Annotated in this window: 102 protein-coding genes, 1 tRNA gene and 1 pseudogene (2 of these 104 cut by a window edge); 57 read left to right on the top strand and 47 right to left on the bottom strand. The window is 64.9% G+C overall.

The window, feature by feature from the left end:
- On the bottom strand, positions 1-93 hold the 5' portion of the coding sequence (locus tag JOD97_RS18590) for an ABC transporter ATP-binding protein (protein WP_209721339.1). The gene continues 588 nt to the left of window position 1, outside the view; 93 of the gene's 681 nt are visible here — the first part of the coding sequence; it begins with the start codon at positions 91-93; its stop codon lies beyond the left edge, outside the window.
- 34 nt (positions 94-127) lie between these two features.
- Entirely contained in the window at positions 128-1,432 is a 1,305-nt protein-coding gene (locus tag JOD97_RS18585; protein WP_229264557.1) for an efflux RND transporter periplasmic adaptor subunit, read from the bottom strand.
- A gap of 192 nt (positions 1,433-1,624) precedes the next feature.
- Between JOD97_RS18585 and JOD97_RS18580 the strand changes: the two genes are divergently transcribed.
- Both JOD97_RS18580 and JOD97_RS18575 read left to right on the top strand, forming a co-directional pair.
- Complete coding sequence (locus JOD97_RS18580; RefSeq protein WP_209721337.1) at positions 1,625-2,986, top strand: sigma-54 dependent transcriptional regulator; 1,362 nt, start codon at positions 1,625-1,627, stop codon at positions 2,984-2,986.
- Positions 2,976-4,235, top strand: a complete 1,260-nt coding sequence (locus JOD97_RS18575) for a PAS domain-containing sensor histidine kinase (protein WP_209721334.1) — start codon at positions 2,976-2,978, stop codon at positions 4,233-4,235. The genes JOD97_RS18580 and JOD97_RS18575 overlap by 11 nt, the downstream gene beginning before the upstream one ends.
- A gap of 113 nt (positions 4,236-4,348) precedes the next feature.
- Here JOD97_RS18575 and JOD97_RS18570 read toward each other — a convergent pair whose 3' ends face one another.
- On the bottom strand, positions 4,349-4,801 hold the full coding sequence (locus tag JOD97_RS18570; protein ID WP_209721331.1) for a GNAT family N-acetyltransferase: 453 nt from the start codon (positions 4,799-4,801) through the stop codon (positions 4,349-4,351).
- A gap of 76 nt (positions 4,802-4,877) precedes the next feature.
- A complete protein-coding gene (locus JOD97_RS18565) occupies positions 4,878-5,303 on the bottom strand; it encodes an organic hydroperoxide resistance protein (RefSeq protein WP_209721328.1) in 426 nt (141 codons plus the stop codon).
- 264 nt (positions 5,304-5,567) lie between these two features.
- Here JOD97_RS18565 and JOD97_RS18560 point away from each other — a divergent pair, with 264 nt between their 5' ends.
- The 6 genes and pseudogenes from JOD97_RS18560 (at position 5,568) to JOD97_RS18540 (ending at position 13,480) form a co-directional block, all read left to right on the top strand.
- A complete protein-coding gene (locus tag JOD97_RS18560) occupies positions 5,568-5,945 on the top strand; it encodes a BlaI/MecI/CopY family transcriptional regulator (RefSeq protein ID WP_209721325.1) in 378 nt (125 codons plus the stop codon).
- Positions 5,942-6,817, top strand: a pseudogene (locus JOD97_RS33280) (M56 family metallopeptidase); the annotation flags it as partial. The gene JOD97_RS18560 and the pseudogene JOD97_RS33280, both read left to right, overlap by 4 nt.
- A gap of 96 nt (positions 6,818-6,913) precedes the next feature.
- A complete protein-coding gene (blaOXA, locus tag JOD97_RS33275; protein WP_373999903.1) occupies positions 6,914-7,720 on the top strand; it encodes a class D beta-lactamase in 807 nt (268 codons plus the stop codon).
- Positions 7,721-7,784: 64 nt separating this feature from the next.
- Positions 7,785-9,902: a TonB-dependent siderophore receptor gene (locus tag JOD97_RS18550; RefSeq protein ID WP_209721318.1), complete on the top strand. Its 2,118-nt coding sequence runs from the start codon at positions 7,785-7,787 to the stop codon at positions 9,900-9,902.
- On the top strand, positions 9,899-12,331 hold the full coding sequence (locus JOD97_RS18545) for a sulfite reductase flavoprotein subunit alpha (RefSeq protein WP_209721315.1): 2,433 nt from the start codon (positions 9,899-9,901) through the stop codon (positions 12,329-12,331). Before JOD97_RS18550 ends, JOD97_RS18545 begins: the two co-directional genes overlap by 4 nt.
- 111 nt (positions 12,332-12,442) lie before the next feature.
- A complete protein-coding gene (locus JOD97_RS18540) occupies positions 12,443-13,480 on the top strand; it encodes a serine hydrolase (RefSeq protein ID WP_209721312.1) in 1,038 nt (345 codons plus the stop codon).
- 161 nt (positions 13,481-13,641) lie between these two features.
- Here JOD97_RS18540 and JOD97_RS18535 read toward each other — a convergent pair whose 3' ends face one another.
- From JOD97_RS18535 to JOD97_RS18505, 7 genes are all read right to left on the bottom strand, one after another.
- Entirely contained in the window at positions 13,642-14,685 is a 1,044-nt protein-coding gene (locus JOD97_RS18535; RefSeq protein ID WP_209721309.1) for a histone deacetylase family protein, read from the bottom strand.
- Between the two features lie 21 nt (positions 14,686-14,706).
- Positions 14,707-16,305 carry a glutamate--cysteine ligase gene (gene gshA / locus JOD97_RS18530; protein ID WP_209721306.1) on the bottom strand — a complete coding sequence of 533 codons (1,599 nt, stop codon included), beginning with the start codon at positions 16,303-16,305 and terminating at the stop codon, positions 14,707-14,709.
- Between the two features lie 232 nt (positions 16,306-16,537).
- Complete coding sequence (prmC, locus tag JOD97_RS18525) at positions 16,538-17,386, bottom strand: peptide chain release factor N(5)-glutamine methyltransferase (RefSeq protein ID WP_209722655.1); 849 nt, start codon at positions 17,384-17,386, stop codon at positions 16,538-16,540.
- Positions 17,383-17,856 carry a disulfide bond formation protein B gene (locus JOD97_RS18520; protein WP_209721303.1) on the bottom strand — a complete coding sequence of 158 codons (474 nt, stop codon included), beginning with the start codon at positions 17,854-17,856 and terminating at the stop codon, positions 17,383-17,385. The genes prmC and JOD97_RS18520 overlap by 4 nt, the downstream gene beginning before the upstream one ends.
- A 133-nt stretch (positions 17,857-17,989) precedes the next feature.
- Complete coding sequence (prfA, locus tag JOD97_RS18515; RefSeq protein ID WP_209721300.1) at positions 17,990-19,066, bottom strand: peptide chain release factor 1; 1,077 nt, start codon at positions 19,064-19,066, stop codon at positions 17,990-17,992.
- A gap of 99 nt (positions 19,067-19,165) precedes the next feature.
- The gene (hemA, locus tag JOD97_RS18510) at positions 19,166-20,440 is read right to left on the bottom strand and encodes a glutamyl-tRNA reductase (RefSeq protein ID WP_209721296.1); all 1,275 of its coding nucleotides are present in this window, start codon (positions 20,438-20,440) and stop codon (positions 19,166-19,168) included.
- A 116-nt stretch (positions 20,441-20,556) separates the two neighbouring features.
- Complete coding sequence (locus tag JOD97_RS18505) at positions 20,557-21,249, bottom strand: response regulator transcription factor (RefSeq protein WP_090323982.1); 693 nt, start codon at positions 21,247-21,249, stop codon at positions 20,557-20,559.
- A 238-nt stretch (positions 21,250-21,487) separates the two neighbouring features.
- Here JOD97_RS18505 and JOD97_RS18500 point away from each other — a divergent pair, with 238 nt between their 5' ends.
- Positions 21,488-22,018: a hypothetical protein gene (locus tag JOD97_RS18500; RefSeq protein ID WP_209721293.1), complete on the top strand. Its 531-nt coding sequence runs from the start codon at positions 21,488-21,490 to the stop codon at positions 22,016-22,018.
- A gap of 120 nt (positions 22,019-22,138) precedes the next feature.
- Here the strand turns inward: JOD97_RS18500 and minE are convergent, their stop codons facing one another.
- From minE to metE, 4 genes are all read right to left on the bottom strand, one after another.
- Positions 22,139-22,390, bottom strand: a complete 252-nt coding sequence (gene minE / locus JOD97_RS18495) for a cell division topological specificity factor MinE (RefSeq protein ID WP_090323978.1) — start codon at positions 22,388-22,390, stop codon at positions 22,139-22,141.
- 1 nt (position 22,391) lies between these two features.
- On the bottom strand, positions 22,392-23,207 hold the full coding sequence (gene minD / locus JOD97_RS18490; protein ID WP_209721290.1) for a septum site-determining protein MinD: 816 nt from the start codon (positions 23,205-23,207) through the stop codon (positions 22,392-22,394).
- Between the two features lie 36 nt (positions 23,208-23,243).
- A complete protein-coding gene (minC, locus tag JOD97_RS18485; protein ID WP_209721287.1) occupies positions 23,244-24,029 on the bottom strand; it encodes a septum site-determining protein MinC in 786 nt (261 codons plus the stop codon).
- A 192-nt stretch (positions 24,030-24,221) separates the two neighbouring features.
- Positions 24,222-26,585, bottom strand: coding sequence for a 5-methyltetrahydropteroyltriglutamate--homocysteine S-methyltransferase (gene metE / locus JOD97_RS18480; RefSeq protein ID WP_209721284.1), 2,364 nt, complete (start codon positions 26,583-26,585; stop codon positions 24,222-24,224).
- 107 nt (positions 26,586-26,692) lie between these two features.
- On the opposite strand from metE, the gene JOD97_RS18475 reads away from it, so the two are divergent.
- From JOD97_RS18475 to phbB, 3 genes are all read left to right on the top strand, one after another.
- Positions 26,693-27,601 (top strand): LysR family transcriptional regulator, encoded by a 909-nt coding sequence (locus JOD97_RS18475; RefSeq protein ID WP_209721281.1) that lies wholly within the window; start codon positions 26,693-26,695, stop codon positions 27,599-27,601.
- A gap of 276 nt (positions 27,602-27,877) precedes the next feature.
- A complete protein-coding gene (locus tag JOD97_RS18470; protein ID WP_209721278.1) occupies positions 27,878-29,056 on the top strand; it encodes an acetyl-CoA C-acetyltransferase in 1,179 nt (392 codons plus the stop codon).
- A 93-nt stretch (positions 29,057-29,149) separates the two neighbouring features.
- Positions 29,150-29,890 carry an acetoacetyl-CoA reductase gene (gene phbB / locus JOD97_RS18465; RefSeq protein WP_209721275.1) on the top strand — a complete coding sequence of 247 codons (741 nt, stop codon included), beginning with the start codon at positions 29,150-29,152 and terminating at the stop codon, positions 29,888-29,890.
- Positions 29,891-29,974: 84 nt separating this feature from the next.
- Here the strand turns inward: phbB and JOD97_RS18460 are convergent, their stop codons facing one another.
- Positions 29,975-31,015, bottom strand: a complete 1,041-nt coding sequence (locus tag JOD97_RS18460) for a hypothetical protein (RefSeq protein WP_209721271.1) — start codon at positions 31,013-31,015, stop codon at positions 29,975-29,977.
- Between the two features lie 129 nt (positions 31,016-31,144).
- Between JOD97_RS18460 and pip the strand changes: the two genes are divergently transcribed.
- The 3 genes from pip to JOD97_RS18445 all read left to right on the top strand — a co-directional run bounded on the left by pip (position 31,145) and on the right by JOD97_RS18445 (position 33,141).
- Positions 31,145-32,101 (top strand): prolyl aminopeptidase, encoded by a 957-nt coding sequence (gene pip, locus JOD97_RS18455; protein WP_209721268.1) that lies wholly within the window; start codon positions 31,145-31,147, stop codon positions 32,099-32,101.
- Positions 32,102-32,218: 117 nt separating this feature from the next.
- Positions 32,219-32,665 (top strand): DUF2721 domain-containing protein, encoded by a 447-nt coding sequence (locus JOD97_RS18450; protein ID WP_209721265.1) that lies wholly within the window; start codon positions 32,219-32,221, stop codon positions 32,663-32,665.
- A 23-nt stretch (positions 32,666-32,688) separates the two neighbouring features.
- Positions 32,689-33,141: a hypothetical protein gene (locus tag JOD97_RS18445; protein ID WP_209721261.1), complete on the top strand. Its 453-nt coding sequence runs from the start codon at positions 32,689-32,691 to the stop codon at positions 33,139-33,141.
- Here the strand turns inward: JOD97_RS18445 and JOD97_RS18440 are convergent.
- Positions 33,129-33,758 (bottom strand): SRPBCC family protein, encoded by a 630-nt coding sequence (locus JOD97_RS18440; RefSeq protein WP_229264555.1) that lies wholly within the window; start codon positions 33,756-33,758, stop codon positions 33,129-33,131. The two genes, JOD97_RS18445 and JOD97_RS18440, sit on opposite strands and share 13 nt — an antisense overlap.
- Positions 33,759-33,953: 195 nt before the next feature.
- Here JOD97_RS18440 and JOD97_RS18435 point away from each other — a divergent pair, with 195 nt between their 5' ends.
- The gene (locus tag JOD97_RS18435) at positions 33,954-35,999 is read left to right on the top strand and encodes an NADPH-dependent 2,4-dienoyl-CoA reductase (RefSeq protein ID WP_209721255.1); all 2,046 of its coding nucleotides are present in this window, start codon (positions 33,954-33,956) and stop codon (positions 35,997-35,999) included.
- 162 nt (positions 36,000-36,161) lie between these two features.
- Here the strand turns inward: JOD97_RS18435 and ybaL are convergent, their stop codons facing one another.
- The 3 genes from ybaL to JOD97_RS18420 form a co-directional block, all read right to left on the bottom strand.
- Entirely contained in the window at positions 36,162-37,886 is a 1,725-nt protein-coding gene (gene ybaL, locus JOD97_RS18430; RefSeq protein ID WP_209721251.1) for a YbaL family putative K(+) efflux transporter, read from the bottom strand.
- A gap of 98 nt (positions 37,887-37,984) precedes the next feature.
- On the bottom strand, positions 37,985-38,437 hold the full coding sequence (locus JOD97_RS18425; protein ID WP_209721248.1) for a carboxymuconolactone decarboxylase family protein: 453 nt from the start codon (positions 38,435-38,437) through the stop codon (positions 37,985-37,987).
- 104 nt (positions 38,438-38,541) lie between these two features.
- Positions 38,542-39,957 (bottom strand): PLP-dependent aminotransferase family protein, encoded by a 1,416-nt coding sequence (locus JOD97_RS18420; protein WP_209721245.1) that lies wholly within the window; start codon positions 39,955-39,957, stop codon positions 38,542-38,544.
- 148 nt (positions 39,958-40,105) lie between these two features.
- On the opposite strand from JOD97_RS18420, the gene JOD97_RS18415 reads away from it, so the two are divergent.
- Entirely contained in the window at positions 40,106-40,600 is a 495-nt protein-coding gene (locus JOD97_RS18415; RefSeq protein WP_209721241.1) for a hypothetical protein, read from the top strand.
- A 60-nt stretch (positions 40,601-40,660) separates the two neighbouring features.
- Here the strand turns inward: JOD97_RS18415 and JOD97_RS33020 are convergent, their stop codons facing one another.
- Positions 40,661-40,789: a hypothetical protein gene (locus JOD97_RS33020; protein WP_255585641.1), complete on the bottom strand. Its 129-nt coding sequence runs from the start codon at positions 40,787-40,789 to the stop codon at positions 40,661-40,663.
- Between the two features lie 222 nt (positions 40,790-41,011).
- On the opposite strand from JOD97_RS33020, the gene JOD97_RS18410 reads away from it, so the two are divergent.
- A complete protein-coding gene (locus tag JOD97_RS18410; protein ID WP_209721238.1) occupies positions 41,012-41,425 on the top strand; it encodes a hypothetical protein in 414 nt (137 codons plus the stop codon).
- Positions 41,426-41,463: 38 nt separating this feature from the next.
- Here JOD97_RS18410 and JOD97_RS18405 read toward each other — a convergent pair whose 3' ends face one another.
- The 3 genes from JOD97_RS18405 to JOD97_RS18395 all read right to left on the bottom strand — a co-directional run bounded on the left by JOD97_RS18405 (position 41,464) and on the right by JOD97_RS18395 (position 44,920).
- Positions 41,464-42,087 carry a TetR/AcrR family transcriptional regulator gene (locus JOD97_RS18405; protein WP_209721235.1) on the bottom strand — a complete coding sequence of 208 codons (624 nt, stop codon included), beginning with the start codon at positions 42,085-42,087 and terminating at the stop codon, positions 41,464-41,466.
- Positions 42,088-42,199: 112 nt separating this feature from the next.
- Complete coding sequence (locus tag JOD97_RS18400) at positions 42,200-43,321, bottom strand: beta-ketoacyl-ACP synthase III (protein WP_209721232.1); 1,122 nt, start codon at positions 43,319-43,321, stop codon at positions 42,200-42,202.
- A 174-nt stretch (positions 43,322-43,495) separates the two neighbouring features.
- Positions 43,496-44,920 (bottom strand): S41 family peptidase, encoded by a 1,425-nt coding sequence (locus tag JOD97_RS18395; protein WP_209721229.1) that lies wholly within the window; start codon positions 44,918-44,920, stop codon positions 43,496-43,498.
- A gap of 366 nt (positions 44,921-45,286) precedes the next feature.
- Here JOD97_RS18395 and JOD97_RS18390 point away from each other — a divergent pair, with 366 nt between their 5' ends.
- The 3 genes from JOD97_RS18390 to JOD97_RS18380 all read left to right on the top strand — a co-directional run bounded on the left by JOD97_RS18390 (position 45,287) and on the right by JOD97_RS18380 (position 50,342).
- Entirely contained in the window at positions 45,287-45,901 is a 615-nt protein-coding gene (locus tag JOD97_RS18390) for a hypothetical protein (RefSeq protein ID WP_209721226.1), read from the top strand.
- Between the two features lie 160 nt (positions 45,902-46,061).
- Positions 46,062-48,092 carry a M13 family metallopeptidase gene (locus JOD97_RS18385; RefSeq protein WP_373999892.1) on the top strand — a complete coding sequence of 677 codons (2,031 nt, stop codon included), beginning with the start codon at positions 46,062-46,064 and terminating at the stop codon, positions 48,090-48,092.
- Between the two features lie 195 nt (positions 48,093-48,287).
- On the top strand, positions 48,288-50,342 hold the full coding sequence (locus JOD97_RS18380) for a M13 family metallopeptidase (RefSeq protein WP_209722652.1): 2,055 nt from the start codon (positions 48,288-48,290) through the stop codon (positions 50,340-50,342).
- A 137-nt stretch (positions 50,343-50,479) separates the two neighbouring features.
- Here JOD97_RS18380 and JOD97_RS18375 read toward each other — a convergent pair whose 3' ends face one another.
- A complete protein-coding gene (locus tag JOD97_RS18375) occupies positions 50,480-51,625 on the bottom strand; it encodes an ABC transporter substrate-binding protein (RefSeq protein ID WP_209721221.1) in 1,146 nt (381 codons plus the stop codon).
- Between the two features lie 200 nt (positions 51,626-51,825).
- Between JOD97_RS18375 and JOD97_RS18370 the strand changes: the two genes are divergently transcribed.
- The 6 genes from JOD97_RS18370 (at position 51,826) to JOD97_RS18345 (ending at position 58,571) form a co-directional block, all read left to right on the top strand.
- Positions 51,826-52,383 carry a hypothetical protein gene (locus JOD97_RS18370; RefSeq protein ID WP_209721218.1) on the top strand — a complete coding sequence of 186 codons (558 nt, stop codon included), beginning with the start codon at positions 51,826-51,828 and terminating at the stop codon, positions 52,381-52,383.
- 290 nt (positions 52,384-52,673) lie between these two features.
- Positions 52,674-53,654, top strand: coding sequence for an ABC transporter substrate-binding protein (locus JOD97_RS18365; RefSeq protein WP_209721215.1), 981 nt, complete (start codon positions 52,674-52,676; stop codon positions 53,652-53,654).
- 24 nt (positions 53,655-53,678) lie between these two features.
- Entirely contained in the window at positions 53,679-54,500 is an 822-nt protein-coding gene (locus JOD97_RS18360) for an ABC transporter permease (protein WP_209721211.1), read from the top strand.
- A gap of 1 nt (position 54,501) precedes the next feature.
- Positions 54,502-55,299, top strand: a complete 798-nt coding sequence (locus JOD97_RS18355; protein ID WP_209721209.1) for an ABC transporter ATP-binding protein — start codon at positions 54,502-54,504, stop codon at positions 55,297-55,299.
- Between the two features lie 63 nt (positions 55,300-55,362).
- Positions 55,363-57,153, top strand: a complete 1,791-nt coding sequence (locus tag JOD97_RS18350; RefSeq protein WP_209721206.1) for an ATP-binding protein — start codon at positions 55,363-55,365, stop codon at positions 57,151-57,153.
- Between the two features lie 95 nt (positions 57,154-57,248).
- Positions 57,249-58,571, top strand: a complete 1,323-nt coding sequence (locus JOD97_RS18345; protein ID WP_209721203.1) for a sigma-54 dependent transcriptional regulator — start codon at positions 57,249-57,251, stop codon at positions 58,569-58,571.
- A gap of 83 nt (positions 58,572-58,654) precedes the next feature.
- On the opposite strand, the gene JOD97_RS18340 is transcribed toward JOD97_RS18345, so the two are convergent.
- Positions 58,655-59,218, bottom strand: a complete 564-nt coding sequence (locus JOD97_RS18340) for a cytochrome c5 family protein (protein ID WP_209721201.1) — start codon at positions 59,216-59,218, stop codon at positions 58,655-58,657.
- A 199-nt stretch (positions 59,219-59,417) separates the two neighbouring features.
- On the opposite strand from JOD97_RS18340, the gene JOD97_RS18335 reads away from it, so the two are divergent.
- From JOD97_RS18335 to JOD97_RS18295, 9 genes are all read left to right on the top strand, one after another.
- A tRNA-Arg gene (locus tag JOD97_RS18335) sits at positions 59,418-59,493 on the top strand.
- 642 nt (positions 59,494-60,135) lie between these two features.
- Positions 60,136-61,125, top strand: a complete 990-nt coding sequence (locus JOD97_RS18330; RefSeq protein ID WP_209721198.1) for an NAD-dependent epimerase/dehydratase family protein — start codon at positions 60,136-60,138, stop codon at positions 61,123-61,125.
- A 34-nt stretch (positions 61,126-61,159) separates the two neighbouring features.
- Positions 61,160-62,461 carry an HlyD family efflux transporter periplasmic adaptor subunit gene (locus JOD97_RS18325; RefSeq protein WP_209721195.1) on the top strand — a complete coding sequence of 434 codons (1,302 nt, stop codon included), beginning with the start codon at positions 61,160-61,162 and terminating at the stop codon, positions 62,459-62,461.
- Positions 62,458-64,623 (top strand): peptidase domain-containing ABC transporter, encoded by a 2,166-nt coding sequence (locus JOD97_RS18320; protein ID WP_209721192.1) that lies wholly within the window; start codon positions 62,458-62,460, stop codon positions 64,621-64,623. Before JOD97_RS18325 ends, JOD97_RS18320 begins: the two co-directional genes overlap by 4 nt.
- 11 nt (positions 64,624-64,634) lie before the next feature.
- On the top strand, positions 64,635-66,110 hold the full coding sequence (locus JOD97_RS18315) for an aspartyl protease family protein (protein WP_209721189.1): 1,476 nt from the start codon (positions 64,635-64,637) through the stop codon (positions 66,108-66,110).
- Between the two features lie 12 nt (positions 66,111-66,122).
- A complete protein-coding gene (locus JOD97_RS18310; protein WP_209721186.1) occupies positions 66,123-67,487 on the top strand; it encodes a glycosyltransferase family 4 protein in 1,365 nt (454 codons plus the stop codon).
- A gap of 83 nt (positions 67,488-67,570) precedes the next feature.
- A complete protein-coding gene (locus tag JOD97_RS18305; RefSeq protein WP_209721183.1) occupies positions 67,571-67,996 on the top strand; it encodes a hypothetical protein in 426 nt (141 codons plus the stop codon).
- Between the two features lie 84 nt (positions 67,997-68,080).
- The gene (locus JOD97_RS18300) at positions 68,081-68,455 is read left to right on the top strand and encodes a hypothetical protein (protein ID WP_209721181.1); all 375 of its coding nucleotides are present in this window, start codon (positions 68,081-68,083) and stop codon (positions 68,453-68,455) included.
- Positions 68,456-68,458: 3 nt separating this feature from the next.
- Positions 68,459-69,457 carry an LLM class flavin-dependent oxidoreductase gene (locus JOD97_RS18295; RefSeq protein ID WP_209721178.1) on the top strand — a complete coding sequence of 333 codons (999 nt, stop codon included), beginning with the start codon at positions 68,459-68,461 and terminating at the stop codon, positions 69,455-69,457.
- On the opposite strand, the gene JOD97_RS18290 is transcribed toward JOD97_RS18295, so the two are convergent.
- From JOD97_RS18290 to JOD97_RS18275, 4 genes are all read right to left on the bottom strand, one after another.
- Positions 69,441-69,866, bottom strand: a complete 426-nt coding sequence (locus tag JOD97_RS18290; RefSeq protein WP_209721175.1) for a DUF6691 family protein — start codon at positions 69,864-69,866, stop codon at positions 69,441-69,443. The two genes, JOD97_RS18295 and JOD97_RS18290, sit on opposite strands and share 17 nt — an antisense overlap.
- Positions 69,867-69,876: 10 nt before the next feature.
- The gene (locus tag JOD97_RS18285) at positions 69,877-70,308 is read right to left on the bottom strand and encodes a YeeE/YedE family protein (RefSeq protein ID WP_209721172.1); all 432 of its coding nucleotides are present in this window, start codon (positions 70,306-70,308) and stop codon (positions 69,877-69,879) included.
- Entirely contained in the window at positions 70,305-70,637 is a 333-nt protein-coding gene (locus JOD97_RS18280; RefSeq protein WP_229264554.1) for a metalloregulator ArsR/SmtB family transcription factor, read from the bottom strand. Before JOD97_RS18280 ends, JOD97_RS18285 begins: the two co-directional genes overlap by 4 nt.
- A gap of 123 nt (positions 70,638-70,760) precedes the next feature.
- Complete coding sequence (locus JOD97_RS18275; RefSeq protein ID WP_209721169.1) at positions 70,761-71,558, bottom strand: ABC transporter substrate-binding protein; 798 nt, start codon at positions 71,556-71,558, stop codon at positions 70,761-70,763.
- 214 nt (positions 71,559-71,772) lie between these two features.
- Here JOD97_RS18275 and JOD97_RS18270 point away from each other — a divergent pair, with 214 nt between their 5' ends.
- Genes JOD97_RS18270 through JOD97_RS18260 form a run of 3 tightly spaced genes read left to right on the top strand, consistent with a single transcriptional unit; the run spans position 71,773 to position 75,931 of the window.
- On the top strand, positions 71,773-74,412 hold the full coding sequence (locus JOD97_RS18270) for a xanthine dehydrogenase family protein molybdopterin-binding subunit (RefSeq protein ID WP_229264553.1): 2,640 nt from the start codon (positions 71,773-71,775) through the stop codon (positions 74,410-74,412).
- A complete protein-coding gene (locus JOD97_RS18265; protein ID WP_209721163.1) occupies positions 74,409-74,936 on the top strand; it encodes a (2Fe-2S)-binding protein in 528 nt (175 codons plus the stop codon). Before JOD97_RS18270 ends, JOD97_RS18265 begins: the two co-directional genes overlap by 4 nt.
- A complete protein-coding gene (locus tag JOD97_RS18260) occupies positions 74,933-75,931 on the top strand; it encodes a hypothetical protein (protein WP_209721160.1) in 999 nt (332 codons plus the stop codon). Before JOD97_RS18265 ends, JOD97_RS18260 begins: the two co-directional genes overlap by 4 nt.
- A gap of 188 nt (positions 75,932-76,119) precedes the next feature.
- Here the strand turns inward: JOD97_RS18260 and JOD97_RS18255 are convergent, their stop codons facing one another.
- A complete protein-coding gene (locus JOD97_RS18255; RefSeq protein ID WP_209721157.1) occupies positions 76,120-77,022 on the bottom strand; it encodes a LysR family transcriptional regulator in 903 nt (300 codons plus the stop codon).
- 105 nt (positions 77,023-77,127) lie between these two features.
- Between JOD97_RS18255 and JOD97_RS18250 the strand changes: the two genes are divergently transcribed.
- From JOD97_RS18250 to JOD97_RS18230, 5 genes are all read left to right on the top strand, one after another.
- Positions 77,128-77,910 carry a TauD/TfdA family dioxygenase gene (locus JOD97_RS18250; protein ID WP_209721154.1) on the top strand — a complete coding sequence of 261 codons (783 nt, stop codon included), beginning with the start codon at positions 77,128-77,130 and terminating at the stop codon, positions 77,908-77,910.
- Positions 77,911-78,022: 112 nt separating this feature from the next.
- A complete protein-coding gene (locus JOD97_RS18245; protein WP_209721151.1) occupies positions 78,023-81,604 on the top strand; it encodes a response regulator in 3,582 nt (1,193 codons plus the stop codon).
- A gap of 15 nt (positions 81,605-81,619) precedes the next feature.
- On the top strand, positions 81,620-82,438 hold the full coding sequence (locus tag JOD97_RS18240; RefSeq protein ID WP_209721148.1) for a protein-glutamate O-methyltransferase CheR: 819 nt from the start codon (positions 81,620-81,622) through the stop codon (positions 82,436-82,438).
- 2 nt (positions 82,439-82,440) lie between these two features.
- Positions 82,441-83,100 (top strand): chemotaxis protein CheB, encoded by a 660-nt coding sequence (locus JOD97_RS18235; RefSeq protein ID WP_209721145.1) that lies wholly within the window; start codon positions 82,441-82,443, stop codon positions 83,098-83,100.
- Positions 83,100-84,299, top strand: coding sequence for a hybrid sensor histidine kinase/response regulator (locus JOD97_RS18230; RefSeq protein ID WP_209721142.1), 1,200 nt, complete (start codon positions 83,100-83,102; stop codon positions 84,297-84,299). Before JOD97_RS18235 ends, JOD97_RS18230 begins: the two co-directional genes overlap by 1 nt.
- Here the strand turns inward: JOD97_RS18230 and JOD97_RS32725 are convergent, their stop codons facing one another.
- From JOD97_RS32725 to JOD97_RS18195, 7 genes are all read right to left on the bottom strand, one after another.
- Positions 84,300-84,713: an EF-hand domain-containing protein gene (locus JOD97_RS32725; protein ID WP_229264552.1), complete on the bottom strand. Its 414-nt coding sequence runs from the start codon at positions 84,711-84,713 to the stop codon at positions 84,300-84,302.
- 255 nt (positions 84,714-84,968) lie between these two features.
- A complete protein-coding gene (locus JOD97_RS18220) occupies positions 84,969-85,556 on the bottom strand; it encodes a hypothetical protein (protein ID WP_209721139.1) in 588 nt (195 codons plus the stop codon).
- Positions 85,557-85,723: 167 nt separating this feature from the next.
- Complete coding sequence (locus JOD97_RS18215; RefSeq protein ID WP_209721135.1) at positions 85,724-86,203, bottom strand: nucleoside deaminase; 480 nt, start codon at positions 86,201-86,203, stop codon at positions 85,724-85,726.
- A gap of 13 nt (positions 86,204-86,216) precedes the next feature.
- Entirely contained in the window at positions 86,217-87,296 is a 1,080-nt protein-coding gene (locus JOD97_RS18210) for an aromatic ring-hydroxylating dioxygenase subunit alpha (protein ID WP_209721132.1), read from the bottom strand.
- Positions 87,297-87,301: 5 nt separating this feature from the next.
- Complete coding sequence (locus JOD97_RS18205; RefSeq protein WP_209721129.1) at positions 87,302-88,384, bottom strand: BMP family ABC transporter substrate-binding protein; 1,083 nt, start codon at positions 88,382-88,384, stop codon at positions 87,302-87,304.
- Positions 88,385-88,404: 20 nt separating this feature from the next.
- On the bottom strand, positions 88,405-89,259 hold the full coding sequence (locus JOD97_RS18200; RefSeq protein WP_229264551.1) for an outer envelope protein: 855 nt from the start codon (positions 89,257-89,259) through the stop codon (positions 88,405-88,407).
- Between the two features lie 115 nt (positions 89,260-89,374).
- A complete protein-coding gene (locus JOD97_RS18195; protein WP_209721125.1) occupies positions 89,375-90,160 on the bottom strand; it encodes a GntR family transcriptional regulator in 786 nt (261 codons plus the stop codon).
- Between the two features lie 304 nt (positions 90,161-90,464).
- Here JOD97_RS18195 and JOD97_RS18190 point away from each other — a divergent pair, with 304 nt between their 5' ends.
- The 5 genes from JOD97_RS18190 (at position 90,465) to JOD97_RS18170 (ending at position 96,202) form a co-directional block, all read left to right on the top strand.
- Entirely contained in the window at positions 90,465-92,015 is a 1,551-nt protein-coding gene (locus JOD97_RS18190; RefSeq protein ID WP_209721122.1) for an ABC transporter ATP-binding protein, read from the top strand.
- Entirely contained in the window at positions 92,002-93,096 is a 1,095-nt protein-coding gene (locus tag JOD97_RS18185) for an ABC transporter permease (RefSeq protein ID WP_229264550.1), read from the top strand. The genes JOD97_RS18190 and JOD97_RS18185 overlap by 14 nt, the downstream gene beginning before the upstream one ends.
- Complete coding sequence (locus JOD97_RS18180; protein ID WP_209721119.1) at positions 93,093-94,019, top strand: ABC transporter permease; 927 nt, start codon at positions 93,093-93,095, stop codon at positions 94,017-94,019. The genes JOD97_RS18185 and JOD97_RS18180 overlap by 4 nt, the downstream gene beginning before the upstream one ends.
- 212 nt (positions 94,020-94,231) lie before the next feature.
- Positions 94,232-95,869, top strand: coding sequence for a PAS domain-containing methyl-accepting chemotaxis protein (locus tag JOD97_RS18175; RefSeq protein WP_209721116.1), 1,638 nt, complete (start codon positions 94,232-94,234; stop codon positions 95,867-95,869).
- Positions 95,870-95,908: 39 nt separating this feature from the next.
- A complete protein-coding gene (locus JOD97_RS18170) occupies positions 95,909-96,202 on the top strand; it encodes a 2Fe-2S iron-sulfur cluster-binding protein (RefSeq protein WP_209721113.1) in 294 nt (97 codons plus the stop codon).
- Positions 96,203-96,324: 122 nt separating this feature from the next.
- On the opposite strand, the gene JOD97_RS18165 is transcribed toward JOD97_RS18170, so the two are convergent.
- On the bottom strand, positions 96,325-96,636 hold the full coding sequence (locus JOD97_RS18165; RefSeq protein WP_209721111.1) for a hypothetical protein: 312 nt from the start codon (positions 96,634-96,636) through the stop codon (positions 96,325-96,327).
- A 100-nt stretch (positions 96,637-96,736) separates the two neighbouring features.
- On the opposite strand from JOD97_RS18165, the gene JOD97_RS18160 reads away from it, so the two are divergent.
- Together JOD97_RS18160 and JOD97_RS18155 are read left to right on the top strand one after the other, a co-directional pair.
- The gene (locus tag JOD97_RS18160; RefSeq protein WP_209721108.1) at positions 96,737-97,006 is read left to right on the top strand and encodes a MoaD/ThiS family protein; all 270 of its coding nucleotides are present in this window, start codon (positions 96,737-96,739) and stop codon (positions 97,004-97,006) included.
- A gap of 1 nt (position 97,007) precedes the next feature.
- Positions 97,008-98,096, top strand: coding sequence for an exo-alpha-sialidase (locus JOD97_RS18155; protein WP_209721105.1), 1,089 nt, complete (start codon positions 97,008-97,010; stop codon positions 98,094-98,096).
- On the opposite strand, the gene JOD97_RS18150 is transcribed toward JOD97_RS18155, so the two are convergent.
- Complete coding sequence (locus JOD97_RS18150; protein WP_209721102.1) at positions 98,093-98,716, bottom strand: TetR/AcrR family transcriptional regulator; 624 nt, start codon at positions 98,714-98,716, stop codon at positions 98,093-98,095. The genes JOD97_RS18155 and JOD97_RS18150 overlap by 4 nt on opposite strands.
- An 84-nt stretch (positions 98,717-98,800) precedes the next feature.
- Between JOD97_RS18150 and JOD97_RS18145 the strand changes: the two genes are divergently transcribed.
- On the top strand, positions 98,801-99,889 hold the full coding sequence (locus JOD97_RS18145) for an MBL fold metallo-hydrolase (RefSeq protein WP_209721099.1): 1,089 nt from the start codon (positions 98,801-98,803) through the stop codon (positions 99,887-99,889).
- Between the two features lie 19 nt (positions 99,890-99,908).
- Here JOD97_RS18145 and JOD97_RS18140 read toward each other — a convergent pair whose 3' ends face one another.
- Together JOD97_RS18140 and JOD97_RS33015 are read right to left on the bottom strand one after the other, a co-directional pair.
- Complete coding sequence (locus JOD97_RS18140; protein WP_373999889.1) at positions 99,909-100,262, bottom strand: hypothetical protein; 354 nt, start codon at positions 100,260-100,262, stop codon at positions 99,909-99,911.
- Positions 100,263-100,327: 65 nt separating this feature from the next.
- Entirely contained in the window at positions 100,328-100,450 is a 123-nt protein-coding gene (locus JOD97_RS33015) for a hypothetical protein (RefSeq protein WP_255585624.1), read from the bottom strand.
- Between the two features lie 13 nt (positions 100,451-100,463).
- Here JOD97_RS33015 and JOD97_RS18135 point away from each other — a divergent pair, with 13 nt between their 5' ends.
- Entirely contained in the window at positions 100,464-101,477 is a 1,014-nt protein-coding gene (locus JOD97_RS18135; protein WP_209721097.1) for a substrate-binding domain-containing protein, read from the top strand.
- Positions 101,478-101,577: 100 nt separating this feature from the next.
- Here the strand turns inward: JOD97_RS18135 and JOD97_RS18130 are convergent, their stop codons facing one another.
- Positions 101,578-101,979, bottom strand: a complete 402-nt coding sequence (locus JOD97_RS18130) for a RidA family protein (RefSeq protein ID WP_209721081.1) — start codon at positions 101,977-101,979, stop codon at positions 101,578-101,580.
- Positions 101,980-102,049: 70 nt separating this feature from the next.
- Here JOD97_RS18130 and soxR point away from each other — a divergent pair, with 70 nt between their 5' ends.
- Positions 102,050-102,517: a redox-sensitive transcriptional activator SoxR gene (soxR, locus tag JOD97_RS18125; RefSeq protein WP_209721078.1), complete on the top strand. Its 468-nt coding sequence runs from the start codon at positions 102,050-102,052 to the stop codon at positions 102,515-102,517.
- A 56-nt stretch (positions 102,518-102,573) separates the two neighbouring features.
- On the opposite strand, the gene icmF is transcribed toward soxR, so the two are convergent.
- From icmF to JOD97_RS18110, 3 genes are all read right to left on the bottom strand, one after another.
- The gene (gene icmF / locus JOD97_RS18120; protein WP_209721075.1) at positions 102,574-105,861 is read right to left on the bottom strand and encodes a fused isobutyryl-CoA mutase/GTPase IcmF; all 3,288 of its coding nucleotides are present in this window, start codon (positions 105,859-105,861) and stop codon (positions 102,574-102,576) included.
- A gap of 130 nt (positions 105,862-105,991) precedes the next feature.
- Entirely contained in the window at positions 105,992-109,567 is a 3,576-nt protein-coding gene (locus JOD97_RS18115; RefSeq protein ID WP_209721072.1) for an indolepyruvate ferredoxin oxidoreductase family protein, read from the bottom strand.
- Positions 109,568-109,854: 287 nt separating this feature from the next.
- Positions 109,855-110,787: a LysR substrate-binding domain-containing protein gene (locus JOD97_RS18110; RefSeq protein ID WP_209721069.1), complete on the bottom strand. Its 933-nt coding sequence runs from the start codon at positions 110,785-110,787 to the stop codon at positions 109,855-109,857.
- Between the two features lie 139 nt (positions 110,788-110,926).
- On the opposite strand from JOD97_RS18110, the gene JOD97_RS18105 reads away from it, so the two are divergent.
- A complete protein-coding gene (locus JOD97_RS18105; RefSeq protein ID WP_209721066.1) occupies positions 110,927-112,147 on the top strand; it encodes an HD-GYP domain-containing protein in 1,221 nt (406 codons plus the stop codon).
- A 14-nt stretch (positions 112,148-112,161) separates the two neighbouring features.
- On the opposite strand, the gene JOD97_RS18100 is transcribed toward JOD97_RS18105, so the two are convergent.
- A complete protein-coding gene (locus JOD97_RS18100) occupies positions 112,162-113,205 on the bottom strand; it encodes a GGDEF domain-containing protein (protein ID WP_209721064.1) in 1,044 nt (347 codons plus the stop codon).
- 478 nt (positions 113,206-113,683) lie between these two features.
- Here JOD97_RS18100 and JOD97_RS18095 point away from each other — a divergent pair, with 478 nt between their 5' ends.
- A complete protein-coding gene (locus JOD97_RS18095; RefSeq protein WP_209721060.1) occupies positions 113,684-113,866 on the top strand; it encodes a Flp family type IVb pilin in 183 nt (60 codons plus the stop codon).
- Positions 113,867-113,923: 57 nt separating this feature from the next.
- Positions 113,924-114,164, top strand: the 5' end (the start) of a protein-coding gene (locus JOD97_RS18090; RefSeq protein WP_209721057.1) for a prepilin peptidase. The gene runs 290 nt beyond the window's last position; 241 of the gene's 531 nt are visible here — the first part of the coding sequence; the start codon lies at positions 113,924-113,926; its stop codon lies off the right edge, out of view.

Below are 114,164 nucleotides of genomic sequence, written 5' to 3'. Positions count from 1 at the left end.
GCCCGCCTCGATCTCGAGGTCGATGCGGTCCAGGGCCGTGGTCTGGATTTCACCGGCCTGGTGGATTTTGCTGATGCCGACAAGTTTGAGCATGTGGGTTTGCCTTTTTGGTGGTGTGGATGTGAATTTACTGCGTAATTTGCAGCCTGGGTGAATTTCCGTAGGCGGCGTAGCTGGACAGGATCACCTTGTCGCCGGCGGCCAGTCCCTCGAGCACTTCGATCTGGCTGTTGTTGCGGCGTCCGATGCGCACCGCGCGGCGCTGCGCGCCACGTCCGCTGGCGTCGACCACGTAGACCCAGGCGCCGCCGCTGTCGTTGATGAAGGCGCCGTTGGGCAGCAGCAGCGCCGGCGCCGGCTCGCCCAGCGTGATGCGGGCGTCGAGGCTCTGGCCCGGATTGAGCACCGGCGGCTGGCCGTCCTTGAACACCATCTCGACGGTGAAGCGGCCTTCCTTGATCTGCGGGTAGATGGTGCTGATGTCGGCGGCATAGCTTTTGTCGTCCTGTTTGACGCTGCCCTTGCGGCCGACCGCCATGCGATTGAGGTAGTACTCGTCGACGCTGGCCGACAGCTTGAAACGCACCGGGTCGTCGATGCGGCCGATGTTTTTGCCGGTGGCGATCGACTCGCCCACCTGCAGGCGGAAATTGGTCAGCCTTCCTTCGACCGGCGCACGCACGGCCAGGGCGTCGACGGTGCCGGAGACCAGCTTCAGGCCGGAATTCAGGCCGTCGATCGCGCTTTCGAGTTGTTGCGCGGCGGCGCTGCGCACCTTGTCCTCGGTGCTGGACGCGCGCTCCTCGTTGGCCAATTGGCGCTGCTGCTGTTGCAGCTTGTCCGCCGACTCCTCCAGCGCCACGCTGGAAATGAAGCCCTGTGCGGCCAGCCGCGCGTTGCGCTGGTGCTGCTTGCGCGCCTGGTCGACGTCGAAGCGCAGGTCGTCCAGCCGCCGGCGATGGTCGCTGGCGCTGGCCTCCTGCGCCACGCGCAGGTTCGACAGGTTGAAGATGCTGACCGCGTGTTCCGACTGCCGCGCCAGCAGTTCCAGGTTGCGCTGCGGGTTGGAGATGCGGAACAGCAGCTGCCCTTTTTTGACCAGCGCGCCATCGCTTGCCAGCACTTCCTCGACGCGGCCCGATTCGACCGAATCGAGGATCACGGAGTTGAGCGGCTCTGCGTTGGCCCGCACGACGATTTCGTCGACGAAGACGCCGCGCGCGGCTTGGCCGATGCGCAGGTCGGCGCCGTCGATTTGCAGGCCGCGCGGCATCCAGGCCCAGAGCGCGTAGCCGGCGGCGGCCACCGCCAGCGCCGAGGCGACCGCGATGGCGATGGTTTTTCCGCGTCGGCGCGGCACCACGGTATCCATCGCCGCGCCGCTGGCCGGCAGGCCCGGAGTGGATTGGTCGATATTTTTTTTGATCTGCATACGGGTCATAGAGCAAAGCCTGTGCCACGCCCCAAAACCGGGGCTTCACCGGCTTTGCGGGCGCCTGCGGGGCGCCGGTGTTCGATATCGAACACCGGGTGATGTTCGATATTGGACATCCGCGCCGGGAGCAGCGTGCCGGGCGGCGTTGGCCATGTCCGCGGTCCCCTTCCACGCTGCTAGAATGCCTGCATGTCCGCCTACGTACTGATACTCGACGACGACCCCGATGTCGCGACCGCCGCGCAGTTGCTGCTGCGGCGGCGCCACGGCCAGGTCGTCACGCTGTGCGATCCCGCCGGCCTGCCGTCGCTGCTCGCGCGGGGCGTGCCGGACGTGGTGCTGCTCGACCTGAATTTCACGCCCGGCTGCATCGACGGCGCCGAGGGCCTGGCGCTGCTCGACGTGCTGCGCGCCCAGGGGCGACCGCCGGCGGTGATCGCGATGACGGCGTATGCCGACGTCCCGCTGGCCGTCGAGGCGCTCAAGCGCGGCGCCGGCGATTTCATCACCAAGCCATGGGACAACGCGCGGCTGGTGGCGGCGGTCGACCAGGCGCTGGCGCGGCGCGCGGCCCTGCGCGGGTCGTCGGCCGCCGCGCCCGAGCTGATGGGGGAATCGGCCGCGATGCGCGAGCTCAAGGCCCTGATCGGCAGCGTGGCGCCGACCGAGGCGAATGTGATGGTGCTTGGCGAGAACGGCGTCGGCAAGGAGCTGGTGGCGCGCGCGATCCACGCCCTGTCGCGCCGCGCGGCCGGCACGCTGCTGGCGGTGGACATGGGGGCGCTGCCGGAATCGACCTTCGAGAGCGAGTTGTTCGGCCATCGCAAAGGCTCGTTCACGGACGCCAGGACCGACAGGGCGGGACGCTTCCAGGCGGCGCGCGGCGGTTCGCTGTTTTTGGACGAAATCGGCAACATGCCGCTGGCCGCGCAAGCCAAGCTGCTGACGGCGCTGGAGCGGCGCGAGGTGACGCCGATCGGCGCCGACAAGCCCGAGGCGATCGACGTGCGCATCATCAGCGCCACCAATCTGGACGAGGCGCGCCTGTTCGATGCCTCCGTCTTCCGGCCCGATTTGCTGTTTCGGCTCAATACCATCGTGATCCGCGTGCCGCCGCTGCGCGAGCGGCGCGAGGACATTCCTTTGCTGCTGGCGCACTATCTGAAGCTGTACGAGCTGCAGTACCAGCGGCCGGCGCGCGAGGTGGCCGGCGTGGCGCTGGACGGCCTGCGGCGCCACGACTGGCCCGGCAATGTGCGCGCGCTGCGCCACGCGTGCGAGCGCGCCGTCATCCTGGGGCAGGGGGCGGAATACGGTTTGATCGACTTCGGCCTCGGCGCCCCGCCCGCCGCCGTACCAGTGGACAATAGCGCCGCCAGGAGCGATGGCGGCGTGGCCTTCCCCGTCGCCGACATGACGCTCGACGCCCTGGAGCGGGAGGCCATCGCCAGCGCGCTGGCCCAATTCAACGGCAATATCAGCCACGCGGCCAAAACGCTGGGCATCAGCCGCGCCGCCTTGTATCGCAAGCTGGGCAAGCATGGCATCTGAGCGCGCGCTCAAGCTCGGCGTGGCGGCCGGCGTAGTGGCGCTGATGGCGCTGGCCGCCGGCGCCGACGCGATGTCGTCGGCGCCGCAGCCGCGCCGCATCGTGCTGTGCGCGCTGTTTGGCCTGATCCCGCTCTGGGGGCTGTGGCATTGCCTGCGCCAACTCGGGCCGCGCGTGCCGCGCATGGAGCGGCAAGGCGCCAGCGCCGATGTGACGCCCGGCCCGCGCCAAAACGAACTGGCCGCCAGCGTGCTGACGTTGGAGGCGCGCCTTGAACATGCGCCGATCGCGCTGTTCCGCATCATGCACGCCAGTGGCGCCGGGCAGGTGGCGCCGCTCAACGCCAGCGCCCGCAGGCTGCTGGCGCCGGGCCGCGCCAGCGCGCCGCAGGATCTGCACGAGCTGCTGGCGGCGCAGCCGGTCGGCCAGCGCAAGTTGATCACCTTCGACACCGAACGCGGTGGCGAGCGCGCGCTGGTCGCCATCTCGGCGCTGTCGGTGCAGGGCAGCGCGCAGCGGCTGGCCGCGCTGATGCCGGTGGAAAGCGAACTGGAAGCGGAGGCGCTCAACGCCTGGCGCGAGCTGGTGCAAGTGCTCACGCACGAGATCATGAACTCCCTGACACCGGTGGCCTCGCTGTCGCGCACCGCCCACGGGCTGCTCGAGGAAGCCAGCGTGGAACTGCCCGCCGATATCCACGTCGACCTGGGCATCGCGCTGGACGCCATCGCCCGCCGCGCCGCCAGCCTGGTCGACTTTGTCGGCAGCTATCGCAGCCTGTCGACGGTGCCGCAGGCGCAGCCCCAGCGCGTGCGCCTGGAGGACTTGTTCGAGCGCCTGTCCGCGCTGATCGCGCCGCAATGGCAGGCGCTTGGCGGCCAGGTGGTGTTTTCGGTGGAGCCGGCGTCGCTGGAGGTGATGATCGATCCGGGGCAGCTGGAACAGGCGCTGATCAATCTGCTCAAGAACGCGGCCGAGGCGATGGCCGTGGTGGTGTCGTTGCGCGCGCCGCGAGCGGTGGTCAGCGCGCGCTTGAGCCGGGGCAGCCGGCTGCGCATCGAGGTGGCCGACAACGGCCCGGGCGTGCCGGAGGCGCTGGCCGCGCATATCTTCACGCCGTTTTTCTCGACCAAAAAACAGGGCAGGGGGATCGGTTTGGCCATGGTGCGCCATCTGGTGCACGCCAATGGCGGCACGGTGCGGTATGCGCGCTCCGTCGGCGAGGGGGCGCGGTTCATGCTGACGTTTTAGGCTATCGGCGGCTCATCGATGGCCGATTACGGCGTTCCGCCTAATCCGCCCTGCGTGTTTTATCGGTATGCCTTGTTCAGCGGACCATATGGGGTGTATCGGTATTGCTTCGTTTAGCGGACCATGTCGATGTGCATGATGCCGTCTTCGTCATAGGGCTCGGTGACGGTTTTAAAGCCAAAGCCGGCGTAGAATTTTCCCAGGTGCGCCTGCGCGCCGATGCGGAAGCGGTGCCCGGGATGCAGCGCCTCGGCCAGCGGAATGGCCTTGGCCAGCAGCTCGCGGCCGATGCCGCTGCCGCGCGCGGCGCGCGTGGTCAGCACGCGGCCCAGCGACATCTCGTCATACTTCAATCCGGGGGGCAGGCAGCGCAGATAGGCGACCAGCGTGCGCTTGCCGTCGATCTCGCGCCAGGCCATCAGGTGGTGGCTGTCGGGGTCAAGTCCGTCGATATCGGGATACAAGCAGGTTTGCTCGAGGATGAACACGTCCTGCCGCTGGCGCAGCACCTCGTACCAGTCGTTGCGGGGGATGTCGTCGAAGCCCAGCCAATGCCACTCGATCATTGCGTGTCTCGCTAGAAGAAGGAGCGACGATTGTAATACAAAGGGCCGGCGCTGGAGGGCGCCGGCCCGGGACCGATTACTGGATGGTCAAGGTCACGTCGATGTTGCCACGGGTGGCGTTCGAGTAAGGGCACACGATATGCGCGGCGTCGACCAGTTTTTGCGCGGCGTCGCGGTCCATGCCCGGCAGCGCGATTTTCAGTTCGACTTCGATGCCGAAACCGGTGGGGATGGCGCCGATGCCGACCGTGCCTTCGATCGACACGTCCGCCGGCAGGGCGATCTTGTCACGGCCGCTGACGAACTTGAGCGCGCCCAGGAAGCAGGCCGAGTAGCCGGCCGCGAACAGCTGTTCCGGGTTGGTGCCGACCGCGCCGGCGCCGCCGAGTTCTTTCGGCGTGGTCAGCTTGACGTCCAGCACGCCGTCGGAGGAGACGGCTTTGCCTTCACGGCCGCCGGTGGCTTTTGCAGTGGCGCGGTACAGTACTTTTTCGATCGACATGATGAATTCCTTTTTCAGTTAAGTTGAAGTGCAAATCGTTGGACTACAAATCTAACAAACTATCTAATCGCTAGCGATCTACCAGGTGGCGCGACAGCTTGCTAATCTACTACGCTTCGCTGCCGTTTGCAGCGCCGATGTGAGAACTATACATAGTGCGCTATCTAATAGCAAGCGATTTTAGAAAATATTTTTGACGGGGTGCGTTGACGGAATTGCGACGAAGGTCGCACAATGGTGTCAACCGTCACACGAAAGGCCGCCATGACCATCCCCTCGATAACCGAACTGACCGTGCTCAAAGCGCTGTGGAAGCAGCAGCCGCTGAGCGCGCGCGAAATCCACCAGCAGATAGAAGACGAGCTCGGCTGGTCATTCTCGTCGACCCGCAAGACGCTGGAACGCATGCTGGACAAGGGCTCGCTGAGCCAGCACACCGTGCACGGCGTGCTGGTCTATACGGCGGTGCTGGAGAAGGTCGGCACCTTGGCCGCGTTCGCGCGCGATTTCGGCCAGCGGGTGATGGAGATGGACGGGCCCTTGCCCGTGAATATGTTCACCGGCAGCAAGCTGGTCGACGACGACGAGCTGGCCCAGCTCGAACAGTTGCTGAAGGACTGGCCCGACGAGCCAACGCCATGAGCTTTGACGAGCTGCTGATTTGCCGGTTTCTGCTGGCGTGCGCCGGCAGCCTGGCCGCCGGCCTGGTCGTGTGGGCCATGCTGGCGGTGTTGAGCCGGCGCTGGCCGGGCCTGGCGGCGCAACGGTCGCTGTGGTTGCTGGGGCAGGCCACGGTGGCCGCCGCTTTCCTGGTGATCCTGCTGCCGCACAGCGAACGGCTGCGCGTGGTGCCGCGCATCGAATTGCCGAATCCGGCCACGTCCGCCGCCGCCGCGCCGGCCAAGCCGATGCCGTCGATCGTCGCGACCGGCGACGAGTGGACCACGGACGTGCGGCCGGCCACGCGTTCATGGCTGGCCGTCGGCGCCGGCGCGTGGCTGGTGGTGTATCTGTCGGGCCTGGGCTGGGCCGCGCTGCGGCTGCTGAACGCGGGACGTTTCCTGCGCGGGCTGTCGGCGGCGGGACGCCGGATTCCCGGCGCGCTGGCCGGCGGCGCCGAAGTGATCGAAGTGGACGCGCCGATCTCGCCGATGTTGTACGGGTTTTTCCGCGCCCGCCTGCTGCTGCCCGGGCATCTGCGCGGCTTCGATCCCCTGCAGCGGCAAATGATGATCGAGCACGAGATGACGCATTTGCGGCGGCGCGACTTGCAATGGCTCGGCGCCGGCCTGCTGCTGCAAACGCTGTTCTGGTTCAATCCCTTCATGCGGCTGCTGCGCGGGCGGCTGTCGTGGGCGCAGGAGCTGGGCTGCGACCGCGAGGTGCTGCGCGGCCGTCCGCCGGCCCAGCGCAAGGCCTACGCGGCGGCGCTGCTGGCGCAGCTCAAGATGCAGGGGGCGGGGATGGAGACGGCGCTCGCTTTCGGCAGCGCCGGCGCGCGCCAGCTGGCCGCCCGCATCGGCTTCATACGCGCGCCGTCCGCGGCGGGACGCTCGCTGTGGCTGCGGTTGGCGGCGCTGGCCGGCCTGGCCGGCATCGTCGTCGGCACGCTGGCGTTTCAGCCGGCGCTGGCCTGGCGCATCGATCCGCAGTCGGCGGCCGCGCCGCGCCAGCCGTTCAGCTGCCTGGCGATGGCCGACGTGGCCAGCGGCGCCACGCTGGCGCGCGAAGGCCGCTGCGACGAGCGCGCGACGCCGGCGTCGACGTTCAACATCGTCGTCAGCCTGATGGGCTACGACAGCGGCATACTGACCGACGCGCACACGCCGAGGATGCCGTTCAAGGACGGCTACACCGACTACAACGACTCGTGGCGGCAGGACACCGATCCGACGCTATGGTTCAAGAACTCGGTGCTGTGGTTCGCGCAGCAGGTGACGGCGGCGCTGGGCGCGGAGCGCTTCCAGCGCTACATCGACAGCTTCGGTTACGGCAACCGCGACCTCTCGGGCGACGCCGGCAAGGACAACGGCCTGTCGCTGTCCTGGGTCGGCTCGAGCCTGAAGATTTCGCCGCTCGAGCAGGTGGATTTTCTGCGCAAGATGGTGCGGCGCGAACTGCCGCTGTCGCTGCGGGCCTATGACATGACATCGCGCATCATGGCGCCGGTGACCTTGGCCAACGGCTGGACCGTCCAGGGGAAAACCGGAACCGCCTCGCCGGTGCGCGTGGATGGCGGCGAAGGCGGCGAGTTGCAGTACGGGTGGTATGTCGGCTGGGCCAGCAAGGGCGGGCGCACCGTGGTGTTCGCGCATCTGGTGCTGGACCGCAGGCAGGATGACGCCGGCGGCCCGCGCGCGCGCGACGCCGTGCTGCGCGAACTGCCGGCGCGCCTGGACCGGATCGAGGGGAATTGATAATCATTCTCATTATCGAGTAAAATGACGGCATCCTTTCAATTCGATGCCTTCCCGTCCATTCATGTCCCAGTTCCGCCGTGGTCCCAGTTTGCTTCCGCTTTACCTCGCGCTGTGCGCCGCTTTCCCGGGCGCCGCGCTGGCGCAGCAGGCCGATGAAAAAATCCTGCAGACCGTCAAGGTGACGGCGGCGCGGGCCGACGGCTTCGCGCCGACGACGGTGGAAGCGGGCAGCTTCCGCGGCGCCGACATCATGGAAGTGCCGTCGACCGTCAACGTCGTCACGCGCGAGGTGCTGGAGCTGCAGGCGGCCGGCGGCTTGTACGACGCGGTGCGCAATACCGCCGGCGTCACGCGCCAGCAAAACGGTGGCGAGACCTGGGACCAGCTGGTCATCCGTGGCATCGCCGTGGAAAACCGCACCAATTATCGGCTCAACGGTTCGCTGCCGATCATGAATTTCGGCCAGGTGCCGATGGAGGACAAGGAGCGTGTCGAAGTATTGAAGGGCGCCACCGCGCTGTACTACGGCTTCACGTCGCCGGCCGGCGTGGTCAACTTCGTCACCAAGCGCGCCGGCGCCACGCCCGTCACCACGGTGGGCATGACGGTCGACCAGAACGGCACGGCCGTCGCCACCGCCGACGTCGCGCGCCGCTTCGGCGAGCAGCAGCAGGTCGGCGTGCGCGTCAACGCCGCCGGCGGCACCTTGGGCAGCTATCTGGACGATGTCGGCAACGGCAACCGCCGCTTCGTCTCGGCGGCGCTGGATTGGCGCGTCAATGCGCGCCTGCGCCTGGCGGCCGATCTGGAATACGACAAGCGCCGCGTCACCGAGCAGGTGGGCATCACCTTGCCGACCGCCGTCAATGGCGTCATCACCTTGCCGGCCACGGTCGACCCCAAGCGCCTGGTCGGCCCGGACTGGGCCAAGTTCCAGACCGAGACCAAAAACGCCTCGCTGCGCGCCGACTACGCGCTGAGCGACAATTGGGTGCTGACCGTCGAAGGCGGCCACTCGGAAACGGCGCGCGATCGCGCGCTGGCGATCTTCCGCTTCACGAACAACGCGGCGATCGCCACCGGCGCCGGCCGCATCACCGGCAACCTGCAGCACAGCGTGCTCGATTCGACCATGCTGCGTGGGGAACTGGCGGGCACGGTGAGCACCGGTCCGGTCCAGCACGACCTTACTTTGGGCGTCAACCGTACCGACAAGGGACAGGACCCGATCTACCAAGCCACCTACACGATCCCGTCGCAGAATTTATACAACCCGACGCCGATCACCAGCTACACCGTCGGCGCTTATCCGTCCACGCCGACCACCGCCGGGCTGGAGACGCGCGACTCGGGCGCCTACGCAATCGACCGCATGACGTTGTCGCCGCAGTGGCAGGTGGTGGCCGGCGTGCGCGCCGTGAAGTACAAGAGCGACCAGGGCACCAACCACTACGACGTGAGCAAAACCACGCCGCTGGCGGCGCTGATCTACAAGTACACCGACGACTTGTCGTTCTACGTGTCCGGTTCGCAGGGGCTGGAGGAGGGCGAGACCGCGCCGACCGGCACCGCCAACGCCAACGAGCGCCTGGCGCCGGGCGTGAGCCGCCAGAAGGAGCTGGGCGCGCGCTGGCGCATGCCGGGCGCCGGCGGCACGCTGGTGCAGGCGTCGCTGTTCGAGATCAATCGTCCCGGCTACTACACCAACGCCGCCAACATCTACAGCGCCGACGGCGAGCAGCACTTCCGTGGCCTGGAGCTGTCCACCCAGGGCAGGTTGACGCGCCAGCTGTCGTGGCAAACCTCGGCCCAGTTCATCGATCCGGAATTCCGCCACATCGGCGCCGCCTACAACGGCAAGCTGCCGGAAAACGCCGCCAAGCGCACCGCCAGCGCCTTCCTGTCGTATGAACTCGACGCGGTGCCCGGCCTGTCGTTCAACGGCGGCGCGTATTACACCGGCAGCCGTCCGGTCAACGATTTGAACCAGGCCTTCCTCGGTGGCGTCACGCTGTTTAGCGCCGGCGGCCGGTATGTGACGACGGTGATGGGCAAGCGCACCAGCGTTCAGCTCAACGTGGAGAACGCGGGCGGCAAGGAGTACTGGGCCGGCGCTGGCACGCGCCTGAGCTCCGGCGCGCCGCGCCTGATCAAAGTGGGCGTGAAGGTCGATCTGTGAAAAAGCTCTGGTTCCAGCTGCACTGGTTTGTCGGCATCACCGCCGGCACGATCCTGATCCTGATCGGGCTCACCGGCGCCATCCTCGCGTTTCGCGAGGAACTGCTGGACCTGATCAACCCGGGCGTGCTGAATGTGCCGGTGGAATCGGCGCCGGTGCTGGCGCCGCCGCAGGTCGCGCAGGCGGCCAAGCTGCTGCACCCGCAAGCGCGTATCACCGGCATCATCGTGTACACCGAACCGGGTACCACCGCGCGCGTGACGCTGGCGCCGGCGCCAGGCGAGGAGCGCGGCGAAACGATTTATCTCAATCCCTACACCGGCGCGCTGCTGCCGCCCTTGCGCTTCAACGAAGCCTTCGAATGGGTGGAACTGCTGCACCGGCACCTGCTGCTGCCGCGCGACGTCGGCCGAATCGTGCTGGGCATCCTGGCGATTTGCCTGCTGGGCTTATCGCTCAGCGGCCTGTATCTGCGCTGGCCGCGCCGCGTGTTCGACTGGCGCACCTGGCTGACCTTCGACACGCGCCTGAAGGGCCGCTCGTTCCTGTGGGGGCTGCATTCGGTGGCGGGCACCTGGTCGCTGATCGCTTATGTCGTCTTCACGCTCACCGGCTTGTACTGGAGCTTCGACGTGGTGCGCGACACGGTCGATGGCTGGCTGGGCACGAGCCGGCCGCCGCGCATGGCGACGGCGCCGAAACCGAAAGGCGCCAAGCCGCCGCGCGCGGCCGAACCGGCCGCGGACCTGGGCGCGACCTGGGCCACCTTCGAGCACAACGCCCCGAACTGGAAGATGGCCTTCCTGCGGCCGCCGGAACGCGCCACGCAGCCGATCCAGATCCTGTGGGTGGCCAAGGACGCGCCGCACGTGCGCGCGCGCGGCCGCATGTCGATCAACCAGCAGACCGGCGCCATCGTCAAGAACGAGCCGTATAAGGACATGACGGCCGGTGCCCGCGCGCAGTCGACGATCTATCCGCTGCACATGGGGACTTATTTCGGCCTGCCCGGCCGGTTGTTCATGTTCTTCACCAGCCTTGCGCTGCCGGGCTTCGCCATCACCGGCTGGATGCTGTATCTGAAGCGTCGCCGGCAGAAGCGCGTGGCGCAGGCGGAGCGCGCGCGTTTCGCCGCCGGCGCGGGCGTCGCCGACGCGGGGCTCGATCCGGTGTTGATGGCCTACGCCAGCCAGACCGGCCAGGCCGAGCGGCTGGCGCTGCAAAGCGCGGCGGCCTTGCAGAAGGCCGGCGTGCCGGTGCACGTGCACTCGCTGGAAAAACTGACGCCGCCGCAGCTGGGCAAATACCGCCGCGCGTTGTTCGTCGCCAGCAGCTTCGGCGAGGGCGAACCGCCGGACGCCGCGCGCCGCTTCAGCCGCCTGCTGCAAACGGCGGCCGAGGAGCTGGCGCACATGCAGTACGCCGTGCTGGCGCTGGGCGACCGCAATTACGCGCAGTTCTGCGGCTTCGGCCAGACGCTGGACCAGCGCCTGCGCGTGATGGGCGCGCGGCCGCTGCATCCGATCATCGAAGTCGACAACGGCGACGCCGGTGCGCTGGCGCGCTGGTCGCACGCCTTGCGTGAGCTGATCGGCGGCGACTCCGCCGAGGTGGCGCTGTCGGCCGCCGTGCCGGAATCGGATTACACGCGCTGGCGGCTGATGGAGCGCGCACTGCTCAATCCAGGCAGCATCGGTGGCGGACTGTATGAAATCACGCTGTGCGCGGACGACGCCGGCGCCGTCGCCAACTGGCGGCCGGGCGCGCTGGTCGACATCTGGCCGGGCCACTACGCGCCGGCCGGCGCCAGCGAAGAACAGCGCCAGGCGGTCGCGCCGCGGCGCTACTCGCTCGCCTCGCTGCCGTCGGACGGCGGTATGCAGCTGCTGGTGCGTCAGGTGAAGCACGGGCAGGGCATGGGGCTGGCCTCCGGCTGGCTGACGGAGCAGGCGTCGCTCGGTGATGAAGTGCGGGTGCGGCTGGTGGCCAATCCGTCGTTCGACGCGCATCCGCAGCCGCTGCCAAGCATATACATCGGCAACGGTTCCGGCATGGCCGGCCTGCGCTCGCATCTGCGCGCGCGTGTGCGGGAAGGCGCGCGCCGCAACTGGCTGATCTTCGGCGAGCGCCAGCGCGAGTTCGACGGCATCTGCGCCGGCGAAATCCGCGATTACCGCGAGCGCGGCTTCCTGCCGGAGCTCGATCTGGTGTTTTCGCGCGATGTCGCCGGCGGCGAGTATGTGCAGGACCGCATGCGCGTCAAAGCCGACGCCTTGCGCGCCTGGATCGCCGACGGCGCGGTGCTGTATATCTGCGGCAGCCTGCAGGGCATGGCCGGCGGTGTCGAAGCCGCGCTGGAGGAAATCATCGGCCGCGCCGCGCTCGACGATCTGATCGAGACGGGCCGCTATCGGCGCGATGTATACTGAGTGACGGACAGCGGCCAGTTGATCGCCGCCTTATCATCGATTTCAACGACGGGTGGGCTTATGCGCAGAACCTTTGTTTGCTTGATGTTGGCTGGCGTGACGATAGCCCCCATGGCCGCCGAAGAAGAATGGAACTTCGCCGCGCCGTCGGCCGCCGGCCTGGATACGCAGCTGCTCGAAGCGATGGGGGCGGCGGTCCGCAAGGGCGACTTCAAACAAATCACCAGCATCCTGATCGCCCGCGAGGGCAAGCTGGTGTACGAGGCCTACTTCGACGCCGATGGCGAAGCGGGTCTGCGCAACACGCGATCGGTGACCAAGAGCGTGACCGACATGCTGGTGGGGATCGCGATCGATCAGGGCAGCCTGCCCGGCGTGGCGGCGCCGGTTTTCGCCTTCTTCCCCGAGAAGCGGCCGGAGCGCAATCCCGATCCGCGCAAGGACAAGATCACCATCGAAGACTTGCTCAGTATGAGCTCCCTGCTCGAATGCGACGATCAAAACCAATACTCGCGCGGGAACGAGGAGAGCATGTATCTGATCGAGGACTGGACGCAGTTCGCGCTGGACCTGCCGATCAAGGGCTTCCCGGCGTGGACGCCGAAGCCGCAGGATTCGCCATACGGCCGCAGTTTTTCCTACTGCACCGCCGGACCGACGTTGATGGGGCCTTTGCTGGAAAAGGCAACCGGAGAAAAAGTCGACCAATTTGCGCAACGCACCCTGTTCAATCCACTGGGCATCAGCAAACTTCAATGGCAGTACGCGCCGAACGGCACGGCGATGACCGGCGGCGGCCTGGCTTTGCGCAGCCGCGATCTGCTCAAGCTTGGCCAGTTGTATCTTGATGGTGGCGTGTGGCGGGGCAAGCGCGTGGTCTCGGCCGAGTGGGTGCGGCAGTCGACGGCGCCGCATGCGCGGGTCGACGATAGCACCGATTACGGGTATTGGTGGTGGATCAAGGCCTTCCCTCAGGAGGGCAAGACCTACCGTACGGTCATGATGCAGGGGAACGGCGGCAACAAAGTGGTGGTCATGCCGGAGCAGCGGATGGTGGCGGTCGTCACGACGACCAATTTCCAGGTGCGCTCGGCGCACGCGATCACCGACAAGCTGCTGACCGATTATGTCTTCAAGGCGTTGAAGTGAGGCCCCCGACGCAAGCGGCACCACGGATCCACGTAGGGCGGATTAGGCGGAACGCCGTAATCCGCCATCGTTGAGCCGCCGGCGGCGCATGCATGGCGGATTACGCTGCGCTAATCCGCCCTACGTGTTTTAACGTGATCCGACGTGATGTGGTCTGTTGCTCAGAGCGCCGTTTCGTAACCTTCCAGGACGTTGACGACATTGATCCCCAATTCCTTGACCGCGTAGCCACCTTCGAAGATGAAGGCCGTCGGCAAATTCAGGTAGGCCAGCCGCTCGCCCACTTTCAGGTAATCCGCGCTTTGCAAGGCGAAGCGCGACAGCGGATCGCCGGCGAACGTATCCACCCCTAGCGATACCACCAGCGCATCCGGCGCGAAGCCGCCGATGCGGATGCATGCCGTCTCCAGCGCCGTGAACCAGGCCTTGACCGAGCTGCCCGCCGCCAGCGGCAAGTTCATATTGAAACCCTGCCCCGCGCCTTCGCCGCGTTCATCGGCGTGCCCCAGATAGAACGGATACTCGCTGCGCGGATCGGCGTGGATCGAAATGAACAGCACATCGTCGCGGCCGTAGAAGATGCTCTGCGTGCCGTTGCCATGGTGGTAGTCGATGTCGATGATGGCGACCTTGCGCGCGCCGTCGTCGAGCATGTGCTGGGCGGCCAGCGCGGCGTTGTTCAGGAAGCAGTAGCCGCCAAAGAAATCGGCGCCCGCGTGGTGGCCCGGCGGGCGGCTCAGCACAAACGCGCCGCGCTCGCCCAGGCGCAGCGCGTGCGCGGCGTTGACCGCGCAATCGGCGCCGGTCTTGGCGGCGGTCCAGGTGCCGGCGGTCAGCGGCGTGCCGCTGTCCATCGAATACAAACCCAGTTTGGCGCAGAAGTTATCCGGCTCGATGTCGTCGCGCAGTGTGCGCACCGGCCAGACGGCGGGGAAGGCGTCCTTCTGCGCGTTGGCCGGGTCGAGCGCCAGCCATTCGCTCCAGGCGGTGCGCAGGAAGTGCAGGTAGCGCGGCGTGTGGATGCGTTCGAGCGACATTAACGGCACGCCCTGCGGCGTGACGATGCGGCCAAGGCCGCGCCGGCCCAGTTCCGCCAGCACGGCGTCGGCCCGCTCCGGTTTTTCGAAGCACGGCACCATCTCGCCGCGAAAAATCTCGTAGCGTCCCCGGTGCTGGGCATGCAGCTCGTTGTAGAAGGTCAGCACGGGGGCCTCGATGGTGGCGTTCTAGTCGCAGTCGTGGCTGGAGTGGCACAGATTGCTGGCGCGGTAGGCGGCGACGTAGTCGTCGAAATTGGTTTGCGGGGCGGCTTCCATCTCGGCCTGTTCGGCCAGCGAGACGGCGCCCAGGCCGTCGAAATACGCCGTTTCGTCGGCGCTCGGCGGGTGGCTGCGGAAGTAGGCGGCGTGCTTTTCGCTCTGCGCCAGGCCGAAGGCGGCGAACGATTTGCCGTTGGCCTGTATCGTCGCCAGCACCTTGGCCGACGGCGTCAGGCTGGCGTCGGCCAGCTTGGCTGCCTGCGATATCATCGCGTCGGCATGGGCGCTGTCGCCGCGCAGCGAGTCAAGCAGCTCGGCCGCCGGGCGGATGCGCTCGAGCAGTTCGGCGCCCCAGCTTTGCAGGCCGATGTCGCCGTCGTCGTTGGTCAGCATCAGGCCAGGACGGCGGCCTTCCTTGACGGTGCGCGCGAAGTTGCGGGTGTGGCGCAGGCTTTCCTCCGGCGAGATCGCCGGGCTTTCCTCCAGGGCGCAGAACAGCAGGAAGGCGTCGAGGAAGCGGCCCGCTTCGACGCTGATGCCGACCGGCTCGAACGGGTCGACGTCCATGCAGCGCACCTCGATGTACTGCACGCCGCGCGCGCACAGCGCCTGGATCGGCCGTTCGCCGGTCTGGATCACGCGCTTGGGGCGGATGGTGGAGTAGTACTCGTTTTCGATCTGCAGCACGTTGGTGCTCAGTTGGATCCATTCGCCATCGCGTTTGGTGCCCAGTTCCGCGTAGGGCGCGTACGGCTGGTTGACGGCCTTGGTCAGCGCCGCGACGTAGCTGTCCAAACAGTTCTCGTGCGGGCTCAGGCCCGATTGCGCGTCGTTCTGGTAACCGAGGTCGCTCATGCGCAGGCTGGTGGCGTAGGGCAGGTACAGCGTGTCCTCGGACAGCGTTTCGAGCTTGTGCGGCCGGCCGCGCAAAAAGCCGGTCGACAGCACCGGCGAGGCGCCGAACAGGTACATCAACAGCCAGCTATAGCGGCGGAAGTTGCGGATGGTGGCGAGGTAGGCCTCCGACTGATAGCCTTTTTTCGACAGCCGCTTTTCGGCCGGCTCGTTCTCGGCCAGCACGCGCCACAGGCGTTCGTCCAGCGAGTAGTTGTAGTGGATGCCGGCGATGCACTGCATCGCTTTACCGTAGCGCAGCGCCAGGCCGCGCCGGTACACGTGTTTGAGCGTGCCCAGATTGGAGCTGCCGTACCAGGCGATCGCGATGTCCTCCTCGCCCGGCAGCTGGCAGGGCATCGATTGGCTCCACAGCAGTTCGTCGCCCAATTTGCTGTAGGCGTAGCGGTGGATGCCGTCGAGTTTTTCGATGGTGGTGGCGATGTCCGCCTCGGCCGGGGTGATGAACTCCAGCAGCGCCTCGGCGTAGTCGGTGGTGATTTGCGGATGCGTCAGGGCCGAACCCATGGCCACCGGATGCGGTGTGGCGGCCAAGTGGCCGTGCCGGTCAACCCGCAGCGTTTCGCGCTCGATGCCACGCAAGCCACCCAGCACCGCGCGGTGCTCCGGCTTGGCCAGCAGTGCCAGGCGGCGAGTCAGTAGATTGGACAATTGGATCTTCCTTTCGTGTTGCATCAAACAAACTGTGAGGTGCGAGATTAACCGAAAACGGACAAACGCGTTGGCAAGGCCAAAAGTCGGCCGACGCGGATACACGTAGGGCGGATTAGGCGGAACGCCGTAATCGGCCATGCATGCGCCGCCGATCAATTATCGCTTGCTAGTTTAACAAATAGTTTGGAGAGCGGCGCAAAGCCACGATACCGCAGGGAGGGGACGTTTGTCAGTGCGTCCGCGCACCGGTCACGCGCTCGATGCCGGCCAGGTCGGTCCAGCTTTGCACGTCGGTGTAACCTTGTTCGGTTAACAACTGGCGCACGGCGGCCGACTGGTCGTAGCCGTGCTCCATCAGCAGCCAGCCACCGGGCTTCAAACGTGCCCGGGCCCCGGCGACGATGATGCGCAGCGCCGACAGGCCGTCGGCGTGGTCGGTCAGCGCGCCAACCGGCTCGTAGCGCAAATCGCCCTCGGACAGGTGGCGGTCGCCGCTGGCGATGTAGGGCGGATTGGAGGCGATGACGTCGAACGGCGGCTTTGCCTCCAGCGCCGCGAACCAGTCGCTTTGCAGGAAAGCGACGCGGACGCCGTTGGCGGCGGCGTTGCGGCGCGCCACGGCCAGCGCCTCCGGACTGACATCGAGGGCGGTGACGTCGGCGTCGCGCCGTGTGTGCGCCACGGCGACCGCGATGGCGCCGCTGCCGGTGCCCATGTCGAGCACCCGGCCGGATGGCGGCAGGCGCTCCAGGGTCAGTTCGACCAGCAGTTCGGTGTCGGGACGGGGTATCAGCACGGCGCCGCCGACTTCGAACGGCAGGCCGAAAAACTCGCGCTGGCCGACGATGTAGGCGATCGGTTCGCCGTCGAGGCGGCGTTTCACCAGCGCGGCGAAGCGATTCGCCTCGTCGGCGCTCAGCGCGCGCTCGGATTGGGTGATCAGGCCGACGCGGCTCAGCCCCAGCGCGTGGCACAGCAGGACGCGGTTATCCAGCGCGTCGAGCAGCGACTGCGTTTGCAGCGCGCCGACGGTGACGCCGGCGCCGATGGCGTCGATGCCGTCGATGCCGTCGATCATGCGCGCGAGCGGCGCAGCAGCGCCCACGCCAGCGCCAGCGCGAAGAGGCCGAACCACAGGAAGGACCACTGTGGAATCGACAGGCCGAACCACGGCGCCAACGCGTCTTCGCACAGGCCGTCGGCCTTGAACAGGAACGGCAGGTAGGTGGCGGTGGGGATCTTGTTGAGGAAGGTTTCCATCGGGTCGATGCCGCACGAGAGGCCGGGGTTGGCCAGCACGTACAGGTGTTTGCCGGCGTAGACCAAACCGCCCAGCGCGGCCAGCAGGCCAATGCCGGCGCCGATTTTGGGCTTGCTGATGAAGGCGCCGATCAGCGAGGCGAAGCCGATCGCCAGGAACAGGTAGCGCTGGATCACGCACAGCGGACAAGGCAACATGTCGAGCCCGTGCTGCAGGTACAGCGCGACGGCGATCAAACCAAAGCTGGCGAAGGCGATGGACAGCAGCAGGGAGCGGGACTGGTTCATGGAGTTGTTTTCGTGGTGGTGATCGCGTGATTCTCGCACATTGGCGATACCGTGGTCTTAGGCGGCTCTTAATCTTAACCCGCAAAGGCGGGGTCGTACCCCCCGGGGTACGACCCCAGGGTGGCGGTACGGGTCAGTCGCCCAGCGCCGCCAGCAACTCGGCCTGGTGTTCCGCCGCCAGCGCGTTGGTCAGCTCCGTCAGGTCGCCGTCCATGATGAAATCGAGCTTGTACAACGTCAGGTTGATGCGGTGGTCCGTCATGCGCCCCTGCGGGAAGTTGTAGGTGCGGATACGCTCGCTGCGGTCGCCCGAGCCGATCAGGCTTTTGCGCGTGGCCGCTTCCTTGGACTGCTGCTCGCGCAGCTGCACGTCCTTGATGCGCGCGGCCAGCACTTTCAGCGCCTGCGCCTTGTTCTTGTGCTGCGAGCGGTCGTCCTGGCATTCGACCACGATCCCGGTCGGCAGGTGGGTCAGCCGCACCGCCGAATCGGTCTTGTTGATGTGCTGACCGCCGGCGCCGGAGGCGCGGAAGGTGTCGATGCGCAGGTCGGCCGGATTGATGTTGACGTCTTCGACTTCGTCCGCCTCCGGCATCACCGCCACCGTGCAGGCGGAGGTGTGGATGCGGCCCTGGGTTTCGGTGGCCGGCACGCGCTGCACGCGGTGGCCGCCGGATTCGAACTTCAGCTTGGCGTACACGCCGTTGCCGATCAGGCGCACGATCACCTCGCGGTAGCCGCCCAGGTCCGACGCCGATTCCGACACCACTTCCACCTGCCAGCGATTGCGCTCGGCGAAGCGGGTGTACATGCGCAGCAGGTCGCCGGCGAACAAGGCCGACTCGTCGCCGCCGGTGCCGGCGCGGATCTCGAGGAAGATGTTGCGCTCGTCGTTGGCGTCCTTCGGCAGCAGCATCTTCTGCAGCTCGATCTCCAGTTCGGCCATGCGGGTTTTGGACGCTTCGATTTCGTCCTGCGCGAATTCCTTCATCTCGGGATCGGACAGCATCTCCTGCGCGGCGGCGATGTCGCCGATCGCTTCCTGGTAGGCGTTGTACAGCGCCACCAGCGGCCCCAGTTCGGCGTGCTCGCGGGTCATTTTGCGGTAGGCGTCCATATTGCTGGTGGCGCCTTCGGACATCAGCAGTTCATCGAGTTCGACCAGGCGGTTCGCCAGTTGATCGAGCTTGGCCAGCATGGATGGTTTCATAGCGTATGCGGTATTGTGTAAGGGGTGAGGCGGATGCCGCGTGGACGCGGCGGTGAGTGCGACCGGCTATCAGCGCGATCGGCGGGCGGCGCAGGCTCGCTAACGGCGGCCGCGGAACAGCTGCGGCAGCAGCTCGGCCAGGTGGGCGCGCTCGTCGCCCTGGGCCCGGTGCAGCGCCTGCTGCGGGCCGTGCATGAATTTCGCGGTCAGGCCCTTGGACAGGGCTTCGAGCACGACGTCGATATCCTCGCCCTTGGCCAGCATCTTGCGGGCGCGTTCGAGTTCGATCTGGCGCAGCGCCTCGCCGTTTTCGTGCAGGCTTTGAATCACCGGCACCACGGCACGGTCGTCGATCCAGTGCATGAACGACTGCACCCGCGTTTCGATGATCGCCTCGGCCTGGGCGACGGCGGCCTGGCGGTTTTCCATCCCGGTCTGCACCACCTTGCCCAGATCGTCGACGGTGTACAGGAAGGCGTCGTTGAGGCGCGACACTTCGGGCTCGATATCGCGCGGCACGGCCAGATCGACCATGAACATCGGCTTGTGGCGGCGCGCCTTGATCGCGCGCTCCACCATGCCCAGGCCGATCAGCGGCAGCGACGAGGCGGTGCACGAGATGACGATGTCGTACTGGTGCAGCTTGTCCTGCAGGTCGGCCAGGCGGATCGCGCGGCCGCCGTAGCGGTGCGCCAGCAGCTCGCCGCGTTCCAGCGTGCGGTTGGCGATGGTGATGGTTTTCGGATTCTGCGCCGCGAAGTGGGTGGCGCACAATTCGATCATCTCGCCGGCGCCGATGAACAGCACGTTCTGCTCGGAGATCTTGTCGAAGATGCGCTGCGACAGGCGCACGGCGGCGGCGGCCATCGACACGCTGTGGGCGCCGATCTCGGTGGTGCTGCGCACCTCCTTGGCGACCGAGAAGCTGCGCTGGAACAGCTGGTGCAGATAGGTGCCCAGGCCGCCCGCCTCGTCGGCGGTGCGGATCGCGTCCTTGATCTGGCCGAGGATCTGCGTCTCGCCCAGCACCATCGAATCGAGCCCGGAGGCGACGCGGAAGGTGTGGCGCACGGCGTCGTGCTGCGGCAACAAATACAGGTGCGGCCGCAGTTCGGCGTAGTTCAATTTGTGGAAATCGGCCAGGAAATGGGCGCCGGCGTCGAGCGGATCGGGCACCTGGCTGGCCGCGTACAACTCGGTGCGGTTGCAGGTCGACAGGATCGCCGCTTCGTCGCTGCCGCGGTGGTCGATGCGCTCGAACCACGAACGCGCCGCCACCACCGCCTGGCCCAGCTGCTCAGGGGCGAACGCCAGCTGCTCGCGGAGCGAGACCGGTGCGGTGTGGTGATTGAGGCCGACGGCGAGCAGCTGCATGGCGGGTCCGGACGTTGAATTAGCGGACATTATACCGTGATGTACCTGGATGTAGCCCCGGGACTGCCTAAAGCCATAGCAGCGGCCATCGCGGCGGCCCCGGGCGGGCGGGCGGATTACGCCGCGCCGAGTTTTTCCAACCGGTAACCGTAACTGTACACGGGCACCAGGCGGAAGCCGTTTTCTGGTTTTAATTGCAATTTGTTGCGCACGCGCGAGACGTGGGTGTCCATGGTGCGGGACGGCACGGCGGTCTCGCGGATCCACACGGCCTCATGGATGTAGGCGCGCGACAGCGGCCGGCCGATGTTGCGGAAAAATAACAGCGCGAGGTAGAACTCTTTGTGGGTGACGTCCAGCACCACGCCATCCATCAGCAAACGACCGGGGCGGGTCTCGAAAACGTATTGACCGAATTGTAATTGTTCGGCGCCGTTCTGGGCGGGATAGGCGCGCCGCAGCAGCGCTTGCACGCGCGCCACCATCTCGCTGCGGCGTAGCGGCTTGATCATGTAATCGTCGGCGCCGGCGGCCAGGCCGGCGACGATATCGTCCTCGCCCGAGCTGGTCGTCAGGAACAGCACGGGGGCGCTGTCGGGCAGCTTTTCACGGGCGCGGCGCATCACTTCGGCGCCGGTCAGATCGACCACCTGCCAGTCGAGTATGAGCATGTCGTAACTGTCCTTGCGCAGCTGCGCCAGCACGTCTTTTGCTGTTTGAAAACTGTGGCAAATGTGGCCGGCGGAGGTCAACACCTGGCAGATCAAGTCGGCCTGGCTGCGGTCGTTGTCGAGTACGGCGATTCTCATACTGCTGCCTGTAGGAAATATATGTTAAAGAGATGTCACGTCAAATATAACAGAGATTCACAAATTTATTGGCAGAAAGGTCAAAATATTTTTCGTGGGACACTAACATTTATCGTTTGTTAATGTAATTTTTGATCGTGCGCGCCCGTTGTGTTATTACACGGTACACTGGAAAAAGCCCGAATTCAATGAAGAAGTTGAAATCCGGAAATAATCTTCAGCTCATCCGGGAGGCGCTGTGGGACTCAAAAACAACACGAACTGGACCTTGGTGCCGGGTACCGAGCGCGACATCGACGCGGTGCGCGAACGCTGCCGGAAATTGGTGCGGCGCCGCGCGATGGTCTCGGCCGGCGTGGCGGCGGTGCCGATTCCCGGCCTGGACGTGATGTCGGACCTGCGCCTGTTCGCGCTGCTGATCGACGACATCAACCACGAGTTCGGCCTGTCCGAGGAGCAGATCGAGCGGCTGCAGCCCAAGTTCAAGCTGATCGCCTACGAGGCGGCGATCGGCGTCGGCGGCATGCTGGTCGGCAAGGTGGTGACGCGGGAAGTGGTGTCGCACGTGCTGCGGCGCACCGGCATGAAAACGGCGGCGCGCCAGGCCGGCAAGATGGTGCCGCTGGCCGGCCAGCTGGCCGCGGCCGGCATCGGCTTCCTGGCGTTCCGCCAGATCGGCTACCAGCACGTGGAAGCCTGCGCCAAGGTGGCGGCCAAGCTGGTGACGGCGGGTGTCGGGCATGACGCCGGGGTGGCGAATCCGGCATAAAAGTGTGTCGCGGGTGTCACGTTGGCGGTGGCGCCAAACCCGCACCGCCAACCGGGGTCGTACCCCGTGCGGGGTGCGACCCCTAAGTGTGACGCTAGCGTATCGCCACATGCGCACGGCTTAAGCGTCGGGCAGCACCACGTTGACGTCCAGCACCTCCAGGTTACCCTGGCGGTCGAGCGAAATCTTGATGTCGTCGGCGTTGACCTTGGTGTACTTCGAGATCACCTCGATCAACTCCTTGTGCAGCGCCGGCAGGAAATCCGGTCCGCTGCGGCCATTGCGCTCGCGCGCGATGATGATCTGCAACCGCTCCTTGGCCGCGGTCGCGGTCTTCTGTTTTTGCGGGAACAGGAAAGAAAGCAGGGCCATGTCACTTGCTCCCAAAAATACGCTGCAGAAGGCCTGGCTTTTCATAGTTGACGAAGCGCAGCGGCAATTCCTCGCCGAGGAAGCGCGACACCACATCCTCGTAGGCTTCCGCGACGTCGGTGCCCTTGAAGTGAATCGCCGGGTTACCCTGGTTTGAAGCGTGCAGCACCGATTCCGATTCCGGGATGATGCCGATCAAAGGAATGCGCAGAATCTCCTGCACGTCTTGGTACGACAGCATTTCGTCCGCTTCCACGCGTTTCGGCGAGTAGCGGGTGATCAGCAGGTGCTCCTTGACCGGCTCGCCGCCGGTCTGGGCGCGGCGGGACTTGGCCTGGATGATGCCGAGGATGCGGTCCGAATCGCGCACCGACGACACTTCCGGATTGGTGACGATGATGGCCTCGTCGGCGAAGGTCAGCGCCATCAGCGCGCCGTGCTCGATGCCGGCCGGCGAATCGCAGATGATGAATTCGAAACCCATGTTGATCAGTTCGTGCAGCACGATCTCGACGCCGTCCTCCGACAGCGCGTCCTTGTCGCGCGTCTGCGAGGCCGGCAGGATGAACAGGTTGTCGCAGTGCTTGTCCTTGATCAGCGCCTGGGTCAGCGACGCTTCCTTGTTAATCACGTTGATCAGGTCGTACACCACGCGGCGTTCGCAACCCATGATCAAGTCCAGGTTGCGCAGGCCGACGTCGAAGTCGATGACGGCGGTCTTGTGGCCGCGCATGGCCAGGCCGGTGGAGAAGCTCGCGCTGGAAGTCGTCTTACCGACGCCGCCCTTGCCGGACGTCACTACAATAATTCTCGCCACAAATAATCCTTTTCAGAGAGATGAACAGCGGGCCACTCAGGCGCGGTTTGCGGAATTGACAGATAGTATATCGATTCGGTCGCCGACCAATCGAATTTGCGCTGGAGAACGCGCGAACTCGGCGGGGAACCCGTCTTCAAAAGTACGGTAAACACCGGCAATTGACACCAATTCCGGCGACATGGTCATCGCGAAGATGCGCGCCTCGGGGTTGCCGGAGGCGCCCGCCAGCGCGCGGCCGTTGAGCGTGTTGTACACATGGATGCTGCCGTCGGCGATGATCTCGGCGCCGTTGTTGACCACCGCCGTGATGATCAGGTCGCAGCCGCGCGCGTAGATGCGCTGGCCGGCCCGCACCGGGGTGTCGATGATCATCACGCCGGCGTTGCCGGGCTGGCCTTCGGCGGCGGGGGCCGGTTTGCCCGCCGTCGGTGCCGGCGCCGGCGCCGCTTTCGCCGGCGCGGCCTTGGCTGGTATGGGGTCCGGCTCGTCGCGCGGCTTGGTCGCCGTTTCCAGGCTCAGGCCGTGGGCGGCGATGGCGGCGGCCATGGCCGGCGGCGCGTTGCGCACGGCGACCGGGTTCAGGCGGTATTTCTTCAGCAGGGCGATGATGCCGGCCCAGTCGATGGGATCGCCACCGGCCGGCAGCGCGGCGACGTCGATCACGGCCAGGTCGTCTTCAAAAAAGTCGGTGGTGCCGCCGGTCATTTCGGCCAGCGCGGCGTCGAGAGCGATGCTGTCGGCGGTCGCCAGGATGGCGGAGACGGCGACGACGGTGGAAATCTTGATTTCTATGGGCTTTTGAAACAGGCTCTTGGACATGGGCGACAGTATGAGAGGTTAACCTCGCGCGCATGCGCAGGCACGAGCATTCTACTGTGGAAAACGGCGGATGGGGAGGGCGCACAGCGTACTGGGCCAGTAAAAATGCGGGATTTGGACCCGCAAAGCGGCCGGGCCCGGGGTCGTACCCCGCCTGGGTACGACCCCGCCGTGCCGGGTCAAATGCACGCGTCAATAAATCGCTTGCTCGGCCCGCAATTGATGTGCGGCGGCCACCATGTTGCGCAGCGCCGTTGCCGTCTCCGCCCAGCCGCGCGTCTTCAGGCCGCAATCCGGATTCACCCAGAGATTGCCGGGCGGAATCACCGCGCTGGCCTTGCGCAGCAGCCGCACCATCTCGGCCTGCCCCGGCACGCGCGGCGAGTGGATGTCGTACACGCCCGGCCCGATCTCGTTCGGATAGCGGAACCGGCCGAAGCCGTTGAGCAGCTCCATGTCCGAGCGGCTGGTCTCGATCGTGATCACGTCGGCGTCCATCGCGGCGATCTGCGGCAGGATGTCGTTGAACTCGGCATAGCACATGTGGGTGTGGATCTGCGTGCCGTCCGCCGCCGCGCCGGCCGAGACGCGGAACGCCCGCGTGGCCCAGTCCAGATACGCGTCCCAGCGGCCGCGGCGCAGCGGCAAGCCTTCGCGCACGGCGGGCTCGTCAATCTGGATGATGCCGATGCCGGCCCGCTGCAGATCCTCCACCTCGTCGCGGATCGCCAGCGCGATGTGCAGCGCGGTGTGCGAGCGCGGCTGGTCGTCGCGCACGAACGACCATTGCAATATAGTGATCGGCCCCGTCAGCATGCCCTTCATCGGCTTGCCGGTCAGGCTTTGCGCGTGGACGGTCCAGTCCACCGTCATCGGCTTAGGACGGCTGACGTCGCCGTAGATGATGGGCGGCTTGACGCAGCGCGAGCCGTACGATTGCACCCAGCCCAGCCGCGTGAAGGCGAAGCCGTCCAGTTGCTCGCCGAAATATTCGACCATGTCGTTGCGCTCGGCCTCGCCGTGCACCAGCACGTCCAGCCCCAACTCCTCTTGCCGGCGCACCGCGTAGGCGATCTCGTCGCGCATGGTGCGTTCGTATTCGGCGGCGCCCAGTTCGCCGCGCTTGAAGCCGGCGCGGGCGGCGCGGATGGCCGCCGTTTGCGGGAACGAGCCGATGGTCGTGGTCGGAAAGTCCGGCAGTTGCAAGCGCGCGCGCTGCACGGCCTGGCGCTGCGCGAACGGCGACGGCCGCCGGTCGGCGTCGTCGCCCAGCGCGGCCAGGCGTTGCTCCACGGCGGGCCGGTGCACGCGCTCGCTGGCGCGGCGGCTTGCCAGCGCGGCGCGCGACTGCGCCAGTGCGTGGTCGACCGCCGCGTCGTGATCGCCTTGCAGCGCCTGCTTCAACACCCGCAGCTCGTCCAGCTTTTCGGTGGCGAAGGCCAGCCAGGATTTGATGTCGGCGTCGAGCGCGGTTTCGGCGGCCAGCGTGAACGGCGCGTGCAGCAGCGAGCACGACGTCGACAGCCACAGCTTGCCGCCGCGCTTGTCGACGATGGGCGCCAGCGTGGCCAGCGCCGCGTCCAGATCGGTGCGCCAGATGTTGCGGCCGTCGACGATGCCGACCGACAGCACCTTGTGCACCGGCAGCCAGTCGGCGATGCTGGCCAGCTCGTGCGCGGCGCGCACGCCGTCCACGTGCAGCCCGGCCACAGGCAGGCGGCAGGCCAGGCTCAGGTTTTCCTCCAGCGGCGAGAAATAAGTCGCCAGCAGCAGCGGCACGCCGACCTGGTTCAACTGCCAGTAGGCGTTCTCGAACGCGCCGCGCCATGCCGACGGCAGGTCCAGGCCCAGGATGGGCTCGTCGATTTGCACCCATTGCACGCCTTGCGCCTTCAGGCGGTCCAGCACCGCGCCGTAGACGGGCAGCAGTTTGTCGAGCAGGTCGAGACGGTTGAAGCCGGCGGTTTTTTCCTTGCCCAGCCACAGGAAGCTCAGCGGCCCGAGCAGTACGGCCTTGACCGCGTGGCCCAGCGCCTGCGCTTCCGCGACCTCGTCGAACAGGCGTTCGCAGGCCAGCGAAAACGCGGTTTCGGGGGTGAATTCCGGCACCAGGTAATGGTAGTTGGTGTCGAACCACTTGGTCATTTCCAGCGCGGCCGAGGCGTGCACGCCGTCGTCGTGGGCGCAGCCGTGGCCGCAATCCGGATGGTCGTCGCGGCCGTCGCCGCGCGCCATGGCGAAATAGCGGCGCAACTGCGATTGGCGGGGATCGAAGCCGTAGCGCGCGGGTTCGCAGCCCAATAACTGCACATGGTTGGCGACGTGGTCGTAGAAGGCGAACTCGCCGACGCTGACGAAGTCCAGTCCGGCCTCCGCTTGCAACGCCCAGTGGCGGGCGCGCAGCGCGCGGCCCACGGCCTCCAGTTCCGCTTCCGGCAAGTCGCCGCGCCAGTACGCCTCGAGCGCGAATTTCAATTCCCGCGCGGCGCCGATGCGTGGAAAGCCCGGAACGTGGGTCTGGATGTGGCTGGCGCCCGCTTTATTCGATGTTGTCATGATCAGTGTCATCCGCATTTAATATTGATGCGATAAAGTTTGCGGCATTCCGGTCTATAATCAAAACGAAAGATTTTGTAGTTTCACATGAAAATTTTTAATAGACCATGCTAGAGATACGCCATTTACGCACCTTGAGCGCGCTGCGTTCGGCGGGCAGCCTGGTGCGCGCCGCCCAGCTGCTCAACCTGACCCAGTCGGCGTTGTCGCATCAAATCAAGTTACTGGAAGATCGCTACGGCGGCCCGCTTTTTGAGCGAAAATCCGTGCCGATCGGCTTTACCGCCACCGGCGCGCGGCTGCTCAAGCTGGCCGATATGCTGCTGCCCGAGATCGAGGCGGCCGAGCGCGAAGTGGCCCGCCTGACCCAGGGTGACACAGGCCAGCTGCGGGTTGCGCTGGAATGCCACACCTGTTTCGACTGGCTGATGCCGGTCATGGACGAGTTCCGCAAACGCTGGCCGGACGTGGAAATCGATTTGGTGTCGGGCTTCCACAGCGAGCCGGCCGAGCTGCTGCGCAGCGGCGCCGCCGATCTGGTCATCGGCTCGCCTTACGGCCCGGATTTCGTCACGTTCCCGCTGTTCCGTTATGAAATCTTGGTCGTCATGGCGCAAAAGCACCGGCTGGCGACGCGGCGCCGCCTGCAGCCGGCCGACTTCCAGGGCGAGACCCTGATCACCTATCCGGTGCCGGAAACGCGCATCGATCTGATCCGCGAAGTGCTGCGGCCGGCGGGCGTCCAGGTCGAGCGCCGCACCGCCGAGCTGACCGTGGCCGTGTTGCAACTGGTCGCCAGCCGCCGCGGCATCGCCGCCCTGCCCAACTGGGCCATCAAGAACTATGTCGACTACGACTACGTCATCGCCAAGCCGGTCGGCGACCACGGCCTGTGGAGCGACTTGTTCGTCTCGGTGCCGGAGGCGCAAAAGCAGAAGGCCTACGTGCTCGATTTCGTCAAAGTGATACGCGAGCAGTGCGCCGCCACGCTCGACGGTATCAGATTATTGTCGTGACAAATAATTATTGTTTCTTCAAAATGTATTGAGGCTGGTCGAATCCAAAGCTTGACCCAAATCAAAGCGTCGCCAAATGTGGCCGCTTACGATTGGTCCGCGACATGGCCAGCCGCTGGCACGGATGCTGCTAGAGAAATACTGGACATTCCTCGCGGCGACGCACAATCGAAACCCCCCACGGCTTGACCGTCGTAGGCGTATTATCGACGTCGCGTAGTCGCTCAATGTTGTTGCTAAACTAAGCCGGCCCTGGCCGGCGTATTGGAGAGTCATATGGATGATGTAGTTATCGTGGCCGCTGGCCGCACCGGTGTGGGTAAATTCGGCGGCAGCCTCGCCAAGATCCCGGCGGCGGACCTGGGCGCGCACGTGATCAAGGGCCTGTTGGCCAAGACCGGCATCGATCCAAGCCAGATCAGCGAAGCGATCCTCGGCCAGGTGCTGACCGCCGGCGTCGGCCAGAATCCGGCCCGCCAGGCCGTCATCAAGTCCGGCCTGCCGAATTCCGTTCCCGGCTTCACCATCAACCACGTGTGCGGCAGCGGTTTGAAGGCCACCCACCTGGCGGCGCAGGCGATTAAATGTGGCGACGCACAAATCGTCATCGCCGGCGGCCAGGAAAACATGAGCGCGTCGCCGCACGCGATGCCCGGCTCGCGCGACGGCTTCCGCATGGGCGAGATCAAAATGGTCGACACCATGATCGTCGATGGCCTGTGGGACGCGTTCAACCAGTACCACATGGGCATCACCGCCGAGAACGTCGCGAAAAAACACGACATCTCGCGCGCCGAGCAGGACGAGTTCGCGCTGCAATCGCAGCTGAAGGCGGAAGCGGCGCAAAAGGAAGGCAAGTTCAAGGACGAGATCCTGCCGCTGGAGATCGCCAATAAAAAAGGCACCACCGTCTTCGACAGCGACGAGTACATCAAGCCCGGCTCGACCCTCGAAGGCCTGGCCGGCCTGCGTCCCGCTTTCAACAAGGAAGGCACCGTCACCGCCGGCAACGCCTCCGGCCTGAACGACGGCGCCGCCGCCGTCATCATGATGTCGGCCAGCAAGGCCAAGGAACTGGGCCTGACCGTGCTGGCCAAGGTCAAGGCCTACGCCTCGTCCGGCCTGGACCCGGCGCTGATGGGCATGGGCCCGGTCTCGGCCAGCCGCCTGTGCCTGAAAAAGGCCGGCTGGACCCCGGACGACCTGGACTTGATGGAAATTAACGAAGCGTTCGCCGCGCAGGCCGTCGCCGTCAACAAGGAAATGGGCTGGGACACCAGCAAGATCAACGTCAACGGCGGCGCCATCGCCATCGGCCACCCGATCGGCGCGTCCGGCGCCCGCATCCTGGTCACCCTGATCCACGAAATGATCCGTCGCGACGCCAAGAAAGGCCTGGCCTCGCTGTGCATCGGCGGCGGCATGGGCGTGGCGCTGGCGATCGAGCGTCCGTAACAGCAACAATTAACGCCGCCTCCGCGGTCGCGGGGCGGTCCGCGAACTTTGGTGTCATCGAAGTTTGGTATCAACTACGAAGAGGGGACAATTATGGCAAGAGTTGCATTGGTAACCGGCGGCATGGGCGGCCTGGGCGAGGCGGTGTGTTTCAAACTGTCCGCGCTGGGCTATAACGTGGTGACGACGTATTCCCCTGGCAATCCCAAGGTCGAACAGTGGCTCGCCACGACCCGCGACCAGGGCTTCAACTTCCGCGCCTATCCGTGCGACGTGGCGGATTACGACTCGGCACAGGCCTGCGTGGCCGCCATCGAAAAGGACATCGGTCCGATCGACGTGCTGGTCAACAACGCCGGCATCACCCGCGACATGACGTTCAAGAAGATGGACAAGCCGAACTGGGACGCCGTCATGGCCACCAACCTGGACTCCGTGTTCAACATGACCAAGCCGGTGTGCGACGGCATGGTCGATCGCGGCTGGGGCCGTATCATCAACATTTCGTCGGTCAACGGCCAGAAGGGCGCCTTCGGCCAGACCAACTACTCGGCGGCCAAGGCCGGCATGCACGGCTTCACCAAGGCGCTGGCGCTGGAAGTGGCGCGCAAGGGCGTGACCGTCAACACCATCTCGCCGGGCTACATCGGCACCAAGATGGTCATGGAGATCCCGCAGGAAGTGCTCGACACCAAGATCATTCCGCAAATTCCGATGGCGCGCCTGGGCAAGCCGGAAGAAGTGGCCGGCCTGGTGGCCTACCTGTCGTCGGACGAGGCGGCTTTCGTCACCGGCGCCAACATCGCCATCAACGGCGGCCAGCACATGTCGTAAGCCAAGACTTAATCGGCGGCATGCAAAAAAAAGCCAGGATCGTTCGCGATCCTGGCTTTTTTCGCGGCGAAGTCCTTTCCAGCTTTACTGCGGGAAGGCGAAGGCGCCTATAAAAGCGCTGTCGGGCGCGGACAGACCGACGACGCTGGTCGGCACGGTGGTGGCTGTGAGCGTGCTGGCGTTGTTGACCAGTGTGGCCTTTTTGCCGGCGCCTACATACAGACGATCGTTGGCCGGATCAAATGCCAGTCGAACGGAAACCTGGAAATAAGCCGGCGCGCTGACCGCCAGCGTCATCGCAGGTGTGCGAGTCGAGGTGGCGACCGTCGCCGTTCCCGCAGCCGATCCGGCGGCGCTGGCATTTTCCACTACAGCAATGCCGCGGTCTTTGACGCCAAAGTAGAGTCGGTCGCGAACGCTATCGATCGCCATTGTATCAACCATACCTATCGGATTCACGATGATCTCTCTCGGATCAGCACTCGTTGTCTGAACGGTCAGCGTATCCAAGTTTGAATAGGCATAGATAAAGGCCTGCCCTCTGGCGACGTAAAGAATCGATCGTTTGAAATCAATTGCAAAAGTAAGCGCTCGTACATTGAGGACGCGGTCCGGGGTAACCGTTCCGTTCAATTTGCTCGCGTTATTGAAGACGAAAAGATCACCGCGACTAGTGTTCGCATAAAGAATATCGCGCTCTTTATCTAACGCAAGACCGAGCAGGCTTATATAGGATTCCATTGCTGGGACGATGGTGCGGCTAGGCTTGATGTTTCCGTCCAACGCGCTGGCGTGGTCGAAGACGACGATGGAGTTCCCCGCTTGCGAAGGAATGCCGGCCGACATGTAGAGCCAGTCCTTCTGCCCATCATATGCCAAACCCTCCCCGGCTCTCTGCGGCATATTGAACACCTTAGCCGCCAGATTAGAGTTCGCCGCTGGGTTGAGCGTGTTGACCGCCGCGAGGACTTGATTGTTAATATCGGTCACGAAAAGCATGTTCTTGTTGCCGACAGGCGCGGTCGTTGCGGCAGGCGCGCTGGATTCGCCGCCTCCGCCTCCGCCGCAAGAGATGAGACAAGTGGCCACAAGCACCGCGAGGGTGCGCAAAAGGATGCGATTCATGAATAGTTTCTTAAAGTTAAGTATAGTTTCCGAATTATATCACGGTGCATTTTTGAATAATAAATTTCGCAACATAGCGATGGCCTGTTTTTTCGTACAATCCGCTATCGATGTTTTCAAAGGATAGCCATGTTTGACCCGACCTCGCCCCTGTTCCCGCCCATCCTGCCGATCCGGCACGGCATGCTGGCGGTCGACGACCTGCACACCATCTACTGGGAAGAGGTCGGCAATCCGGAGGGCATTCCTGTCATCTTCCTGCACGGCGGCCCCGGCGCCGGCCTGTCGCCGCAGCACCGCCGCTTCTTCGATCCGGAACGGTACCGCGTGATCCTGTTCGACCAGCGCGGCGCCGGCAAGTCGCTGCCGCTGGGCGAGTGCCGCAACAACACCACCCAGCTGCTGATCGACGACATCGAACGCCTGCGCGCGCTGTTCGGCATCGAGCAGTGGCTGGTGTTCGGCGGCTCGTGGGGTTCGACGCTGGCGCTGGCGTACGGCCAGGCGCATCCCGCGCGCTGCCTCGGCTTCGTGCTGCGCGGGATCTTCCTGTGCACGCAGGCGGAAATCGACTGGTTCCTGCATGGCGCCCAGTGGTTCCACCCGGAGGTGTACCAGGAGTTCGTCGGGCCGATCCCGCCGGCGGAGCGCGCCGACCTGCTCAAGGCCTACGTCGACCGCATCATGAGCGACGATCCCGCCGTCCACATGCCGGCGGTGCGCGCGTGGAGCCGCTTCGAGGGACGCCGCGTGTTCCTGCTGCCGCAGCCGGACGAACCGCCGTCGGACACGCTCGACCTGGGCGTGGGCCGCCTCGAATCGCACTACATGGCCAACCTGGGCTTCTTCGGCGAGGACCAGCTGATACGCGACATCGGCCGCATCGCCCACCTGCCGGCGGTGATCGTGCAGGGCCGCTACGACGTGATTTGCCCGCCGTTGTCGGCCTGGCGCCTGCAGCAGGCGTGGCCCGGCGCGGTGATGCACGTGGTGCCGGACGCCGGCCACGGCGCGATGGAAAAGGGTATCGCGCGCGCGCTGGTCGGCGCCACCGAACAGTTCAAGCGTGAGCGCGCGTTTGCATAAACAACGCACGTTCGGTCGGGAATCGGCCCGCGCGTGCCCCGGGCTGCTACACTATGGTTTGAGTAGCAAGATCGACAGCCCAGAGAGGCCAGCATTAAACCCAGCTTATATGCAATCATGAATATTCAGATCGGCGATATCGGCCACATTATCCAGCTGGCCATCGCGCCGGTGTTCCTGTTGACGGGCGTGTGCACCAACCTGATGGTGCTGACCAACCGGCTGGCGCGCATCATCGACCGTTCGCGCGTGCTGGAGGACCGGCTCGACATCGGTTACAGCGACGTCTATCTCAACGAACTCGATGTGCTGTACCGAAGATCGCACCTGATCAACGCCTCGATCACCCTGTCGACCGCCTGCGGCCTGCTCATTTGCCTGGTCATCGCGATGCTGTTTTTGGGCGACATCACCAACACGCCGCTCGACAAATACATCGCCGGCATGTTCGTGGTGGCGATGGGGGCGCTGATCGGCAGCTTCTGCTACCTGCTGCGCGAGATCTTCATCGCCTCGGCGGCGATGCGCTCGCACCGCCACGTGCGCCGCGCCCCGGTCAAATAACTTGTAAAGAATAGAGTACCAACATGCACGACTACCAACGCCCTCCGACCCTGCACCGCTACGGCGTGCGCGAAGACCTGGAACTGGCGCTGACCCAGGGCCAGTTCATCCTCCGTCCGGCCTCCAACTGCCTGACATTGAGCTTCTCGCAAGTGTGGGACCGCAAGCTGTTCGAGCTGTTCTCGTCCGACGCCTGCCTGATCATCCACAACACCGAGGAATTCGGCGAGCGCCTGCACCGCGCGGTGCAGCGCACGCTGCCCAGCTGGGCGGGCATCGACGGCGCCGTCGAATACGGCACGCGCGCCGCCTTGGGCGCGGCCTTCACCAAGACGGCGGCCGAGGCGCAGGAGCAGGAGTGGCAGTTCGCCTGGCGCTCGATGCAGAGCAAACTGAGTCTGAATCCGGTGCTGGTGAAAATCGGCAGCCTGGAAAACTTCGCCGAGCTGCGCTCGCGCGATACCTATTTGGCCTGACCGGCCGGAGGGTTTGGCGCCGGCTGCTGCGCCGGCGGCGGCACCTGTATCGCCGGCGTGGCCTGCACCGACGGCGTCTGGCCACCGCGCCTGGACGCGTCGTCGCGGCGGTCGATGCGCGCCACCACGGCGTTCATCATGTGTTCGATGTCGCTGCGTATCATGTTCGCGCCCAGGATGCCGGGCACGTAGAAGTTCGGCAGCAGCCGGCCGCTGTAGACGATTTTGGTGCCGCCGGTTTCGGGCACCGGTATCAATTCCCAACGCGATTCGTAGTGCTTCATGTCGCCCGAGATCAGCGAGATGTCGATCGACGACATCGGCTGCTCGGTGGCGCGCACGATCAGGTGGATGGTGCGCGACATGAACAGGAAGCGCGCCACGCCGAATTGTTCGATGATCACTTCGTTACCGTTGCGTGACAGGACCTTGCACGATTCCAGGTCCGGCACGAATTCCGACATGCGCTCGTAGCCGGTCAGGATGCGCCATACCTTGGGCAGTGGCGCCGCCACCGTCGCGGTGGCGTCCACTTCGTACATGTGCCGCGCCTCGGCGTCCACGCGATTGACAGAGACCTCCAGCTTGGGCAGTTCAAGCTTAGGTGCTTGTGCCATCGCCACCGGGGCAGCCACACCTAACAACAAAAACAGAAGGAATCGCATCATCGTTCCAGCGTAAGGGAAAGGGTGGCAGAATACAAGCGAAGCACCATCACGTTACAAAATTCACGCGGTGGCGGGGCTTTAGAAGCCTGGGTCTAGAGAATTGGGTTTTAATGCGGACATTCACGTCTAACTCTAATAACCACAATGACAAATTCACCATATCCCCACCTGCTCGCGCCTCTCGATCTTGGCTTTACCACGCTGCGCAACCGCGTCGTCATGGGATCGATGCACACCGGTCTTGAGGACCGCTTCTACAACTACGGCAAACTCGCCGCATTCTATCGCGAGCGCGCGCGCGGCGGCGTGGGTTTGATCGTCACGGGCGGCATCTCCCCCAACCGCTCCGGGTGGCTGCTACCCTTTGGAGGTACGCTCAACTTCAAGGGCGACGTGCACAACCACCGCCGCGTCACCACCGCGGTGCACGAGGAGGGCGGCAAGATCCTGATGCAGATCCTGCACGCGGGCCGCTACGGGTATCAACCGTTCGTGGTGTCGGCGTCGGAGAAGAAATCGCCGATCTCGCCGTTCAAGCCGCGCGCGCTGACGGAGGCCGGCATCGAGGGAACGATACGCGACTACGCGCGCTGCGCCAGGCTGGCGCGCGAGGCGGGCTACGACGGCATCGAGGTGATGGGAAGCGAAGGCTATCTGCTCAACCAGTTCCTGTGCGCGCGCACCAACCTGCGCACCGACCGCTGGGGCGGCGGCATCGAGAACCGCATGCGGCTGCCGGTGGAAATCGTCAAGCGCATCCGCGCCGAAGTCGGTCATGACTTCATCATCATGTACCGCCACTCGCTGCTCGACCTGGTCGACGGCGGCAATACGTGGGAGGACGTGGTGGCCGTGGCCAAGGCCCTGCAGCATGCCGGCGTCACGATCCTCAACAGCGGCTACGGCTGGCACGAGGCGCGGGTGCCGACCATCGTCACGTCGGTGCCGCGCGCCGCCTTCGCCAGCCTGGCCGGCCGTCTGCGGCTGGAGGTGACGATACCGGTGGTGGCGTCGAACCGCATCAACATGCCGGCCGAGGCGGAAGGCATCCTGCAGCGCGGCGACGCCGACATGGTATCGATGGCGCGTCCCTTCCTGGCCGATGCGCACTTTGTCGCCAAGGCGGCGCAGGGCAAGGCCGACGAGATCAACACCTGCATCGGCTGCAACCAGGCCTGCCTCGATCACACCTTCGCCAACAAGCGCGCCAGCTGCCTGGTCAACCCGCGCGCCTGCCACGAGACGGAGCTGGTGTACGCGCCGGCGGCCAAGCCGCGCCGCGTGGCGGTGGTCGGCGCCGGCCCGGCCGGGTTGTCGGCGGCGACGGTGGCGGCGGAATGCGGCCACGACGTGACCTTGTTCGATTCCAGCGACAGCGTCGGCGGGCAGTTCAAGATCGCCATGCAAATTCCGGGCAAGGAGGAATTCGCCGAGACGATACGCTACTTCCGCCGCCAGATCGATTTGACGGGCGTGAAGCTCAAGCTGGGCGTGCGCGTCACGCGCGAGCAGCTGGTCGCCGGCGGTTACGACGAGGTGGTCGTCGCCACCGGCATCAAGGTGAGGCGGCCGCCGATCGAGGGCATCGATCATCCGAAAGTGCTGTCGTATATCGATGTGTTGCAGAACAAGGCGCCGGTCGGCAAGCGCGTGGCCATCATCGGCGCCGGCGGCATTGGCTTCGACGTCGGCGAATATCTGCTGCACGATCCCAAGCACCCGCTGCCGCTGGCGCTGGATGTCTGGGCAAAGGAATGGGGCGTGAGCCTGAAGGGCGACACGCCGGGCGGCCTGGTGGCGCCGGAGGAGCCGCATCCGGTGCGGCAGTTGTATCTGTTGCAGCGCAAGATTTCGAAGCTGGGCGCGGGGTTGGGCAAGACCTCGGGCTGGGTGCACCGCGCCGTCCTCGCGCGCAATGGCGTGGTGATGCTCGCCGGCGTGCAGTACGACCGGATCGACGATCAGGGACTGCATATCACGGTCGGCGGCGAGCAGCGATTGCTGTCGGTGGATAACGTGGTGGTGTGCGCGGGTCAGGACAGCCTGACCGAGTTGATGCCGTCGGAGGAGGAGGTGAAGGCGAATCCGTCGTGGCCGCGCTTTCGCAAGATAGGCGGCGCCGCGCTGGCGGCGGAGCTGGACGCCAAACGCGCGATCAAGGAAGGCGCGGAGTTGGCCGCAAGCCTTTAATGTAACTGGTCATGGGAGACACGTAGGGCGGATTAGGCGGAACGGCGTAATCCGCCAATGTGTGAGCCGTCGAAACGCATGCATGGCGGATTACGCTGCGCTAATCCGCCCTACGTGTTTCCGTGGTTATTCGATGTCCTCGGCCACTGGGCCGCCAAGGGCTCAATGCCCGCCACTCTTGCGCTCGAAATTGGCGACCACGAACTCGGTCATGCCCTTGGCCAGCTCCTCCTCGCCCATGAAGATCTTGCCGGCCAATTCGCTGCGCAGCAGCTCCGCTTCCTCTTCGTTATGCGTGCGCACCACGGTCTTGATGTCCGGATTGAGCAAGCGCGCCGTCTCCACCATCGCCCGCACATGGAAGGTGTCGGGCGTCGCGATCACCAGCATGCCGGCGCGCGCGATGTGCGCCTGGATCAGCACCGCCGGCTCGCCGGCGTTGCCCGCCACCGCGTGGATGCCGTCCTTGCGCAGCTGGTCGACGATCTCGCGGTTCTGCTCCGCCACCACGAACGGGATGCCGTGCTTGACCAGCACCTCGGCGATGCGGCGTCCGACGCGGCCATAACCGACCAGCACCACCTGCCCGTCCAGATGCTCTTGCGGCACCGACATCGGCAGCTCCGCCAGCGGATCGGCGGTACGCTCGAACCTCGATTCCACCGTACCGTCCCTGGTCAGCCAGCGCTCGATCGGTTTGGTGAGCCGGAACACCACCGGGTTCAGGGCGATCGAGATGATGGCGCCGGCCAGGATCAGGCTTTGGCCCTCCGCCGGCATCATCTTGAGCGACAACCCCAGCGCCGCCAGGATGAAGGAGAACTCGCCGATCTGCGCCAGGCTGGCCGACACCATCAGCGCCGTCTTGGCCGGATAGCGCAGCAGCACCACCAGCACGAAGGCGGCCAGCGATTTGCCGAACACGATGATGGCCACCACCGCCAGCAGTTTGAGCGGCTCGCCGGTGACGATCGACGGCTCGAACAGCATGCCCACCGAAACGAAGAACAGCACCGCGAACGCGTCGCGCAGCGGCAGCGACTCCTGCGCGGCGCGGTGCGCCAGCGCGGATTCGCGCAGCACCATGCCGGCGAAGAACGCGCCCAGCGCGAACGAGACGCCGAAGAAGTGCGTCGAGCCGTAGGCGATACCGACGGCGGCGGCGATCACGCACAAGGTGAACAGCTCGCGCGAGCCGGTGCGCGCCACCTGCCAAAGCAGCCACGGGAACAGCTTGCGGCCGACCACCAGCATCAGCGCGATGAAGGCGCCGACCTTGCCCAGCGTGACGGCCAGCGTGCCCCACAGATCAACTTCGCCGGGCGGAACGGCCATGCCGTGGGCGTCGGTCGAGATGCCGCCGAGCGAGCCGGCCAGCGCCGGCAGCAGCACCAGCACCATGACGGTGACCAGATCCTCGACCACCAGCCAGCCGACCGCGATGCGGCCGTTGAAGGTGTCGAGGATGCCGCGTTCCTCCAGCGCGCGCAGCAGCACCACGGTGCTGGCCACCGACAGCGCCAGGCCGAACACCAAACCGCCGCCGACGCTCCAGCCCCAGAAATGGGCCAGTGCCATGCCGAGCGCCGTGGCGACGGCGATTTGCAGCACCGCGCCTGGCAGCGCCACGCGCCGCACCGCCCACAGGTCGTCGAGCGAGAAGTGCAGGCCGACGCCGAACATCATCAGCATCACGCCGATTTCGGCCAGCTGCGAGGCCAGCGCCGCATCGGCCACGAAGCCGGGCGTGGCGGGTCCCAACATGATACCCGCAGCCAGATAACCAACCAGCGCCGGCAGCTTAAGGCGCGTTGCAAGGTAGCCGAACACCAGGCCGAAGCCCAGCGCCGCCGCGATTGTGGTGATCAGGCTGATATTGTGGGGCATGCGCGTGGGGCTCCTCGAGGGATGGGGGAAGCCCAAGGGTAGCACACGGGCGGCCGTCGGCGACGCGCCGTCCCGCGATCAAAAGCCGCGCGCCGGGACTATCTTGCCAGCGCCGCCGGCACCAGGCGCATGCCAACGCCGATGCGGTTGAAGGCATTCATCAACGCCACGGCCATCGTGACGTCGGCCAGCTCTTTTTGGCCCAGCACCGCGGCGGCCTGCTGGTAGTCGGCGTCCGGCGCGTTGGTCTGCGCCACGCGGGTGAGCGTCTCGGCCCACGCCAGCGCCGCGCGCTCCTTGTCGGTGAACAGCGCTTCGGCCTCGCGCCACACCGGCACCAGCACGACTTTGTCGACGCCGACGCCGTGGGTCAGCAGACCGCGCGAGTGAATATCGATGCAATAAGCACAGCCGTTGATCTGCGACACGCGCAGATTGACCAGCTCCAGCAGCTCGCGCGGCAGGCTGGACTCCTGCAAGGCGTTTTTAACTGCGGCCAGTCCCTTGTAGGCTTGCGGGGCGAGATTGAAGATGTCGAGGCGTGCGGTCATGGCGGTTCCCTGGTTGATTGCGAATAGCCGTATTGTGCGTTTTCATGGCTTAGTCCAGAAGAGCCAAGATCGGTCAATCTTACTGGGCCAAGATTTCGGGCGCTTCACGTGAGCCGCAATATCCGCTGCCCCAGCTCGCGCGCGCGGCGCGGCGTCTCGATATTGGTAAAGCTCAGCAGCAGCGCCGACGCCGCGTGCGGCAGCGCGCTGCACTCCGACAGCGCCAGCGCGAACATGCCGTCCTCGCGCATGCGCGCCGCCAGCGCGCGGTCGGTGTGCCGTCCCGGCAGGCGCAGCACCAGATGCATGCCGCCCGGCTGCGCGTCGATGCGCAGATGCCGGCCCAGCACCTTGGTCAGCTCGGCCGCCACCATCTGCCGGCGCTCGCCGTACAGGCGCCGCATGCGCTGGATGTGGCGGGCGAAATGGCCCTCGTTCATGAAGCCGGCGACGATGTCCTGGGTCAGCGCCGGCCCGCCGGCGGCAAAGGTCTCGCAGACCGCCTCGAAACGCTTCACCTGCGCCGGCGGCACCACCAGGTAGGCCAGCCGGATCGCCGGGAACAGCACCTTGCTGAAGGTGCCGGCGTAGAGCACGCGGCCGACGCCGTCCAGGCTTTTCAGCGCCGGCAGCGGACGGCCCACGTAGCGGTATTCGCCGTCGTAGTCGTCTTCGACGATCCAGGCGTCGTTGCGCGCCGCCCAGTCGAGCAGGGCCAGACGGCGCGGCAGCGACAGCGACACGCACAGCGGGCTTTGATGCGCGGGCGTGACGACGGCCGCCCGGGCGTCGGGCGCGCAGGCGGCGCCGTGCGCCACTTGCAGGCCCTCGTCGTCGACCGGCACCGGCACCGGCCGCATGCCGGCCCACGCCAGCAAATCGCTGGTCGGGACGTAGCCGGGATCTTCGACCCACACCTTGTCGCCCGGGTGCAGCAGCGCGCGCGCGGCCAGCTCCAGCGAGTTGCGGTAGCCGGAGGTGACGAACACCTGCGAGGGCGCGCAGTCGATGCCGCGCGATAGCCGCAGGTAGGTGGCGATGGCGGTGCGCAGCGCCGGCGCGCCGCAATACGACGGGTAGGCCATGTCGGCCGCTTGCGTGGCGCGGATCGCGCGCGCCGCCAGCGCGGCCCACACCTTGCGCGGGAACGCGTCCAGCGCGGGCAGTCCCATTTGGAACGGCCGGTGGAACGGCGCCGGCGATCCGGCCAGGTCGGCGGCCGGGTCGGCGGGCCTGGCCGATGGCGCCACCGGCGCGTGGCGCGTCAATGCCGGCGAGACGATGGTGCCGGCCTGGCCGCGCGTCTCCAGATAGCCCTCGGCGGCCAGCAGCGAGTAGGCTGCTTCCACGGTGCCGCGCGCCAGTCCCAGGTCCACCGCCAGCGCGCGCGCCGACGGCACGCGGTCGCCCGGCCGCAGCAGCCCGTCGGCGATGGCGGCGCGAAAACGCATGTAGATCTGGCGGTACAGCGGTTCGGCGGCGCCGGTGTCGAGCTGGAGGAAGTCGGGGTTGATCGTCATGGCATGCCCTGGATGTCATTTTATGGCTCGATGGATTATGCCATCGCCGCAGCGGCCGGCCGCCAACGACAACCCGGTCCGCCGATGCGATAATTGCCGGCGCGCATATTTGCTTGCGTTCACAGACCGACAAAGGAAATGTGGTTCAATGCCAAAAAACGATCTTGTTCTGCAAATAACGTCGCCCGCGCCGTTGCGGCCGCAGGGTATCTTGCTGTGCACGATCGCGCTCGCGATCCTCGCTTTTACCGTGCGGAAGAATGCCGACAGCCTGATGGCATTGACGATGGGCGCGGTGGCAACCGGCGCGTTGATTGTTCTGTTCGTGTTCCTGGCGGGCGCCGTGCTGTTCAAAAACATCTTCGGCAAGGAACAGCTATTGTTCGTCAAGGATGGCGCGCCCGCTGGAACGGCCGCCGCCACCGCGATCGCGTGTGGCGACCTGATCGCCATTGAATGCAAGCCGCTTCCGCTACCCATGACCGCCGATGGCAAGTTGGCGATGCTCGGCCTCGGTGGCGAAAGATTGATGTTGGTCACCAGGAAGGAAGCGATCCCATTCGGCATCGGCCTCTCCGGCGCGGCGGCGACGGCGGCGATTCAACAAATCGAGGAATTCTGCGGCCGGTCGCTGTTGCGTTAAGAGCTAGCGTAAAGGACCCGATCACGCCGCAGTGGAGTTGGCAGAAATCGAGGCTGGCCTTTACAACGGTCTTTGTTCACGGCTATGCCAAATACGGGTAATCAGGACGTCGCCATTTTCGAGGATGAAATAGCGGATCACGTAAGCTACATCCGCCAGCGCATCCGGATGCCAGATCAGCGCGGGCATTCGCTCCACTTCCCGGCTGCCAAATCGGAAAGCCAGGCATCGGCGCGCTCCTGCGATACGCCGGACACGCCACCATCGCGGTACGCTTCTCCTCTGGCGGTGGGGTGAACCCAAGGGGAGCACGCCAGCGCCCGCAAACAAGACCCGTCCGGCGATGTTTGACATTATGTCGAAAAATGTCATAATGTTTTCCGCGAACATGCTGAGATAGGAGTGAATACGATGCAAACAATTAAAATCGATGCCGGCGACGTGCTGGCGGCCAGCGCGGCGGTGCCCGATGACAGCCCGGTTTTCATGCTCAATCTGCTGCGCTACAAGACGGAGGCCGAATATGGCGGGCCCGGCGAAGCGCCCTGTTCCGGGCGCACGGCGTATCACGAGCGCTATGTGCCCGTGTTCCGCGAATTGGCGGCGGGCGAGGGCGTGAAGGTGACTTGGCTGGCGGCGGCGTTGGCGCGGGTGGTCGGGCCAGCCGACGAGCAATGGGATGAAGTGGGGGTGGTGGAATATCCCAGTTTTGCCGCGTTCCGGCGCATCAGCGAAAGTGCGCGCTACAAGGCGGAGGCCGAGCGGCATCGCTTGGCGGCGCTGGCGGACTGGCGGCTGATCGCCACCACACCGTTGTTGCGCTGATCAGCGTTGCCGCCGCCGCGGGGCTGCCCGCCTGTTGCCTAGCGCGTCGTCCCGTCCGGCGTATGCTCGAGCGCGGTGGCCAGTAGCGACACTTGCAGCGTGATCAGGCGGCGCATGTCGCTGCCGTCGGTGGCGGTGTCCTTAAAGCCGCGCATCGCGTAGGTCATGGCGCGCGCCACTTCGGCAGGCGTGGCACCCAGCGCCGCGCCGGTGGCCGGCTCGCTCAGCAGTTGCGTCAGCAGGACTTGAAACTCGTCATACATTTCCTGCACGGCAGGGAAGGCCAGGCTGAAAAGGTCGCGCGCATCGGGATGGGCTTCGATCAGGTCCACCCCGTGCGCACCCCAGCTCAGGCAGGCGTGCAGTAGCTTGTCGCGCAGCCCCGGCAGCGGCGCGATCGCGGCGCGGATGGCGGCCAGCTGGCGCGCATTCATGCGCCGCACCACGGCGGTAAAAATGCTGTCCTTGTTGGCGTAGGCGAGGTAGAGCGCGGGGCGCGACATGCCCGCCTGCTCGGCAATGTCCTGCATGGTAGTGCGGGCGAAGCCGTAGCGCGAAAACACTTCGGTGGCGGCATCCAGCACGCGCGCGTCGCGTTTGGCGGCAAGGTCGGAAGGCTGGCTCATGGGAGGGCGGTCGGCGGCGGCGTGGGTTTCGGACATTCCGTCATTGTGACATAAACCGCCATGGCGTCAGATGGCCGCAATGCCTCCCGGCCTCAGGCGGCCACCACGGCGGTGACGGCCTGGCCGACCGGCTGGCTGCTCGCCATCCTCAGACCTTGCGCACCACCACGCAGCCGATCGAGTAGCCGGCGCCGAACGAGCAGATCACGCCCAGCTGGCCGGCGGCCATGTCGTCGGAGTGCTTGTGGAAGGCGATGATCGAGCCGGCCGACGAGGTGTTGGCGTATTGGTCCAGGATCACCGGCGCCTCGCCCGGTTCGGCGTCGCGGCCCAGCACCATGCGGCTGATCAGCAGGTTCATGTTCAGGTTGGCCTGGTGCAGCCAGTAGCGGCTCACCTGCGGCACCTCCAGCCCGGCGCCGGCGATGGTGGTCTTGATCATCTCGGCCGCCATCGGGCAGACATCTTTAAAGACTTTCCTGCCCTGCTGGCGGAACAGCTTGTCCGGCTGGCCGATGCCCGCCTCGTCGAAGCGGTTGAGGAAGCCGAAGTTGTTGCGGATGTTGTTCGAGAAGCTCGTCTTGAGCTTGGTGTCGAGGATTTCCCAGCGGTGCGAGCCCTTGGCCGTGTCGGCCGCCTCGATGACCATCGCCGTGCAGGCGTCGCCGAAGATGAAGTGGCTGTCGCGGTCGCGCCAGTTCAGGTGGCCGCTGGTGATTTCCGGATTGAGCACCAGCACCGCGCGCGCCTGGCCGCTTTGCACCGCCGCCACCGCCTGCTGGATGCCGAAGGTGGCCGACGAGCAGGCCACGTTCATGTCGAAGCCGTAGCCGTCGATGCCGAGCGCGCCCTGCACCTCGACCGCCATCGCCGGGTAGCCGCGCTGCATGTTCGAGCACGCCACCAGCACCATGTCGATGTCGGCCGGCACGCGGCCGGCGCGGTCGAGCGCCTGGTGGGCGGCGGCCACGCAGATTTCCGCCTGCAGCGACAATTCCTCGTCGGCGCGCTCGGGGATGCGCGAGACCATGCGTGTCGGATCGAGGATGCCGGACTTTTCCATCACGTAGCGCGACTTGATGCCGGAGGCTTTTTCGATGAACGCCACGCTCGACATCTCCAGCGGCGTGACGGTGCCCTCGGCGATGGCGCCGGCGTGGTCGGCGTTGAACTGTTCGGCGTAGGCGTTGAAGCTCTCGACCAGCTCTTCATTGGAGATCGATTGCGCCGGCGTAAAAAGGCCGGTACCGCTGATGACGGCTTGTTTCATGATTAAACTTTCGAATTTGGCAATGGCTTGCGCCAATAATGACGCAAATTCTACACAATGCCTGCACGATCCGCGCAATTAAAGCGGTGAAATAGCGGCGAAAAGAAAACGGCGCCCCGCAGGCGCCGCCGTTTACCGCTGTGCTCGTGTAGAAATGGTGGACCTGACCCCGGATTATTTCTTGGCGTCGGTCTGGACGACCTTGGTTTCCTGCTTGGCCAGCTGCACCGGCAGGCCCTTGAGGTGGTTCAGCGCCTGCGACAGCTGGAAGTCTTCGCCGCTGCCGTATTCGAGCGGCTTGCGGGTCTTTTCCAGCGCGACGATGCGCAGTTGCTCTTCCAGCTCGTCACGCTTGGTCTTGGCGACTTCCTGGTCGCGGTCGTTGCTGAGGTGCTTGTCGAGGTCGGCCTCGCGCGTGCGCAGCGCGTTCAGGCCGTCGCCGTCGGCGTTCTCGTCCACCGCCAGGTCCGGCGTGATGCCCTTGGCCTGGATCGAGCGCCCGTTCGGCGTGTAGTAGCGCGCCGTGGTCAGCTTGACGGCGGTGTCGGCTGTCAGCTGGCGTATCGTTTGCACCGAGCCCTTGCCGAACGTTTGCGTGCCGATGATGTCGGCCCGCTTGTAGTCCTGCAGCGCGCCGGCGACGATCTCCGATGCCGACGCCGAGCCGGTGTTGACCAGCACTACCATCGGCACCCGCTTGACGGCGGCCGGCAGCTTGGCCAGCGCGTCGCTTTCGCTGCGCAAGGTGTAGTACTCGGGACGGCCGTAGAACACCTGCTTTTGGTCCGGCAGCTGGCCGTTGGTCGAGACGATCGCCGCGTCCTTCGGCAGGAAGGCGGCGGCCACGCCGATGGCGCCCTGCAGCACGCCGCCCGGGTCGTTGCGCAGGTCCAGCACCAGGCCCTTGATGTTGGGGTCTTGTTTGTACAGTTCGACAATCTTGGCGGCCATGTCGTCGATGGTCGGCTCCTGGAACTGCGAGATGCGCAGCCAGGCGTAGCCCGGTTCGATGATCTTGCCCTTGACGCTCTTTTGGTGGATCTCTTCGCGCGTGATGTTGAACACCAGCGGGTCGGTCTCGCCCTTGCGCAAGATCGTCAGGCTGACCTTGGAGTGCGGCTCGCCGCGCATCTTCTTGACCGATTCGTCCAGGCTCAGCCCTTTGACGGCGGTGCTGTCGAGGCGGCTGATCAGGTCGCCCGCCTTGATGCCGGCGCGCCAGGCCGGCGAGTCCTCGATCGGCGCGACGATCTTGATGTAGCCGTCCTCGCTTTGGCCGATCTCGATGCCGAGGCCGACGAACTTGCCCTGCGACCCCTCGCGCAGCTCGGCGTAGGCTTTCTTGTCCAGATAGGCGGAATGGGGATCGAGCGAGGCGACCATGCCGGAGATGGCCTCGGTCAGCAGCTTCTTGTCCTCGACCGGCTCGACATAGTCCGACTTGATCAGCCCGAACACGTCGGCCAGCTGGCGCAGCTCCTCGAGCGGCAGCTTCGGCTCGACCGGCTTTTGCGCCATGGCGGAAAATTGCAGGGAGACGGCGATGCCGGCGACGACGCCTAGGCCGACCAATCCGGTACTCTTTAGTTTCTTGCCCATGTTTCACCCGTTGGAACGATGTACAGAACAGCCATCCGCAGCGGGAGACGCGAGCGCGATGTGCATGAGCTGAGTATAAACCTGATTTCGGGCAATCGTAGTAGCCCTCATGAAATGATTTATACCTTTACGGAATTTTACAACGGTTGCCGTTGACTTTGAATGTACACCAACGCCCGCTTGGCGTTACATCAAGTTTGCATATTTTTACGCAGTGTTTCTCTCACGTTCACGTCGGTAAGCATTTGTAAGAAGTGCCGCCATCATGCAAGGCGCGGCCTACACTGAACTCGTATTTCTCTCTACCCTGAAGTGGTTTTTCGCCTGCGCCCCAAGCGCAGGCTTTTTTTTATCCACGGAGCTTCCATGCGTCTACCGTTTATCCCGTCCCCCGCCGCCGCGCGCAGTCTGGCGCTGGCGGGCGCGCTGCTGTTCGCCGCCGGCGCCATGCCGCCGCCGGCGCTGGCCGTTCCCATCCTCGACATGCATGCCGAGGATTTCCTGCCGATGGCGGCGGACTTGAAAAAGGCGCTGAACCTGAACCCCAACCAGCAGACCCTGTGGCAGCAGACCGAAAGCAAGACGCGCAACCTGTTGCGCGAACGTAAAGCCCGGCGCGACCGCCTGCAGGCGGCCACGCAGGCCGGCACGCAGGGCGCCAATGTCGAGCTGCGCGATCTGACCAAGGCGATCGACGAGGAGACCAACACCGCCGCAGCCGAGGAGAAGTTGCTGCGCGAGTGGTGGCTGACCGTCAACGATGCCTTGAATGAAAGCCAGCGCCAGATCGTGGTGCAGCAGGTCGGCGAGCATTTGCTGCGCGTCCAGGACAACGGCGGCGGTGGCGGCCACATGGGCGGGGAGCGCAAGGAGGAGGGTGGCGAGCGGCGCGGCGGCGGCCGCAGGGGCGGCGGCGCCGGCGGCATGGGTGTCGGCGTCGGCGCGGGCGGCGCCAATATCACCTTGCCGGGCGGCGGCTGAACGGCGCCGTCGGGCCGCGGGCTTGTATCGTAAAGTAACAACCCGGGACCGGCGTGCCTTTGGCGGGGCATGGCGGTAGAATATTCGCGCGCGAACCCGGCCGGCATCAAAAATGCCGCGCCGGGTTTCAAAACGGAAGTTCTCACCCAAAGGACAAGTAGTGAAACGATATTTGCTCAGCACCCTGGCCTTGAGCCTGGCCGCCGCCTTCGCCGGCGCCGCCGACGAGGCCGCGCCGACCTCCGGCATCGACATCAAAAACATCGACCCGGGCGTGCGCGTGCAGGACGACTTCTACACCCACCTCAACGGCCAGTGGCTGAAGACCACCGAGATCCCGGCCGACAAATCGAGCTGGGGCACGTTCGCCAAGCTGCGCGACGACACCTTGTCCGAGCTGCGCGGCATCGTCGAGAAGACCGTGGCGCAACCAGGCAAGAAGAGCGGCGACGCCCAGAAAATCGCCGACCTCTACGCCAGTTTCATGGACGAGAAAAAGCTGGACGCGCTGGGCATCCGCCCGCTCACTGGCGAGCTCAACCGAATCCGCGCGATCAAGGACAAGAAGGCCTTCCCGATGCTGATCGCGCATCTGGACCGGATGGGCGTGGCCACGCCGTACGGCCTGAGCGTGCGTCCCGACGCGCGCGAATCGACCAAGTACGCGGTCGGCATTTCGCAAAGCGGCCTGGGCCTGCCGGACCGCGACTACTACCTGAAAAAAGACGACGCCAAACTGGCCGCCATCCTGGTCAAGTACCAGGCGCACATCGCCCGCACGCTCAAGCTGGCCGGCGAGAAGGAGCCGGAGGCCAGCGCCAAGGCCATCGTCGCGCTGGAAACGGCGCTGGCCGAGGCGCAGTGGACCAAGGTGCAGAACCGCGATCCCGTCAAACGCTACAACAAGACGCCGATCGCCAAGCTGCCCGAGCTGGCGCCCGCCTACGACTGGGGCCACGCGCTGGCGTCGGCCGGCGTGGCCAGCAAGGTCGACTACGTGATCGTCGCCCAGCCGAGCTACCTGGCCGGCTTCAACACGCTGCTCGAGCAGACCGACCTGGCCACGTGGAAGGCTTACTTCACCTGGCAGTTGCTGCGCAGCGCCTCGCCCTACCTGTCGAAGGACTTCGCCGACGCCAGCTTCGACTTCTACAGCACCACGCTGACCGGCGTGGCGGTGCAGGAGCCGCGCTGGAAACGCGGCGTGGCGCTGGTCGAGCGCTCGATCGGCGAGGGACTGGGCCAACTATACGTGGCCGAGTATTTCCCGCCGGAGCGCAAGGCGCGCATGGACCAGCTGGTGAAAAACCTGCTGGCCTCGTACAAGACCAGCATCGACGGGCTCGACTGGATGGGGCCGGAGACCAAGAAGGAGGCGCAGGCCAAGCTGGCCAAGTTCACGCCCAAGATCGGCTATCCGTCCAAGTGGCGCGATTACTCGTCGCTGGCGATCGCCAAGTCCGATCTGATCGGCAACGTGCTGCGCGCGGCGACCTTCGCCAACCAGCGCATGATCAACAAGCTGGGCAAGCCGATCGACCGCGAGGAATGGGGCATGACGCCGCAGACCGTCAACGCCTACTACAATTCGACGATGAACGAGATCGTGTTCCCGGCCGCTATCCTGCAACCGCCGTTCTTCGACGCCCGCGCCGACGACGCCGTCAACTACGGCGCCATCGGCGCGGTGATCGGCCACGAGATCAGCCACGGCTTCGACGACGGCGGCAGCCAGGCCGACGGCGACGGCAACCTGCGCGACTGGTGGACCAAGGAGGACCGCGCCAACTTCAAGGCCAAGACCGACGCCCTGGTCAAGCAGTACGGCGCCTACAGCCCGATCAAGGGCTACCACGTCAACGGCGAGCTGACCCTGGGCGAGAACATCGCCGACAATTCCGGCGCGGCGATCGCCTACAAGGCCTACAAGCTGTCGCTGGGCGACAAGCCGGCGCCGGTGATCGACGGCCTGACCGGCGACCAGCGCTTCTTCATGGGCTTTGGCCAGGTGTGGCGCGTGCGCATGCGCGACGAGCAGCAGATCCTGCAGGTGAAAACCGATCCGCACTCGCCGGGCCAGTTCCGCGCCAACGGCACCATGGTCAACCAGCCGGGCTTCTATGATGCGTTTGGCGTCAAGCCGGGCGACAAGATGTATGTGGCGCCGGAACAGCGTGTCATCATCTGGTAACAGTGACAACGCTGTGATATAAAGTCGTGCAGGCCATGCATCGTGCTATGGCCTCTAACCCGCAAGGCCATGCGGGGTCGGACCCGATGGGTCCGACCCCTAAGCTGGGACGCGTGCGTATCGCCAAACGCGCACCGGGTTTGCCTTTTTACCTTTGAAGGATTTTCTGTGAAACGTCATCTCGTAAGTGCATTGATGCTGAGCCTGATCGCAGGTTTGGCCGGCGCCGCGGACACCACCAAAAGTGCGACCCCAGCCAATGCCGCGGCCACCGCCGCCACCAGCCACACCATGACTTCCGGCATCGCCACCGAATACATCGATCCGGCCGTGCGCGTGCAGGACGACCTGTTCACCCACATGAACGGCAAGTGGCTGGCGACGACCGAAATCCCGGCCGACAAGCCGAGCTGGGGCAGCTTCGCCAAGCTGCGCGACGACATCCAGCCGCAACTGCGCACCATCATCGAGGGCGCCGCTAACACGCCGAACAAGGCCGCCGGCTCCGACACCCAGCGCATCGGCGACTTCTACGCCAGCTTCATGGACGAGGCCAAGCTCGAGCAGCTGGGCGTGGCGCCGCTGAAGGCCGAGTTCGACCGTATCGCCGCCGTCAGCGACAAAAAACAACTGCCGGCGCTGATCGCGCACTTCAACCAGATCGGCGTGTCCGCCCCGTACGCCTTCGGCATCCACCAGGACAACAAGGATTCGACGAAGTACGTGGCCGACCTGTTCCAGACCGGCCTGGGCTTGCCGGACCGCGACTACTATCTGAAAGCCGACGACGCCAAGATGGCCGACGCGCTGGCCAAGTATGAGCTGCATGTGGGCAAGATGCTGACCCTGGCGGGCGATCCGCACGGCGCCGTCACCGCGCACGCCATCGTCGAGTTCGAGAAGGAACTGGCCAAGCTGCAATGGACCAAGGTCGAGCTGCGCGATCCGATCAAGGCCTACAACAAGGTCGAGATCGCCAAGCTGGGCGCGATGGCGCCGGGCTACGACTGGAACGCCTACCTGGCCGAGACCGGCATCGCCGGCAAGGCCGGCTACGTGATCGTCAGCCAGCCGAGCTATCTGAAAGGCATGACCGCGTTGCTGGAGAAAACCCCGCTCGACACGCTCAAAGCCTACTTCCACTGGCAGACCGTGCGCGCGTTCGCGCCCTACCTGAGCAAGGCCTATGTCGACGAGAACTTCGCCTTCTACGGCACCGTGCTGAGCGGCGTGACCGAGCAGCGTCCCCGCTGGAAGCGCGGCGTCTCGGTGACCGAGGGCGCGCTGGGCGAGGTGGTCGGCAAGCTGTACGTCGAACAACACTTCCCGGCCGACCGCAAGGCGCGCATGGAGGCGCTGGTCAAGAACCTGCTGGCGTCGTACAAGACCAGCATCGACAAGCTGGACTGGATGAGCCCGGTCACCAAGAAGCAGGCGCAAGCCAAGCTGGCCAAGTTCACCACCAAGATCGGCTACCCGAACAAGTGGCGCGACTACTCCAAGCTGGAAGTGTCGAAGGACGACCTGGTGGGCAACGTGATCCGCTCCAACCAGTTCGACTACAACAAGGAACTGAACAAGCTGGGCAAACCGATCGACCGCGACGAGTGGGGCATGACGCCGCAAACCGTCAACGCCTACTACAACCCGGAGATGAACGAGATCGTGTTCCCGGCGGCGATCCTGCAGGCGCCGTTCTTTGACGCCGACGCCGACGACGCGGTCAACTACGGCGCCATCGGCGGCGTGATCGGCCACGAGATCAGCCACGGCTTCGACGACCAGGGCGCCCAGTACGACGGCGACGGCAACCTGCGCGACTGGTGGACCAAGGCCGACCACAAGAACTTCGCGGCCAAGACCAAGATGCTGGTCAAGCAGTACAGCGAGTTCAGCCCGCTGCCGGGCTACCACGTCAACGGCGAGCTGACCCTGGGCGAGAACATCGCCGACAACAGCGGCGTGGCGATCGCCTACAAGGCCTACAAGCTGTCGCTAAACGGCAAGAAGGCGCCGGTGATCGACGGCCTGACCGGCGACCAGCGCTTCTACATGGGCTTTGCGCAGGTGTGGCGCATGAAGATGCGCGAAGCGGCGCAGATCCAGCAGATCAAGACCGATCCGCACTCGCCGGGCCAGTTCCGCGCCAACGGCACGATGCGCAACCAGCCGGGCTTCTACGATGCCTTCGGCGTCAAGCCGGGCGACAAGATGTACCTGCCGCCGAAAGACCGCGTCATCATGTGGTAAACCAAAAACCCTCGCCGCGGCGAGGGTTTTTTTTCGGGGAATAGGCGGCGGTGGCGTGAGCCGGGCATCAACCCCAGGACGATGGGGTCGTACCCCCCGGGGTACGACCCCGGTGTGCCGTGGTGTGGGTTGAACGGTCAAAGCTTCGAGACGGAAACCGGCTTGCCTTTTTGTACCTTGGTCAGGTACACCGTGCTCAGGCCCTGGTGGTCGGTCGGGCTGAAGGCGATGTCGAGGCCGCCCAGATTGACCTTCAGTTTTTCCAGCGCCGCCATGAAGCTGGCGCGCGTCAGGTCCGGGCCGGTTTTCTTCAGTGCCTCGACCAGCGCCACGGCGTTGATGTAGCCCTCCAGCGAGGTGTAGTCGCCCTCGGCGACGCCGGCTGCCTTCATGTCGGCGCGGTATTGCTTGACGATGGGAATGGATTCGTCGAACGGCGACGGCACCACCTGCGTGATGTAGACGCCCTCGGCCGCGTCGCCGGCCGCCTTGATGAAGTTGGCGGTGCCGACGAACGACAGGTTGAAGAACTTCGGTTTGAAACCGGCGGCGGCGGCCTTCTGCACGAACGCCGCGCAGGCCTTGTAGGTGCCGACCATCAGCACCGCTTCCGGCTTGGCGGCGATCAGCGCGGCGAGGCCGGCGTCGACGTCCTCGGTGTTGCGCTGGTAGAAGCCTTCGCCCGTCATCGTCATCTTGCGCTTTTGCAGCGATATTTGCAGGCCTTCCTTGCCGACCTTGCCGTAGGTGTCTTCCTGATAGAACAGGCCGATCTTGGTGACGCCGGCGTCGGTGACCAGGCGCTCGACCTGCAACTCGATCTCGTTGAAGTACGAGGCGCGGATATTGAAGACGTGCTTGTTGAGCGGCGTGCGCAGGAACTCGGCGCCGGTGAACGGCGCGAAGAACGGGATGTTGGCGTCGTTGACCAGCGACATCGCCGCCTTGCTGGTAGGCGTGCCGACATAGCCGAACAGCGCGAACACGCCTTCCTTCTTGATCAGTTTATCGGTGGCGGCGGCGGTGCGCGGCGGATCGTAGCCGTCGTCCTCGCTGATGAGGGTGATCTTGCGGCCGTTGACGCCGCCGGCGGCGTTGACCTTCTTGAAATAGGCTTCGCTGCCGGCCTTGATGCCCAGGCCCAATCCGGCGGTCGGCCCGGTCTGGGCGTTGGCCATGCCGATCTTGATTTCGGTGGCGGTGACGCCGGTTTCGGCCGAGGCGGCCGACACCAGCGATGACAACAACAGTCCCAGCGCAGCGGAAAACAATTTGTTTTTCATATTATTGCCTTCATAGTATGCCGGCGCGCCGGCTGTCCGAAATCTAATAATTGCCCAACAAAAACTGTTACCCAACCTTATCCCTTTGTGTGTCGCGTGACAAGGCCGGTTTTGCAACGTCGGGCTAGCAGTATGCGAGCCGCCGGCGAGGGCCGGGTACTGGTAAACTGGCGTCTCTACTCTATTGGAAAGCCGTCTTCATGCGCCTGCGTTATCTGGCACCGATATTTTTAGCGCTGTTGTTGAGCGCCTGCGGCGAGTCGTACACGCCGGTCAATCTTTACATGGCGACCACGCCGGACTGCAAGACTTGGCAGGAGGGCTCGCGCTTCGAGCTGCCACGCGGCATCAGCGTGGCCACCACGCCGCCGGTCACGCTGCCGGATGGCGGCGCCGAATTCACGTTCGTGTATATCGTGCCGCGCGGCGAGCGCGCGCGTTTCCTCTCGCGCGATTACAACGTTACCGTGCCGAAGGGGCCGGTGTTGCACAAGGCCGAGCTGGTCACGCTGTATCAGCGCACGACCAATTCGCGGCCGGAGATTGTCGACTCGATCCCCAAGGTGCCGGACATGTTAGTGGCCAGCGCCGCCGGCGACGAAACGTTGTGGCGGGTGCGGGTGCGGGTCAAGGACAAGCTGCCGGAGCGGTTCGATGTCGTCCCGCCCGCGTTCGAGATCGCGGTGAAGGAATACCCAATGCGCACCTTCACCTACCGCTATTTCCCGGAGCGCAAGGCGTTCGGCCTGTGCAGCTAATCCGGGAACCCGGGAGACACGTAGGGCGGATTAGCGTAGCGTAATCGGCCATGCATGCGTTTCGACGGCTCATGCATTGGCGGATTACGACCTTCGGTCTAATCCGCCCTACGTGTCTCCGTGGATGCGCGGATTTCCGCAAAGCCGTCATCGTCCGTTGCGGTTTATCGCAGTCTTCCCTATCCACCGAATTCCCACATTCTTTAAAAATCAAGCACTTGCCATCGCCCCCGGCGCTGGCACGGAAGCTGCAATGTCTCCTCCAACAACAACCACAATGGAGACACGCAATGCCAACATCCCTGCCCAAATTCCGTCCGCTCGCCCTGGCCGCCGCCATCGCCTTCGCTTCCACCGCGCAGGCGCAGGAAGTGGTCCGCCTCGGCAACCTCAAATTCGCCCACTACGGCGCCGTCTCATACATCAAGGAAATCGCGCCCAAATGCGGCCTCAAGGTCGAGGAGCACGTCTTCGCCAAAGGCCCCGACGTCATGCAGGCCATCCTGGCGGGCGAGCTCGACGTTGGCGCCACCGCCTCCGAGGCGGCCATCTCCGGCCGCGCCAACGGCGCGCCCATCTACGTCGTGGCCGGCTTCGCCAAAGGCGGCGCGCGTCTGGTCGCGCGTCCCAACGAAGGCATCAAATCGATCAAGGATTTGAAAGGCAAGAAGGTCGGCGTCACGCGCGGCGGCATCCACGAAGTGCTGCTGATCGCCGAGCTGACGCAGGCCGGCCTGACCGCCTCCGACCAGCCGGGCAAGGACGTGCAACTGGTGTTCCTCGCCTTCGCCGACCTGAACCAGGCGCTGATGGGCAAGAACCTCGACGCCATCATGCAAAGCGAGCCGCAGTCGTCGCAGGCCATCAACAAGGGCTACGGCGTCGAGGTGATGAAGCCGTACGACACCGCCATCGGCGAGCCGGTGCGCACCCTGGTGATGAGCGAGAAGTTCTACAACGAGAAGCGTCCGCTGGCGCAGAAGTTCATGAATTGCTTCGTCCAGGCCACCAAGCTGTTCATCGACAACCAGGCCGTCGCCGAGAAGTACGTGCGCGAGACGATCTTCAAGAACCAGATCACCAAGGACGACTTCGAGGACGCGATCAGCAATTCGCCGTACAGCTACGACGTCACGCCCGAGCACATCCAGGTCACCACCGACATCATGCTCAAGACCGGCGTCGGCAAGATGCGCAAGCCGCCCGTGGCCAAGGAGTGGGTCAAGACCGACCTGCTGGACGCGTCGAAGAAAAGCCTGGGCATTAAATAACCACAAGACAAAGCGGGAGACGACATGAACAAACAAGACTGGCGCCAAAGCGCCACCGGGGCCGTGGTGCCGATTCTGATCGTGGTGCTGTGGCAAGCCAGCGCCATGCTGGGCTGGGTCAATCCGCAGGTGTTGCCGTCGCCGCTGGCGGTGCTCGCCAAATGGTTCGAATACCTGCTGCCGCTGACCGCCTACGATCCGGCCGCCAGCTCGTGGCTGGGCTGGGCGCTGTCCGGCGAGCTGCTGGGCGACACTTTGAGCAGCCTGTACCGCGTGGTGGTGGGCTTCGCCGTCGGCGCCGGCCTGGCCTTGCCGATGGGCCTGATGATGGGCGCCAGCCAGCGCATGTACGCGTGGCTCAATCCGCTGATGCAGGTGCTGCGGCCGATTCCGCCGATCGCCTATATTCCGCTGGCCATCCTGTGGTTTGGCCTGGGCAACGCGCCGGCCGTGTTCCTGATCGCGCTCGGCGCCTTCTTCCCGGTGCTGGTCAACACCATCGCCGGCGTGCGCCAAGTCGACGGCATCTACATCCGCGCCGCCCGCAACCTCGGCGTCAACCAGCGCACGATGTTCGTGCGCGTGATGCTGCCGGCCGCCGTGCCGTACATCCTGTCGGGCGTGCGCATCGGCATCGGCACCGCCTTCATCGTCGTCATCGTCTCGGAGATGATCGCCGTGAATAACGGCCTCGGCTTCCGCATCCTCGAGGCGCGCGAATACTTCTGGTCCGACAAGATTATCGCCGGCATGATCAGCATCGGTCTGCTGGGCCTGGTGATCGACGTCGGCATGAATAAACTGAACAATCATTTGCTGCGCTGGCACCGCGGTCTGGAGAACTGATATGAGCGCTACCCATATTCAAGTCAGCGGCGTCAACAAGGTCTTCAAGACCGACAGCCGCGAAGTCGTCGCCCTGAAAGACATCCACCTCGACATTCCGCAAGGGCAGTTCGTCTGCCTGCTGGGGCCGTCGGGCTGCGGCAAGTCGACCTTGCTCAACGCTATCGCCGGCTTCTCGCTGCCGTCGTCGGGCACGATCACCGCCGATGGCAGGTTGGTCACCGGCCCCGGTCCGGAGCGCGGCATGGTGTTCCAGGAATACGCGCTGTTCCCGTGGATGACGGTGGAAAAGAACATCGCCTTCGGCCTGGAGATCAAGGGCATGGACCAGGCGGCGATCGGCGCCAAGGTCGACCAGTTGCTGGCGATGCTGTCGCTGAGCGATTTCCGCCACCGCTTCCCGAAAGACCTGTCGGGCGGCATGCGCCAGCGGGTGGCGATCGCGCGCGTGCTGGCGCTCGATTCGCCGATCATGCTGATGGACGAGCCGTTCGGCGCGCTGGACGCGCTGACCCGCCGCAACCTGCAGGACGAGCTGCTGCGCATCTGGGCCGAGCTGAAAAAGACCATCATCTTCGTCACCCACAGCATCGAGGAGGCGATCTACCTGGCCGACCGCATCGTCGTCATGACCTACCGGCCGGGCACGGTCAAGCGCGACATGATGGTCGACCTGCCGCGCCTGCGCGACCCGGCCGCCGCCGAGTTCAACGCCCTCAAGCGCGAGCTGGGCCAGTTGGTGATGGAGGAGCAGCAGCGCCATCACAACGACGAGATGCGGATGGCGGCCGTCGATTAGTCGTGATGGGGTCGGACCCATCCGGGTCCGACCCCGCCTTGCGGGTTACAGTAGAATCTGCCGATGCGCGCCCAAAAATCCCTGCTGATCCTGATCGTGACCTTGTGCGCGCTTGGCGCGGTCGCCGGCGCGTATTTCGCCGGCACCTCGCGCGCCCGCGCCGACCTGCGCCTGCAGGGCCAGCGCCAATTGCAGCTGATGGCGCCGGACCTGCAATCGCTGCTGCAAAAATATGAGACGCTGCCGTTCGTGCTCGGCTTCCAGCCCGACCTGATCGAGGCGCTGGCGCAGCCGTCCGACCGGCGCGCGATCGACCGCCTCAACAGCACCCTGAAAACCATCCAGCAACAGGCCAAGGTCGGCGCCATCTACGTGATGGACCGCGACGGCCTGACCATCGGCGCCAGCAACTGGGACCAGCCGCTGGGATTCGTCGGCAAAAACTTTTCCTACCGCCCCTACTTCGACGCCGCTCTCCAGGGCAGGGCGGGGCGCTTCTACGGCATCGGCACCAGCACCACCGAGGCCGGCTACTTCATCGCCCAGCCGGTCTACGGCCGGGGCAGCGCGGGCGGACCGGTCACCGGCGTGGTGGCCGTCAAGATCAGCCTGGCCGACTTCGAACGCACCTGGCGCAGCAGCGACGACGCCATCGTGCTGGCCGACCGCAGCGGCGTCATCTTCCTCAGCAACCGGCCGGACTGGATCTACCGCAGCCTGACGCCGCTGGACGCCGCCACCGAGCGCCAACTGGCCCATACCCAGCAATACATGGGCAAGACGGTGACGCCCCTGTCCGCCAAGCCCGACCTGTTCGTCACGCAGCCGGTGGGCCAGCTGGGCTGGCAGTTGATGCTGTTCCCAGGCCAGGCGCGGGTGCTGCGCGCCGGCCTGCAATGGGCGCTGGCGGCGGCCCTGTTGCTGGCGTGCGCCGCGCTGGCGGGCTGGGCCTCTCACCAGCGCCGGCGCCGGCTGGAGGAGCGGCTGGCTTCGCGCGCGGCACTACAAAAGGCCGAACTCGAACTGAACGACAAAATCGTCGAACGCACGCAGCAGCTGCGCACTACCAATCAACATCTGGAAAGCAAGTACGCCAAGCTGCAGGAAACCGAACACCTGCTGCGCTCGACGCAAAACGAGCTGGTGCAAGCGGGCAAGCTGGCGATGCTGGGACAGATGGCGACAGGCATCACCCATGAACTGAACCAGCCGCTTGCCGCGATCCGCGCCTTCGCCGACAACGCCCGCGTTTTCCTCGAACGGGGACAGGGCGAGCAGGTCGCCGGCAACCTCGGCCACATCAGCGAGGCGAGCGCGCGCATGGGCGCCATCATCGGCCAGCTCAAGGGCTTCGCGCGCAAGGACGAGACCCTGGGCACGGTCGAGCTGGCCAGGTCGGTGCGGGCCTCGGCCTTTTTGCTCGAGAGCGAATTCCGCCGCCACGCCGTCACGCTCGAGATCGACGTCGGCGGCGACGGCCTGAAAGTGACCGGCGACAGCGTGCGCATCGAACAAGTGCTGATCAACCTGTTGCGCAACGCGCTCGACGCCGTCGAGACCGCCGAGCGCCGCGTGGTCGCCATCGCCCTCGCGCGCGACGGCGGGCACGCGCTGGTCAGCATCAGCGACAGCGGCGACGGCATCCCGGAACAGGTGGTCGCGCACCTGTTCGAACCGTTCTTCACCACCAAACCGTCGGGCAAGGGCCTGGGGCTGGGGTTGGCGATCTCGTCGTCGATCGTGCAGGCGATGAACGGCCAGCTGACGGCGCATAATCAGACCGACGGCGGTGCCCGCTTCGAGCTGCGGCTGCCGCTACAAATTGAATCATCGGAAACACGTAGGGCGGATTAGCGCAGCGTAATCGGCCATGGTTGAGCCGCGAACGGCGCATCGATGGCCGATTACGGCGTTCCGCCTAATCCGCCCTACTTAACAAGGAGCATGACGTGCAGGCCATACTGATCGAAGACGAAGCCGCGCTGCGCCTGGCCACCAGCCAGACGCTGGAACTGGGCGGCTTCAGCGTGCAAGCCTGCGCCAGCGCGGAAGAGGCGCAGGCGCTGTTGCGCGCGGATTACGCCGGCGTCGTCGTCACCGACGTGCGCCTGCCGGGCCGCTCCGGCCTGGAGTTGCTGGCGCAGATCGCCGCGCTCGACGCCGAACTACCGGTCATCGTCGTCACCGGCCATGGCGACGTGGAAATGGCGGTGGCCGCGATGCGCGCCGGCGCCTACGACTTCATCGAAAAGCCCTTCGCCAGCGGCCGCCTGCTGGACGCCGTGCTGCGCGCGCAGGAGCGGCGCCGGCTGGTGCTGGAAAACCGCGCCCTGCGCAGCGAGCGCGCCCGGCATCCGGACCTGCCGGACCTGGTCGGGCGCTCGGCCGCCATCGAGCAATTGAAAATCCTGGTGCGCAACGTCGCCCCGGCCGGCGTAGACGTGCTGATCAACGGCCAGACCGGCACCGGCAAGGAAGTCGTCGCCCGCCTGCTGCACGCCGCCAGCGGACGCAAGGGGAACTTCGTCGCCATCAACTGCGGCGCGCTGCCCGAATCGGTGTTCGAAAGCGAAATCTTCGGCCACGAGGCGGGCGCCTTCACCGGCGCGCAAAAGCGCCGCGTGGGCAAGCTCGAGTACGCGCAAGGCGGCACCGTCTTCCTCGACGAGATCGAAAGCATGCCGATGGCGTTGCAGGTCAAGCTGCTGCGCGTGCTGCAGGAGCGCAAGCTCGAACGGCTGGGCGGCAACGACTCGGTCGCGCTCGAATGTTCGATCGTCGCCGCCACCAAAGTCGATTTGCTGCAACTGAGCGCGCAGGGCCAATTCCGCGAAGATTTGTACTACCGCATCGGCGTGGTCAGCATCGACCTGCCGCGCCTGCGCGACCGGCGCGACGACATTCCGTTGCTGCTGGCCCACTTCACCGCTGACGCCGCCGCCCGCTACCGGCGCCCGGTGCCGGTGTGGAGCGCGCAGCAGATGGCGCAATGGCAGGCGGAGGACTGGCCGGGCAACGTGCGCGAGCTGCGCAACTTCGCCGAGCGGCTGGTGTTGGGCATCGCGCCGGCCGCCGCCACCGCGCCGGCGGCCGACGCGGGCGACGCCATGTCGCTGCCGCGCCAGGTCGATCTTCACGAGCGCGAACTGATCGTCCAGGCGCTGGCCGCCGCCGACGGCAACGTCGGCCTGGCGGCCGACAATCTGATGGTGCCGCGCAAAACGCTGTACGACAAGCTGAAGAAATACCAGATCGGCACCGGCCGCAAATAGCCGTGGCGGACACGCGGGCGTAAAAAAACCGGCCATTCAAGCCGGTTTTCGATGGTTGCCGCGTCGGGCGCGGCGCTTGCCGTTTATTTAGGCTGGGCCGGATCGGCGGCTTTTTCGGCCGTGGCCGCTGCGGGAGCGGCCGGCACTTCCGGTTCCTTGAACTTGGCGCCGGCCTTGTTGGCCATGTAGACCACGGCGCGCGCCACTTCCACGTCGTCCAGTTCCGGGTTGCCGCCTTTGGCCGGCATCGCGCGCAAACCTTCGATCGCGTGTTTGACGATGGTGTCGTAACCTTGGGAGATGCGGGCGGCCCAGCTGCCGGCATCGCCGAATTTCGGCGCACCGGCGACGCCGGCGCCATGGCAGGCGGCGCAGGTCGAGGTGTAGATGGCTTCGCCGGACTGCAGCACCTTGGGCGCGTTGGCGTCCTTGAAGGTGAAGCCGGAGTCGGCGACGGGGGCGAGGCGGGCGGCGATTTCTTCGGGGGCCTGGCTGTTGGAGCCGGCGCCGGTTAATTTATCCGCGGTGACGTACTGCACCAGCAGGATGATGCCGATGACGGTGACTGCAAAAAAGCCGATCACAGCTGCTACGAGCTGCTTGGGTGTTCTGATTGCGGATTCGTGTTCGTTATGTGCGTCGCTCATGATTTCCTTAACAGACTAATGTCGAGCCGGGGTGGCGTGCGAAAACTGATCAAGCTGCCTTGCAAAACCTTCACCAAACGGGCGATTATAGACTCAAAAATCCCTGTATGGAAACGCAAAGGTGCTCAAAACGACACTTTCCGTGGACGGGAAGCGATAAAACCGGTATCCTACGGCACACTTCAAGAAATCCCCCTATGCGGCTGTAGCTCAGTGGATAGAGTATTGGCCTCCGAAGCCAAGGGTCGTGGGTTCGATCCCCGCCAGCCGCACCAGTTATTCTATATAAATCAAATACTTAACAGTTGCATTTGTTCGCAATGTAATGTGTTGGTTCGCATATTTTTGGCACACTCACCGCCGAAATTGTGCCAGGTCTGCTTTATCTTTCGCAAACCGTCGTCGTACCCAAGTAAAAATAAGTTATTCCTACTCGGTTGACTAAGCATTATTCGACGCTGGCATATTCGTGACCAGGTCCCCTCCAAGAGATAGCCGGACGCTTACGCATCTCTGGCAACACTGTCCGGCGCTACCTGCGCGCGGAAATCACCGCGCCGGCCTCCGCCGTGGGGCGCTCACGCAGCGTCATCGACAAATACGCGTTCCAACTTTCAGCCATGCTCGAGACCGGGGCAACTCGGTCCACGACGCAGCGACGCGCCTTGAGATCCACAAGGACCTAAGGGAACGCATTTAACACACCATGCAAAAAAAGCAAGTTGATGCACAGAAATAATCAGCGAAACGATTATTTTATGGCAATCATCCGTTTGTGACTATTGGATATTTTTCAACCATAAGTCGCGGCTAAGATTGCCAATCAATCAATCGCGGAGTATCACCATGCTTGCTTACTGCACGACGAATCGCCACGCATTTCCCCAGAAATTGAGCGCGGCAGCGCCGGCCAAATCATGAGCTCCATCCTGGTAACCGGGGCAGCAGGTTTTATCGGCGCCCATCTTGCCGCCCGTCTGGCGCGCATGGGGCACACGGTAGTCGGTGTGGACAACTTCAATGACTATTATGCGGTAGGCCTGAAGCATGGCCGGGTCGAATCAATTTTGCGTCCCGCCGGCGTGGTATGTCATGCGTTCGATCTCTGCGATGAACAAGCCTTGCAGGAGTTATTCGCGGTCACCCAGCCCGATTACGTACTCCACCTTGCGGCCCAGGCGGGCGTCCGTTATTCGGTGGAGAATCCGAAAAGTTACCTGCAATCAAACCTCCTGGCATTCGGCAATATTTTAGAAGCGAGTCGACAACACCGCGTCAAACACTTGGTGTTCGCCAGCAGCAGCAGTGTTTACGGCTCCAGCGACAAGACCCCATTTCAAGAGGATGATCCTACCGACCAACCTATTTCTTTGTACGCTTCCACCAAGAAGGCCAACGAGGTGATGGCCTACAGCTACAGCGCGATTCATCAACTACCGATCACCGGACTCCGTTTGTTCAGCGTCTACGGACCTTGGGGGCGTCCGGACATGGCTTACTTCAACTTCACGAAAAAAATCCTATTGCGGGAGCCGTTGGAAGTGTTTTCCAACGGCACTCTGTTGCGCGACTTCACCTACATCGACGATGTAAGCGAAGCGGTGACGCGTCTGCTGTTCAAGGAACAAGCTGCCGTCGGGAAGGTTCCATATGAGGTTTTCAATATCGGAAACCGTCGGCCAACATCGGTGTTGGACTTCATCCGCATCCTCGAAAATCTCTTGGGCGTCAAGGCAATCCTGGAGTTCCTGCCGATGCAACTGGGCGACGTACGCATCACCCATGCGGGGACCGACAAACTGCACAAGTGGATCGATTTCTCCCCCGACACGCAATTGCAGACCGGCCTGAGCGACTTTGTGACCTGGTACCGCGAGTGGCATATGCACGACGGTGCCCACGCCTAATGAACCCAATGCCATAACGGAATACTGCAGAGATATGTCAGATTCGGATTTCGGACGCAAAGACGGACAGGCCCACCTATCGCCCATCGCGGTCAAACAGCATCCCACCACCATTGCCATGACGATCGGGGCGACTTTGATCATCCTGGGCATTATCAGCTTTCTGGTGCTGGGAAACTATACCCGCAGGGTGACAGCGGTCGGCCTGTTGGCGCCATCGACCGGCATCGTCCGCGTACGGGCGGCCAGCCCCGGGCACGTCTCCCAGATCTTCGTCAAGGAAGGGCAACTGGTGCGCAGGGGCGACCCGCTATTCGCGCTGGAGGATGGACGCGGCGTCGCCGGCGACACCTCATCCGCCTCGCCAGCGCACGCGTCGGAAACCATGCGGCTCACCGACGCGCTGACCGACAGTATGAACCGCCGAGGCGAGGCGTTGACGCTGGAACGGGATAGCCGGCGTGTGGTGACCCAAGAAGACCTGGTGTCGTTGGACGCTCAGCTAAAACAGGGGAAAGATGAACTCGCGTCAGCGCAGCACCTGGCTCAGCTAGCTCAACAGCGTGCAGCCGAAGCGCGCGTACACGCCACCTCGTTTGACGACCTGGCCAAAAAGGGATTTTATTCCAACGCCTCGCTGCACGACAAACATGACGTCGTGGCCAGCCTGGAGGTGGCGGCGGCCGACGCCTTTCGCAATGTCCAGACGCTCAAAAGGCAGTTGACGACCTTGGCAACGAGTCGGTCGCAAATCATCGCCAAGACCAATCTTGACTTGGCCCAGATCGATCAGCGCAGAGCGGCATTGCAGCAGGATACCCTCGAACTGAACAATCGCAAATCTTCCTTGCTGGTGGCGCCGGTCCAAGGTCGCGTGACTGGCGTACTGGTCGATATTGGTACCTATGTCGAAGGCCAGGTCACCGCTACCGTGGTTCCCGATAACGTGCAGCTGCAAGCCTATCTCTACTTGCCAAGCCGCGCAGTTGGATTCGTCCGCCGTGGACAAGCCGTCAAGCTACGCTACGACGCATTTCCGTATCAGAAATTTGGTGCGCAAGACGGTGTCGTAACCGACGTCAGCCTGGCCCAGATCGCGCAGGATCAGATTCCCGAAAGCCTGCCTTTGCAATCGCGTGAAGGCCTGTACAGGGTGACGGTACGCCTTGCCTCACAAACGATCCGGGCGTTCGACGAGCAAAAGTCGCTCTTTCCCGGCATGGTCGCCGAGGCTGACCTGATGCAGGAGAACCGTACCCTGCTTGAATGGATACTCGAGCCCCTGATAGCGGCAAAAGAGCGACTTAGCGCCAGTCCCCTGAGGAGCAATAAATGAGCCACTACCTGTTGCAACACACAACGTCGGAATGTGGACTCGCCTGCATCGGCAGCGCCTTGAATTACTTTGGTTCCCGGCTCTCCCTGGCGGATTTACGTGAGAAATTTCCCACTGGGACACGCGGCACGCGCTTGGACGAACTGATTTTCATGGCGCATGCGAGCGGCCTGGTCACTTCCGCGATCAAGCTGGAACGCCACGAATTACCGCAATTGCGTCTGCCCGCGGTACTGCATTGGGACAAGGATCATTACGTATTGCTGATCAAGGCGAGCGACCGCCGCATCACCATTCATGATCCGGCCCAAGGGGTGCGCCGATTGTCCATGCAGGAAGCGGAGTCCCACTTCAACGGCGTCGCGCTGGAACTCGCAAAGTCGGCCACCTACGAACCGATGAAGCCCAAGAACCCGGTGACATTGCGTCGGCTGATCGGCTCGGTTTCAGGTGTCAGACGCACCTTCAGCGTCTTGACGATACTGGCCTTGGGGGTTCAGCTCGCCGCCATGATCCTGCCACTGATAACGCAATGGATACTCGACCAGGCGCTGGTGGCGGGCGACAAAGATCTTCTGTGGCTATTGATCGGCGGCTTTGTCGCGCTCAACCTGATACAGCAAGTGCTGGCGTTTGGACGGAGTACCGCTGCGCTGACGTTCACCAACCAGGTGGGCTTCCAGTGGTCGTCCAATGTCATGATGCATTTAATGCATCTGCCGATCAGCTGGTACGAGCGGCGCCACCCTGGCGACATCATGTCGCGTTTCCAAAGCGTGCGACAAATTCAGCAGACTGCGGTCGGCGGAACGGTGGAGACCATGGTCGACGGCGTATTCGCCACACTCGCACTGGGCATGATGTATATGTATTCAGGCGTGCTGACGCTGATCTGCGTGGTCGCGCTGGCACTGTATGCATGCGTACGTTTGCTGAGTTTTTCCAAGCTGCGGGAGGCGAACGCGGAATCGCTGCAGTTTGATGCAAGAGAAAAAAGCCTGCTGTTGGAAAGCCTGCGCGCGATCCATTCGATCAAGGTCGCGGGCCTGGAAAAGATACGCTACAGCGAGTGGCAAGCGCTGGCGGGTAAGGTCTTGGTGCGCAATACCGACACCCAGATGTTGTCCAACGTCTTCACGCTGCTTTACGGCATCCTGTTCAGCGCAGAGAGCGCGGCGATTCTGGGGCTGGGTGCCTGGGCGGTGCTCAACGTCGGCACGGACACTGCAAAATGGATCAGCAGCAGTTTTACGGTCGGCATGCTGATGGCATTTGTCTCCTACAAAGACCAGTTCTCCTCCCGCATGCGGGCGCTGATCGACAAGCTGGCCGAGCTGTACATGATACGCCTGCATACCGAACGCTTGGCCGACATCGTACTCGCCAAGCAAGAGGCCTTAGGCGGTACGCTCGTGCCCAAGTGCTCACCGTTAGGCGCAAAAATAGAGTTAAAAAAAGTGGGCTATCGCCATAGCGAGCGCGAGCCATGGATCTTCCGGAACATCTCGTTCAAGATTGAACCAGGCGAACACGTGGCACTGATCGGCGCCTCGGGCGCAGGCAAGACCACGCTAATGAAAATTATCCTTGGACTGCTGACGCCGAGCGAGGGCGTCGTGCTGGTGAATGGCGAACCACTGGCGCGCTATGGCCTGCGCGAGTGGCGTGCCTGTATTGGCGCGGTGTTACAGGACGATCACCTGTTCTCCGGCAGCATACGCCAAAATATCGCATCATTTGCCGACGCGATCGACGACGACGACGTCATGCGTGCCGCGCGCCAGGCTGGCATCCATCACGAGGTCAAGGCCATGCCCATGAGCTACCACACGCGCATCCTCGATCTGGGCTCGAACTTATCTGGCGGACAAAAGCAACGTGTACTGATCGCACGGGCGCTGTACAGCCGGCCTGCGCTGCTGGCGATGGATGAAGCGACCAGCCATCTGGATGTCGCCAATGAGATGGTGCTGAATCAAGAGATTTCCAAGCTGAACTGCACACGTCTGGTCGTTGCTCACCGGCCCGACACTATCCGCATGGCAGGCCGCATCATTGACCTCGCCAGTTTTTTGCCCGCGAAAAAACCAGCGCAGGATGGCAAGCGGCTGCCGCCACCGGTTGCCCCCGCCAACACCGACGCCACCGTCGCGCTCAATTGAATGGAACCGGAATGCGAGTCACCATGATTGCCTATGTAATGTCACTTGCCGCACTGCTGCTGCCGCAGCGTGCTGCGGCAGCGCCATGCCCCGCGCCGGCCGAAGCAACGCTCAAACTCAGTTTTGACAATCCCGCGCTCATGCCAAGCGTACAAGCAACGATTAACGGCAAACCGGCGATGTTGTTACTGGACACTGGCTCGGACCTCACTTTGCTCAGTACGCGCATGCCACTGCCGGTGGCTCGCTTCAGTCCGGGCGTCTCGATCGGCGGTTTCAATGGCAAGACCCGCCTGCGCAAGGTGAAAGTTGACGACTTCACGGTCGGCCCGATCACGCTGCGCAACACCACCCTGCCGTCCGAACAGGCTGAATCGATCATCTCGGCCCATTGGGACGGCGTGCTGGGCGCCGATCACCTGCTGGGCTACGACCTCGACATTTCCTTCGCCACCTCATCCGTCACGCTCTACCCTGCCGGCAGCTGTGCGCCGGACTGGACTCAGCAAGCCCACGCCGTCCCCTTGGTCAAGGAAGGAAAATCGCTCATTCCGCGCATGGCCGCCACCCTGGGTACGCAATCGGCACTGGCCGTCGCCGATACCGGCGCCACGGTGTCCCTCGTCTTGCGCCAGTTGCTCACGCTAGGCATGCCAGACGCCCGGATTGCCCCGACTGGCAGTAAAGGAGCCGGCTATGGCGGCGAAAGCGACATCGGGACGGTTGCGCTGAACGCGCTGACGCTCGGCGGGCAGAACTTCCCTGCCGCCACTTGGCATGTCACCGAACAAAATAAAAACGGTGGCGATGACGCCATTCTGCTGGGCGGAGATTTCTTCGCAGCAAATAGGGTGTTTATTTCCTCACGCAATGCGGTGCTTTACTTTCAAGCGCTGAATCCGGCCGCCAACACACCCTTCCACCCTAATACCGGCTGGTACGAGACCTTGGCGCGACACGGCAATCTGGGTGCTCAATTGAAACTGATTGCGCTCGCGTCCACCCCGGCTCAACGTCAGCCATGGCAAACGATGGCGGCCGCCCAAGGCCACGTCGGCTCGCTGACGGCGCTCGCGACGCAAGATCGCCTGGCCGGCCGCCTGGCCGAGGCCGGCGAACAAATCGGCCGCGCGCTCCAGCGCGATCCCAAATTTTATCCCGCGCTGGTCGAGCGCTATCTGATCACGCAGGCCGCCCGCTCCAGGGAGGCGGCCAGTCGCGAGCTGGCGGCAACGATCAACGCCGAACAGCTCGATACCCGGATTTGGCCGGGCAAAACGTACAGCATGTTGCTGCAACAAACCAGCGTGCCGGAGTTTATCGTCGATGTGCAGCAACAAATCAGTTCGACTCGACAACGCTGTTCGATCGCCGGCCTGCTGCGCCAGCTGCGCAAAGCCGGCCAGGGCTGGGAGAGCATCGCGTCCGCGGATCTGGTGCGGCTATGCCCTGGGCGCAACGGTGACGATACCTCATTACTTCATTGAACTGGACACACGATGAACATTAGCTACGTGCGCAGCGCTTTTCCCAAGATGTCGGAAACCTTCATCCTGGAGGAACTGCTGTATCTCAAACGCTGCGGCCATACGCTCAGAATCTACGCGACCTACTGTGAGTTAGAGCATCTGAGCCCCAAAGTCCTGGCGGCTGGCCTGCTGGAGTGCGTCGAGTACCGCATCCGGGCCTTCCGCCTTGGTTTGCCCGACGTCGGGCTGGTGATGCGCTTTCTGCTGGCGCTACTGTTTAACCGTCAGTCCCGCTCGCTCTTCCAACGGCGTTTGTACGGCGAACGCAGCGCGGCCCGGATGTTTGACACGTTGTGGCGCACCGTGTGGGCGTCCAGGGAAACCCGACGCCACCGGCTCGCGGCGCTCATGCGTCTGCCCGGCGAGCTGGTTTGGACATGCACGCGACTGGGCAATCTGCAGGTGGCCATGCATCAAGCCACCATCCGCCGCACGCCGTTCAAGCCAGACCTTATGCATGCGCCGTTCCTGTTTGAAAACGACGTCGCGTGGCTAGCGGTATTACTAAAAGCCAACCCGCGGACGCCGCTCACGGTCACGTTGCGCTCGCGCGATCTGTACTCGGAAAGCGTCAGTCCCGATTTGATGCTGATGCGTAAAAAATTGGTGGCGGCGGCGCGGATGGTATTCACGATCTCCAGCTACAACCGCAGGCATATATTGAGCACGGTCAGGCTGCGCCAGCCCCCCAAGGTGATCTATAGCAGTATCGATGTCGGCTATTTCACCCGGGAGCCAGGCCGTGTCCCGGTCAGCGGCCAGATGCTGTGTGTCGCGCGGCTGGTGGAAAAAAAGGGCTTGAATGTATTGATCGATGCGTGCCGCGAGCTGCTCAACCGTGAGTGCGATTTCCACTTGACCATGGTGGGCGCCGGCTACTTGCAACAACAGCTGCAGCAGCAATGCGATCGCCTGGGGTTGCAGCAACGGATCACCTTCGCCGGCGCCGTGCCACCGGCGCAGGTCAAGGAACTGCTCAGCACAGCACAAGTGTTCGTCCTGCCTTGCGTGGTCGCCGCCGACGGTGATCGCGACATGCTGCCAAACAGTATCAAGGAAGCGATGGCGATGGAGGTGCCGGTCGTCACCAGCAATATCAGCGGGATTGAGGAGCTGGTCATTCACGGCGCCACAGGCCTATTGGCGGAGCCCAATAACCCGACCGCGTTGGCTGACGCGATAGAAAACCTGCTGTTGAATCCTCATGCCTGCCGGGCGTTCGGAAAGTTTGGGGCGCTGGCGGCGCGTAGAAAATTTGATATCAATATTCAAGGGCTTGCGTTGCAAAACTCGTTTATTGATATTGCAGAACAAGAAAGAGAAATGTCAGTTTAAAACAAATTTTTTATTGAATTTGTCTTTTTTGTAAAAACCATTGATTTCCCAATCAATGCCATTTAATTGTATGAGGAGAAAGCATGCGTAGTATGACAATAGAGGAGTTGAATGCCATCGCCGGTGCATCGACCGTGGGTGACGCCGTCGGTTGCGCCGGCGCCATTGCGGGAGCGACTGCGCTCATCGTAGGAGGCCCGGGATCGGCCGCTTTGAACGCATTAATGGCCACCACGCAAGGTGCGCTGTCGGTCCTTTCCGTGTTTGGCGGGATGGTCAGTGGATGCATCAACCTGTATGACGGGATCGCTCCGCCGGAGTGGCAAACCAGTCAGTTAATCGATGACTTTTTCAACGTCATCGATACGGTGGCATATTACTCGGTACATACCGAACAGATTATCGAGGATCTGCCAACCATGACAGGCCACGTGGAAATCATTTATCAAGGTGAGACTTTCGCTGAGTTTGACTACGACTTTACGGATGATCCGGCGTACCACACGTAATTAGCGGCAAAGGAGTGCGCTGAAGAATGCGCGCTCCTTTTTCTAACAATCAATATCAACCGAATTACCCTCAAAAAAATGAACATGGTTAACTCCGAGTTGTTACTAGACGCTTCCACGATCATTGGTATAGCGATGATCTGTATGTTTGTTTTGCTGATGGCGCGGGCATCGGGACAAGCGGCATTGTTTATTCGCTCCCGGGTCAGCACGCCGGACCGCATCATGCGCATGGCCTCTCTGCCCCTCCTTTTGCTGCTGGTGGCAGGACCTCAGCACGTCAAATTAATCACCGGGTTCATCTTGATCCTGGGCGCGCTGGTCTCCATCAGATTGCAACACCTCCGGCTGCTGGCGGACGGGCTGCAGCCAGGCTTTGTGCATCGTATTACGGCGCTATCCCTACTGGGGAGCGTTGGATTTTCCGCCTTTGTTGGTGCGATGGTCGGCAGGAGCTAGGCGATGATTTCCTTATCCGTACTAGACCTGTCGCCCATCGTCGAAGGAGGCTCGGTGAGCGCAGCGCTGCGCAATACGCTCGACCTCGCGCAACACTGCGAACGCTGGGACTATCAGCGGTATTGGCTGGCAGAACATCATGCGACACCGGACATCGCCAGCGCCGCCACCGTGGTTCTGATGACTTATGTGGCCGGCGGCACAAACACGATACGGGTGGGTTCCGGCGGCATCATGCTGCCCAACCATTCGCCACTGGTCGTCGCCGAGCAATTCGGAACGCTGGCAGCGCTCTATCCCGGGCGCATAGACCTTGGCCTTGGCCGCTCCACCGGTTCAAACCCGGCTACCGCGCGCGCGCTGGGTCATGGCCCTGAGGCGGTAGGCAGCAATTTTGCCAGCGACATTGAGCGGGTCCAGGATTATCTGAGCGAGGCGCCGCGCCAGCTCGTCCCTGCGATCCCGGGCCGCGGAAGCCGGGTCCCGCTATGGATACTGGGTTCCAGTCTGATCGGTGCGCAGCACGCGGCGCGGTTTGGCCTGCCGTTTTCTTTCGCGTCGCAATTTGCCCCTCTGGCGCTGGCACCAGCGGTCAAGCTCTACCGTGACAATTTTCAGCCGTCGTCGCAACTGTCTGAGCCATACGTCATGCTGGGCTATAACGTGGTTGTGGCAGATTGCGACCAGGAAGCACAATACCTCGCCAGCTCTCAACAGCAGGCCATGATTAACCGCCAACGGGGCACGCCGTCGCAACTGCCGAGGCCGATGCGCGATTTCCGCGCCACGCTCGGCGAACAAGAAGGCGCGTTGCTCGACATCGTTCTTTCGTGTAGCGCGGTAGGCGCCCCGGAAACAGTGCGCTCGCAACTCCAGGCGTTTATTGATCACATGGCGCCAGACGAATTGATTGTTACCTCGCAAATACACGACCATCAAGCGCGGCTGCGGTCATTCGACCTGCTAGCGACATTACGGCGTGACCTCATCGCCGCGCGGTGATGCCGCGTTCCAGCAGTTCGAACACCAGCATGCCGGCGACCATTGCCGCAACGAAGACGAGGGGCTTGCCGCCACCGCCGGCCAGCGATGCGAGCGCCGGTCCCGGACAGAAGCCGGCCAGGCCCCAGCCGGCGCCGAAGGCCAGGCTGCCGAACACCAGCCGGCGATCGATCCGGGTCGAGGTGGGCAAGCGCATCGCGTCGCCCAGCAGCGACTTGTCGCGGCCTGCGGCGAAGCGAAACGCGAACAATCCGACCAGGATGGCCCCGCCCATGACGAAACCAAGCGAAGGATCCCACCGGCCCGCCAGGTCGAGGAAGCCGATGACCTTGGCGGGATCGGTCATGCCGGAGACGATCAGGCCTAGGCCGAAAACGAGGCCGGCAACCAGGGCCATGATGATGTGCACGATGCGCTCCCTATCCAATGAGGTGACGGACGATGAAAACTGTGGCGAAGCCGGCCGTCATGAAGGCGCCCGTCGCCACCAGCGAGCGGAGCGACAGGCGCGACAGCCCGCAAACGCCGTGACCGCTGGTGCAACCGGCGCCGTACCGGGTGCCGAGGCCCACCAGCAGGCCGGCGACGACCAGGGTTGCCGTCCCCGCATCGACATGCACCGCCGGCAGCGGCGCATACAGGCCGTAGACCCCGGGTGCGGCGATCAGGCCGATGAGGAAGGCGACGCGCCAGGCGAGGTCGCCCTTCGGCCACCGCAGCAAGCCGCCCAGTATGCCGCTGATGCCGGCGATGCGGCCGTTGAACAACACCAATAGCGCCGCCGCCAATCCGATCAGCACACCGCCCGCCAATGAGGCCCAGGGCGTGAAATTTACCCAGTCGATCGTCATGGCTCGGCTCCGTTTGGTTGCGGGCAATAAAGTTGGTAAAGCACCTGCATGACGGCCATGGCCTCGTCGCTGGCGATGGAATAGAAAATCTGTTTTCCTTCGCGCCGCGTGGTCACCAGCTGCTCTTCACGCAGCACGCCGAGTTGTTGCGACAGCGTAGGCTGTTGAATCGCCAAAGTGGTTTCAAGGTCGCTGACGCAATGCGGGCCCTGCGTCAGCTGGCAAAGCAGCAGCAGCCGGTCGGGGTTGGCGAGCACCTTGAGCAGGCCGCAGGCCCGCGTTGCGGCGCTGCGCATCACGGCTGGATCGAATGGCTTGGGCGCGTTCATTGTGATGGGTTCCGCTTGGTCGCTGACATGAAAACACTATATGACGAAACAAAATATAAATCAATATAATGTATCGGGGATCGCGTGCGCGGGGCGATGGCGTGGCCTGCATCGTCGCCGGGGTCAATCCGGGGATGGGTTCACGGGGCGAACCTGGCCAGGCGACGCGTAGCGCTCGAGGATACGTTCGTAGCTATGGTCTTTGCGCATCGCGCGCAGCGCGCGGTTGAAGGCGTCGCGCAGGTCGCGGTCGCGAAACCCCACCTTGAAGCCGGTGACCGGATCGAAAATCGCGTGCCGGTCGAGTTCCACCGCCGTGTCGAACTCGGCGCTGAACTGCTGGCGATACCACTCGAACACTTGCTTGTCGACGACGATGACGTCGACCCTGCCGTACCAGAACATCTTGTTTTGGGCTTGCTGATTGGTCGGCTGAAAATAGTTGGGCGGGAAGCGGCCATCGGCGCTGGGCCGGTAGCGGGCCTCGAACGCCGGGCCCAGGTCGCGCCAGCCGTTTTGCCAAATGGCGAAGGTGTAGCGGTCGAGATCGGCGATCGACTTGAGCACGATGTGCCGGTCCCGGCGCGAGATGGCGATGTTCTCGAATGTGACGAACTCGTCCGAAAAGTACACGCCGCGGCCGTCGCTGCCGCGCACGCTCACCGCCAGATCGACGCCGTCGCCGTCCCGGAACGGCAGCAGGCGCACGTTGGGCGTCTCGAGAAAGACGACCCGGTGTCCGGCCCGCCGCAGCGCCTCGGTGACGACGTCCGCTTCGATGCCGGCGACGTTGCCGTGCGCGTCACGGAACGAGAACGGCGGACGGTTGCCTTGGTACACCGCCAACAGCTGGTCCGGGCGCGCGCTCGCCGCCAGGCTCAGGGTCGCGGCCATGCACAGTGCCGCCAGTCTTTTCATCATCGGTTCGCTCGGGGATAGGAATGCCGTTGCTTCCATGATAGCGGACGCCGCGCGCAGTGTCCGTCCGCCGCAACGCCCAATGGTGTGGTGTGACAATGTGAGATTTTTCACGATGCGCGACATGTTAGGATAATTCCTACTGGCAATTCCGACAGCTTTGTCGTCTGCGCTTTCCGCGTGCGGAAGCCAATTACCTGGGAACGGAAACATGGGCATGAATCCGGAAGTAACACGTCGTACCTTTTTAAAAGTCCTGGCCAGCGGCGCGACGGTCGGCCTGTCGGTGACCAGCCTGCCGGGCATGGCGATGAACGCGGCGCGCCCGCGCTTGACCGAGGTGCCGGCCTGGGCGCCGGTGCCGGGCCAGGCCCGCTGGCGCATCGACGGCATGGCCAAGGTGCTGGGACACAAAATCTACGCGCGCGATTTCAAGGCGCGCGACTTCAAGGATTGGCCGCAAAACGAGCAGTTCCTGTACGCCGTGCGCTGCGACCGCTACGACGAGGTGGTGACCGGATACGACCTGGGCATGCTGCCCGCCGGGCTGCGCCCGGTGGCCGTGATCGACGCCCAGGCCCTGGTCGACAAGAAGCTCAAGCTGGCGGACGGCATGAACAGCCCGTTCCTGGCCAGCATCGGCAAGGCGCCCGACTTTTTCGGGCAACCGGTGGCGATGCTGATTTTCGCCAACTTCGACGCCTACCGCCGCGCGGTCAAGATCCTGCAGTTCAATCCGAACGTGATCCAATACGGCGCGCCGGCGCCCACCGCGACCGGCGCGTATTCGCCGGTGACCAGCTATGTGCGCGACGACGGCAAGCAGTTCAACTACGTCTACAGCACCGATTACGCGGCCCAAAAAACCGCCGTGGCCGCCGGCATCGAGGCCGCGATCGACGCCAAGACGTGGCCGACCTTCGCGCGCCGGTTCTACACGCAGACCATCGATCCGATGTTCATGGAGCCGGAGTCCGGCATGGCGTGGTACGACCCGGCCACCCGCCAACTGAGCCTGGTGCTGGGCACGCAGTCGCCCACCGGCGACCTGCGCAACGCGGCCGACATCTTCGACGGCAGCGCCTATCCGGTGACCGACATCGATCTGCTGTCGTGCTACCCGGGCGGCGGCTTCGGCGGACGCGACTCGTCGCTGTTTTCGATGTACCTGGCGCTGGCGGCGCCGTTCGCGAGCGGGCCGCTGCGCTGGGCGCAGAGCCGCTTCGAGCAATTCCAGGTCGGCCTGAAGCGCTGCGAGACGCAGTTCAGCGAAACGCTGGCGGTGGACGCCAACGGCAAGATCCAGGCGCTGCGCTGCGATTTCACGCTCAACGGCGGCGACCAGATGAACCTGACGCCGTACGTCGCGCAACTGGCCGCGCTCAGCTCGATGAGCTGCTACGACATCCCGCGCGCGATCGCCAACGCCAGGTCGATGCAGACGCCGCAACTGATGGGCGGCTCGCAGCGCGGCTTCGGCGGCCCGCAAGCCTTCATGGCGATTGAAACCTTGCTCGACGAGGCGTCGCAGGCGCTCAACATCGATCCGTTCGAGCTGCGCCGGCGCAATCTGCTGGGCAAGGGCCGGGGCGCGACCGTGACCGGCGCGCCCATCCTGCAGGAGCTGCAATTGGAAGAGATGCTGCAACGGCTGGAACGCCATCCGCTGTGGCAGAACCGCAAGCTGACGCAGCAGGCCAAACAGCGCCAGGGATTGCTGTACGGCGTGGGTTTCGCGCTGTCGAACGAGGCTTACGGCACTTCCGGCGACGGCATGTTCGCCGCCGTGCAGATCGAACCGGACGGCGCGATCACCGTCTACACGCCCTACATCGACATGGGCAACGGCGCCGCCACCGCGCTCGGCCTGGCGCCGGCCGCCTTCCTCGGGCGCAACGCCAGCAGCATCAACATGGGCGAGACCCAGTTGTTCGACGCGCTCAACCTGACCACCACGCCGGCCAAGCCGCCCGCGCCCAACCCGCCCAACTACGTGCTCAAGGCGTCCGGCTCGGCCAGCGCCTGCCTGGGCGCGTTCTACCAGTACCACGTGGTGGAGCAGGCCGGCCTGGCGCTGCTTTTGCAAACGCTGCTGCCGGCGGCCAACGCCATCTGGGGCAAGCCGCAAGCGGCGGCCGCGCTCAAGTGGAAGGACAACCGCTTGCACGCGGAAGGCATGCCGTCGCTGCCGTGGTCGGTGCTGGTCAAGCAGGCCACGCGCATGCGCCTGCCGATGGTGGCGGTGGTGCACGCCAGCTACGTCGGCGCCTTCGCCAAGGCGCAGTTTTCGCTCAACAGCGGCGCTGCCGTTTTGCCGCTCGACTACATCTCGACGGGCCTCACGCTCGATACCCTGCAGCCCGTCCCGCGCGCGCAGCTGGTCAATCCGCCGGCCATCAACTTCCGCTTCGGCCGCACCACGTACGCGCCGTGCGGCTCGCTGGTGGCGGCCACGATCGAGCCGCGCACCGGCGTGATCGCGGTCGAATCGGTGGTCTCGGTGCTCAGCGCCGGGGTGCAGCATTGCCCGCAAATGGTGTCGGGCCAGTCGCAGGGCGCGATCGCGATGGCGCTGGGGAACGTGTTGCTCGAGCATTGCCCGAACGACCGCAGCGGGCCCGGCAACGGCACCTGGAACCTGAACCGCTACGCCATCGCGCGCTCGACCGATATTCCGCAACAGGAATTGATCGTGCTGCCGCCGGCGCCGGGCGAGAGCACCGCGCGCGGCATCGCCGAGGCGGTGATGTGCCCGATCGGCCCTTCCATCCTGAACGCGCTGGCGATGGCCACCGGCGGCAAACGCTACACGGCCACGCCGGTCACCGCGCGCACTGTCCTGGAGTCTTTGACATGACAAATTCCATCCGTTTCCGCATCAACGACAAGCTGGTGCAGGCCGACGCCGCCGACGCCGACATGGCGCTGGTCGATTTTCTGCACGAGCGCCAGGACTTGACCGGCACCAAATTTTGCTGCGGCATCGGCGTCTGCCGCGCCTGCACCGTGGCCACGCGCGAGGGCGAGGGCGGCGTGCTGGAGAAGACGCTGTCCTGTTCCACGCCCGTCAGCGCGGTCGAGAACATGTCGGTCTACACGGTCGAAAGCCTGGGTTCGGAGCAGGCGCTGGCGCCGTTGCAGCAAGCCTTCCTCGAGAATTTCTCGTTCCAGTGCGGCTACTGCGCGCCCGGCTTCCTGATGGCGGCCACCGCCATGCTGTCGCACCTGAAGCGGGCGCCTGTGCCGGCGTCGCAGCTCGACGCGGTGATCGAGACCTGGGTCGGCGGCAACCTGTGCCGCTGTACCGGCTATGTGCGCTACATGGAGGCGATCCGCAAAGTGGCCTTGCCCTACACCCGCGATGGCGGGGTGACATCATGAGGCTGCCGCTGTTGTCTTCGCTGGCGCTGCTGCTGGCCGCCACGGTGGGCCTGGCGCAAGCGGCCGCGCCCAAGGCGGCCGTCAACAAATTCAGCCGGCAGAGCGCCGTCGAGTACGGCCAGGTGTGCGCCGACATGATCGGCCAGATTCCCGCCTTCAACTGCCTGGACGGCGCCATCGTGCCGATCACGGTCGACGGCAAGACGCCGTCCGAGTACAAGCCGGGCATGACCTGCGACCGGCCGGCGCTGCTGCCGTATGGCGACGGCACGTTCGGCCAGTGCACGCCGTATTCGCGGCTGTTGAACCTGTCCTACGGCAAGACGCAGATCTCGGCCATGTGCCGGCGCGAGCAGCTGCGCGATCCGAACAGCAAGTTCTTCGACGAGGTCGACATCGTCGCCCACAATGTCGACAGCGGCGACACCTGCTGGTTCCACGCCGAGGGCAAGCCGGGCCAGAAGACCGGCTTCGACGCCTCGCGCGTGCCGCCGCCCAACGAAAAGGCGCCGCCGGCGCAGCGCATCTCCGCCGGCCAGTTCTGGTGGTCGCCGGCGGCCACGGCGTCGAAGAACTGCCTCAGTTGCCATGACGCCGACCCGTTCATGTACAGCCCGTGGATCGGCCAGCTCAAGTATCTGGTGCCGGCCGACCCGCTGGGGCGCTACAGCAACATCGGCAAGGAGTTCGCGCAATGGCACTCGAACAGCATCAGCACGCGCGACAACACCTGCGTTGGTTGCCACCGCATCGGCGACCAGGCCAGCTGTTCGCAATTCGTGCCGATGGCCGGTGGCAGGATACCGGCCAAGGACGGCAACGCGCTGGCGAACAGTTATCCGTTGAGTCATTGGATGCCGGTCAATAACGACCAAAGCAAGGAGTTCTGGGAGCAGGCCAATCTGGAATCGCTGAACCAGCTGCTGACGTGCTGCGCCGATCCGAAGAATCCGATTTGCACGATCAAGCCGATTGTCACGCCGTCCAAACGGTAATCTGATACACGGCTAAACATCTCTAAAACACAGCTACACTTCTAAAACACTTCTAAAACACGTAGGGCGGATTAGCGCAGCGTAATCCGCCATGCATGCGTTTCGACGGCTCATGCATTGGCGGATTACGACCTTCGGTCTAATCCGCCCTACGTGTCTCCAAGGTGTCTCCAAGTTGTCTTCAGAGTTCATTCGTCTTGCAGCGCGGCCGCCAGCATCTCGGTGAACAGGCGGATCTTGGCCGAGCCACGCCGGCTGGCCGGATACACGGCGTGGATCACGACGTCCATGTCGCCGGGATTGACGTCGTACTCCGCCAGCACCGGCACCAGCGTGCCGGCGGCCAGCTCGTCGCGGATCAGCCAGTCGGACAGGAGCGCCAGCCCCATGCCGCCCAGCGCCGCCTCGCGCAGCACTTCCGAATTGTTCACGTTCAGGCTGCCGCGCACGTCGATGTCGACCTCCCGCCCGTCGCGCCGCAGGCGCCAGCTATGACCGCTGGCGCCGTAGGAAAACTGCAGGCAGTTGTGTTGCGCCAGCTCGGCCGGCGTGCGCGGCGCGCCGTGCCGGGCCAGGTAGTCGGGGCTGGCGCAGATATGCCGCCGGTGCGCCGCCAACTGGCGCGCGATCAGGTTGGGCTGTTGCCGCGGACTGCCGATGCGGATGGCGACGTCGACCGCTTCCTCGACCAGGTTGACGTAGTTGTCGCTCAACCGCACGTCCAGCGTGACCTTGGGATGGCGCCGCGCGAACTCGGGCAGCAGCGGGGCGATGTAGCGCACCGCCAGCGTGACCGGCGCGGCGATGCGCAATACCCCGCTGGGCTCGGCGTCGCGGCCGCCGGCGGCGTCGTCGGCCTCGTCCAGCGCGGCGAGGATTTGCGTGGCGTGCTCAAAGTAGGCGCGGCCGCTGTCGGTCAAGGTGATGCTGCGCGTCGAGCGGTTCAGCAGCGGCGCGCCCAGGCGTTGTTCCAGCGAATCGACCAGCCGCGTCACCGACGACGTGGCCACGCCAAGCTGGCGCGCGGCCGCCGAAAAGCCGCCGTTGTTGGCGACCAGGCAAAACGCGTTCAATTCGGCGAATCTGTCCATACAGTCGTTGCGTCCAGCGCAAAGGTCAATGCGAATCCGATCATATTATCATCGCCGGCTGCCGCCTATATAGTGATTTCATACATCTCAGGCTTAGGAGGCCCTATGAACATCACCCCGCTCCCGGTCGGCTTTGGCGCCACCATCGAAGGTTTGGATTTGCGCGACGCCGGCCCCGCCACGGCCCGGCTGCTGCGTTCGGCGTTGCTCGAGCACGGCTTGCTGGTGATCCGCGACCAGACGCTGACGCCGCAACAACAGATCGCCGCGACCGGCCTGTTCGGCACGCTGGAGACCTTTCCCGCCATGCGCGGTCAACTCGACGGCTTCGAGGAGATCTTCCGCGTCGCCAGCCGGCCCGAGGACGGCCATGTCGAGGTGGGCCGCTACTGGCACTCGGACGGCTCGTTCCGCGCCGACCCCACGCCGATCAGCTTCTGGTATTCGGTGGCGCAGGCCAGCGAGGGCGGCGACACGCTGTTCACCGACCTGCAGCGCGCCTACGCCGAGCTGCAGGACGACATCAAGCAGGAGTTCGACGGTCTCGATACCGCGCACCGCAACGGCGTGGTCCACCCGCTGGTGCTCAAGCATCCGCAAACCGGGGTTCCCGCCTTGTACCTGAACGTGGGCCTGACGGGCGGCGTGCTGGGATACGGCCCGGATCGCTCGAAGGCGCTGATGGAGGCGGTCGACCGCCACTATTCGCGCGACGGCGCCACCTACCGCCACCATTGGCTGCCGGGCGACGTGGTGATGGCCGACAACCTGCACGTGGCGCACAAGGCGACGCCGATCGGTCCGCAATCGCGCCGCATCCTCAACCGCACCACGGTGCGCGCCGACGGCGTGATCTGGCACGAGCCGGTGCCGGCGCGGGCGGCGTAGCGAAATGTGCGTGGGGACTATGTTATTTCCCCCACGCACGGTAGGACATGGTGTCTGGTTAAGCTTGTATTTGAGATAAACTCTTGCTTCCCTAGTTATCTTGGTCCGTGCCATGCCCAACAAAACGCTCGACGACGTCGGCTTCCGTCGCATTCTCGCCCGCAACATCACGCTGCCGCTGGCGGCCGGCGTGGTCAGCGCCGGCGTGTTCGTGGTGCTGCTGGTGTATCTGGTCACCACCATGAACTGGGTCGAGCACAGCGAGCGCGTGATCGGCAACGCAAGCGAGATCAGCAAGGAAATGGTCGACATGGAGACCGGCCTGCGCGGCTACATGCTGGCCGGCGAGGAAAGCTTCCTGCAGCCGTACGTGCTGTCCAAGCCGAAGGTGGCCGCCAGCATCGCCAGCCTGCTGAAACTGGTCCAGGACAGCCCGGCCCAGGTCGACCGCTTGAACGCCATCCTGGCCCAGCACCAGCAATGGGACCAGTATGCGCAGGAAATGATACGGCTGCGCGCCGCCAACGGCGACGTGACGGGACCGGTCAAGACCGGCCGCGGCAAGAACCAGTTCGACGAGATCCGCCGCCAGCTCGACGCCTTCATCGAGATCGAGATGCGCATGCGCCAGGATCGCAACGCCTCGGCCCGCAACGTCACCACCTTGGTGGCGGTGGTGTATCTGGTGCTGACCCTGGGCGTGGGCGGCGCGCTGGCCTGGTTCGGCCGGCGCGAGCTGCTGGCCCTGTCCCGCACGTATAACGATGTGCTGCGCCAGCACACCGAGCACGCCGACCTGTTGCAGCAGCAAGCCTGGCTGCGCACCGGCCAGAGCGAGCTGGCGCAGCAGGGCATCGGCCAGCTGGCCTTGCCGCAGCTGTCGGCGGCGCTGCTGCAGTTCCTGGCGCGCTACATGAACGCGGTGGTCGGCGCGCTGTATCTGCGCAACCGCGATGGCAGCCTGCGCCGCGTGGCGTCCTACGGCTTCAGCGACGAGTGGGAGCGGCGCGACCAGCAATTGAAGTCGGGCGAGAGCCTGGTGGCGCAGGCGGCGCTGGAACGGCGCCTGATCCGCCTCGACCGGGTGCCGGCCGACTACATCCAGGTCAGCTCCGGGCTGGGCGCGGGCACGCCGGCCAGCGTGCTGCTGGCGCCGCTCGACAACGACGGCGACATCAACGGCGTCGTCGAACTGGGCCTGCTGCGGCCGATCACGGTGCGCGATATGGACTTCCTCACCTTGGTCAAGGGCAATATCGGCAACGCCATCGAGGCCAGCCAGTCGCGCCAGCGCCTGCAGGAAGTGCTGGAGGAAACCCAGCAGCTCAACGAGGAATTGCAGGTGCAGCAGGAGGAACTGCGCACCGCCAACGAGGAGCTGGAGGAGCAGTCGCGCGTGCTGGAGGAATCGCAGGCCAGCCTGGAGAACCAGAAGGCCGAACTGGAACAGACCAACGAGCAGTTGGCCGAGCAGGGCACCGCGCTGGACCAGAAAAACGCCGCGCTGGTCAAGGCGCAGCTGGACCTGGAGGAGCGCGCCCGCGAACTGGAGCGCGCCAGCCAGTACAAGTCGCAGTTCCTGGCCAATATGTCGCACGAGCTGCGCACGCCGTTGAACAGCTCGCTGATCCTGGCCAAGCTGCTGTCGGAGAACGCCGCCGGCAACCTGAACGACGAGCAGGTGCGCTTCGCCAACACGATCTACTCGGCCGGCAACGATTTGCTGAACCTGATCAACGACATCCTCGACATCTCCAAGGTCGAGGCGGGCAAGCTGGAGCTGGTGCCGGAGCAGTTGTCGCTGCGCCACGTGGTCGAGGGCATGGCGATGGTGTTCGAACCGCTGGCCCAGCAAAAGAAACTGGCCTTCCACGTGCGGGTGGCCGACGACCTGGCCACGCACATGGTCACCGACCGCCAGCGCCTGGAGCAGATCCTCAAGAACCTGCTGTCGAACGCGCTCAAGTTCACCAGCCATGGCCAGATCACGCTGTCGGTGCACGCGGCCGGCGAGGGCGCGGTCGGCTTCTCGGTGCAGGACACCGGCATCGGCATCCGCCAGGAAGACCAGCAAGCCATCTTCAACGCCTTCCAGCAGGCCGACGGCACTACCAGCCGCAAGTACGGCGGCACCGGCCTCGGGCTGTCGATCTCGCGCGACCTGGCGCACCTGCTGGGCGGCGCGATCAGCCTGGTCAGCGAGCCGGGCAAGGGCAGTTGCTTCACCTTGACGATGCCGCTGCGCTGGACCGCGCCCGAGCCGGGCCCGCGCGTGGGCAGCGCCAGCGCGCCGGCCACGATGGACGAGCAGGGCGGCATCGGCGAATACGCGGCCACGTCGCCCGGCCTGGCCGGGGCGGCGCCGCTGGCGGGTCACGGCCACGGCCTGGACCTCGGCTCGGCCCACGGCGCGCGCCACGACGGCGCCGCCGATCGCCAGGAGAAGCAAGCCCGCGTGCGCGCCTTCGACGACGACCGCGACCTGTTGCGGACCGACGCCGACCAGGCCCGCTCGGTGCTGGTGATCGAGGACGACCCGGCCTTCGCCCGCATCCTGTACGACCTGGCGCACGAAAAACAATACCGCTGCCTGGTCGCCTTCGACGCCGACGAGGGCCTGGAGCTGGCGCGCGCGCACCGGCCCAACGCGGTGCTGCTCGACATCCGCCTGCCCGACCGCTCCGGCCTGTCGGTGCTGCAGATGCTCAAGGACGACGCCCAGACCCGCCACATCCCGGTGCACGTGGTGTCCGGCTCCGACAACGGCGAGGCCGCGCTGCACCTGGGCGCGATCGGTTTCGCGCTCAAGCCGACCACGCGCGAGCAGCTGATGGAGGTGTTCCGCCGCATCGAGACCAAGCTGACGCAAAAGATCAAGCGCGTGCTGCTGGTCGAGGACGACGACCGCCAGCGCGACAGCGTGGTGCAATTGATCTCCGACGACGATGTCGACATCGTCGACGTCGGCAGCGGCGAGGAGGCGCTGGCGCTGCTGCGCACCACCGTGTTCGACTGCATGATCATCGACCTCAAGCTGCCCGACATGCAGGGCAACGAGCTGCTGCAGCGCATGTCCGGCGAGCAGCTGGCGGCGTTCCCGCCGGTGATCGTCTACACCGGCCGCAACCTGTCGCGCGCCGAGGAGGCCGACCTGCACAAGTATTCGCGCTCGATCATCATCAAGGGCGCCCGTTCGCCCGAGCGCCTGCTCGACGAGGTGACCTTGTTCCTGCACAAGGTCGAGGCCGACCTGTCGTCCGAGCGCCAGACGATGCTGCGCACGGTGCGCTCGCGCGACCGCGTGTTCGAGGGCCGGCGCATCCTGCTGGTCGACGACGACGTGCGCAACATCTTCGCGCTGACCAGCGCGCTCGAGCAGAAGGGCGTGCTGGTCGAGGTGGGCCGCAACGGCTTCGAGGCCATCGAAAAGCTGGACCAGAACCCCGACATCGACCTGGTGCTGATGGATGTGATGATGCCGGGCATGGACGGCCTGGAGGCGACGCGCCACATCCGCGCCGACGCCCGCTTCGCCCGCCTGCCGATCATCGCCATCACCGCCAAGGCGATGAAGGACGACCAGGAGCAATGCCTGGCGGCCGGCGCCAGCGATTACCTGGCCAAGCCGATCGACCTGTCGCGCCTGTATTCCTTGCTGCGGGTGTGGATGCCCAACGGCGAGCGTGGCCGATGATGGAGGGCACGCGCCATGCAGCATAGCGATACCGACATCGAGCTCAAAGTGTTGATGGAAGCCATCTACATGAAGTACAGCTACGATTTCCGCGACTACACCGGCGCCTCGCAAAAGCGCCGCGTGCTGCACGCGCTCAAGGAAATGGAGTGCGCCAGCATCTCGGCGCTGCAGGCGCGCATCATGCACGAGCCGGCCGCGTTCAGCCAGCTGCTGCAATACCTGACGATCCCGGTGACGTCGATGTTCCGCGACCCCGGTTACTTCAAGGCCTTGCGCGAGCAGGCGGTGCCGGTGCTGCGCACCTATCCGTCGCTGAAGATCTGGATCGCCGGCTGCAGCACCGGCGAGGAGGTGGTGTCGATGGCGATCTTGCTCAAGGAGGAGGGCTTGCTCGAGCGCAGCATGATCTACGCCACCGACATCAATCCGCAATCGCTGGAGAAGGCGCGCAAGGGCGTGTTCCCGCTCGACGCCATGCGCGAGTACACGGAGAACTACCAGGCCGCCGGCGGCACCCGCAGTTTTTCCGATTACTACACGGCGGCCTATAATGCGGCCTTGTTCGACAGCGCGCTGTGCGAGAACGTCACCTTCGCCGACCACAGCCTGGCGACCGACGCCGTGTTCGCCGAGACCCACTTGATCAGTTGCCGCAACGTCATGATTTATTTTAAGAAGAAGTTGCAGGAGCGCGCGTTCGGGCTGTTCCACGAATCGCTGTGCCATCGCGGCTTCCTCGGCCTGGGCAGCAAGGAGAGCATCGATTTTTCCGCCTACGCGCCCTGCTTCGAGCCGGTGCAAAAGCGCGAGCGCCTGTTCAGGAAGCGTTAGCGATGAGCGCGCCCATTGGATCGCCGCCGACGCCGGCGCCGGCTTCGCCCCGGGGTTTGCCAGCTACGCGGGCGATCGCGGCCGCGCTGGCCGGCCGCGCGATCGAGGCGGTGGTGATCGGCGCCTCGGCCGGCGGCGTCGGCGCGCTGCTCAAGCTGCTGCCTGGCCTGCCGGCCGGCTATGGCCGGGCGCTGGTGGCGCTGCTGCATCTGCCGGAGAACCGTCAAAGCCAGCTGGCCGAGGTGTTCCGCCTGCGCATGGCGCTGCCGGTGCGCGAGGCCGCCGACAAGGAACCGCTGTCATCCGGGACGCTGTATTTCGCCGGTTCCGGCTACCATTTGTCGGTCGAGTCGGATCGCAGCTTTTCGCTCAGCTGCGAGGCGCCGCTGCACTTCGCGCGGCCGGCGATCGATTTTTTGATGGAATCGGCGGCGGACGCCTACGGCCCGGCCTTGCTGGGCATTTTGTTGACCGGCGCCAACCAGGACGGCGCCGCCGGCCTGGCCGCGATCGGCCGCGCCGGCGGCCTGACCGTGGTGCAAGACCCGGACGAGGCCGAGGTGGCCACGATGCCGAGGGAAGCCATCCGTTTGCGGACGCCGGACCTGATCCTGTCGCTGGACGACATACACACACTGCTGTTGATGCTGGAGAATAATTAATGCAAGCCGAGCACCCGACCAAACTGCTGATCGTCGACGATCTGCCGGAAAACCTGCAGGCGCTCAACGCCGTCATCCGCGGCGACGGGCGCCAGATCTTCCAGGCCGGCTCCGGCGAGGAGGCGCTGGCCTTGCTGCTGCAGCACGACTTCGCGATGGCCTTCCTCGACGTGCAGATGCCCGGCATGGACGGCTTCGAGCTGGCCGAACTGATGCGCGGCACCGAGCGCACCCGGCAAATCCCCATCGTCTTCGTCACCGCCGCCGGCAAGGAGCTCAACTACTCGTTCAAGGGCTACGAGGCCGGCGCCGTCGACGTGCTCTACAAGCCGCTCGACTCGCGCGCCGTGCGCAGCAAGGTCGAGGTGTTCGTCGCGCTGTACGAGCAGCGTGAGGCCACGCGCGCGCAGGTGCGGGCGCTGGAGCTGGCGCGGCAAAAGCAGGAGGCCACCCTGGCCGAGCTGAACGCCGCGCAGGCCCAGCTGCAGCGGGCGCTGGCCATGCGCGACGAGTTCATGTCCATGGTGTCGCACGAGATGCGCACGCCGCTCAACACCTTGTACCTGGAGACGCAGCTGCGCAAGATGCAGCTCGAGCGCGGCAACATGGCCGCCTTCGGCGCCGAGCAGCTGCAGCGCATGGTGGCGCGCGATGACCGCCAGATCCAGAGCATCATCCGCCTGATCGACGACATGCTCGACGTCTCGCGCATCCGCAGCGGCAAGCTGTCGCTGCGGCCGGGCTGGGTGGAACTGTCGGGACTGCTGCGGCGGGTGGTGCACGATCTGACGCCGCAGGCCGCCACGGCCGGCTGCACCATTAGCCTCGAGGCCGACACCCCGGTCAGCGGCTGGTGGGACGAGTTCCGCATCGAGCAGATCGTCGTCAACCTGCTGACCAACGCGCTGCGCTACGGCGCGCAGCGGCCGGTGGCGGTGACGCTGGTGGTCGAGCAGGACGTGGCGCGGGTCGAGGTGCGCGACCAGGGCCCCGGCATCGATCCCGAACAGCAGCAGAAGATCTTCGAGCCGTACGAGCGCGGCGTCGGCAACGAGGTGCCGGCCGGGTTGGGATTGGGCTTGTATATTTCGCGCGAGCTGGCCGAGGTGCACGAGGGCACGTTGACCGTGTCGAGCACGCCGGGCGAGGGCGCGGTGTTCACGCTGACCTTGCCGCGCCGGGACGCGCCGCCCGCGTAATCAGCGCGCGCCCGCTTCCTCGCGGCGCTGGATCAGATAGGCGTTCAGGTCGTCGAAGCTGACCTGGCCGCGCTGGGCAGTGTCGATGCCGTCGAAGTTCTTGTCGACGATGGTCAGGCCGGCCTGGCGCGCCTCTTCGCGCGTCAGCGTGCCGCTGCGGTCGGCGTCGGCGTCCTCGAAGCGTTTCTTCAGCTTTTGCAAGGTGGTGAAGCGCAGCAGCACCGGCCCCGGAGCGATGTCGCGCTGCGGCTGGCGCATCGAACGCGGCACGTAGGAATCGGAATACGGCGTCGCCGCGCCGGCGGTCGCGGCCGCTCGGACGGCCGGTGCCGGGGTTTCCGCTGGCGGGGTTTGGGCGCCGGCGTTGGCCGCGGCCAGCAGGGCTGTCAGGGTGGTCAGGTGCAAAAGGTTCATGGTTGTCTCCCCGCCATCGGTCGATGCACGGCTCAGGTAGACACTTTGATCCGAATGCCGCAATTAATCAAACACCTTCTATTGTGCAATGCGATTTTGTCGCCCGGAAACATCATTCGGACCGCGCAAGTCCTTGTTTTCGCAGGTAATTTTGTCTAAACGGTAAGTGTGCATTGTATGCCAGGCGGCATTGAATTGGGAGGGAAGGGCGGCGCCGCCGGCAGTGCGGCGCCGCCCTTGGGGCGATGCATCGGATCAGCAAGTGCGCAGTTGCAGCGCGCCGAGCGCCAGGCCCGGCAGGGGCGTCAGCACGGCGGGGGTAAAGTCGACTTCAATCCAATAGCTGTTGGTGTTGAAGTTGAGCGTCACACCGCAGCCCAGGGCGGCTGCCGGGCTCCTGTAGACGGTAAAGCCGTTGGCCAGCGTGCCGGAGGACGGCGTGACGTCGGAGTTGATGTTGGTCGCGGTGATCGGGGTCGTCACGCCGGTGATCAAGTTGTACCCGAACATGCGCACTGTCACGTTGCCCGGGGTGGCGACGGTGTCACGGATGTGCGCGAACAGCGCCCGGTTGGCCACTATCCCGGTGCCGGTGCCGAAGGTGTCGGTGACCTGGTAACGGACCTTGCAGGGGAATAGCAGGCCGGGCACCAACCTGGCCTCGAAATTGTCCATCTGTATGGCCATGTAGCAGGACTCGTCGACGATGCCGGTCGAGCCGACCGTGGACCAGGGGCTGTCGGCCAGCGCGGCGCCCGGCGCGGCGAACGCGGCGACGGCAAGCAGCGCCAGGGGGCGCAAAAGGCGCGATGCCAGGATTTTGGAGAGTTGAAGTGAGAACATGGTGACTCCTTGAAAGAGCAGACCGGACCGGCCCGCATGACTTCCAGACTAGACCGTCGCGCAGGCTCAGCTTTAAGGTGCATCAACGAACCCGCCAGCACTAAAGCTGGGTTCGCCTTGTCCCCGCCGGGCGTTTGCCGCCGCGCGTTTCTCACCCGCCATGTGTCCTAGCCGTGCCAAAAGCCCGCGTGGGCCAGGCGCGCCTCGTCCTCGCGCAGCGGTCCGATGACGGTGGTCGGACGCTGGCCGCGCGCGAACACTTCGCGGCACGGCAACGACAAGGTCGGATTTTCGGGATCGCTACCGGTCAGTTGCAGCAGGTTCGCTTCCGACAGCGCGTAGACGACGCGGCCGACGCCGCTCCAGTAGGTGCCGCCGGCGCACATCGCGCACGGCTCGGCGTTGGCGTACAAGGTGGCGCCGGCCAGCTGCGCGGGACTGTGTTGTCGGGACGCGATGCGCAGCGCGTTCATCTCCGCGTGCGCGGTGCGGTCGCTGCTGGAGGCGTTCATCGCCTCGGCGATGACGCTGCCGTCGGCGGCGACCACCATCGCGGCGAACGGGTGGTGGCCCTCGTCGCGCGAGCGCTGCGCCAGCGCCAGCACGCGGGTGAGGAATTCGTGGTCTTGCGCGGTGGGTGTCGTCATGTCGTGCTTCCTTTCAGTCGTCGCGCAGCACGCCGTAGCGCAGGTTCTGCCGCTTGAGGTAATTGCGATAAGCCAGCGACATGCGGTCGCACGCCACCGACACTTCCGCGCCGGGGATCAGCGGCAGCCGCGCGGGGCTCTGGCTTTCCAGTATCGGTTGGTCCTGCAGGAAGATGGTGTCCTGGAAGGCGCGCAGCGCGTCGTCGTCGGAGGTGAAATCGTCCAGCGCCAGGATGATCCACACGCGGGTGCAGGTCTCCGTCAGCGGCTGCGGCAGCAGCGCGATCGCCTCGACGATGCCGCCCGGCGGATGCTTGGTCAGTATCGCCGTCAGCGGACGCACCACGCGGTAGGTGTATGCGATGTCGCTGCCGCCGGTGGCGGCCTTGCTGGCCCGCGGCTGCCACGCGCGGCATTGTTTGGCCCACACGCCGCTGCCGTAGCCGGCATCGTCGAAGGTCTCGACCGTGTAGTCGGGAATCGCCGCCTGTTCCGGCACGCCCAGTATGCCGTCGTGCACAAAGGCGAAGTGCGCCATGTCGAGGAAGTTCTCGACGATGCGCGGCCCGCTGCTTTGCACGTCGTACGGACCGCACCAGACCTTGCGCAGCCGCTCGTCGGCGTATTCGGGAAAGCGCGGCGGCCCGGAGATGGAAGGCGTACCGATGCAAACCCATACCATCCCGTATTCTTCCCGGGTGTGGAAGGTGCGGGCCCGCGCCTTCAGCTGGTCGGGCTGCAGATCCGGCAGCGCGGGAATGTGGCGGCAGCGGCCTTCGGTGTCGAAGCGCCAGCCGTGGTAGGCGCAGCGCAGCGTGTCGCCGGCGATCGCGCCCATCGACAGGCGCGTGCCGCGATGCGGGCAGCGGTCCTCCCACGCGTGCACCACGCCGCCGCTGTCGCGCCACAAGGCGATGCGCGTGTCGAGCAGGTCGACGGCGAGAATGGGGGAAACCCGCACCCCGCGATGCCCCGGGGTCGGACCCCGCGCGGGGTCCGACCCCTTTGATGTGGGGTGTGGACTGGCGCCGCCAAGTTGCGCCGACAGCGCCACCGGATGCCAGTCGTTCAGTAGGACGGGGTCGATGCTCATCGGGGCTACTTGGGAATCACCCCGTCCACGCCCTGCACGTAGAAGTTCATCGACAGCAGGTCCTTGAGCGGCACCGGAACGCCGGCCGCGTACTTGACCGCGCCCGACTGGTCCTTGATCGGACCGGTGAACGGGTTGAAGGTGCCCGCCGTCAGCGCCGCCTTCTTCTCTTCGAAGGCCTTGGCCGCGTCGGCCGGAACCACCGCGTTCAGCTTCGACATCTTGACCATGCCTTCCTTCATGCCGCCGCGGTAGTCGCCGCTTTTCCAGGTGCCGGCGATGACCGCCTTGGCGGTGTCGATGTAGTAGCCCGACCAGTCGTTGGTGGCGGCGGTCAGGTGGGCCTTGGGCGCGAAGCGCGACATGTCCGAATCCCAGCCGAAGGCGTACACGCCTTTTTCCTGCGCCACCTGCAGCGTGGCCGGCGAGTCGGTGTTTTGCGCCATCACGTCGGCGCCCTGCGCCACCAGGGTTTCGGCCGCCTGGCGTTCCTTGGCCGGGTCGTACCACGAGTTGACCCAGATCACCTTGGTCTTGATGCCGGGGTTGACGCTTTGCGCGCCCAAGGTGAAGGCGTTGATGTTGCGGATCACCTCGGGCACCGGGAAGGAGGCGATGAAGCCCAGCGTCTTGGACTTGGTCATTTTGCCGGCCAGGATGCCGTTCAGGTAGGCGCCTTCGTACAGGCGCGATTCGTAGGTGCCCATGTTCTTGCCGGTCTTGAAGCCGGTGGCGTGCAGGAACACCACGCCCGGCGTGGACTTGGCCACTTTTTCGGTCGGGTTCATGTAGCCGAACGAGGTGGTGAAAATCAGCTTGTTGCCCTCGGCGACCAGCTTGCGGATCACGCGCTCGGCGTCCGCGCCTTCCGGCACGTTTTCCACGTAGGTCGATTTGACCTGGCCGGCCAGCGCCTTTTCCATCGCCAGGCGGGCCTGGTCGTGGGCGTAGGTCCAGCCGGCGTCGCCGACCGGGCCGACGTAGACGAAGCCGATCTTCAGCGGTTCGGCCGCAAGCGCGGGCAGGGCGGCGGCGCCCAGGGCGGAAGTCAGCGCGGTGAGCGCCAGGAGTGTGCGACGGTTCATCATGCGGTTTCCTTTTTAGGTGATCAGAAGTGGTATTCGGCGCGGACCATCGGCGTGCGGGCCGTCGCACCGGGGTTGTTCTTGTCCGAGTTGCCGAATTTGTTTTTCCAGTACTGGTATTCGACGCCGATCTTGAAGGTGTTCTTCGCCGCGCCGACGACGGCGCTGGCGTCGTACATGATCTGCATGTCGATGTTGGTTTCGCGCGCGGTGTCGCCGCCGAATTCGTCCTTGCCTTTCTTGGCGATGAAGTTGGCGTAGCCCTCGAACGACAGCGGAATGCCGATGCTGAACGGGATGCCCCACGCGGCGGTGAGCATGGCGTGCGTGTCGTAGCGGTAGCGCGGCGTGGCGACGTTGGTGTAGGTGTTGAACGGGGCGTTGCTCTCCCACAGCGCCAGCAGGCTGACGTCGAGGAAGCCCGGCACGTCCATCATCAGGGTCGGGCCGGCGACCACCATGCGCTTCTTGGAGTTGTAGCCGGCGTCGGTCTTGCTGTTGTAGTCGAAGCCGAGGGTGGCGCCGACGCCGCGCACCGGACCGAAGGCCAGGTTGGCGCCGCTGACCTTGCCCAGGTCCAGCGTGTGGCGGTACACCACGTACGCTTCGTGCGCGCCGCTGGCCGCTCCGGCCGACGACGGGTCGTCGTCGGAGGACATCAGGAAGTCGACGTTGAAGAAGTTCTTGCCGTATTTGTAGCCCGATACGTGATTGAGGTTGACGATGTTCTTGGTGATGTCGCTGTTGTTGAACGGCTCGGCGAAGCGGGTGCCGTAGCGGTAGCCGATCGACGTGTCGCTCCAGTCCGCGGCCTGGGCTGCGCAGGCGCAGCTGGCGAGAAGGACGGCGGCGGTACGGGTTACGAGTTGAGACATCATGCGAACTCCAGTCAGTGGTTGAAGGTGCGGTATGAACGAACTATTTTTGTATGCGATCCGGTTCGAATATTGGATGCAATGTCCGCGTATTGCCTAGCAAGTTGCGGGCCAGATTTTAAAAATCCGACAGCACCTCGGCCAGGTTGACCTTTTTGTGGGGCGTGTCCAGGCGCAGGCGCGCCTCGATCTGCAGCAGGTGGTGTTCGATCAGGTGCGTCGCTTCGGCGACGTTTCCCCGCTCGATCAAGGTCGCCAGGTCTTGGTGTTCGTCGTTGCCGCACATCGGCGCTCCGGGCGTTTCGTAGAGCGCGATGATCAGCGAGCAGCGCGACACCAGCTCCGCCATGAAGCGCCGCAGCACGTGGTTGCCGGCCAGTTCGGCCAGCAGGATGTGGAACTCGCCGCCAAGCCGTATCCAGGCGGCGCGGTCGCCGGTGCGGCGCGCCTGGTCCTCCGCTTCGAGCGCGGACCGTATCTGCCGCAGCGACGCCGGCGTGGCGTTGCTTATCACCAGCGGCATGATCTCGCGTTCGATGGCGCGGCGGGCGGCGAAGATGTCGCGCGCCTCCTCCGGCGTGGGCGAGGCGATGACCGCGCCGCGATTGGGGCGCAGTTCGATGATGTGGTCGTGCGCCAGCCGTTGCAGCGCCTTGCGCACGGTGGTGCGGCTGACTTGATACAGCTCGCAGAAATCGGCCTCGCCGAGATGGGTGCCGGGCGGCAGGCGGTGGCTCATGACGGCGTTGACGACGGCGCGGTGGATGCGCATGTCGACGCCGGTGGTGCCGCGCTTGAGCGGCGCGTCCTGTTGCGCGTCTTTTTCGATGGCGCGGGCGGCCGGTTCGGCCTTGTTCGCGCCTTTGCGTTTGCCTTGTGGGCGGGCGGATATGGTGGATGACATCTTTGAATCTCCAGTGGATACACGTCGCCATATAAAGCAGGAAGTGTGCTCACGCCGATCGAGGTTTTGTGTACAACTTGGGGGAGCCGGTGCATGGTTTTGGTGACGATCCAGTCTTATTTGGTGCGTGGCGGTCCAAAGCAAACCCGCACCCCCGTGCGGGGTCGGACCCTATGGGTCCGACCCCTAAGCGGTGGCGCACGCGTATCGGCGAACGCATGCGGGGTCGGATACCGCGCGCCGCTGCGTGGCATGTTACTTGCGTCTGACCGGGTAACTACTTTGTATACGATGAGGACAGCGGATGAAGGAAGTACCCCGTCTGCAGATGCTCGGCATCTCGAAGATCTATCCGTCGGTGGTGGCCAACGCCGGCGTCGACCTGACCGTGATGCCCGGCGAGATCCACGCGGTGCTGGGCGAGAACGGCGCCGGCAAAAGCACGCTGATGAAGATCATCTACGGCGTGACCAAGCCCGATGACGGCCAGGTGATATGGGAGGGCCGCCAGGTCCACATCCATTCGCCGCACGACGCGCGCAAGCTGGGCATCGGCATGGTGTTCCAGCACTTCGCGGTGTTCGAGACGCTGACGGTGGCCGAGAACATCGCGCTGGCGCTCGACGAGAAGGTGACGCCGGCCGAACTGGCGCCGCGCATCCGCGCCGTCTCCGAACAATACGGCCTGCCGCTCGATCCGCTGCGGCTGGTGCACAGCATGTCGGTCGGCGAGCGGCAGCGGGTGGAGATCGTGCGCTGCCTGCTGCAGTCGCCCCGCTTGCTGATCATGGACGAGCCGACCTCGGTGCTGACGCCCGACGCGGTGCTTAAATTGTTCGAATCGCTGCGGCGCCTGGCCTCCGAAGGGGTCAGCATCCTGTATATCAGCCACAAACTCGACGAAATCCAGTCGCTGTGCGACAAGGCGACGGTGCTGCGCGGCGGGCGCGTGTCCGGCACCGCCGATCCGAAGCGGGAAAGCGCGCGCTCGCTGGCCGAGTTGATGATCGGGCGCGAGCTGCCGGTGTGCGTAAACCGGCCGCGCGCGCCGGGCGAGGTGCTGCTGAACGTGCGGGGCTTGACGGTCGACAGCGACGATCCTTTCGGCACCCGCCTCAAGGACATCGATCTGGAGGTGCGCGGCGGCGAGATCGTCGGCATCGCCGGCATCTCCGGCAACGGCCAGCAGGAGCTGTTGAAGGCCATCTCCGGCGAGCGTCCGCTGCGCGCGGGCGGCGGTGGCGCGATCCGGCTCGGAACCCTCGACGTGGGCAGGTTCGACGCCGCGCGGCGCCGCCGGCTGGGACTGGGCTTCGTGCCCGAGGAAAGGCTGGGACGCGGCGCCGCGCCGGACCTGTCGCTGGCCGACAACGCGCTGCTGACCGGCTACCTGCGGGCGGCCGACACCGGCATGGTCAAAAACGGATTGATACGGCGCGGCGCGGTGGGCGACTTCGCGCGCAAGGTGATCGACCGCTTCAACGTCAAGTGCGGCGGCGAGCGCTCGGCCGCGGCCAGCCTGTCGGGCGGCAATCTGCAGAAGTTCATCGTCGGCCGCGAAATCATGCTGGCGCCCACGGTGATGGTGTTCGCGCAGCCGACATGGGGCGTGGACGTCGGCGCCGCCATGTTGATACGCCAGGCCATCCTCGACATGCGCGACCAGGGCGTGGCGGTGCTGGTGTTGTCCGAGGAGCTGGACGAATTATTCATGCTGAGCGACCGCATCGCGGTGCTGGCCGACGGCCGCCTGTCGCGCGCGGTGCCGGCGGCCGACACCAGCATCAACCAGATCGGCGTGTGGATGAGCGGCGACTTCGATTACCAGGGAGCGGCCGACCATGTCCACGCTTGAACCACGTCCGGAACCTTCGCGCCGCATGATGCTGGCGTCGCCGCTGATCGCGGCGGCGGCCATGCTGCTGACCGGCTCCTTGCTGTTCTTCTTCCTCGGCCAGCAGCCGCTGCACGCGTTCTACGTCTACTTCGTCAAGCCGTGGACCTCGCTGTACGGCGTCGGCGAGCTGCTGCTCAAGGCGACGCCGCTGATCCTGTGCGGCGTGGGCCTGGCGATCGGCTTTCGCGCCAACGTCGCCAACATCGGCGCCGACGGCCAGCTGACCATCGGCGCCATCGCCGCCGGCGCGGTGGCGCTGTACTTCGACCAGGTCGAGGCCTGGTGGGTGCTGCCGCTGATGCTGGCGGCCGGCGCGCTGGGCGGCATGCTGTGGGCGGCGATACCGGCGCTGCTGCGCACCCGCTTCAACACCAGCGAGATCCTGGTCAGCCTGATGCTGGTGTACGTGGCCTACCATCTGCTCAGTTATCTGGTGCATGGGCCGATGCGCGACCCGGACGGCTTCAACTTCCCGCAATCGAAGATGTTCAGCGCGTCGGCCACCTTGCCCCTGCTGGTGGAGGGCCTGCGCACCAACGCCGCCTTCGTGCTGTCGCTGGTGGTGGCGGCGGCGGCTTGGTTCTTCTGTAAGCACACCTTCGCCGGCTACCGCATGCAGGTCAGCGGCATGGCGCCGGCGGCGGCGCTGTACGCCGGCTTCAGCGAGCCGCGCAACGTCTGGCTGGCGTTCATGGTCAGCGGCGCGTTGGCCGGCGTGGCCGGCGTCGGCGAGGTAGCCGGCCCGCTGGGGCAGATGCAGCCTTCGGTGTCGTCCGGCTACGGCTTCGCGGCCATCATTGTCGCCTATGTCGGCCGCCTGCATCCGCTGGGCGTGGTGCTGTCGGCGCTGCTGATGTCGCTGCTGTACATCGGCGGCGAGACCGCGCAGATCGAGCTGCAGGTGCCGTCGGCGATCACCGGCATGTTCCAGGGGTTGCTGCTGTTTTACCTGCTGGCGGCCGACCTGTTCATCCACTACCGCTTCAAGCCGCGCAAGCGTCCCACGCCCGCGAGCGTCGCCGTTGGAGAAACCGTATGATCGATAGCGCGTTGTTAATCGCCTTCCTCGCCAGCACGGCGGGCGCCGCCACGCCGCTGGTGGTGGCCTCGATGGGCGAATTGGTGACCGAACGTTCCGGCGTGCTCAATCTGGGCATGGAGGGCATGATGCTGGTCGGCGCGGTGGTCGGCTTCGGCGTTACCTTGAGCACCGGCCAGATGTGGCTGGGCCTGGCGGCGGCGATGGCGGCGGGGATGGCGATGTCGCTGATCTTCGGCTTTTTGGTGTTGACGCTGCAGACCAACCAGGTGGCCACCGGCCTGGCGCTGACGTTGTTCGGCATCGGCGTGTCGGCGTTCGTGGGGCGCGGCTTTGTCGGCCAGACGGTGGAGCGCATGCCGTCGCTGACGTTGCCGCTGTTGTCGGAGCTGCCGTTCGTCGGCCCGCTGCTGTTCCGCTTCGACGCCATGGTGTACGCGTCGGTGGCGCTGGTGGCGCTGATCGGCTGGATGCTGGCGCGCACCCGTCTGGGGCTGGTGATACGGGCGGTCGGCGAATCGCCGCACAGCGCCCACGCGATCGGGTTCCCGGTCATCGCGCTGCGCTACGGCACGGTGCTGTTCGGCGGCGCCATGGCCGGCCTGGGGGGCGCCTACCTGTCGCTGGCGCTGACGCCGATGTGGGTCGAGGGCATGACGGCGGGACGCGGCTGGATCGCGCTGGCGCAGGTGGTGTTCGCGACCTGGAAGCCGCGCGGGGTGCTGGTCGGCGCCTACCTGTTCGGCGGCGTGACGGTGCTGCAGTTCCATGGCCAGGGCCTGGGCATCGCGATCCCGGCGGAGTTCCTGTCGATGCTGCCGTACCTGGCCACCATCGTGGTGCTGGTGATCATCTGCCGCAATCCGCGGACTATCTTGTTAAACAAACCCATGTCGCTGGGCCAAAACTTCAAGCCGGATTGATTGTAGTTTTGTGGCACTGGAAAGTTGATCTAGATCAAAATTCCCCGCATTAATCGGTGCTAGCGCGTTGCCGCGACAATTGGTGAGATTGTTGCTGTTGGAAAAGATCTATCTTGGCGTCATGGCCGTGACGCGAGCGTCGCGGCCCAAGACGTCCCCCAAGCCCCGGTTCGTCGACTTCGTTTTTTTCATAATGAAAACAAGGAACGGCCATGCGCACCAACAGTCCAATTACGCAAAAAGAATACGTCATGGAAGACGGCAAGACCATCGTCTCCAGCACCGATTTACAAGGCAACATCAACTACGCCAATCCCTACTTCGTCGAGGTCAGCGGCTTCACCGAGGAGGAGTTGATGGGCGCGCCGCAAAACATCGTGCGCCATCCGGACATGCCGGTCGAGGCCTTCGCCGACCTGTGGGCCACCATCCGGGCCGGCATGCCGTGGACCGGCGTGGTCAAGAACCGCTGCAAGAATGGCGACTATTACTGGGTGCTGGCCAACGTGACGCCGGTGATCGAGCAGGGCAAGCCGGTCGGCTATCTGTCGGTGCGCACCAAGCCCACGCGCGAGCAGGTGCGCGCGGCCGACGCGTTGTACCGGCAGTTCAAGGCGGGCAATCCGCGCCGCCTGCGCATCGTCAACGGCCAGGGCGTCGGCTCCGGCGTCGCCGCGCGGCTGGCGGGCCTGGCGCGCATGTCGCTGGCGACGCGGATCGGTGTCGCATGCGCGCTGGTGGGGGGCGCGCTGGCCTTGCTGGCGGCATGCCTGCTGGGCATGGGCGACGCCGCCATCGGCCAGGCGCGCGGCTGGCTGGGCGCCGTCGCGCTGCTGGCGATGCTGGGCATGGCGGGGTTCGCGCGCGGCCTGTATCTGCACGTGGCGCTGCCGCTGGGGCACGCGGCCAGGGCGGCGCGCATGATGGCGGGCGGCGATCTGACGGCCACCATCGAGGTGCGCCGCGACGACGAGGTGGGCCGCCTGCTGGCCGCGCTGCGGCAGACCAATATCAACCTGCACAGCATCATCGGCGACGTGCGCGCCAACTTCGCCGAGATCTCGCTGGCCACCGGCGAAATCGCCAACGGCAATCTGGATCTGTCGGGCCGCACCGAGTCGCAGGCCTCCAGCCTGCAGCAGACCGCCGCCAGCATGGAGCAGCTGACATCGACCGTGCAGCAAAGCGCGTCCAACGTCGCCAGCGCCAGCGACCTGGCGGAACACGCGCGGCGGGTGGCGGCGCAGGGCGGCAGCATCGTCTCGCAGGTGGTGTCGACGATGGGCGATATCAGCGCCTCGTCGAACAAGATCCTCGACATCATCGGCCTGATCGACGGCATCGCCTTCCAGACCAATATCCTGGCGCTCAACGCGGCGGTGGAGGCGGCGCGCGCCGGCGAGCAGGGGCGCGGGTTCGCCGTCGTCGCCAGCGAGGTGCGCGCGCTGGCGCAGCGCTCGGCCACCGCCGCCAAGGAAATCAAGACCTTGATCGACATGTCGATCTCCAAGGTGCAAGCGGGCACGGTGTTGAGCAACAGCGCCGGCGTGACCATGGGCGAGGTGATCGAGTCGGTCGACAAGGTGTCGCAGGTGATGGGCGAGATCTCCAATTCGACGCGCGAGCAGAGCGACGGCATCGGCCAGGTCAACCAGGCGGTGATCCAGATCGACGACATCACGCAGCGCAACGCGGCGCTGGTGGAGGAAGCGGCGGCCGCCGCCGGCAACCTGGCGCAGCAGACGCGTTGCGTGGCGCAGGCGATGGCGGTGTTCAAGCTGCATAACGCCAGGCGCGCCGCGTCCGCGCCGCCGGCCAGGGCCAGGCCGAAGCTGGTCGCGCACGGGTGATACCGTATCATGCCGGTTTGACGATCGGGAATCGACGACATGGGCGGCAAGGTGACATTGGCGGGGCAGGGCTGGAATTTCGACGCGGCGGCGCCGGCGACGGTGCTGGAGGCGGCCGAGCGGGCCGGCGTGCGCCTGCCCAGCTCCTGCCGCAACGGCACCTGCCGCACCTGCATCTGCCTGAGCACCGGCGGCGCGGTGCGCTACAAGATCGAGTGGCCGGGCCTGAGCCTGGACGAGAAGCGCGAAGGCTATATTTTGCCGTGCGTGGCGGTGGCCGAGGGCGATCTGGTGATCGTGGCGCCGGCGGCCAGGCGCGTGCAGGTGATTTGACACGTGTTATACGTAGGGCGGATTAGCGTAGCGTAATCCGCCATGCATGCGCCGTTGGCGGCTCATCGAGTGGCGGATTACGGCGTCCCGCCTAATCCGCCCTACGTGGAACCAAGGTTTATTTACGTCCCCGGCCCCTTGCGCAGGCGGCTCAGCAGCGCGTCGGCCGATTCGCTCAGCGGCACGCCGTGGCGCCGCAGCAGCTGGATATTGAGCACCATGTTCTCCAGCACCAGCTTGGCCGCGACGGCCAGCAGCGTCAAATGCTTGTCCTCGTCGCTGAAGCTGTCCATGGCGTCGGCCATCTCGCACAAGTGGTTCGAAATGAGCGCGCGCAGATCGTGCTCGTCGAACGGCAGGTCGGCGAAATCGATCGGGTCCTCCTTCTCCACCTCCTGCATCAGCAGTTCCAGCTCTTGCGGCGTAATCGACATGCGGTGCTCCGGTAGTTGAGGCGTCTTCATTTTAGCGAAACCGCCGCCAATCCGCGTTAGAATCTGTGCTGAATCCCAGTCGACCAATGAGAAAATAAACATGGCGCAACTGATTTTTACCCAGCAACTGGGTCGATTCATGACCGTGCCGCAGGTGGAGACCGACGCGGCCGATCTGCGCGGCGCCCTGGACCAGGCGTTCGACGCCCATCCCAGGCTGCGCGGCTACGTGCTCGACGAGCAGGGCCATCTGCGCGAGAACGTCGTCATCTTCATCGACGGCCAGCGCACCGGCGAGCGCCAACGCCTGAACGACGCCCTTGCGCCCCGGTCCAAAGTCTATATCTTGCAAGCTCTATCAGGAGGCTGACATGTCCGACCGCGCCTATCTCGCCACCCGCAAGGGATTGTTCGAAGTCTATCGCACGCATGAAGCGTGGCACCTGGACCGCCAGCATTTTCTCGGCGACCCGGTGTCGATGGTGCTGCCGGACCGGCGCGACGGCACCTTGTACGCGGCGCTGAGCCTGGGCCACTTCGGCACCAAGCTGCACCGGCGCGATCCGGGCAGCGACGCGTGGGTCGAGATCGCGGCGCCGGCGTTCCCGCCCAAGCCGGCCGACAGCGAGGACAAGGTCGAGTGGACCGTCAAGCAGGTCTGGTCGCTGGCGGCCGGCGGCGCGGACCAGCCGGGCGTGCTGTGGGCCGGCACCTTGCCGGGCGGCCTGTTCCGCTCGAACGACCGCGGCGACAGCTGGCATCTGGTGGAGTCGCTGTGGAACGTGCCCGAGCGCGCCCAGTGGATGGGTGGCGGCTACGACGTGCCGGGCATCCACAGCATTTGCGTCGATCCGCGCGACAGCCGCTCGGTGCTGGTGGGCGTGTCGTGCGGCGGCGCCTGGCTGACCAACGACGGCGGCGAGAGCTGGGCGCCGCGCGCCAAGGGCATGGTGGCGAGCTACATGCCGCCCGAGCTGGCCGAGGTGGAGGCGGTGCAGGACCCGCACCGCATCGTGCGCTGCGCGGGCGAGCCGGACAAGCTGTGGTGCCAGCATCACAACGGCATCTGGCGCAGCGTCGACAACGGCGCCCACTGGACCGAGGTGCGGGCGGCGCCGCTGTCGAATTTCGGCTTCGCGACGGCGGTCCATCCGGGCGACGGCGAGACGGCGTGGTTCGTGCCGGCCGAGGCCGACAGCAAGCGGGTGCCGCCGCGCGCGGCGCTGGCCGTCACCCGCACCGTCGACGGCGGCCAGAGCTTCACCGCGTGGCGCGGCGGCCTGCCGCAGCAGCATTGCTACGACCTGGTCTACCGGCACGGGCTGGCCGTCAGCGACGACGGCCAGTTGCTGCTGATGGGGTCGACGACCGGCGGCGCCTGGCTGTCGGAGGACGGCGGCGGCCAGTGGCAGACCATCTCGACCACGCTGCCGCCGATTTACGCGGTTACCTTCGCCTAAGGCCGCAGCTCGTAGTAGGCCAGGAACATGTCGACGGTGGTCTCGATCACCTGGCGCTGCGCGGCCGGGTCCAGCGGCGGCTGGTTCAGCGTCACCTGCGGCCAGAAGGCGAAGGTCTTCAGCTGACCCTGCAGCATGTGCGAGGCCAGCACCGGATCGGCCTGGCGCAGCTTGCCGTCGGCCTGCGCCGCGCGCAGCCATAGCGTGACGACTTCCTCCCTCTCGCTCAGCCGGGTGACCATCTCCTGCCCCCGTTCCGGCGAGTGGATCGACTCGGCGATGGCCACCCGCGCCAGGTCGAGGAAATAGGCATCCTGCAACATTCCCATCTTTTTCCACAGCATTTCCAGCAATTGCTGGCGCAGCGGCACGTCCTTGAGGTAGGGCGCGTCCATCAGCGCCGAGGTGCTGCACCACAATTGATGCAATATTTGCGCGAACAGTTCGTCTTTACTGGGGAAGTGGTTGTAGACGGTGCGCTTCGACACCCCGGCGGTGGCGGCGATCTTGTCCATGCTGGTCGATTCGAAACCGCTGGCGCGGAACTCGGCGATGGCCGCGTCGACGATGGCCTGACGCTTGCGGTCGGTCAGCTTGAGGGGAGTGCAGGGCGTGTTCATGACTTTATTTTACACCGTCTGGTTTACTTTTTCAAAAAATGGAACTACACTGTGTAGTGTAGATTATCTCCCATGGAGCCCCGTATGACTTCTCAGACCGCTATCGCCAAAGCCCCCGTCACCGGCCTCGACGGCCTCGACGGGCTGTCCGTGCCCAGCGCGCCGCGCACGCGCACCGGCAAGTTCCGCAATCCGGTCAAGATGCATACGATGGGCCTGCTCCAGGGCTTGGGCGTGCTGTTGCGCGTGCTGTTCGACAAGCCCGCCGACACCGTGCCGCGCCAGGCCATCCCCGTTCACGCGATCACGCAGCGCCAGTTATTGGAAGCTCCGGATCGCACACTTTTCCGCCTCGGCCACTCGACAGTGCTGCTCAAGCTCAACGGCAACTTCTGGCTGACCGATCCGGTGTTTTCCGAGCGCGCCTCGCCGGTGCAATGGGCCGGTCCGCGGCGCTTCCACCAGCCGCCGATCGGCATCGACGAGCTGCCGCCGATCAAGGGCATCATCCTGTCGCACGACCACTACGACCATCTGGACAAGGCCGCCGTGCTCAAGCTGGCCGCCAAGACCGAGCACTTCATCACGCCGCTGGGCGTGGGCGACCGCCTGATCGCCTGGGGCATTCCGCGCGCCAAGGTGCGCCAGCTGAGCTGGTGGCAGAGCACCAACGTGGCCGGGCTCAAGCTGGTGGCCACGCCGGCGCAGCATTTCTCGGGCCGCGGCCTGAACGACCGCAACAAGACGCTGTGGGCCTCGTTCGTCATCGAGGACCGCGACGTCAAGGTGTTTTTCAGCGGCGATAGCGGGTATTTCGATGGATTCAAGGAGATCGGCCGCAAATACGGCCCGTTCGACCTGACCATGGTGGAGACCGGCGCCTACGATCCGCAATGGCCGGACGTCCACATGCAGCCTGAGGAATCGCTGCAGGCGCACATCGACCTGCGGGGCAAGGTCATGATGCCGATTCATAACGGTACCTTCGACTTGTCGCTGCACGCCTGGCACGACCCGTTCAGCCGCATCGCGGAACTGGCCGGCGAGCGCCGCTTGCCGCTGGCGACGCCGGAAATCGGCCTGGCGCTCGATATCACGCGGCCCGCGCTGGATGGAAAATGGTGGGTACCGCTGGTCGAACGCGAAATGGCGGCGGCCGGGGCGGCCGCCTGACCCCTGGTCGCGCGGGTCCCTAAGCGACCACGTTGATCAGTTTGCCGATGGTCTGGCCCAGCGAGTTCAGCTGAGGCTTGGCCGTGGCCTGGTTGGCCGCCAGGGCTTGCTCGGCGCGGTTGGGCCGTTCGATCGCATTGTTCAGCGCGCCGCCCAGGCGGATGGCGGACGCGCCGGCGGGGGCCTGCTGCTGCTGCGCCTGGGTGCTTTGGCGCTGGGCGTCGGCCAGGGTTTGTTTATCTTTCGTCAACTGGCTGCGGCTTTGTTCGAGGCGGCCGGCATCCTGGTTCACGCGCGACTGATCCTGTTGCACTTGCCTTTCAGCTTGCGCGATCGATGCTTGCTGCGCATTGACGGACATTACGGTGGCCACGATATTCCCCTGGTTACAAAAAAAACCGGACATGATGATGCACAATTGACATCATCCCTTCAAGATTAGGTCATGCGGGACAAAAAGGCAAGCGGCGCCGGGCGCCCGCGACTGTTGTATTTCTTGATAGTATCGGCGATCGCTGTGGCGGCGGCCTCATCGGCACCGCTATAATCAATGATCAACATTGAGCGATCCTCTATGAATCTGCAGCTCCTCGCAAAGTTCCTCGGCATGTCGAAGACTACTGTGAGCCGGGCGTTAAACGGTTACCCTGAGGTCAATGTCCGCACGCGCGAGCGCGTTTTGAAGGCCGCCAAGGAGGCCGGCTACCAGCCCAATCCCCTGGCGCGCAGCTTGGCGCTCGGGCGCACCAATGTGTTCGGCATCATCTATCCGCTGCTGCCGTCGGACCTGGGCGATCCGATGTTCCTGGACGTGGTGTCGGGCATGTCGGCCGCGCTCGAGGAGGTCGGCAAGAACCTGATCATCGCGCCGGTCTCGCCCAGCGCCGAGCAACGCTCCTACCAGCAGACCGTGCTGGGACGGCGCGTCGACGGCCTGGTGGTGGCCCGCACCCTGGTGCGCGACGAGCGCATCGCCTTCCTGAGCAAATCCAAATTTCCGTTCGTCGCCTACGGCCGCACCGAGCTTGACGCGCCATACGCCTGGTTCGACTACGACAACGCGTCCGGCACCAGCATGGCGATGGAGCGTCTGCTGGCGTGGGGGCACAAGCGCGTGGCGCTGATCAGCGCGCCGCTGGAAATGAACTTCGCGCGCCAGCGCAAGGACAGTTTCGTCGCCTCGATGTCGGCGGCGGGGCTGGCGGTCGATCCGCGCCATCTGGTCGACAGCCAGCTGGACCGGCGCAGCGGCTACCAGGCGATGCAGCAATTGCTGGCCTGCTCGCCGCGTCCGAGCGCCGTCATCGTCGACAACAACATCGCCGGCATCGGCGCGGTGCACGCGTTGCGCGACGCCGGTGTCGAGATGGGCAAGGACATGTCGATCATCGTCTGGGGCAGCATGGCCGACACTTTGGCCGGCGCCAACGTCACCACGATCGACCAGCCGCAGCCGATCAAGGCGGGCGCGCGCATGATCGAGATGCTGCTGGCGCTGATAGACGGCACGCCGGCGAGCGAATTGCACGAGCTGTGGCAACCGGTATTCCTCGCCGGCACGACGGTGGGACCCTGCCCGGCCACGTAATCACGGGGGTCAAGTCTAACATTCGTACACGAGATCAGCCGTACCAACGTGATGTAGCTGAGCTCGTGTTGGATTGTTAGACTTGACCCCCGAGGGGGAGCTAGCGTAACGCCGTGGCTTCGATCTCGAACAGCATGCCGTCCAGCGCCAGGCACGGGACCGGGATCAGCGTGCAGGCGGGGGCGGGATTGTCGCCCCACATCGCGCTCAGCGCGCCGCCGAAAATGCGCAGCCGTTCTTCGCTATGGTCGACGATCAGGACCGTGAGCTTGGCGACGTTGGCCAGGGCGGCGTCCGCCGCCTTCAGCGCCGTTTGCAGATTGTCCAGCGCTTGCTTCACCTGTGTTTCGAAATCCTCCGACAGCACGCCATCGGCGTTTTCGCCGCCCTGGCCGGCGATATAGATCAGGCGCGCCGGCGCTTCAGCGACGACGACGTGGCTGTAGCCGTTGGGACGCGGGTCGTACAAACCGGGTGGGTTGATGAAGGAAAGCTGGATCATGGCGGCCTTTCGTGTGATATGTGTGCGAACACTATAAAATCTCAACTTAACTTGAGGTCAAGGATTTTATATGGCATCTCCATCGAAAGAGCTGGGCGTCGGCGAGCTGGCCGCGCGCGCCGGCGTGGCCGTATCGGCGCTGCACTTCTACGAGGCCAAGGGCTTGATCCATTCCGTGCGTTCCGGCGGCAATCAACGGCGCTACGCGCGCTCGGTGCTGCGCCGGCTGGCGGTGATCAAGGTGGCGCAGCGGGTCGGCATGCCGCTGGCGGACATCGCCGAGGCGCTGAACGCGCTGCCGTCCGGGCGCACGCCTACCGTGGCCGATTGGCGTCGTTTGTCGGCCAAGTGGAAACTGGAGCTGGAGGAGCGCATCCGCACGCTGACGCAGCTGCGCGATCAGCTGGATGGGTGCATCGGTTGCGGGTGTCTGTCGTTGAAGGCTTGCCCGCTGCGCAACGCGCAAGATGCGTTGGCGCGGGAGGGGGCGGGGCCGCATTTCAAAGCGCCAGGGGAAACGCCACCGTCAACCCGGTGAGGCGGGGTCGGACCCCGCACGGGGTCCGACCCCTTTCGCCGCCGTGCGGGTTTAAATTACATGTTGCGGCGGTACTGTCCTCCGACCTCGAACAGCGCCGTCGTAATCTGCCCCAGCGAGCATACGCGCACCGCCTCCATCAGCTTTTCGAATACGTTTTCGTTGTCGATCGCGGCCTGCTGCAATGCCGCCAGCGCGGCCGGCGCACGGTCGGCATGGCGGTGGTGGAAGTCCTCCAGGCGCTTGAGCTGCGATTGCTTCTCGTCGTCGGTGGAGCGCGCCAGTTCGATTTTCTGCGGCTCGCCGGCCGCCTTCGGATTGCGGAACGTGTTGACGCCGATGATGGGCAGCGTGCCGTCGTGCTTCTGGTGCTCGTACAGCATCGACTCTTCCTGGATCTTGCCGCGCTGGTAGCCGGTCTCCATCGCGCCCAGCACGCCGCCGCGCTCGGCGATGCGCTCGAACTCCTGCAGCACCGCCTCCTCGACCAGGTCGGTCAGCTCCTCCATGATGAACGAGCCCTGGTTCGGATTCTCGTTCTTGGCCAGGCCCCACTCACGGTTGATGATCAACTGGATCGCCAACGCCCGCCGCACCGATTCGTCGGTCGGCGTGGTGATCGCCTCGTCGTAGGCATTGGTGTGCAGCGAGTTGCAGTTGTCGTAGATGGCGATCAGCGCCTGCAAGGTGGTGCGGATGTCGTTGAAGTCGATCTCCTGCGCGTGTAGCGAGCGGCCCGACGTCTGCACGTGGTACTTGAGTTTTTGCGAGCGGTCGTTGGCGCCGTATTTGTCGCGCATCGCCACCGCCCACAGGCGCCGCGCGACGCGGCCCAGCACCGTGTATTCCGGGTCCATGCCATTCGAGAAGAAGAACGACAGGTTGGGCGCGAAGTCGTCGATGTGCATGCCGCGCGCCAGATACGCTTCGACGAACGTGAAGCCGTTCGACAAGGTGAACGCCAATTGCGAGATCGGGTTCGCGCCCGCTTCGGCGATGTGGTAGCCGGAGATCGACACCGAGTAGAAATTGCGCACCTGGTGCTCGACGAAGTACTGCTGGATGTCGCCCATCACCTTGAGCGAGAATTCGGTCGAGAAGATGCAGGTGTTCTGCCCCTGGTCTTCCTTCAGGATGTCCGCCTGCACGGTGCCGCGCACGTTCTGCAGCACCCACGCGCGCAGCTTGGCCGCTTCGTCGGCGTCCGGCTGGCGCTTGTGTTCTTCGACGAAGCGCTCGATTTGCTGGTCGATGGCGGTGTTCATGAACATGGCCAGGATCGTCGGCGCCGGGCCGTTGATGGTCATCGATACCGAGGTGCTCGGGCTGCACAGGTTGAAGCCGTCGTACAGCACCTTCATGTCGTCCAACGTGGCGATCGAGACGCCGGAGTTGCCGACCTTGCCGTAGATGTCCGGACGCGGCGCCGGATCGGCGCCGTACAAGGTCACCGAGTCGAACGCCGTCGACAGGCGCTTGGCGTCCATGCCGGTCGAGACCAGCTTGAAGCGGCGGTTGGTGCGGAAGGCGTCGCCTTCGCCGGCGAACATGCGGGTCGGGTCTTCGCCCTCGCGCTTGAACGGGAATACGCCGGCCGTGAACGGGAACGATCCCGGCACGTTTTCCAGCATCAGGAAGCGCAGGATTTCGCCGTGGTCTTCATAGCGCGGCAGGGCCACCTTGCGGATCTTGGTGCCCGATAGCGTGTGCTGCACCAGGCGGGTACGGATTTCCTTGTCGCGGATTTTGACCACGTAGTCGTCGCCGGCGTAGGCGGCCTGCATCTCCGGCCACTGCGCCAGCAGTTTTTTCGCGCCGGCGTCCATCGCGGCGTCGCGGTCGGCGATGACATCCTCGAAATCGGTGGCCTTGTTGGCGATCGCCAGCATGCGCTTTGCTTCGGTGAGCTGCTGGCGTTCGCGCGCCAGCGTCACCTGCTTGCGGGTGTGGCGGTGGTAGCCGCGCACGGCGTCGGCGATCTCCGCCAGGTAGCGGGCGCGCGCCGGCGGCACGATGACGTTTTTGCCGCTCGAGTGGCGTAGCGCCACGGCGGGCAGTTTGCCCGGCTTGGTCGGCAGGCCGAATTGCGCCAGCTTCGGCAGCAGGCCCTGATACAACGCGGTGACACCGTCGTCGTTGAAGCGCGACGCCTGCGTGCCGTAGACCGGCATCTCCTCGGGGCGCTGGCTCCACAGCTCGCGGTTGCGCTGGTACTGCTTGGCGACGTCGCGCAGCGCGTCCAGCGAGCCTTTGCGGTCGAATTTGTTGATGGCGATGAAGTCGGCGAAATCGAGCATGTCGATTTTTTCCAGCTGCGAGGCGGCGCCGAATTCGGGCGTCATCACATACATCGATACATCCACGTGCGGCACGATGGCGGCGTCGCCCTGGCCGATGCCGGAGGTTTCGACGATGACCAGATCGAAGCCGGCCACTTTGCAGGCGGCGATGACGTCGGGCAGCGCCTCGGAGATCTCGGAACCCGCCTCGCGCGTGGCCAGCGACCGCATGAACACACGCGACTGCCCCGCCCACGGATTGATCGCGTTCATGCGGATACGGTCGCCCAGCAGCGCGCCGCCGGATTTGCGGCGCGACGGGTCGATCGAGATGATGGCGATGTTCAGCGCGTCGCCCTGGTCGAGGCGGATGCGGCGTATCAGTTCATCCGTCAGCGACGATTTGCCGGCGCCGCCGGTACCGGTGATGCCCAGGGTCGGCACGGCCAGGCCCTCGGCGGCGGCCAGGAGGTCGGCGCGCAGCGCGGGCGCGGCCTGGTCGTTTTCCAGCGCGGTGACCAACTGGGCCAGCGGGCGGTGGCGCGAGGCCACGTCGCCTTCGCGCAGCGGCGCCAGCGAGGTGGGTGAATACTGCGACAGGTCGATGTCGCACTGCTGGACCATCCATTGGATCATGCCGACAAGGCCCATGCGCTGGCCGTCCTCCGGGCTGAAGATCCGGGTGACGCCATACGCGTGCAGGTCGGCGATTTCGTCGGGGACGATGACGCCGCCGCCGCCGCCGAACACCTTGATGTGGGCGCCGCCGCGCTGGCGCAGCAGGTCGAGCATGTATTTGAAGTATTCGACATGGCCGCCCTGGTAGCTGGAGATGGCGATGCCTTGCACGTCCTCGGCCAGCGCCGCGGTGACCACCTCGTCGACCGAGCGGTTGTGGCCCAGGTGGACCACTTCGACGCCATTCGATTGCAGGATGCGGCGCATGATGTTGATCGAGGCGTCGTGGCCGTCGAACAGCGAGGCGGCCGTGACGAAGCGGATTTTGTTGGTCAGGCGCGGCTGATCCGGCACTGCCGCGAGGTTCGGAGCGGAGAGGTCGTTCATGGTGTCCCTTCTATTCTGTGCGTCGATCTGTGTCGTTTTTCTATTATATGACGTTTACGTAAACGTCAAACCCGCGATTCCACGCTGGGGTCTGACCCTGTGGGGTCAGACCCCGCCGGGCCGTGCGGGTTTAAGCGGCGCGCTGCTGGCTGAATTGCGCCATCAGGCGTGCCTTCTCGGCGTGGAACACGGCCACCGCCTTCTCCTTGACGTGGCCGAAACCGCGCACCTTCTCCGGCAATCCGGCCAGTTCGACGGCCAGCGCGTGGTTTTCCACGCTGAGCTGCCCGATCAACACGGTCACCATCTCGCGATATTCGACGATCAGCGCGCGCTCCATCCGGCGCTCGTCGCTGCGGCCGAAGATATCGAACGCGCCACCGCGCAAGCCTTTGAGCCTGGCCAGCAGCTTGAACGCGCTCCACATCCACGAGCCGAATTGCGCCTTGACCAGATGCCCCTTGGCGTCCTTCTTGGCGAACAGCGGCGGCGCCAGATTGAACTTGATCGAGAAGTCGCCCTCGAACTGCTGTTTGAGCTGCTCGACGAAGCGCCCGTCCGTGTACAGCCGCGCCACCTCGTATTCATCCTTGTATGCCATCAGCTTGAAGTAGTATTTGGCCACGGCGGTGGACAGCTTGTTACCCAGTCCCAGCGCGGTCTCCCTGGCGCGCACCTGCGACACCAGCTGCTCGTAGACGGCGGCGTAGGCGGCGTTCTGATAATCGGTCAGGAAGCGCACGCGCTTGTCGATGACGTTGTCCAGGCTTTGCGGCATTTGCACCACGATCGCCTGCGTCGGCGTGGCCACGCGCTCGACGCGCTTCAGGTCCACCGCCGCGCGGCGGCCCCACAGGAAGCTCTTTTTATTGGATGCGATGCCGACGCCATTGAGTTCGATCGCGCGCAGCAGCGACGCCTCGGTCAACGGAATGCGTCCGCGCTGCCACGCGTAGCCGAGCATGAACAGGTTGGCGGCGATGGAGTCGCCCATCAGCGCCGTGGCCAGCTTGGTCGCGTCGATGAAATCGGCGGCCTCGGCGCCGCCGACCGATTCCTCGATCAGCGCGCGCACCTCGGCCACCGGGTATTGCCAGTCGGCGTTTTGGGCGAAGGTGCCGGGCGGCTGCTCGTGCAGGTTGATCACGGCCAGCGTGCGGCCGGGCCGCATCTTCGACACCGCGTCGGCGGCGCCGGCGGTCAGCATGTCGCAGCCGAGGACGACGTCGGCCTCGCCGGTGGCGATGCGCTGGGCGCGCAGGTGCGCCGGGGTCTTGGCCACTTTGACGTGCGAGGTGACCGAGCCGTTTTTCTGCGACATGCCGGTCATGTCGAGCACCGACGCGCCTTTGCCCTCCAGGTGCGCGGCCATGCCCATCAGCGCGCCGACGGTGATCACGCCGGTGCCGCCGATGCCGTTGATCAGGATGTTGTAGGGCTGCTCGCACGACGGCAGCGCGGGTTCTGGCAGCGCGCCGAAGCCGTCGTCGACGTTTTCCGCATTTTCGTTCACCTTGACGCCGGTCTTGGTTTTCTTCAGCGCGCCGCCTTCGACGGTGACGAAGCTGGGGCAGAAGCCCTTCACGCACGAGTAGTCCTTGTTGCACGACGATTGATCGATGGTGCGCTTGCGGCCGAACTCCGTCTCTTTCGGCAGGATCGAGGTGCAGTTCGACTGCACGCCGCAATCGCCGCAGCCTTCGCACACGGCCTCGTTGATGACCATGCGCTTTGCCGGGTCGGGGTATTCGCCTTTTTTCCGGCGACGGCGCTTCTCGGCCGCGCAGGTCTGGTCGTAGATCAGCACCGACACGCCTTCGACCTCGCGCAGCTCGCGCTGGACGGCGTCCATGTCCTTGCGGTCGTGCAGGCTGACCAGCGACGGCAGCGCGCCGCGATCGGTGTAGCGGTTCAAGTCCTCGGTCACCAGCGCGATGCGTTTCACCCCCTCCGCGGCCATCTGTTGGGCGATCATCGGCACCGACGTGATGCCGTCGACCGGCTGGCCGCCGGTCATCGCGACGGCGTCGTTGTAGAGGATCTTGTAGGTCATGTTGACCTTGGCCGCCACCGCCGCGCGGATCGCCAGATAGCCGGAGTGGAAATAGGTGCCGTCGCCCAGGTTCTGGAACACGTGCGGGATCTTGGAGAACGCGGCCTGGCCGATCCACGGCGCGCCTTCGCCGCCCATGTGCGTGGTCAGCTTGTTGAATTCCGGGTAGATCGACGTCGCCATCACGTGGCAGCCGATGCCGGCCAGCGCCAGGCTACCCTCGGGGACCTTGGTCGACGTGTTGTGCGGGCACCCGGAGCAGTAGAAGGCGGGACGGAACGGCGTGCTGATGGCCTTCTTCAGCACCGCGTCCTTGGCGTCGAGGAAGGCCAGGCGCGCCTTGATATGGTCGCAGGTGACGGGATCGGCGATCAGCCGCTTGACGCGCGAGGCGATCACGCGCGCCACCTGCGAGACCGAGAAGTCGGCCTTGGAGGTCAACAGCCATTCGCCGCGCGGCGCCACCCACTCGCCTTTTTCGTCGAACTTGCCGATCACGCGCGGGCGCACGTCGTCGCGCCAGTTGTACAGCTGCTCCTTCAACTGGTACTCGACGATCTGGCGCTTTTCCTCGACCACCAGGATCTCGTCGAGGCCCTGGGCGAATTCGCGCACGCTGTCCGGTTCCAGCGGCCACGGCATGGCCACCTTGAACAGGCGCAGGCCGACATCGGCCGCCATCTCTTCGTCGATGCCCAGTTCCTCGAGCGCCTCGAGCACGTCCAGGTACGATTTGCCGGAGGCGATGATGCCCAGCTTGGCGTCCGGGCTGGTGATGGTGGTGTGATTGAGTTTGTTCTCGCGCGCGTAGGCCAGCGCCGCGTAGATTTTATAGTCCTGCATCAGCGCTTCCTGGTTGCGCGCCTGCTGGCCCAGCGGAATGCTCGACAGGCGGGCATTCAGGCCGCCCTCCGGCATGACGAAATCGAGCGGGATCTTGACGTCGACGCGGAACGGATCGGCGTCGACCGACGCCGACGATTCGACCGTGTCGGCCAGCGCCTTGAACGCCACCGTGCAGCCGGAAAAGCGCGACATCGCCCAGCCGTGGATGCCCAGGTCGAGGTACTCCTGCACGTTGCATGGGTACAGCACCGGGATCATCGACGCCGAAAACAGGTGGTCGGACTGGTGCGGCAGGGTCGACGAATAGGCGCCGTGGTCGTCGCCGGCCACCAGCAGCACGCCGCCGTGCTTCGAGGTGCCGGCGTGGTTCATGTGCTTGAAGACGTCGCCGCAGCGGTCGACGCCCGGGCCCTTGCCGTACCACATGGCGAACACGCCGTCGTATTTGGCCTCGCCGATCAGGTCGACCTGCTGCGAGCCCCAGACGGCGGTTGCCGCCAGGTCCTCGTTCACGCCGGGCACGAACTGCACGTGGTGGGCCTCCAGGTGCGGCTTGGCCTTCCACAGGTTCTCGTCGAGGCCGCCGAGCGGCGAGCCGCGGTAGCCGGAGATGAAGCCGGCCGTGTTCAGGCCGGCGGCCTGGTCGCGCACGCGCTGCATCATCGGCAGGCGCACCAGCGCCTGGATGCCGGACAGGAAGATGTCGCCGTGGGTCGCGGTGTATTTGTCGTCGAGGCTGACGGTGGTCAGGCGGGCGCTGTCGTCTCTGGCGGACGTTGCAGGGCCGGTTGCCGAGGTATCGGGCATGGCGGGTCTCCGTTTTTGGTATCAGATCGCACCTGAGCTTGAGCACGCCGGGTAAGCGCGTCAGGATCGGGCCAGGGCCGCATGGTGAGCGGAATTGGTCCTAGTATGGGCGCGAGTTGACGTATACGGAAATAGTGTTTGCCGATCGGGCCATAAGAAAAAATGATACCCACCCAGAGCAACTCCGGGGTCAGGTCCACCAATGCTACACAAGCTCGGCGCTAACGGACCTGCAACGCAGAGGCCGTGTAGAAATGGTGGACCTGACCCTGGAGTTGCCCTGATTGCTAGCCGATGGGGGTGGCGCCCGGCCATTTGCCCCCGGCGCACAGCTGTTCGCTGACGTCGCGCACCAGCCGGCCGATGGCGCCGGCGGCGTTGGTCAGCGGGATGTTTTTCGACGCGCACAGCACCACCGTGCGCGAGATCGCCGGCTGCCGGATAGCGTGCGCGCGCATCGCGCCCCGTTGCAGCTCGTCGAGCACCGGCGCCGACGGCAGCAGGGTGGCGCCCATGTCGGCCAGGATCGCCGATTTGAGGATGGCGATGGAGTTGATCTCGATCACGTTCGACAGCCGGAGCCCGGCCGCGCGCACCATGCTTTCGATGCGCGGACGCACGCCGTGCTGCGGGCCCGGCAGGATCAAGGTGGTGCCCAGCGTTTGCTCCAGGGTCAGCGCGTCCCGGCCCAGCGCGTAGGCGGCGTCGGCGCGGCAGATGAAGCGCAGCTCCTCCTCGACCAGCGGCGTGGTGGCGAACTGCGCCAGCTGGCCGTCGTCGAACAGCACCGCCAGGTTGATCCGCCCCGATTTGAGCTGCTCGCTCAGGTTGCCGGTCAGTTCCTCCGTCAGCTGCAGCGTGATTTCCGGATAGGTGGCGCGCGCCGCCGTCAGCAACGGCAGCGCCAGCGCGCCCGAGATGCTGTGCGGCAAGCCCAAGGTGACGGCGCCGCTGGGCCGCTCCGCCGATTGCGTGACGGCCGAGCGGGCGTCGGCCACCTGCTTGAGGATCGCTTGCGCGTGCTCGTAAAAGACCTTGCCGGCGTCCGTGCTGAGCACGCCCTGCGCCGAGCGGTGCAGCAGCTGCACCCCCAGCTCCTCCTCGAGCTGGCGCAGCTGCTGCGTCAGCGCCGGCTGCGCCACGTGCAGCACCAGCGCCGCCCGCGACAGCGAGCCGTGGTCGACGATGGCGACAAAGTAACGAAGTTGACGTAGTTCCATATTGATCGGGGACGGAGGACGGGCCGCGCCGGCGCGGACATGCAAATGGTAGCACCTGCAAAGAATGATCCTGATAGGAAACTATTTGTTATACTGAAAACAGACGTTCTCTCCTCCAGCCTTTTTCACGGGTGCCTGCATGTTAAAGAAAGTCGACTCCTCCCAACTGAAGGTGGGCATGTATATACATGACCTGAGTTGCGACTGGATGACGCACCCGTTTGTCCGCAACCGCTTTTTGCTGACCAGCGAAGACGAAATCCGCAAGATCCTCAACGCCGGCATCCATGACGTGGTCATCGACAACAGCAAGGGCATCGATGTGCAGGATGCGCCGTCGCTGGCCGAGGCGCAAGAGGCGACCGAGCGCGAAATCGCCGAGATCGCGGCCAAGACGCCGGTCGTCACCCGCGTCTCGCTCGGCGACGAGATGCGGCGCGCGGTGCAGATCCGCCACCAGGCCTCGACCCTGGTGCGCACGGTGATGCAGGACGCCCGCCTCGGCCGGGCGATCGAACTCGACCAGGTCGAACCCGTGGTGCAGAACATCACCGAGTCCATCCTGCGCAATCCGGGCGCGCTGGTCGGGCTGCTGCGGATCAAGAACAAGGACGATTACACCTTTTTGCACTCCGTTAGCGTCTGTACGCTGCTGGTGGCGTTTTGCCGGTCGCGCAATATCGCCGCCGACGTGACCCATCAGGCCGGCCTCGGCGGCTTGCTGCACGACACCGGCAAGGCGCTGGTGCCCGATGCCATCCTCAACAAGCCCGGTCCGCTGACGGACGAGGAATTCGCCGTCATCAAGCGCCATCCGCTGGACGGCTATGAGATCCTGAAGAAGTCGCCCGAGGTCGGGCCGATTCCGCTCGACATCACGCTGCATCACCACGAGCGCCGCGACGGCAGCGGCTATCCGGGCAAACAGGCGAACGAGCAGATCAGCGAACTGGCGCAAATGGCCGCCATCGTCGACGTCTATGACGCCATCACCGCCGATCGTTGTTATCACAAAGGTATGTCGGCGGCGGCCGCGCTGCGCAAGATTTATGAGTGGAGCAAGTTCCATTTCAATCCGCAGTACGCGCAGGAATTCATGCGCTGCGTCGGCATTTATCCGGTGGGAACGATGGTATTGCTGGAATCGGGCCGGCTCGGTGTGGTAATCGAGCCACACGAGACCAATTTGCTGGCGCCCAAGGTCAACGTGTTCTTCAACACCAGGAAAAACCTGTACATCAAGCCGGAGACGGTCGATTTGTCGCGCGGGCTGGGCTTCGGCGGCGGCGACAAGATCGTCGGCCACGAGTCGCCCGCCAAGTGGAATGTCGATCCGATGCGCTTCTTGACGCTGGCCTGACGCCGGCCCCCGTCCTAGAAGAACTCGGCCGTGTCGTTGGAGGCGGTGGTCTGCAGCAGGCCGCCGCTGAGCAGCTCGTCGTAGTGGCACACCAGGTTGCGGCCGTGGCTTTTGGCGTAGTACAGCGCCTGGTCGGCGTGTCCCAGGATGATCACCGGCGCCTCGAGCGCGCTGATGCTGACGAAGCCGACGCTCACCGTCACCTTGCCCACCTGCGGGAAATCATGCGAGGCCACGTTCAGGCGGAAGCGCTCGATGATCTTTTTGGCGTTGTCGAGCGTGGTCGAGCGCAGCAGCACGACGAACTCCTCGCCGCCGAAGCGGAACACGCGGTCTTGCGCGCGGAACGACGAGGTCAGCAGGTTGGCGATCAGGATCAGCACCTCGTCGCCGTACAAATGGCCGAAGCGGTCGTTGACGTGCTTGAAATGGTCGACATCGACCACCGCCAGCCATTGCTTTTCCTGTTCGCCGTGGTGGCGGCGTTCCGGCTCGCCCGGCAAGGTGACCGAATCCTGCTCGATGCTGGCGGCCAGCATCTTGGCCAGCTGGTCGTCGAAGGTCTTGCGGTTGAGCAAGCCCGTGAGCGAATCGCGTTCGCTGTAGTCGAGCAGGTTCTGGAAGTTGCGGTAGACGGCGACGATGCCGCCGATGATATGGATGGTGTCGCTGGTGTACGGGGTCGGATTGACGATCTCGAGGCAGGTGTCGGCCTTGTCGCCGAGCCAGATCGGCAGCCACAGCGTGTGCTCGCCGGCCTCGTTGGCGATGTCGGCGCCCGACTCGTGCAGGTCGATGCAACGCGCCAGCGCCGGGAAGTTCTCGATCGGCTCGCCCGGATGGTGCTGGTCGGAGGTGTCGACCATGCACGCCGGCTCGCCGGCGACGATGAGCGCGCGCGGCCGCACGAACACCTTGCCCCGCACGGTGGCCAGCGTCAGCACGCGGGCCTGGCTGGCGCGGGCAAGCTCCTGCACCGCCGAAATCACGGAGATGTCGAGCATCGTGTGATCTCGGTGGCCGGTCATGTCCACCATGTGTTTCAGTAGGGAATCCATTTTCTTCTCTGGAAAATTATCACACAACCTTGCGGTCAGCCACGCTTTGTTCACGCCTATCAATCCCGATCTCTTTGATAGCCAGGCGCACGATGAGGAAGCAATACGGGGCCTTTCCAAAGAACAGCTAAGCAGGATAATAGCTTTTTGCAATCAAGGCAATTCTTGTGTGCGAAAAAAAACGTTCAACGCGTGAATTCCCGCCGTTTTTCCCACAGCACCGTTTCCATCGCCGGATGTTTCCAGCGTACAAGCCGACCCACACCCGCAGTTTGACATAGGCCAGCGACTAGGCGCGCCCAGCACGGTTGGGCTGATCAAAACGACTACAATAGTTCCGTGGAGAAAGCTTGCGACATCTCAATCCCTATAAAGCTGCTAGTCGTATAGTGGCCTCAATGCGCGGCAACGGCGGTCTGCAGGCCGGCGCGCCGTGTCAGAGGTTATTTCTTTCATCGACCTAACTAGGGAGTACATCATGAACTCACTTATCGCAGCAGCAAAGGCGTTTGCGTCGGACGAACAGGGGATCACGGCCATTGAATATGGCCTGATCGCGGCGACCATGGTCGCCGCGGTCGTCGCCGCCTTCGCCTTCCTGGCGCCGGCGCTGACGGCGGCGTTCCAGTCCATCTCCAACGACATCACCGCGGCCACCTAAACCGCCTGGCTTTCCAGTCGCCCCCGGCTGGAAAGCTTTTTTCGTGCGGGAGCCACCATGTTGAACGCCATCGAAGTCATCCTCATTTGTCTGGTCGCGCAGGCGGCCGTGACCGATCTGGCCATGCGCAAGATTCCCAATGTCCTCATATTAAGCGGCCTGCTGTTGGCGATGATACTGCATCTGCTCGGCGGACAGCATTGGGCGCCCCTCTCGCAATGGCTGGCCGGCACCTTGGCCGGCTTTTTTTTATTTCTGCCGTTGTATTTGTTGCGCGCCATGGCCGCCGGCGACGTCA

Source organism: Duganella sp. 1411 (assembly GCF_017833525.1).
In the GTDB taxonomy this organism is placed as follows: Bacteria; Pseudomonadota; Gammaproteobacteria; order Burkholderiales; family Burkholderiaceae_D; genus Rugamonas.
Note: the sequence above shows the minus strand (reverse complement) of the source record. Positions and strands in the feature narration are given on the sequence as shown.

Coding starts and splice junctions, on each gene's coding strand:
- JOD97_RS18585 (WP_229264557.1), bottom strand. CDS start 1,432: ATGCAGATCAAAAAAAATATCGACCAATCCACTCCGGGCCTGCCGGCC.
- JOD97_RS18580 (WP_209721337.1), top strand. CDS start 1,625: ATGTCCGCCTACGTACTGATACTCGACGACGACCCCGATGTCGCGACC.
- JOD97_RS18575 (WP_209721334.1), top strand. CDS start 2,976: ATGGCATCTGAGCGCGCGCTCAAGCTCGGCGTGGCGGCCGGCGTAGTG.
- JOD97_RS18570 (WP_209721331.1), bottom strand. CDS start 4,801: ATGATCGAGTGGCATTGGCTGGGCTTCGACGACATCCCCCGCAACGAC.
- JOD97_RS18565 (WP_209721328.1), bottom strand. CDS start 5,303: ATGTCGATCGAAAAAGTACTGTACCGCGCCACTGCAAAAGCCACCGGC.
- JOD97_RS18560 (WP_209721325.1), top strand. CDS start 5,568: ATGACCATCCCCTCGATAACCGAACTGACCGTGCTCAAAGCGCTGTGG.
- JOD97_RS18550 (WP_209721318.1), top strand. CDS start 7,785: ATGTCCCAGTTCCGCCGTGGTCCCAGTTTGCTTCCGCTTTACCTCGCG.
- JOD97_RS18540 (WP_209721312.1), top strand. CDS start 12,443: ATGGCCGCCGAAGAAGAATGGAACTTCGCCGCGCCGTCGGCCGCCGGC.
- prmC (WP_209722655.1), bottom strand. CDS start 17,386: ATGATCGACGGCATCGACGGCATCGACGCCATCGGCGCCGGCGTCACC.
- JOD97_RS18520 (WP_209721303.1), bottom strand. CDS start 17,856: ATGAACCAGTCCCGCTCCCTGCTGCTGTCCATCGCCTTCGCCAGCTTT.
- prfA (WP_209721300.1), bottom strand. CDS start 19,066: ATGAAACCATCCATGCTGGCCAAGCTCGATCAACTGGCGAACCGCCTG.
- hemA (WP_209721296.1), bottom strand. CDS start 20,440: ATGCAGCTGCTCGCCGTCGGCCTCAATCACCACACCGCACCGGTCTCG.
- JOD97_RS18505 (WP_090323982.1), bottom strand. CDS start 21,249: ATGAGAATCGCCGTACTCGACAACGACCGCAGCCAGGCCGACTTGATC.
- minE (WP_090323978.1), bottom strand. CDS start 22,390: ATGGCCCTGCTTTCTTTCCTGTTCCCGCAAAAACAGAAGACCGCGACC.
- minC (WP_209721287.1), bottom strand. CDS start 24,029: ATGTCCAAGAGCCTGTTTCAAAAGCCCATAGAAATCAAGATTTCCACC.
- metE (WP_209721284.1), bottom strand. CDS start 26,585: ATGACAACATCGAATAAAGCGGGCGCCAGCCACATCCAGACCCACGTT.
- JOD97_RS18475 (WP_209721281.1), top strand. CDS start 26,693: ATGCTAGAGATACGCCATTTACGCACCTTGAGCGCGCTGCGTTCGGCG.
- JOD97_RS18470 (WP_209721278.1), top strand. CDS start 27,878: ATGGATGATGTAGTTATCGTGGCCGCTGGCCGCACCGGTGTGGGTAAA.
- phbB (WP_209721275.1), top strand. CDS start 29,150: ATGGCAAGAGTTGCATTGGTAACCGGCGGCATGGGCGGCCTGGGCGAG.
- JOD97_RS18460 (WP_209721271.1), bottom strand. CDS start 31,015: ATGAATCGCATCCTTTTGCGCACCCTCGCGGTGCTTGTGGCCACTTGT.
- pip (WP_209721268.1), top strand. CDS start 31,145: ATGTTTGACCCGACCTCGCCCCTGTTCCCGCCCATCCTGCCGATCCGG.
- JOD97_RS18450 (WP_209721265.1), top strand. CDS start 32,219: ATGAATATTCAGATCGGCGATATCGGCCACATTATCCAGCTGGCCATC.
- JOD97_RS18445 (WP_209721261.1), top strand. CDS start 32,689: ATGCACGACTACCAACGCCCTCCGACCCTGCACCGCTACGGCGTGCGC.
- JOD97_RS18440 (WP_229264555.1), bottom strand. CDS start 33,758: ATGGCACAAGCACCTAAGCTTGAACTGCCCAAGCTGGAGGTCTCTGTC.
- JOD97_RS18435 (WP_209721255.1), top strand. CDS start 33,954: ATGACAAATTCACCATATCCCCACCTGCTCGCGCCTCTCGATCTTGGC.
- ybaL (WP_209721251.1), bottom strand. CDS start 37,886: ATGCCCCACAATATCAGCCTGATCACCACAATCGCGGCGGCGCTGGGC.
- JOD97_RS18425 (WP_209721248.1), bottom strand. CDS start 38,437: ATGACCGCACGCCTCGACATCTTCAATCTCGCCCCGCAAGCCTACAAG.
- JOD97_RS18420 (WP_209721245.1), bottom strand. CDS start 39,957: ATGACGATCAACCCCGACTTCCTCCAGCTCGACACCGGCGCCGCCGAA.
- JOD97_RS18415 (WP_209721241.1), top strand. CDS start 40,106: ATGCCAAAAAACGATCTTGTTCTGCAAATAACGTCGCCCGCGCCGTTG.
- JOD97_RS33020 (WP_255585641.1), bottom strand. CDS start 40,789: ATGCCCGCGCTGATCTGGCATCCGGATGCGCTGGCGGATGTAGCTTAC.
- JOD97_RS18410 (WP_209721238.1), top strand. CDS start 41,012: ATGCAAACAATTAAAATCGATGCCGGCGACGTGCTGGCGGCCAGCGCG.
- JOD97_RS18405 (WP_209721235.1), bottom strand. CDS start 42,087: ATGTCCGAAACCCACGCCGCCGCCGACCGCCCTCCCATGAGCCAGCCT.
- JOD97_RS18400 (WP_209721232.1), bottom strand. CDS start 43,321: ATGAAACAAGCCGTCATCAGCGGTACCGGCCTTTTTACGCCGGCGCAA.
- JOD97_RS18395 (WP_209721229.1), bottom strand. CDS start 44,920: ATGGGCAAGAAACTAAAGAGTACCGGATTGGTCGGCCTAGGCGTCGTC.
- JOD97_RS18390 (WP_209721226.1), top strand. CDS start 45,287: ATGCGTCTACCGTTTATCCCGTCCCCCGCCGCCGCGCGCAGTCTGGCG.
- JOD97_RS18380 (WP_209722652.1), top strand. CDS start 48,288: ATGCTGAGCCTGATCGCAGGTTTGGCCGGCGCCGCGGACACCACCAAA.
- JOD97_RS18375 (WP_209721221.1), bottom strand. CDS start 51,625: ATGAAAAACAAATTGTTTTCCGCTGCGCTGGGACTGTTGTTGTCATCG.
- JOD97_RS18370 (WP_209721218.1), top strand. CDS start 51,826: ATGCGCCTGCGTTATCTGGCACCGATATTTTTAGCGCTGTTGTTGAGC.
- JOD97_RS18365 (WP_209721215.1), top strand. CDS start 52,674: ATGCCAACATCCCTGCCCAAATTCCGTCCGCTCGCCCTGGCCGCCGCC.
- JOD97_RS18360 (WP_209721211.1), top strand. CDS start 53,679: ATGAACAAACAAGACTGGCGCCAAAGCGCCACCGGGGCCGTGGTGCCG.
- JOD97_RS18355 (WP_209721209.1), top strand. CDS start 54,502: ATGAGCGCTACCCATATTCAAGTCAGCGGCGTCAACAAGGTCTTCAAG.
- JOD97_RS18350 (WP_209721206.1), top strand. CDS start 55,363: ATGCGCGCCCAAAAATCCCTGCTGATCCTGATCGTGACCTTGTGCGCG.
- JOD97_RS18340 (WP_209721201.1), bottom strand. CDS start 59,218: ATGAGCGACGCACATAACGAACACGAATCCGCAATCAGAACACCCAAG.
- JOD97_RS18330 (WP_209721198.1), top strand. CDS start 60,136: ATGAGCTCCATCCTGGTAACCGGGGCAGCAGGTTTTATCGGCGCCCAT.
- JOD97_RS18325 (WP_209721195.1), top strand. CDS start 61,160: ATGTCAGATTCGGATTTCGGACGCAAAGACGGACAGGCCCACCTATCG.
- JOD97_RS18320 (WP_209721192.1), top strand. CDS start 62,458: ATGAGCCACTACCTGTTGCAACACACAACGTCGGAATGTGGACTCGCC.
- JOD97_RS18315 (WP_209721189.1), top strand. CDS start 64,635: ATGCGAGTCACCATGATTGCCTATGTAATGTCACTTGCCGCACTGCTG.
- JOD97_RS18310 (WP_209721186.1), top strand. CDS start 66,123: ATGAACATTAGCTACGTGCGCAGCGCTTTTCCCAAGATGTCGGAAACC.
- JOD97_RS18305 (WP_209721183.1), top strand. CDS start 67,571: ATGCGTAGTATGACAATAGAGGAGTTGAATGCCATCGCCGGTGCATCG.
- JOD97_RS18300 (WP_209721181.1), top strand. CDS start 68,081: ATGGTTAACTCCGAGTTGTTACTAGACGCTTCCACGATCATTGGTATA.
- JOD97_RS18295 (WP_209721178.1), top strand. CDS start 68,459: ATGATTTCCTTATCCGTACTAGACCTGTCGCCCATCGTCGAAGGAGGC.
- JOD97_RS18285 (WP_209721172.1), bottom strand. CDS start 70,308: ATGACGATCGACTGGGTAAATTTCACGCCCTGGGCCTCATTGGCGGGC.
- JOD97_RS18280 (WP_229264554.1), bottom strand. CDS start 70,637: ATGAACGCGCCCAAGCCATTCGATCCAGCCGTGATGCGCAGCGCCGCA.
- JOD97_RS18275 (WP_209721169.1), bottom strand. CDS start 71,558: ATGATGAAAAGACTGGCGGCACTGTGCATGGCCGCGACCCTGAGCCTG.
- JOD97_RS18270 (WP_229264553.1), top strand. CDS start 71,773: ATGAATCCGGAAGTAACACGTCGTACCTTTTTAAAAGTCCTGGCCAGC.
- JOD97_RS18265 (WP_209721163.1), top strand. CDS start 74,409: ATGACAAATTCCATCCGTTTCCGCATCAACGACAAGCTGGTGCAGGCC.
- JOD97_RS18260 (WP_209721160.1), top strand. CDS start 74,933: ATGAGGCTGCCGCTGTTGTCTTCGCTGGCGCTGCTGCTGGCCGCCACG.
- JOD97_RS18255 (WP_209721157.1), bottom strand. CDS start 77,022: ATGGACAGATTCGCCGAATTGAACGCGTTTTGCCTGGTCGCCAACAAC.
- JOD97_RS18250 (WP_209721154.1), top strand. CDS start 77,128: ATGAACATCACCCCGCTCCCGGTCGGCTTTGGCGCCACCATCGAAGGT.
- JOD97_RS18245 (WP_209721151.1), top strand. CDS start 78,023: ATGCCCAACAAAACGCTCGACGACGTCGGCTTCCGTCGCATTCTCGCC.
- JOD97_RS18240 (WP_209721148.1), top strand. CDS start 81,620: ATGCAGCATAGCGATACCGACATCGAGCTCAAAGTGTTGATGGAAGCC.
- JOD97_RS18235 (WP_209721145.1), top strand. CDS start 82,441: ATGAGCGCGCCCATTGGATCGCCGCCGACGCCGGCGCCGGCTTCGCCC.
- JOD97_RS18230 (WP_209721142.1), top strand. CDS start 83,100: ATGCAAGCCGAGCACCCGACCAAACTGCTGATCGTCGACGATCTGCCG.
- JOD97_RS32725 (WP_229264552.1), bottom strand. CDS start 84,713: ATGAACCTTTTGCACCTGACCACCCTGACAGCCCTGCTGGCCGCGGCC.
- JOD97_RS18220 (WP_209721139.1), bottom strand. CDS start 85,556: ATGTTCTCACTTCAACTCTCCAAAATCCTGGCATCGCGCCTTTTGCGC.
- JOD97_RS18215 (WP_209721135.1), bottom strand. CDS start 86,203: ATGACGACACCCACCGCGCAAGACCACGAATTCCTCACCCGCGTGCTG.
- JOD97_RS18210 (WP_209721132.1), bottom strand. CDS start 87,296: ATGAGCATCGACCCCGTCCTACTGAACGACTGGCATCCGGTGGCGCTG.
- JOD97_RS18205 (WP_209721129.1), bottom strand. CDS start 88,384: ATGATGAACCGTCGCACACTCCTGGCGCTCACCGCGCTGACTTCCGCC.
- JOD97_RS18200 (WP_229264551.1), bottom strand. CDS start 89,259: ATGATGTCTCAACTCGTAACCCGTACCGCCGCCGTCCTTCTCGCCAGC.
- JOD97_RS18195 (WP_209721125.1), bottom strand. CDS start 90,160: ATGTCATCCACCATATCCGCCCGCCCACAAGGCAAACGCAAAGGCGCG.
- JOD97_RS18190 (WP_209721122.1), top strand. CDS start 90,465: ATGAAGGAAGTACCCCGTCTGCAGATGCTCGGCATCTCGAAGATCTAT.
- JOD97_RS18185 (WP_229264550.1), top strand. CDS start 92,002: ATGTCCACGCTTGAACCACGTCCGGAACCTTCGCGCCGCATGATGCTG.
- JOD97_RS18180 (WP_209721119.1), top strand. CDS start 93,093: ATGATCGATAGCGCGTTGTTAATCGCCTTCCTCGCCAGCACGGCGGGC.
- JOD97_RS18175 (WP_209721116.1), top strand. CDS start 94,232: ATGCGCACCAACAGTCCAATTACGCAAAAAGAATACGTCATGGAAGAC.
- JOD97_RS18170 (WP_209721113.1), top strand. CDS start 95,909: ATGGGCGGCAAGGTGACATTGGCGGGGCAGGGCTGGAATTTCGACGCG.
- JOD97_RS18165 (WP_209721111.1), bottom strand. CDS start 96,636: ATGTCGATTACGCCGCAAGAGCTGGAACTGCTGATGCAGGAGGTGGAG.
- JOD97_RS18160 (WP_209721108.1), top strand. CDS start 96,737: ATGGCGCAACTGATTTTTACCCAGCAACTGGGTCGATTCATGACCGTG.
- JOD97_RS18155 (WP_209721105.1), top strand. CDS start 97,008: ATGTCCGACCGCGCCTATCTCGCCACCCGCAAGGGATTGTTCGAAGTC.
- JOD97_RS18150 (WP_209721102.1), bottom strand. CDS start 98,716: ATGAACACGCCCTGCACTCCCCTCAAGCTGACCGACCGCAAGCGTCAG.
- JOD97_RS18145 (WP_209721099.1), top strand. CDS start 98,801: ATGACTTCTCAGACCGCTATCGCCAAAGCCCCCGTCACCGGCCTCGAC.
- JOD97_RS33015 (WP_255585624.1), bottom strand. CDS start 100,450: ATGTTGATCATTGATTATAGCGGTGCCGATGAGGCCGCCGCCACAGCG.
- JOD97_RS18135 (WP_209721097.1), top strand. CDS start 100,464: ATGAATCTGCAGCTCCTCGCAAAGTTCCTCGGCATGTCGAAGACTACT.
- JOD97_RS18130 (WP_209721081.1), bottom strand. CDS start 101,979: ATGATCCAGCTTTCCTTCATCAACCCACCCGGTTTGTACGACCCGCGT.
- soxR (WP_209721078.1), top strand. CDS start 102,050: ATGGCATCTCCATCGAAAGAGCTGGGCGTCGGCGAGCTGGCCGCGCGC.
- icmF (WP_209721075.1), bottom strand. CDS start 105,861: ATGAACGACCTCTCCGCTCCGAACCTCGCGGCAGTGCCGGATCAGCCG.
- JOD97_RS18115 (WP_209721072.1), bottom strand. CDS start 109,567: ATGCCCGATACCTCGGCAACCGGCCCTGCAACGTCCGCCAGAGACGAC.
- JOD97_RS18110 (WP_209721069.1), bottom strand. CDS start 110,787: ATGGAACTACGTCAACTTCGTTACTTTGTCGCCATCGTCGACCACGGC.
- JOD97_RS18105 (WP_209721066.1), top strand. CDS start 110,927: ATGTTAAAGAAAGTCGACTCCTCCCAACTGAAGGTGGGCATGTATATA.
- JOD97_RS18100 (WP_209721064.1), bottom strand. CDS start 113,205: ATGGATTCCCTACTGAAACACATGGTGGACATGACCGGCCACCGAGAT.
- JOD97_RS18095 (WP_209721060.1), top strand. CDS start 113,684: ATGAACTCACTTATCGCAGCAGCAAAGGCGTTTGCGTCGGACGAACAG.